This is a genomic window from Stappia taiwanensis (genome assembly GCF_014635285.1).
Classification (GTDB): Bacteria; Pseudomonadota; Alphaproteobacteria; order Rhizobiales; family Stappiaceae; genus Stappia; species Stappia taiwanensis.
On the sequence record NZ_BMCR01000003.1, the window covers coordinates 113,427 to 227,078 of the forward strand.

The 113,652-nt window shown below is 66.3% G+C and carries 97 protein-coding genes, 1 tRNA gene and 4 pseudogenes (2 of these 102 running past the window's edge); 56 read left to right on the forward strand and 46 right to left on the reverse strand.

Annotated features, from left to right (window positions below; translation table 11 throughout):
* Nucleotides 1-691, reverse strand: partial view of a glycosyltransferase family 4 protein gene (locus IEV83_RS07900; protein ID WP_181760793.1) — the 5' portion only. 494 nt of this gene lie to the left of the window's left edge; only the first 691 of its 1,185 coding nucleotides appear in the window; its start codon is at nt 689-691; the stop codon falls past the left edge of the window.
* 1 nt (nt 692) lies between these two features.
* A complete protein-coding gene (locus IEV83_RS07905; protein WP_209003045.1) occupies nt 693-1,778 on the reverse strand; it encodes a polysaccharide deacetylase family protein in 1,086 nt (361 codons plus the stop codon).
* Between the two features lie 328 nt (nt 1,779-2,106).
* On the opposite strand from IEV83_RS07905, the gene IEV83_RS07910 reads away from it, so the two are divergent.
* Genes IEV83_RS07910 through IEV83_RS07925 form a run of 4 tightly spaced genes read left to right on the forward strand, consistent with a single transcriptional unit; the run spans nt 2,107 to nt 7,616 of the window.
* A complete protein-coding gene (locus IEV83_RS07910; protein ID WP_181760792.1) occupies nt 2,107-3,327 on the forward strand; it encodes a glycosyltransferase in 1,221 nt (406 codons plus the stop codon).
* Nucleotides 3,324-4,709, forward strand: a complete 1,386-nt coding sequence (locus IEV83_RS07915) for a lipopolysaccharide biosynthesis protein (protein ID WP_209003046.1) — start codon at nt 3,324-3,326, stop codon at nt 4,707-4,709. The genes IEV83_RS07910 and IEV83_RS07915 overlap by 4 nt, the downstream gene beginning before the upstream one ends.
* A gap of 46 nt (nt 4,710-4,755) precedes the next feature.
* A complete protein-coding gene (locus IEV83_RS07920; RefSeq protein ID WP_181760791.1) occupies nt 4,756-5,808 on the forward strand; it encodes a glycoside hydrolase family 5 protein in 1,053 nt (350 codons plus the stop codon).
* On the forward strand, nt 5,805-7,616 hold the full coding sequence (locus IEV83_RS07925) for an alpha/beta fold hydrolase (protein ID WP_181760790.1): 1,812 nt from the start codon (nt 5,805-5,807) through the stop codon (nt 7,614-7,616). The genes IEV83_RS07920 and IEV83_RS07925 overlap by 4 nt, the downstream gene beginning before the upstream one ends.
* Here IEV83_RS07925 and IEV83_RS07930 read toward each other — a convergent pair.
* Genes IEV83_RS07930 through IEV83_RS07950 form a run of 5 tightly spaced genes read right to left on the reverse strand, consistent with a single transcriptional unit; the run spans nt 7,601 to nt 13,516 of the window.
* Nucleotides 7,601-10,093 (reverse strand): glycosyl hydrolase 2 galactose-binding domain-containing protein, encoded by a 2,493-nt coding sequence (locus IEV83_RS07930; RefSeq protein WP_181760887.1) that lies wholly within the window; start codon nt 10,091-10,093, stop codon nt 7,601-7,603. The genes IEV83_RS07925 and IEV83_RS07930 overlap by 16 nt on opposite strands.
* A 48-nt stretch (nt 10,094-10,141) precedes the next feature.
* Nucleotides 10,142-11,143: a DUF1839 family protein gene (locus IEV83_RS07935; protein WP_181760789.1), complete on the reverse strand. Its 1,002-nt coding sequence runs from the start codon at nt 11,141-11,143 to the stop codon at nt 10,142-10,144.
* A gap of 14 nt (nt 11,144-11,157) precedes the next feature.
* Entirely contained in the window at nt 11,158-12,066 is a 909-nt protein-coding gene (locus tag IEV83_RS07940) for an amino acid--[acyl-carrier-protein] ligase (RefSeq protein ID WP_181760788.1), read from the reverse strand.
* Between the two features lie 11 nt (nt 12,067-12,077).
* On the reverse strand, nt 12,078-13,259 hold the full coding sequence (locus IEV83_RS07945; protein ID WP_181760787.1) for an acyl-CoA dehydrogenase family protein: 1,182 nt from the start codon (nt 13,257-13,259) through the stop codon (nt 12,078-12,080).
* Nucleotides 13,259-13,516 (reverse strand): acyl carrier protein, encoded by a 258-nt coding sequence (locus tag IEV83_RS07950; RefSeq protein WP_181760786.1) that lies wholly within the window; start codon nt 13,514-13,516, stop codon nt 13,259-13,261. Before IEV83_RS07950 ends, IEV83_RS07945 begins: the two co-directional genes overlap by 1 nt.
* 320 nt (nt 13,517-13,836) lie before the next feature.
* Between IEV83_RS07950 and pcaF the strand changes: the two genes are divergently transcribed.
* Nucleotides 13,837-15,042 carry a 3-oxoadipyl-CoA thiolase gene (gene pcaF / locus IEV83_RS07955; RefSeq protein ID WP_181760785.1) on the forward strand — a complete coding sequence of 402 codons (1,206 nt, stop codon included), beginning with the start codon at nt 13,837-13,839 and terminating at the stop codon, nt 15,040-15,042.
* A gap of 61 nt (nt 15,043-15,103) precedes the next feature.
* On the opposite strand, the gene IEV83_RS07960 is transcribed toward pcaF, so the two are convergent.
* The 4 genes from IEV83_RS07960 to IEV83_RS07975 are packed head-to-tail and all read right to left on the reverse strand — an operon-like array spanning nt 15,104 to nt 18,316.
* On the reverse strand, nt 15,104-15,916 hold the full coding sequence (locus tag IEV83_RS07960; protein WP_181760784.1) for a class I SAM-dependent methyltransferase: 813 nt from the start codon (nt 15,914-15,916) through the stop codon (nt 15,104-15,106).
* A complete protein-coding gene (locus tag IEV83_RS07965) occupies nt 15,913-16,998 on the reverse strand; it encodes a glycosyltransferase family 4 protein (RefSeq protein WP_181760783.1) in 1,086 nt (361 codons plus the stop codon). The genes IEV83_RS07960 and IEV83_RS07965 overlap by 4 nt, the downstream gene beginning before the upstream one ends.
* Entirely contained in the window at nt 16,995-17,396 is a 402-nt protein-coding gene (locus IEV83_RS07970) for a 6-pyruvoyl trahydropterin synthase family protein (protein ID WP_181760782.1), read from the reverse strand. The genes IEV83_RS07965 and IEV83_RS07970 overlap by 4 nt, the downstream gene beginning before the upstream one ends.
* 23 nt (nt 17,397-17,419) lie before the next feature.
* Nucleotides 17,420-18,316, reverse strand: a complete 897-nt coding sequence (locus IEV83_RS07975) for a zinc-dependent alcohol dehydrogenase (RefSeq protein ID WP_244628112.1) — start codon at nt 18,314-18,316, stop codon at nt 17,420-17,422.
* A gap of 300 nt (nt 18,317-18,616) precedes the next feature.
* Between IEV83_RS07975 and mdoH the strand changes: the two genes are divergently transcribed.
* The 4 genes from mdoH to IEV83_RS07995 all read left to right on the forward strand — a co-directional run bounded on the left by mdoH (nt 18,617) and on the right by IEV83_RS07995 (nt 24,384).
* Nucleotides 18,617-20,440 carry a glucans biosynthesis glucosyltransferase MdoH gene (mdoH, locus tag IEV83_RS07980; RefSeq protein WP_209003047.1) on the forward strand — a complete coding sequence of 608 codons (1,824 nt, stop codon included), beginning with the start codon at nt 18,617-18,619 and terminating at the stop codon, nt 20,438-20,440.
* Between the two features lie 160 nt (nt 20,441-20,600).
* Complete coding sequence (locus IEV83_RS07985; protein ID WP_244628113.1) at nt 20,601-21,113, forward strand: hypothetical protein; 513 nt, start codon at nt 20,601-20,603, stop codon at nt 21,111-21,113.
* Between the two features lie 386 nt (nt 21,114-21,499).
* Nucleotides 21,500-22,759 carry a CaiB/BaiF CoA transferase family protein gene (locus IEV83_RS07990; protein ID WP_181760780.1) on the forward strand — a complete coding sequence of 420 codons (1,260 nt, stop codon included), beginning with the start codon at nt 21,500-21,502 and terminating at the stop codon, nt 22,757-22,759.
* On the forward strand, nt 22,756-24,384 hold the full coding sequence (locus tag IEV83_RS07995) for a thiamine pyrophosphate-binding protein (protein WP_181760779.1): 1,629 nt from the start codon (nt 22,756-22,758) through the stop codon (nt 24,382-24,384). The genes IEV83_RS07990 and IEV83_RS07995 overlap by 4 nt, the downstream gene beginning before the upstream one ends.
* 60 nt (nt 24,385-24,444) lie before the next feature.
* Here the strand turns inward: IEV83_RS07995 and IEV83_RS08000 are convergent, their stop codons facing one another.
* Nucleotides 24,445-25,605 carry a YeeE/YedE family protein gene (locus tag IEV83_RS08000; protein WP_181760778.1) on the reverse strand — a complete coding sequence of 387 codons (1,161 nt, stop codon included), beginning with the start codon at nt 25,603-25,605 and terminating at the stop codon, nt 24,445-24,447.
* A gap of 291 nt (nt 25,606-25,896) precedes the next feature.
* On the opposite strand from IEV83_RS08000, the gene IEV83_RS08005 reads away from it, so the two are divergent.
* Together IEV83_RS08005 and IEV83_RS08010 are read left to right on the forward strand one after the other, a co-directional pair.
* Nucleotides 25,897-27,279, forward strand: a complete 1,383-nt coding sequence (locus IEV83_RS08005; protein ID WP_181760777.1) for a tetratricopeptide repeat protein — start codon at nt 25,897-25,899, stop codon at nt 27,277-27,279.
* A gap of 127 nt (nt 27,280-27,406) precedes the next feature.
* Complete coding sequence (locus IEV83_RS08010; protein WP_181760884.1) at nt 27,407-28,588, forward strand: OpgC family protein; 1,182 nt, start codon at nt 27,407-27,409, stop codon at nt 28,586-28,588.
* A 40-nt stretch (nt 28,589-28,628) separates the two neighbouring features.
* On the opposite strand, the gene IEV83_RS08015 is transcribed toward IEV83_RS08010, so the two are convergent.
* From IEV83_RS08015 to IEV83_RS08035, 5 genes are all read right to left on the reverse strand, one after another.
* On the reverse strand, nt 28,629-29,504 hold the full coding sequence (locus tag IEV83_RS08015) for a CE1 family esterase (protein ID WP_181760776.1): 876 nt from the start codon (nt 29,502-29,504) through the stop codon (nt 28,629-28,631).
* A gap of 117 nt (nt 29,505-29,621) precedes the next feature.
* On the reverse strand, nt 29,622-29,762 hold the full coding sequence (locus IEV83_RS08020; protein ID WP_181760775.1) for a DUF2474 domain-containing protein: 141 nt from the start codon (nt 29,760-29,762) through the stop codon (nt 29,622-29,624).
* A complete protein-coding gene (gene cydB / locus IEV83_RS08025; protein ID WP_181760774.1) occupies nt 29,762-30,769 on the reverse strand; it encodes a cytochrome d ubiquinol oxidase subunit II in 1,008 nt (335 codons plus the stop codon). Before cydB ends, IEV83_RS08020 begins: the two co-directional genes overlap by 1 nt.
* A gap of 5 nt (nt 30,770-30,774) precedes the next feature.
* Nucleotides 30,775-32,181 (reverse strand): cytochrome ubiquinol oxidase subunit I, encoded by a 1,407-nt coding sequence (locus IEV83_RS08030; protein WP_181760773.1) that lies wholly within the window; start codon nt 32,179-32,181, stop codon nt 30,775-30,777.
* 218 nt (nt 32,182-32,399) lie between these two features.
* A complete protein-coding gene (locus IEV83_RS08035) occupies nt 32,400-33,215 on the reverse strand; it encodes an ion channel (protein WP_181760772.1) in 816 nt (271 codons plus the stop codon).
* 299 nt (nt 33,216-33,514) lie between these two features.
* On the opposite strand from IEV83_RS08035, the gene IEV83_RS08040 reads away from it, so the two are divergent.
* Nucleotides 33,515-33,808: a hypothetical protein gene (locus tag IEV83_RS08040; protein WP_181760771.1), complete on the forward strand. Its 294-nt coding sequence runs from the start codon at nt 33,515-33,517 to the stop codon at nt 33,806-33,808.
* Between the two features lie 35 nt (nt 33,809-33,843).
* Here IEV83_RS08040 and IEV83_RS08045 read toward each other — a convergent pair whose 3' ends face one another.
* The gene (locus tag IEV83_RS08045; protein WP_181760770.1) at nt 33,844-34,899 is read right to left on the reverse strand and encodes a dipeptidase; all 1,056 of its coding nucleotides are present in this window, start codon (nt 34,897-34,899) and stop codon (nt 33,844-33,846) included.
* A 187-nt stretch (nt 34,900-35,086) separates the two neighbouring features.
* The gene (gene mtnA / locus IEV83_RS08050) at nt 35,087-36,187 is read right to left on the reverse strand and encodes an S-methyl-5-thioribose-1-phosphate isomerase (protein ID WP_181760769.1); all 1,101 of its coding nucleotides are present in this window, start codon (nt 36,185-36,187) and stop codon (nt 35,087-35,089) included.
* Between the two features lie 214 nt (nt 36,188-36,401).
* Here mtnA and IEV83_RS08055 point away from each other — a divergent pair, with 214 nt between their 5' ends.
* Nucleotides 36,402-37,064 carry a class II aldolase/adducin family protein gene (locus tag IEV83_RS08055; RefSeq protein WP_181760768.1) on the forward strand — a complete coding sequence of 221 codons (663 nt, stop codon included), beginning with the start codon at nt 36,402-36,404 and terminating at the stop codon, nt 37,062-37,064.
* On the opposite strand, the gene IEV83_RS08060 is transcribed toward IEV83_RS08055, so the two are convergent.
* Entirely contained in the window at nt 37,061-38,314 is a 1,254-nt protein-coding gene (locus tag IEV83_RS08060) for a DUF2325 domain-containing protein (protein ID WP_181760767.1), read from the reverse strand. The two genes, IEV83_RS08055 and IEV83_RS08060, sit on opposite strands and share 4 nt — an antisense overlap.
* A gap of 263 nt (nt 38,315-38,577) precedes the next feature.
* Here IEV83_RS08060 and hemP point away from each other — a divergent pair, with 263 nt between their 5' ends.
* The 5 genes and pseudogenes from hemP to IEV83_RS20425 form a co-directional block, all read left to right on the forward strand.
* Complete coding sequence (hemP, locus tag IEV83_RS08065; protein WP_181760766.1) at nt 38,578-38,775, forward strand: hemin uptake protein HemP; 198 nt, start codon at nt 38,578-38,580, stop codon at nt 38,773-38,775.
* A 377-nt stretch (nt 38,776-39,152) separates the two neighbouring features.
* Nucleotides 39,153-40,204, forward strand: a pseudogene (gene pheS, locus IEV83_RS08070) (phenylalanine--tRNA ligase subunit alpha).
* 26 nt (nt 40,205-40,230) lie between these two features.
* On the forward strand, nt 40,231-40,884 hold the full coding sequence (locus IEV83_RS08075; RefSeq protein ID WP_209003048.1) for a hypothetical protein: 654 nt from the start codon (nt 40,231-40,233) through the stop codon (nt 40,882-40,884).
* A 55-nt stretch (nt 40,885-40,939) separates the two neighbouring features.
* The gene (gene pheT / locus IEV83_RS08080) at nt 40,940-43,366 is read left to right on the forward strand and encodes a phenylalanine--tRNA ligase subunit beta (RefSeq protein WP_181760764.1); all 2,427 of its coding nucleotides are present in this window, start codon (nt 40,940-40,942) and stop codon (nt 43,364-43,366) included.
* Between the two features lie 249 nt (nt 43,367-43,615).
* Nucleotides 43,616-44,062, forward strand: a pseudogene (locus tag IEV83_RS20425) (nucleotidyltransferase family protein); the annotation flags it as partial.
* Nucleotides 44,063-44,070: 8 nt separating this feature from the next.
* Here the strand turns inward: IEV83_RS20425 and pabB are convergent.
* The 3 genes from pabB to IEV83_RS08095 all read right to left on the reverse strand — a co-directional run bounded on the left by pabB (nt 44,071) and on the right by IEV83_RS08095 (nt 47,232).
* Nucleotides 44,071-45,984 carry an aminodeoxychorismate synthase component I gene (gene pabB, locus IEV83_RS08085; protein WP_181760763.1) on the reverse strand — a complete coding sequence of 638 codons (1,914 nt, stop codon included), beginning with the start codon at nt 45,982-45,984 and terminating at the stop codon, nt 44,071-44,073.
* A gap of 213 nt (nt 45,985-46,197) precedes the next feature.
* Nucleotides 46,198-46,857 carry a peptide-methionine (S)-S-oxide reductase MsrA gene (gene msrA / locus IEV83_RS08090; RefSeq protein ID WP_181760762.1) on the reverse strand — a complete coding sequence of 220 codons (660 nt, stop codon included), beginning with the start codon at nt 46,855-46,857 and terminating at the stop codon, nt 46,198-46,200.
* Between the two features lie 54 nt (nt 46,858-46,911).
* Entirely contained in the window at nt 46,912-47,232 is a 321-nt protein-coding gene (locus tag IEV83_RS08095; RefSeq protein ID WP_181760761.1) for a hypothetical protein, read from the reverse strand.
* Between the two features lie 256 nt (nt 47,233-47,488).
* Here IEV83_RS08095 and IEV83_RS08100 point away from each other — a divergent pair.
* A tRNA-Ser gene (locus tag IEV83_RS08100) sits at nt 47,489-47,578 on the forward strand.
* Between the two features lie 55 nt (nt 47,579-47,633).
* Here the strand turns inward: IEV83_RS08100 and IEV83_RS08105 are convergent.
* A pseudogene (locus IEV83_RS08105) lies at nt 47,634-48,811 on the reverse strand (integrase core domain-containing protein).
* Nucleotides 48,812-49,188: 377 nt separating this feature from the next.
* On the opposite strand from IEV83_RS08105, the gene IEV83_RS08110 reads away from it, so the two are divergent.
* Together IEV83_RS08110 and IEV83_RS08115 are read left to right on the forward strand one after the other, a co-directional pair.
* On the forward strand, nt 49,189-49,584 hold the full coding sequence (locus tag IEV83_RS08110; protein WP_181761029.1) for a hypothetical protein: 396 nt from the start codon (nt 49,189-49,191) through the stop codon (nt 49,582-49,584).
* 157 nt (nt 49,585-49,741) lie between these two features.
* A complete protein-coding gene (locus IEV83_RS08115) occupies nt 49,742-50,497 on the forward strand; it encodes a sulfite exporter TauE/SafE family protein (protein WP_181761028.1) in 756 nt (251 codons plus the stop codon).
* 5 nt (nt 50,498-50,502) lie between these two features.
* On the opposite strand, the gene IEV83_RS08120 is transcribed toward IEV83_RS08115, so the two are convergent.
* On the reverse strand, nt 50,503-51,093 hold the full coding sequence (locus IEV83_RS08120) for a HutD/Ves family protein (RefSeq protein ID WP_181761027.1): 591 nt from the start codon (nt 51,091-51,093) through the stop codon (nt 50,503-50,505).
* A gap of 159 nt (nt 51,094-51,252) precedes the next feature.
* Between IEV83_RS08120 and IEV83_RS08125 the strand changes: the two genes are divergently transcribed.
* The 8 genes from IEV83_RS08125 (at nt 51,253) to IEV83_RS08165 (ending at nt 57,758) form a co-directional block, all read left to right on the forward strand.
* Nucleotides 51,253-51,882 carry a TetR/AcrR family transcriptional regulator gene (locus tag IEV83_RS08125; RefSeq protein WP_181761026.1) on the forward strand — a complete coding sequence of 210 codons (630 nt, stop codon included), beginning with the start codon at nt 51,253-51,255 and terminating at the stop codon, nt 51,880-51,882.
* Nucleotides 51,879-53,042, forward strand: a complete 1,164-nt coding sequence (locus IEV83_RS08130) for an efflux RND transporter periplasmic adaptor subunit (protein ID WP_181761025.1) — start codon at nt 51,879-51,881, stop codon at nt 53,040-53,042. Before IEV83_RS08125 ends, IEV83_RS08130 begins: the two co-directional genes overlap by 4 nt.
* Complete coding sequence (locus IEV83_RS08135; RefSeq protein ID WP_181761024.1) at nt 53,039-54,172, forward strand: ABC transporter permease; 1,134 nt, start codon at nt 53,039-53,041, stop codon at nt 54,170-54,172. The genes IEV83_RS08130 and IEV83_RS08135 overlap by 4 nt, the downstream gene beginning before the upstream one ends.
* A gap of 4 nt (nt 54,173-54,176) precedes the next feature.
* Nucleotides 54,177-54,902 (forward strand): ABC transporter ATP-binding protein, encoded by a 726-nt coding sequence (locus tag IEV83_RS08140; protein WP_181761023.1) that lies wholly within the window; start codon nt 54,177-54,179, stop codon nt 54,900-54,902.
* Between the two features lie 22 nt (nt 54,903-54,924).
* A complete protein-coding gene (locus tag IEV83_RS08145; protein ID WP_244628115.1) occupies nt 54,925-55,383 on the forward strand; it encodes a hypothetical protein in 459 nt (152 codons plus the stop codon).
* Nucleotides 55,384-56,162: 779 nt separating this feature from the next.
* The gene (locus IEV83_RS08155; RefSeq protein WP_181761021.1) at nt 56,163-56,582 is read left to right on the forward strand and encodes a PACE efflux transporter; all 420 of its coding nucleotides are present in this window, start codon (nt 56,163-56,165) and stop codon (nt 56,580-56,582) included.
* 16 nt (nt 56,583-56,598) lie between these two features.
* Nucleotides 56,599-57,141, forward strand: a complete 543-nt coding sequence (locus IEV83_RS08160) for a carboxymuconolactone decarboxylase family protein (protein ID WP_181761020.1) — start codon at nt 56,599-56,601, stop codon at nt 57,139-57,141.
* Between the two features lie 32 nt (nt 57,142-57,173).
* Nucleotides 57,174-57,758 (forward strand): TetR/AcrR family transcriptional regulator, encoded by a 585-nt coding sequence (locus IEV83_RS08165; protein ID WP_181761019.1) that lies wholly within the window; start codon nt 57,174-57,176, stop codon nt 57,756-57,758.
* Between the two features lie 26 nt (nt 57,759-57,784).
* On the opposite strand, the gene IEV83_RS08170 is transcribed toward IEV83_RS08165, so the two are convergent.
* The 5 genes from IEV83_RS08170 to IEV83_RS08190 all read right to left on the reverse strand — a co-directional run bounded on the left by IEV83_RS08170 (nt 57,785) and on the right by IEV83_RS08190 (nt 61,888).
* On the reverse strand, nt 57,785-58,843 hold the full coding sequence (locus IEV83_RS08170; RefSeq protein WP_181761018.1) for a Rieske 2Fe-2S domain-containing protein: 1,059 nt from the start codon (nt 58,841-58,843) through the stop codon (nt 57,785-57,787).
* Nucleotides 58,844-59,070: 227 nt separating this feature from the next.
* Nucleotides 59,071-59,430, reverse strand: a complete 360-nt coding sequence (rplT, locus tag IEV83_RS08175; protein WP_181761017.1) for a 50S ribosomal protein L20 — start codon at nt 59,428-59,430, stop codon at nt 59,071-59,073.
* Nucleotides 59,431-59,468: 38 nt separating this feature from the next.
* Complete coding sequence (gene rpmI / locus IEV83_RS08180; protein ID WP_181761016.1) at nt 59,469-59,666, reverse strand: 50S ribosomal protein L35; 198 nt, start codon at nt 59,664-59,666, stop codon at nt 59,469-59,471.
* A 338-nt stretch (nt 59,667-60,004) separates the two neighbouring features.
* Nucleotides 60,005-60,547, reverse strand: a complete 543-nt coding sequence (gene infC, locus IEV83_RS08185; RefSeq protein WP_181761045.1) for a translation initiation factor IF-3 — start codon at nt 60,545-60,547, stop codon at nt 60,005-60,007.
* Nucleotides 60,548-60,697: 150 nt separating this feature from the next.
* Entirely contained in the window at nt 60,698-61,888 is a 1,191-nt protein-coding gene (locus IEV83_RS08190; protein ID WP_209003049.1) for a glycosyltransferase family 4 protein, read from the reverse strand.
* 124 nt (nt 61,889-62,012) lie between these two features.
* Between IEV83_RS08190 and IEV83_RS08195 the strand changes: the two genes are divergently transcribed.
* From IEV83_RS08195 to lepA, 4 genes are all read left to right on the forward strand, one after another.
* Nucleotides 62,013-62,819 (forward strand): alpha/beta hydrolase, encoded by an 807-nt coding sequence (locus IEV83_RS08195; protein WP_181761015.1) that lies wholly within the window; start codon nt 62,013-62,015, stop codon nt 62,817-62,819.
* Nucleotides 62,820-62,924: 105 nt separating this feature from the next.
* The gene (locus tag IEV83_RS08200) at nt 62,925-63,989 is read left to right on the forward strand and encodes a patatin-like phospholipase family protein (RefSeq protein ID WP_181761014.1); all 1,065 of its coding nucleotides are present in this window, start codon (nt 62,925-62,927) and stop codon (nt 63,987-63,989) included.
* Between the two features lie 302 nt (nt 63,990-64,291).
* The gene (gene mepA, locus IEV83_RS08205; RefSeq protein ID WP_244628134.1) at nt 64,292-65,281 is read left to right on the forward strand and encodes a penicillin-insensitive murein endopeptidase; all 990 of its coding nucleotides are present in this window, start codon (nt 64,292-64,294) and stop codon (nt 65,279-65,281) included.
* A gap of 86 nt (nt 65,282-65,367) precedes the next feature.
* Nucleotides 65,368-67,173: a translation elongation factor 4 gene (gene lepA / locus IEV83_RS08210; protein WP_181761012.1), complete on the forward strand. Its 1,806-nt coding sequence runs from the start codon at nt 65,368-65,370 to the stop codon at nt 67,171-67,173.
* Between the two features lie 24 nt (nt 67,174-67,197).
* Here lepA and IEV83_RS08215 read toward each other — a convergent pair whose 3' ends face one another.
* Nucleotides 67,198-68,802 (reverse strand): B12-binding domain-containing radical SAM protein, encoded by a 1,605-nt coding sequence (locus IEV83_RS08215; RefSeq protein WP_181761011.1) that lies wholly within the window; start codon nt 68,800-68,802, stop codon nt 67,198-67,200.
* A 424-nt stretch (nt 68,803-69,226) separates the two neighbouring features.
* On the opposite strand from IEV83_RS08215, the gene IEV83_RS08220 reads away from it, so the two are divergent.
* Nucleotides 69,227-69,427, forward strand: a complete 201-nt coding sequence (locus IEV83_RS08220) for a cold shock domain-containing protein (RefSeq protein ID WP_181761010.1) — start codon at nt 69,227-69,229, stop codon at nt 69,425-69,427.
* A gap of 319 nt (nt 69,428-69,746) precedes the next feature.
* On the opposite strand, the pseudogene IEV83_RS08225 reads toward IEV83_RS08220, so the two are convergent.
* Nucleotides 69,747-70,820 (reverse strand): annotated as a pseudogene (locus IEV83_RS08225) (MFS transporter); the annotation flags it as partial.
* A gap of 152 nt (nt 70,821-70,972) precedes the next feature.
* Between IEV83_RS08225 and glpK the strand changes: the two are divergent.
* Nucleotides 70,973-72,478, forward strand: coding sequence for a glycerol kinase GlpK (gene glpK, locus IEV83_RS08230; RefSeq protein ID WP_181761008.1), 1,506 nt, complete (start codon nt 70,973-70,975; stop codon nt 72,476-72,478).
* A gap of 7 nt (nt 72,479-72,485) precedes the next feature.
* Here glpK and IEV83_RS08235 read toward each other — a convergent pair whose 3' ends face one another.
* Genes IEV83_RS08235 through IEV83_RS08245 form a run of 3 tightly spaced genes read right to left on the reverse strand, consistent with a single transcriptional unit; the run spans nt 72,486 to nt 75,147 of the window.
* On the reverse strand, nt 72,486-73,352 hold the full coding sequence (locus IEV83_RS08235; RefSeq protein ID WP_181761007.1) for an SDR family oxidoreductase: 867 nt from the start codon (nt 73,350-73,352) through the stop codon (nt 72,486-72,488).
* 20 nt (nt 73,353-73,372) lie between these two features.
* Complete coding sequence (locus tag IEV83_RS08240; protein ID WP_181761006.1) at nt 73,373-74,212, reverse strand: TrmH family RNA methyltransferase; 840 nt, start codon at nt 74,210-74,212, stop codon at nt 73,373-73,375.
* The gene (locus IEV83_RS08245; RefSeq protein ID WP_371873422.1) at nt 74,209-75,147 is read right to left on the reverse strand and encodes a class I SAM-dependent methyltransferase; all 939 of its coding nucleotides are present in this window, start codon (nt 75,145-75,147) and stop codon (nt 74,209-74,211) included. Before IEV83_RS08245 ends, IEV83_RS08240 begins: the two co-directional genes overlap by 4 nt.
* A 331-nt stretch (nt 75,148-75,478) precedes the next feature.
* Between IEV83_RS08245 and IEV83_RS08250 the strand changes: the two genes are divergently transcribed.
* The 5 genes from IEV83_RS08250 to IEV83_RS08270 all read left to right on the forward strand — a co-directional run bounded on the left by IEV83_RS08250 (nt 75,479) and on the right by IEV83_RS08270 (nt 81,565).
* Nucleotides 75,479-76,189 carry an SRPBCC family protein gene (locus tag IEV83_RS08250; RefSeq protein WP_181761005.1) on the forward strand — a complete coding sequence of 237 codons (711 nt, stop codon included), beginning with the start codon at nt 75,479-75,481 and terminating at the stop codon, nt 76,187-76,189.
* 108 nt (nt 76,190-76,297) lie between these two features.
* A complete protein-coding gene (locus tag IEV83_RS08255; RefSeq protein ID WP_181761004.1) occupies nt 76,298-76,786 on the forward strand; it encodes a (2Fe-2S)-binding protein in 489 nt (162 codons plus the stop codon).
* Between the two features lie 181 nt (nt 76,787-76,967).
* On the forward strand, nt 76,968-79,337 hold the full coding sequence (locus IEV83_RS08260) for a xanthine dehydrogenase family protein molybdopterin-binding subunit (protein ID WP_181761003.1): 2,370 nt from the start codon (nt 76,968-76,970) through the stop codon (nt 79,335-79,337).
* Nucleotides 79,338-79,485: 148 nt separating this feature from the next.
* Entirely contained in the window at nt 79,486-80,286 is an 801-nt protein-coding gene (locus tag IEV83_RS08265) for an FAD binding domain-containing protein (protein ID WP_181761002.1), read from the forward strand.
* A 133-nt stretch (nt 80,287-80,419) separates the two neighbouring features.
* Nucleotides 80,420-81,565 carry a serine hydrolase domain-containing protein gene (locus IEV83_RS08270; protein WP_181761001.1) on the forward strand — a complete coding sequence of 382 codons (1,146 nt, stop codon included), beginning with the start codon at nt 80,420-80,422 and terminating at the stop codon, nt 81,563-81,565.
* A 96-nt stretch (nt 81,566-81,661) separates the two neighbouring features.
* Here the strand turns inward: IEV83_RS08270 and IEV83_RS08275 are convergent, their stop codons facing one another.
* The 3 genes from IEV83_RS08275 to IEV83_RS08285 form a co-directional block, all read right to left on the reverse strand.
* A complete protein-coding gene (locus IEV83_RS08275; protein WP_181761000.1) occupies nt 81,662-84,097 on the reverse strand; it encodes a methyl-accepting chemotaxis protein in 2,436 nt (811 codons plus the stop codon).
* Nucleotides 84,098-84,292: 195 nt separating this feature from the next.
* Nucleotides 84,293-86,008 (reverse strand): methyl-accepting chemotaxis protein, encoded by a 1,716-nt coding sequence (locus tag IEV83_RS08280; RefSeq protein WP_181760999.1) that lies wholly within the window; start codon nt 86,006-86,008, stop codon nt 84,293-84,295.
* A gap of 167 nt (nt 86,009-86,175) precedes the next feature.
* Entirely contained in the window at nt 86,176-86,925 is a 750-nt protein-coding gene (locus IEV83_RS08285; protein ID WP_181760998.1) for an SDR family NAD(P)-dependent oxidoreductase, read from the reverse strand.
* Between the two features lie 130 nt (nt 86,926-87,055).
* On the opposite strand from IEV83_RS08285, the gene IEV83_RS08290 reads away from it, so the two are divergent.
* On the forward strand, nt 87,056-87,289 hold the full coding sequence (locus tag IEV83_RS08290; RefSeq protein WP_181760997.1) for a (2Fe-2S)-binding protein: 234 nt from the start codon (nt 87,056-87,058) through the stop codon (nt 87,287-87,289).
* A complete protein-coding gene (gene bfr, locus IEV83_RS08295; RefSeq protein ID WP_181760996.1) occupies nt 87,279-87,764 on the forward strand; it encodes a bacterioferritin in 486 nt (161 codons plus the stop codon). The genes IEV83_RS08290 and bfr overlap by 11 nt, the downstream gene beginning before the upstream one ends.
* Before the next feature lie 7 nt (nt 87,765-87,771).
* On the opposite strand, the gene IEV83_RS08300 is transcribed toward bfr, so the two are convergent.
* From IEV83_RS08300 to IEV83_RS08315, 4 genes are all read right to left on the reverse strand, one after another.
* On the reverse strand, nt 87,772-88,455 hold the full coding sequence (locus tag IEV83_RS08300) for an ATP-binding cassette domain-containing protein (protein WP_181760995.1): 684 nt from the start codon (nt 88,453-88,455) through the stop codon (nt 87,772-87,774).
* Nucleotides 88,452-90,134, reverse strand: a complete 1,683-nt coding sequence (locus IEV83_RS08305; RefSeq protein WP_181760994.1) for an ABC transporter permease — start codon at nt 90,132-90,134, stop codon at nt 88,452-88,454. Before IEV83_RS08305 ends, IEV83_RS08300 begins: the two co-directional genes overlap by 4 nt.
* Before the next feature lie 31 nt (nt 90,135-90,165).
* Nucleotides 90,166-91,395 (reverse strand): ABC transporter substrate-binding protein, encoded by a 1,230-nt coding sequence (locus tag IEV83_RS08310; RefSeq protein WP_181760993.1) that lies wholly within the window; start codon nt 91,393-91,395, stop codon nt 90,166-90,168.
* Nucleotides 91,396-91,487: 92 nt separating this feature from the next.
* A complete protein-coding gene (locus IEV83_RS08315; RefSeq protein WP_181760992.1) occupies nt 91,488-91,973 on the reverse strand; it encodes an Lrp/AsnC ligand binding domain-containing protein in 486 nt (161 codons plus the stop codon).
* A gap of 113 nt (nt 91,974-92,086) precedes the next feature.
* Between IEV83_RS08315 and putA the strand changes: the two genes are divergently transcribed.
* Nucleotides 92,087-95,248 carry a bifunctional proline dehydrogenase/L-glutamate gamma-semialdehyde dehydrogenase PutA gene (gene putA / locus IEV83_RS08320; protein WP_371873423.1) on the forward strand — a complete coding sequence of 1,054 codons (3,162 nt, stop codon included), beginning with the start codon at nt 92,087-92,089 and terminating at the stop codon, nt 95,246-95,248.
* Between the two features lie 72 nt (nt 95,249-95,320).
* On the opposite strand, the gene hrpB is transcribed toward putA, so the two are convergent.
* The 4 genes from hrpB to IEV83_RS08340 form a co-directional block, all read right to left on the reverse strand.
* Nucleotides 95,321-97,798 carry an ATP-dependent helicase HrpB gene (gene hrpB, locus IEV83_RS08325; protein ID WP_181760991.1) on the reverse strand — a complete coding sequence of 826 codons (2,478 nt, stop codon included), beginning with the start codon at nt 97,796-97,798 and terminating at the stop codon, nt 95,321-95,323.
* 77 nt (nt 97,799-97,875) lie between these two features.
* Nucleotides 97,876-98,916 (reverse strand): glucokinase, encoded by a 1,041-nt coding sequence (locus IEV83_RS08330; protein WP_181760990.1) that lies wholly within the window; start codon nt 98,914-98,916, stop codon nt 97,876-97,878.
* Nucleotides 98,913-99,341, reverse strand: a complete 429-nt coding sequence (locus IEV83_RS08335; RefSeq protein WP_209003092.1) for a methylglyoxal synthase — start codon at nt 99,339-99,341, stop codon at nt 98,913-98,915. The genes IEV83_RS08330 and IEV83_RS08335 overlap by 4 nt, the downstream gene beginning before the upstream one ends.
* A 136-nt stretch (nt 99,342-99,477) precedes the next feature.
* Nucleotides 99,478-100,326 (reverse strand): DUF1194 domain-containing protein, encoded by an 849-nt coding sequence (locus tag IEV83_RS08340; RefSeq protein ID WP_209003050.1) that lies wholly within the window; start codon nt 100,324-100,326, stop codon nt 99,478-99,480.
* A 738-nt stretch (nt 100,327-101,064) separates the two neighbouring features.
* On the opposite strand from IEV83_RS08340, the gene IEV83_RS08345 reads away from it, so the two are divergent.
* The 13 genes from IEV83_RS08345 to IEV83_RS08405 form a co-directional block, all read left to right on the forward strand.
* A complete protein-coding gene (locus tag IEV83_RS08345; protein WP_181760989.1) occupies nt 101,065-102,015 on the forward strand; it encodes a sugar-binding transcriptional regulator in 951 nt (316 codons plus the stop codon).
* Between the two features lie 34 nt (nt 102,016-102,049).
* On the forward strand, nt 102,050-103,045 hold the full coding sequence (locus IEV83_RS08350) for a BMP family lipoprotein (RefSeq protein WP_181760988.1): 996 nt from the start codon (nt 102,050-102,052) through the stop codon (nt 103,043-103,045).
* A 105-nt stretch (nt 103,046-103,150) separates the two neighbouring features.
* Nucleotides 103,151-104,152, forward strand: coding sequence for a BMP family lipoprotein (locus IEV83_RS08355; RefSeq protein ID WP_181760987.1), 1,002 nt, complete (start codon nt 103,151-103,153; stop codon nt 104,150-104,152).
* Entirely contained in the window at nt 104,149-105,684 is a 1,536-nt protein-coding gene (locus IEV83_RS08360; protein ID WP_181760986.1) for an ABC transporter ATP-binding protein, read from the forward strand. The genes IEV83_RS08355 and IEV83_RS08360 overlap by 4 nt, the downstream gene beginning before the upstream one ends.
* Nucleotides 105,681-106,787 (forward strand): ABC transporter permease, encoded by a 1,107-nt coding sequence (locus IEV83_RS08365; RefSeq protein ID WP_181760985.1) that lies wholly within the window; start codon nt 105,681-105,683, stop codon nt 106,785-106,787. Before IEV83_RS08360 ends, IEV83_RS08365 begins: the two co-directional genes overlap by 4 nt.
* A gap of 16 nt (nt 106,788-106,803) precedes the next feature.
* A complete protein-coding gene (locus IEV83_RS08370; RefSeq protein ID WP_181760984.1) occupies nt 106,804-107,772 on the forward strand; it encodes an ABC transporter permease in 969 nt (322 codons plus the stop codon).
* On the forward strand, nt 107,772-108,179 hold the full coding sequence (cdd, locus tag IEV83_RS08375) for a cytidine deaminase (RefSeq protein WP_181760983.1): 408 nt from the start codon (nt 107,772-107,774) through the stop codon (nt 108,177-108,179). Before IEV83_RS08370 ends, cdd begins: the two co-directional genes overlap by 1 nt.
* Nucleotides 108,176-108,988 (forward strand): purine-nucleoside phosphorylase, encoded by an 813-nt coding sequence (locus tag IEV83_RS08380; protein ID WP_181760982.1) that lies wholly within the window; start codon nt 108,176-108,178, stop codon nt 108,986-108,988. Before cdd ends, IEV83_RS08380 begins: the two co-directional genes overlap by 4 nt.
* Nucleotides 108,981-109,757: a deoxyribose-phosphate aldolase gene (gene deoC / locus IEV83_RS08385; protein ID WP_181760981.1), complete on the forward strand. Its 777-nt coding sequence runs from the start codon at nt 108,981-108,983 to the stop codon at nt 109,755-109,757. Before IEV83_RS08380 ends, deoC begins: the two co-directional genes overlap by 8 nt.
* 7 nt (nt 109,758-109,764) lie before the next feature.
* Nucleotides 109,765-111,087, forward strand: a complete 1,323-nt coding sequence (deoA, locus tag IEV83_RS08390; protein WP_181761039.1) for a thymidine phosphorylase — start codon at nt 109,765-109,767, stop codon at nt 111,085-111,087.
* Between the two features lie 76 nt (nt 111,088-111,163).
* A complete protein-coding gene (locus IEV83_RS08395) occupies nt 111,164-112,384 on the forward strand; it encodes a phosphopentomutase (protein ID WP_181760980.1) in 1,221 nt (406 codons plus the stop codon).
* A 56-nt stretch (nt 112,385-112,440) separates the two neighbouring features.
* On the forward strand, nt 112,441-113,304 hold the full coding sequence (locus tag IEV83_RS08400) for a phytanoyl-CoA dioxygenase family protein (protein ID WP_181760979.1): 864 nt from the start codon (nt 112,441-112,443) through the stop codon (nt 113,302-113,304).
* Nucleotides 113,305-113,308: 4 nt separating this feature from the next.
* Nucleotides 113,309-113,652: the 5' portion of an adenosine deaminase gene (locus IEV83_RS08405; RefSeq protein ID WP_181760978.1), read on the forward strand. It continues 670 nt past the right edge of the window; the window shows 344 of its 1,014 coding nt (coding positions 1-344); its start codon is at nt 113,309-113,311; the stop codon falls past the right edge of the window.

Consider the following 113,652-nt stretch of genomic DNA (forward strand, 5'->3'; position numbering starts at 1 on the left):
GCAGCCGGTCGACTCGTTTGTTTTTCGACAGGCGGCCGATGGTCACCAGACCCTTTGTCGGCGCTTGCGCGCTGGCATCGGCGAACTTGTCGATATCGACACCGTTTTCGACAAGCCGCACCTTTTGGGGCGCGATGGTCTGGAAGGTGTCGTAGTCGCTCTGGCTGCAACAGGCGATGGCGCCGTAGCGGTTCGCCGAAAACCGGGTCAGCGACTGGAACCAGACCTTTTTCAAGGCCGAGAAGTCGGCGCTATGGAAAAAGCCGCCATGGGTGGTGGCAAGCATGGGCTTGCGATGCCAGATGCGGGTCAGGGCCAGGGCGTCGAAGAAGAAGTCGATGGCGTGGACATGGACGAGATCCGCATCCGCGATGGCACCGAGAATGCCGGGGGTAAGCGGGTAGCGGGTCGATCCGTGGAACGGCAGGCGGAGGACCTCGACGCCGTCGAGCGTCTCATGGGCGGGCAGGGCTTCGTCACTGGACCGGAAGACGCGATCGAGGGTCACGACCTTGATGCGCGCGAAGCGTCCCCGTTGCCGGGCCACCAGACTGCTGACGAAATCCTCCAGTCCGCCGACGCTGGGGCGGTATTGGCGCACAACATGCACCAGAACATCGGTCTTGAACACGGATGGTACGGATTCGGGCGCGGCAGATGGGCTCTGTGTGGGAAAACGCTCAAGTGTCATGTCAGGCCTTCGCCATATGGGCGACAGGGTTGCCGCCTCGGGTTGCCATCGCCCGGAAGACGCCGTGGATGCCGCAAACCGCATAACTCGCCCCATCCTCGGCATACTCGGCGTTCTGGCGCGGCAACAAGAACGGCTGGTCAAGATGCTGGGGGAAAAGGCACCCCGGCTCGGTGGTGACTGCGGAGCGGAAACCGAGGTCCCGGACGATATCCGCCTCGCGGCTCCCGGTCAGGGACGGGGCGCCATAGGGATAGGCGAAATGGGCGACCTCGCGCTGCAAGGTGCTCTCCAGAAAGCGTTTGTTGGCGGCGATGTCATCATGCACGCCCTCCGCCTCGATCAGCGACAGGGCGCGGTGGGTGGTGCCATGCGCGCCGATCTCGACGAGCGGATGCCGGTCGATCTCGATCAGTTCCTGCTCGTTGAGGGCGGCGTCATCGAGCAGCGCGGGAAGGGAAATGCCATGGGCGCTGAAGGTGTCGGCAAGCTGCTCCGTGCGGTGAAAGTCCTGCCAGACCCAGGCGGTGGCCCGGCGCAGCGCCGCCGTCTTGCTGGCAATATCCGGGCAGTGATAGCGCACGCCCATCGGCTCGATGGTCACCTCGTCCCGTTCGAGGAACAGGTGACGCAGACCGAGCCACCAGGCATTGACCGTGCGGTTGACCATGTCGGTCGGCACATAGATCGTCGCCGGCGCCCCGTGCCGCTCCATCACCGGAAGCGCCAGGTCGCGGTTCGAGCGATAGCCATCGTCGAAGGTAAGCACGGCGAAGGGATGTGCCTTCGGGTCGGCCAGGCGCTGCAAGGCCTCGTCCAGCGTGACGATGTCCCGGCCACTACGCCTCAGATAACCAAGGGTTGCGTCGAAGTCCTCGATGCGGCAGCCCTGATCGAGCTGGGCGACCGGATCTTCCGTGAAATCGTGATACATCAGAATGACGCCACGCCCGCCATAGATCGAGCCGACCAGCGACGAGGCACCGCTGAAACGCAAGGCGCGCAGCCCGAGGGTCTTGATGCGCCGCTTCACCTTTTCTGCAAGGCTCAGGCTGGGGGTGACGCTGTCTTGCGAAACCGTGTCCACTGCTCTCCCTTTCCGGCTGGCGCCATGCAGCTCGCGGCGAATGGTGCGGGTGTCATACGGGCGAAACGGTAGGCTGTGCACGTGAACAGCAGGTTGAGGCCGCGCGATCTCGCGGGCAGATCCTTGCGATGGTAAACAAACACTTGCACCGTGGGAGCCCGCTGCCCGCCGCCTGCCCGCCGCACTGAGGGCGGAAAGGTCTGGTTAATCTCAAATTGGCAAATCGCTCCGCAAGAGAGCTTGCACGTGCCGCAGATACCTCGGCTTAAGGTCTCGCAGCTATCGGTTGGTTCAGTGTTTGCAAAAAACGATGGAAAGTCCGGTCTCGATGCGCATCCTCATGCCCTGCGCCGCCTTCCCGCCTTTTGCGGATGGCGGTGGCCCAATCTCTTCGCTCCTGTTGGCGAAGATGCTGGTCGCGAGCGGTCATGACGTGCGGGTGGTGAATGTCGGCGATGACGACCGGCATGAGGTCTATGAAGGGGTTCCGGTCCATCGGATCAAGAGCCCCAACATCTACTGGAACTACTACACGCCGCAGCCGGCGTGGCGGAAGATGGTCTGGCATGCGCTGGAAAACGGCAATCCGCGCGCCTATCGCGCCATGCGCCGCGAGATCGCCGATTTCAAACCCGACATCATGCTGACGGTCAGCATCGAGAACATCAACGTTGCCTCCTGGGGCGCGGCGCGGGCCGCCGGGGTGCCGGTCGCGCATACGGTCTTCAGCGCTTTCATGATGTGCTGGAACGGTATCATGCAGAAGAAGGGGCGCAACTGCGCCGGCCAATGCGCCTCCTGCTATCTGACTTCGTTCGGGCGGCGCCAGTTCTCCCGGCTGGTCGATGCGGTGATCGGCGAATCGCGAGATATCGTGCAGCGTCATCTGGACGAGGGCTATTTCCCCAATGCCGCCAGCTATCGCGTGCCGGCGGTGATCGACGCGGTGCATGCGGTCGCGCCGCGCAAGTTTCCTGCGGATCGCCCGTTTCGGGTCGGTTTCTTTGGTGTGCAGACCCGTTTCAAGGGATTTGCCGTTTTGGCGGAGGCCGCGCGGGCGCTGGCCGGGAATGACAAGGTGGAATTCGTGATCGGAGGGACCGGTCGGGACGATTTTGCCGAGCAGACGCGGGCGATGTTCCCGCCGGAGAAAACCCGGTTCCTCGGCTGGACGACAGCGGAAGAGTTCTTTCCCGAGGTCGATGTGCTGGTCTATCCGACTATCGGTCGCGAGGCCTTCGGCCGGGCGACCATCGAGGCGTTTTCCCATGCGGTGCCGGTGATCTCCTCCAGCATCGGCGGTGTCGCGGAAAACATCGCGCATGGGGAGAATGGCTTCCATGCCGCGGTGGGCGATCCCGAGGCCCTGAGATCCTGCATCGAACGACTGGTAAGCGGGCCAGAGCTTTACGAGAGGCTGTCGCGGGGCGCGTTGAAATCGGCTGGTGACTATCTGGAGCCGGTGGTGAGCCGGGCGCTGGAGACCGCCCTGTCGGAAACGCTGTCGCGCAAGGGGCAGCCGCAGGGCGCTCTGGAGGGAACGTCATGATCGAGCGCTTGCGCGCGCTGGTGCTGCGGGCCGATGCCAGGCGTCTCTTCTGGTCGCTGTGCAGCCGCTTCGGCAGCACGGTCCTCAGTTTCGCGGTGCTGTTCGCCGCCAGCCATTCGCTCCAGACCAGCGAATACGGCCTTTACATCTTTCTGTTTTCGGTGGGCACCTCGCTGGGGCTGATCTTCACGTTTGGTCAGCATATCCTGCTGGTTAAGCACTTCCGCCTGAAGGATCATCAGCGCGGCAAGACCAATCAGGCCCTGCTGCGGGTCAATGCCTTCTGGCTGGCAATCGGGTGTGGCGGGCAGTTGCTGGTCGCGCTTCTGTTGTTGCTGTCCCCCTGGGACCTGCCAAGCCCCTACCGGGAATTGCCGGTGGCGCTCCTGTTCGGCGCCATCTTCACCATGAGCGAGTATTTCCAGAACTACTTCCGCATCCATGGACAGATTGTTCTGGCGCTGGTTCCGCGCGAAAACCTGTGGCGGATCGCCTCTGCCGTCTGTCTGCCGGCGGTGGCGTTTGCGGGGCTGCTGTCGAGCGGATCGGCGGCAACCGAGTTGGTGACCGGCCTTCTGTTTATCGTCACCGGCTATCAGACGGTGCGGTTCGTTCAGCAAGAGGGGCTGTGGTTCCTGCGCGAACCGCAGGTGGCGGCGGACCGGAAGACGCTGCGCATCTGGCGGCAGGAGAGTGCGAATTTCACCGCCAACGGCTTTTTCAACTCCGCGGCAGCGTATTTCGAAACCATCCTGATCGGCGTGGCGATCGGTCTGGAGGCGGCGGCTTTTTATTTCGTCGCCTATCGCATTTCCATGCTTCTGACCCTGCCGGTGCTGGCCATCGATACCGTGGGCGTGCCACTGATTTCGGCGCGCTTCCAGGAGGATGACAAGGTCGGCGCGCAGAAGGTGGTGGCGATGTTGTCCGCCGGAAGCTTCGCTCTGGCGCTGATCGGTGGCGTGTTCCTGTACTTCACCGGCCCGTTCGTGCTGCATCTGTTCGATCCGGCCTTTGTCGAGCATTCCGGTGTCTTGCTCATCCTCTGCCTGTCGGCGATCACCCATGCCTTCTTCGGGCCGGGCACCTGGGTGATCATGATCGGCGGCGGGGAGCGCTATCTCTTGATCCTGCGCTGCGTGGTGTTCGGCTTTTATGTGCTGTTGCTGTTCGGCCTCGGCAAATGGCTGGGGCTGACCGGTATCGCCATTGCCGGTTGGGCGCAGCTTCTCGCCGTGCATTTGTTCAGCCGCCGCTGGGTCATGCGGCGCTGGCAGGTGGACAACATGGCGACGGCGATCCTGGGCCTGCGCCGGCGACAGGCTGCGGAACGCAGCGCGACTGACCCCGTCGCCGTGGGGGAAGGCGATGCGCCGGTTTGATACCCGCACCGCTCTCTCGGCGGCTGTCCGGAAAGCTGCGGCGGCTATGAGCACGGGGTTGGCCGCTGGACTGTCGCTGGCGCTTTCCGTCTTGCCCGTCTCGGCGGAGTGTCTGCGCGGTGCCAATGTCGCTGGGGGAGAGTTTGGCGAGCTGTCCGGGCAATACGCGCACAGCTACATCTACCCCTCACGCGCCACCTTCGAATATCTGCGCCGCAAGGGAATGAACGTGGCGCGCTTGCCGTTCCGGTGGGAGCGGCTTCAGCCCGAACTGAACGCAGCCCTGTCCGAAGAAGAGTTCCAGCGGCTGGACGGAGCGGTGTCCGAGGCAACCGCGCTGGGGCTGACCGTCATTCTCGACCCGCATAACTACGCGAAATACCGCGAGGAAATGATCGGCTCGGACAGTGTTCCGGTCTCTGCCTTCGCCGATTTCTGGGCCCGGCTCGCAGCCCGCTATGCGGGGCGGGAGGAGGTGGTGTTCCTGCTGATGAACGAGCCGGCGAACATCACGGCGGCCGATTGGCTGCCGGCGATCAATGCCGCGCTGGCGGCGATCCGCGGCAGCGGCGCGGACAATCTGGTGATGGTGCCGGGGACGATCTGGACGGGGGCGTCCCACTGGTTCGACCCTCAGGACGGTGGCTCGAATGCCGAGGTGCTGCGCAAGGTGGTCGACCCGCAAGAACGCTTCGTCTTCGATGTGCATCAGTATCTCGACGCGGATTTTTCCGGAACGAACGCCGGTTGCGAGCGGGCGGAGGACGCGCTCGCGGCCCTGGAGCGCCTGACAGGCTGGCTGGAGGACACCGGCAATGCCGCGTTTCTGGGAGAGTTCGGCGGTCATGCCAGCGTTGAGTGCTACAAGGGCTTGATCAGGATGGCCTCTCTGGTCAACAGCCGCCCGGATGTCTGGGCGGGCTGGGCCTATTGGGCCGCCGGCGACTGGTGGGGCGACTATCCGCTGTCGATCCAGCCGGGCGAAGATGGCGCCGACCGTCCGCAGATGGTGGCGATCGAAGGGTTGATCGAGCGGCGCAGCGCCGGGGAAAAAGCCTGCGCCGCTCTTGCGCGGCGCCACAGGGAGGGGGAGCGATGACAAGCAAAGGGGCGCGGCTGGGGCGATTGACGCCGCTTGTCATCGAGGATTGCCCGGGGGTGCTCCACGAAGCCGATGGCGATATCGGCGTCGTGGTCTGCGACGGCTGGGGTTATGAGGGGCTGTGCGCACGGCGAAGCTGGCGCATTCTCGCCGACCAGCTCGCTGAGGCCGGCTATCCGGTGCTGCGGTTCGACTGGCCGGGCATGGGCGATGCGCTTGCCGAGCCTGGGGACGTGACCACCCTTGCCCAACTGGAACGGTCGCTCGACCGGGCCTGCGCGGTTATGGCTGGGCGGGAAGGGATCCGCGCGGTGGCGCTGATCGGCCTCGGGCTGGGGGCGGCGCTGGCCGCGCGCCGCGCCGCAGCGCACCCGCAAGAGGTTGCCGGGCTGGTGCTGTTGGCGCCGCTGGTCAAGGGCAAGAGTTTCCTGCGCGAGGTGCAGGCACAGGCGTTGATGATTGGTCAGGTCACCGGCGTGCCACCGGAAACCGGCCCGGGGGAAGCGTTGTCGATTGCCGGTCTAGGCATGGCACAGGCGCTGGCGGACGAAATCCGCGCGCTCGATCTCTCCGGGCTCGACTTGCGTGAGGACATGCCCCGGCTGATCCTGGCGCGGGCGGGCAAGGCGGCGGAGGCGAAGCTGGCCGACCGATTGGCGGGTTCCCCCAGCGGTACGGCCGCGATCTTCGCCGGATACGACGATCTGATGATCGATCCGACCGGCTCGATCCCTCCTTTTCTCGACTTCGAACGGATCCTTGCCTGGTTCGCCGCGTCTCTGCCGCTCTCTGGCCAAGGAACACCGGCCAGAGGGGCAAAGGGCGCGACCAAGACCCGGCTGGAGACCGAAACCTTCCACGAGACGCCTTGCGTTTTCGGGCCGAATGCCGGGCTGGTGGGGGTCTGGTGCGAACCGAGCGCTGGGCAGCATGGCCGGCCTGTGCTGTTTCTCAATGCCGGCGCGACGCCGCGAGCGGGCTGGGCGCGCGGCACGGCCGAGATCGCGCGGGCGCTGGCCGGGCGGGGGATCGCCTCCTTGCGCTTCGACGGTGCGGATTTCGGCGACAGCCGGCCGCATCCGCAAGGGCCGGCGATCATGCACTATCATGCGAACCAGCGTGCGGACCTCTCCGCCGCTCTCGATCTTCTGTGCGACCGCTACGGATCCGGCGCTGTCGTGGTCGGCGGTTGCGGCGGCGCCTATCTGGCTCTCAATGGCGCGGTGGCCGACGATCGGATCGCCCATGTGATCGCGGTCAACCTGCAACGGTTTCTCTGGGATCCGCGCGACGATGTGGCTGAGGTGCTGCGCTATGGCCATGCGGCCCCGTCCGGATATGGTCGCAAGCTTCTGAGCCGGGATGGCTGGCGAGCGCTGTTGCGTCGGCGGGCCGAGGTGCCGGCGTTGGCGCTTTATCTGACGCGAACGCTGTATCGGCGGGGGGAACGGCGGTTCGCGCCCTATCTCTTCGGCGTACTGCCCTTTTCCCGCCTCTATCGCCGGGTGCACCGCAATCTGTCGGTCTTACGCGACCGGCCCGTCCGGGTCGAACTGGTCTACAGCGAGGGCGATTCCGGCCTCGAACAGTTGCGCACCTTCTTCGGCAAGGACAGTCGCCGCCTTGGCGCCTATCCGAATATCGAAATGGTCCTGATTGCCGATGCCGACCACAATCTCACGCCCCGGAAGGCTCGAGCCTTCCTGCTGGAGCGGGTTGCGGCAGCGGCGCTGGAGACGGCCGGCGGGGATCGCCGGCCGGCCCGTGCGAAGGATCGGGATGCGGCGGATCAGCCCGCGGCGTAGGGACTGGGTTTCCCGCCAAGGGGCGTGACCGTGCCACGTGGGGCCGGCTTGTCGGGGCTCTCCGCCGCGCCTTGCCTCGGGGCAAGGGCGATGCTTTTTTCCGCGCCCGGTGCCAGATGGAACCAGTTGTCTTCAGGCAGGTAGTTTGCATCTTCGATCGACACCGACGGGGCCAAGCGGTCGGTGGACAGCACCAGCATGAAGCCGCCCTCGTCCGTCTGCTCCACCCTTGCCGTGATCGTTGCGTCCCGGCGCAGGGCCGAGCGGCCAAGCGGGAAGTGGAAGGCTTCGTCGACTGCCTCGCCGCTCTGCCGGTCGACAAGGCGGACATGCACGGCGTCATGGGACGGCGGGCCGAAACGGAAGGCATGGGTCACGTCGAAGAACGCGCCCAGCAGGTCCGTTGCCGCGAGGCGCCGGGTGGCTCGCCCCTCTAGGTCGACCTCCAGCGCGCCGCTGGCCACCGGCAGGACGCCCTCGCCAAGGCAGGTGAGTTCCACCCGCAAGAGCCGTGGGTTCGGCCCGTCATTGACAAGGTGAATGTCGAGACCGTTGGTGCCCTCATCGGTGACCATCACCGCCAGCGGGCGGAAGGCGCGGCGCAAGGCATACCAGGTGGATTTCGGCAGGCCGGTGGCGTCGATCACCCCCCAGCCGGCGCCGGGAACAAGATCCTGCAGCGTCCACACCAGCGCGCCGTGGCAGGACGACCCGTGTCGGCGCCATTCCGCGACGGTTGCCTCCATCACCTCGGCGATGGCCGCCCGGCCATGGTCGAGATAGGCCGCCGGATCGCCATAGCGCAGGTCGAGCGGCGCGATGTCATAGAGCAGCTCGACGTAGTGGTCGCGAATGTCTTCAAAGTCCCAGCCGACGGAGCGGTCACGCGGCACGCCGCGTTTCCAGTCCGGGTCATGGCCAGGCCCGCCGGGAAGGTGGGCGGCGACGGTTTCCGCCTCCGGCACATTGGCGAAGGCCAGGCATTCGGTGGTGAACCGGACGTTGGCCCGGCGCGCATCCTCCAGCGGCCGGCGATAGGCGCCCACGCCGTAGTAATGGGCGATGCCGGCATTGGGCGAAAACGGCATTGCGCCGCCGCTCGGCGAATTGGGAACATAGATGACGTCGGGCCGGACAGCGTTGACGGCGGCGGGCAGGATTTCCTCGGTCAGCGGTCCGCGCCAGCGGCTTTCCGGCAGGCCAAGCATGGCCCCTTGCTGGTACATTTCGCTGCCGCCGCACACCACGACGAGCGAGGGGGAGGCGGAGACGGCGCCAAGCAGGCTTTCCGTTTCGCGGGTTACCACCTCACGGAAACTGTCATCGGCTGCCGGGTAGTCGAAATTGGCAAAGGGAAGATCCTGCCAGACCATCAGGCCAAGTGCGTCGCACAGCTCGAAAAACGCCGGACCTTCCGGGGCCATGGTGCCGCCGATCCGCAGCATGTTCATGTTGCCGGCAACGGCGCGCTCCAGCCAGGGGCGGTAATCCGCATGGCCGGACGGCAGGCGCAGGATGTCGGCGGTGGTCCAGACCGCGCCGCGGCAGAACACCGGAACGCCGTTGACCTTGAGCGCGAAACCCTCCCCATCCGCGCCGTGATCGACTTCGATACGGCGGAAGCCGGTGCGGCCGAGCGGAACCGTGACGTCACCGATCCGCAAGGCGATGTCATGCAGATGGGGCGTGCCGTGGGTATGCGGCCACCACGGTTCGATGGCCGGTAGCAGCATCTCGCCCCGGTAGCGCCCCGGCGTGTCTTCCTCATCGAGCGGCGTTTCCCAGCCGGCACAGGCGAGCAGCGGCGCCTCGTCCATCGGCGGCAGCGTCAGGGCAACTTCCAGCCGGCCGGTTCCATCCTCGCCGAGCCGGCTGGCAATGGTAAGATCGCGGACAAGCGGCCCGTCATCGGTCATCAGGCGGATCGGCCGCCACGGACCGACCGCGTGGATTTCGGGGCACCAGCCGGGCATGTGACCGAACAAGGTGGTGCGCAGCAGGCGCAGGCCCTGGCTGGTCGCCAGCCGGGTGCGCCAGCGCGCGCGCGGGCCACGCTTTTCCAGATGCGGTGCCAGTGCGCGGAAGCACAGCACCAACTCGGCCGGCTCTTGCAGGTCGAGGGCGATGTCGCGTGGCGCGTACATGGAGTTGGAAATCAGCACGGGCGTGCCGTCGACCCAGGCTTCGCAGATGGTGGCAAGCCCCTCGAACCGCAACCGATGCCCGCCGGGGCGGATCGGCTGGATCGTGGCCCGGTACCAGACGTCCTTGTCATGCAGCGGTTCCGGTGCCTTCGGATCGAAACGGCCGGAGGCGGTCAGCGCCTCGGCGGCTGTGCCGGGCACCGGCGCGGGGCTCCAACCCGCCGATGGATCAAGGTCCTCCGGTCCGGACCAGGCGCCGGCGGGCGCAAGGGTCATCGACCAGTCGGCGGCAAGCAGGGTGTCCGCCGTCGTTTCCAGGGAGAGTCCATCCATCATGCGGGGCCTGCCTTCAGGGTCCTTGTCGTCATCACATGCCGTGGGTCAGGCGGCGCGTCCGGCTGCGTCGGCGGAAAGCGTGGGAAGTTTTTCTTCCAGCCCCTGCATCAGCCGATCCCAGGCGGCGGCCGGCGGCTGCAGGGCTTCCGTCAGGCCGGCAAAGCGCTTGCGCGCAAGCGCCCGCGCCAGCAGGAACTGGAGGCTCTTGCAGCTCTCGGCAATGCCGCGCGCCGCCTCCGCTTCAGCGGCAAGCTGCCCGTCCGGGAAAAGCCAGGCAAGATGCTCGCCCGCCAACTCGAAATTCGCCCCCGCCTGCCGCAAGGTGTTGAAGGCGTATTTGTGGAAGTCTTCGAACGGACGGTCCGCCAATGCCTCGATGTCGGCGGCAAAGCGCGCCGCATAGGCGGTGAACGGGTTGGTGTCCGGCCGGCGCCGAAAATGCTCGGTGAGCAGACCCATGGCGAGGGGGCGCAGCTCCGCAGCCGGGGCTGTCTCCGCCGGCAGCTTGGAGAATTCGGTATAGGGCAGGAAGGGCAGGGGCTGGGCGAAGGCGCCGCGTTGGAACACCCCGTCGAAGTCGTCCCCCTCAAGCGAGAACAGCCCGCCATTGTGGAAATAGGTCATCCGGCGTTCGGCGGGATCGAGCGCGGTGATCGCCACCGTCGTCTTGCCATGTTCGCTGCGATAGCCAACCCCATGGGTGTCGGGCAGGAAATAGCTGTCGACCTCGACCAGGCACAGCCGGCCACGGGCGATCTGCTCCGCCACATGGTTCTCGGTCCGGTCGTAAATCGCCAGTTCCTGTGCCCGGATGCCGTAAAGGGTTTCCAGATCCTCCAGCGGAACCTTGAAGAAGGTGAACTGGTCCCCTTCGAAATCCTGCGTCAGGGTGAAGCCGAGCATCGCCTCGGGCGTTTGCCCGAGCGCGTGCAGCACCTCGATCCACAGATCGACATAGCAGTTGGTTTCCGGCCAGATGCGTGTCGCCGCATGCAGGGCGTGCGGCTGGTAGCCATCAGGGCGAAGGGCGGCAAGGCGGGTGATCATCGCGAGTGTGTCCGTTATCCCCACAGCGCCTTGCGCACCGGCTCGGGCCAGTCGGCGGTGTCGAGCCCATGGCGGGCGAAAAGGGCGAGGGCGATCCGCTCCAGGCCGAAGCCGACACAGGCGGTGTGGGCGGTCTCGCCGTTGACGGTCTTCAGGCCCCAGGTCTGGCCGAAATGGTCCTGATGGTAGTTGAAGCTGAGGCAGGCGGTCTTGGTGGTGGCCGAGGTCACCGGGATCAACAGCTCGAACTTCAGCTTCTGTTCGCGCTGGTTGTTGCCGAGCATCTTGCCGGCGCGGCCGAAGAACGGATCATTGGCCGTGTCCAACTCTACATCAAGACCAACGGCAGAGACCAGCGTGCTGCCGCGCTCCATCCAGTCGCTGCGGAAGGCCATGACGTCGTCCGGCGTGCCGATGCGCACGAACTCGCGCATCCGGAACAGCTGCATCCGCGCCGGGTCCTTGGAAGGCTCGTGACGGAAGCAATAGGACTGCAGGTCGAAAAGACCGCCGCCTTCGGGCAGCGGGCCGCGCTTGGCGATGGTCGGGTAGAGCGGATAGCAGGCCGCCGGCGTCAGCACCACGTCGGTCGCTTCCTGCTTGCCGGTCCAGTCGTCACCTTCCGCCATGCACTGCAGCAGGTTGACGTGGTCGAGTTCGCAGCCGCAGAAGCTGTGCACCGTACCGGCGAGCTGCGGGAAGCTCTTCATGTAGCCGGAGCCTTCGAAATGGGCCCGGTTCATGCCCGGCGGAAAGCGGATCACCTCCGCCGTGGCCTCGGGCGCATGGCGGGCGATCAGGGCTTCAAACCGGGCGATCACGTCTTCGAAGGCACCGCTGCGGCCATAAAGGCCGTCAACGCCGGTGTCGATCAGCAGGCCGGCGTCGAACAGCCGGTCAAGCAAATTGGTCTGCATGTCCATGTCGGTACCCTTCACGCCAAAAGGCTGGTGTCTTGCTTGTGGATCAGCAGCATGGTCGACGTATTGCCGAGAATGCGGTCGTTGGAGATCATCAACTGGGCGGAATGGGCATCGCGCAGATGCCGCCCCAAGCTATAGGGCGTGCCGTTCTTGTAGCCCAGGATGCCGCAGATCAGCATGCAATGGTTGATGATCGTCAGGATGGTCTGCGAACTGGCGATCTTGAGATTGTTCATCGCCACCGCAAAGCTCATGGCGGACAGCTTGTCCTCGTCGCCCCTCACCGCCTCATATTGCGTGAGGGCGGCAATGATGCTGGCCTTGACCCCCTGCAAGAGGGATGAGGCCTCGGCAACGCGCAAGGCGCCGGGCGGCATTGCCTCGGGCGAGCGGCGCGCGGCGGCGCGTACGAAGGCCTGGGCCCGGGCGAAGGCATCGGCGGCGATGCCGTACCAGACGGCACTCCACAGAATATGCGCATGGGCGAGCATCGACTGGGCGGCGATCTCGGCAAAGGGGCGGGGCAGGATCTGCTGCGCCGGTGCCTCTCCCTTGAACACATAGCCGTCGGAGCAGGTGCCGCGCATGCCCAGCGCATCCCAGGTCTGGGTCTTGTCCAGGGTGTACTGGTCCTTCAGGAACACGGTCATCACCTGGTCGCTCGGCGCGGCATCCGCATGGGCGCGCGAGGTGATCAGGATCGCATCCGCCTGATCGCCATAGGAAATGACGGTGGCGTTCTTTTCCAGCCGGCAGGTGTCGCCGTCGACCTCGATCGCGCAGATCGAATTGCGCAGGTTTCCACCGATACCGCCTTCCGTGGTGGCGGAGCCGAGCAGAAGCTGTTCCTCCGCCACCCGCGACATGAACGCTTCGTGCCAGCCGGCGCCGCTGCCATGAGAGACAAGGCTGGACACCTTGATCTGGTGCATGGCGAACACCATGGCGGCCGCCGAGCAGCCCTTGCCGAGGGTGGTGCAGATCTCGGCGATCTCCATCACCGAAACCCCTTCACCGCCCTGGGCAGTCGGGATCTGGATCCCCAGGAGCCGTTCGCTCCGCATGGCGGCAACCGCTTCGGCGGGAAACCGTCCTTGCACGTCGACCTGATCGGCATGTTCGGCGGCAATGGCGGCGACACGCTTCGCCCGGTCCATCAACGCCAGCGGTGCAACCGCGCCCTGGATGGTCATCACGCGGCCTGCTGGTCTTTCGACAGTTCCGTCACCACCTCGACGATGGTCGCGATGGTGGAAAATGTCTTGCGGTTGAGGAGGTTTTCCGGGAACTCGATGTCGAACTCTTCCTCGATTGCCAGCATCAGCTGGACCGAGGCGAAGGAGGATAGGCCGGCCGCATAAAGATCGCTGTCCTCGTTGAGGGTGGCCGCGTCGACGGGGAGCTTGCCGTGCTGCGCCAGAATCGTTCGAATGGTGTCGGCAGTCGCCATGACCTGCTCTCCTGCTATTTCTGATTAAAAAAACGGGCAGTCCGAGGGACCGCTTTGTGCCGGTGATGGTGAGGCTCCGGCGTTTTAAATTCCCTAAGATGCAACCGGGGCTCGTGGCAAAATTACGGACAAGGTTAACCGGAGCTCTCCGGCTGCGGGCGGCAGACAGCGGCTGCTCGGCGCCTTGCGCTCGAATTTAATTGACCGTCCGGTCGGCTTATTATTTCATGCTGCAACGCGGCGCGGTTGACGCGCCGAATGACGTGTCGGAAAAGACCTCCTGATTTTGTCAGGATTGGGCCCGCGGGAGGGGCATGAGAATGCGCAACGCCTATATTGTCGATTACATTCGCACACCGATTGGACGGTTTGGCGGGGCGCTCAGCCCGGTTCGGGCCGACGATCTCGGCGCCGTTCCCATTCGTGCCCTGATGGAACGCAATGCCTCCGTCGACTGGGCCCGGCTGGACGATGTGATCTACGGCTGCGCCAACCAGGCGGGCGAGGACAACCGCAACGTGGCCCGCATGGCCGCCCTGCTGGCCGGGCTGCCGCAGGAGGTGCCGGGCACCACCGTCAACCGGCTGTGCGGCTCCGGCATGGATGCGGTGATCATGGCCGCCCGTGCCATTCGCTGCGGCGAGGCGGATCTGATGATCGCCGGCGGTGTGGAAAGCATGAGCCGCGCGCCCTTCGTCATGCCCAAGGCGGACAGCGCCTTTTCCCGCAAGGCGGAGATCTTCGACACGACCATCGGCTGGCGCTTCGTCAATCCGCTGATGAAGGCGCAATACGGCATCGATTCCATGCCGGAGACGGCGGAAAATGTCGCCGAGGATTTCAACATCGGCCGGGCCGATCAGGACGCTTTCGCTGCCCGCTCGCAGGCAAAGGCCGTCGCCGCCCAGGAAAACGGCCGCCTGGCCCGGGAAATTACGCCAGTGACCATTCCCAAGCGCAAGGGCGATCCGGTTGTCGTCGATCGGGATGAGCATCCGCGTGCCGGCACCACGGCGGACAAGCTTGCCAAGCTGCCAACTCCATTCCGCGCCGGCGGTTCCGTGACGGCGGGCAATGCCTCCGGTGTCAATGATGGCGCGGGGGCGCTGCTGATCGCCTCTGAAGAGGCGGTGAAAGCCTACGGCTTGACGCCGATTGCCCGGGTTCTGGGCGGCGCCGCCGCCGGTGTGCCGCCGCGTGTGATGGGCATCGGTCCGGTTCCGGCGACGCGCAAGCTGCTGGCGCGCCTCGGGCTGGCGGTGAGCGACATGGATGTGATCGAACTCAACGAGGCTTTTGCCGCGCAAGGGCTGGCGGTGATGCGCGACCTCGGTCTTGCCGACGATGCCGCCAACGTCAATCCCAATGGCGGGGCCATTGCGCTGGGCCATCCGCTCGGCATGTCGGGCGCGCGGATCGTCGGGACGGCGGCGCTGCAACTGGCCGAAACCGGCGGCCGCTACGGCCTGTCGACCATGTGCATCGGCGTTGGTCAGGGCATTGCCTGCGCCATCGAGCGGGTCTGAGGGCGCTCTTTCCCGAGGTGCCATGACGAGGCCGTCCCGGATGCGGGACGGCTTTTTCGCGTCAGTCGATCAGGGCCGCCATGTCCCTGTGTCCGACATGGCTGGTCAGGCGCTTCTCGGCGAGCGCTTTGCGATGGGCCGCAGAGAAGCCGGCAAGCCCCTCCTGGTCGACGCCCATCTCGCGCGCTGCCGTGATCCAGCCATCAAGCAGCATCTCCTGAAACCCGGTCTCGTCGCTGCGTGCCTGCCAGTCGGACTGGCCTTCGGTGATCTTGAAGCCTGCAGCGGCAAAGGTGCGCGCCGCGTGATCGGCGGCTTCCGGCCCGAGTGCGGGACCAAAGCCCTTGTCGCCGCGCTGATGGGTGTTCATCGCCGCGCGCACGGTCTCGTCAAACGGATGCGGTGGGGAAACGGACAGGCGCCCATCATAGGTCAGCATCGCCAGGAATGGCAGCCGAGCACGGGCAAGGTCTGTGGCCAGCCGGTCAAGCCAATCGCTGGAGACAAGATCGAGAAACGCCGAGGTGGTGACTGCATCGACCCCGTCGAGCAAGCCGGGCGGCACCCCATCGGCAAGATCCGCCTCGACAACCTCGACCGGGACATCGCTGGGCAATGTCAGGTCTTGAGCGATGGCGACTAGCGCGGGATCGAATTCGGCCAGCCGCCAGCGGTGAGGAAAAGGCAGGTGTGGCGACAGCGCCCGTGCGCTGGCGCCTGTACCCGATCCCAGATCGAGCAGGGTCAGCGGGCGTTGGAGCTGTGCCTGGCGCTGTTTGAGTGCGGAGACGAATGCCTCGCGCACGGCCGCGTTGCGTGCCCTGAGGTCGACCGGCTCGCGCAAGGCGAGCCACTGGTGGGAAAACCCGCTCATTCGGACAGTCCTTCCAGAAGCTTTGCGAAGGTCCGGGCCTGATCGGCCCAGGTCGGCAAGGACAGGGCATGCCTTCGCGCGCCCTCGGCAAGCGTCCGGCGTTGCTCCGGATCGACAATCAGCCGGCGCAGGGCATCGGCGACTGCCTCCACCGCTCCGGCGGGAAGCACCAGGCCGGCGCAGGCCGGGACGGTGGTGGCGACAGCGCCTTCGCCGGTGGCGATGACCGGCAGACCATGCGCCATCGCCTCGGCAAAGGCCATGCCATAGCCCTCGTACAGGGTGGTCAGCACGAAGATATCGGCGGCGCGATAAAGAGAGGAGACTGCCTCTTCGGGCAGGGCGCCATGGACGGTGATGCGGCCCCCGAGCCCCAGATCCTCGATCCGCCGGCAGATCTCTCCGGCATGATCGGGGTCCGCGTCCCGGCTGCCGGCGATATCGAGATGCCAGTCGAGATCGGTCATCCGTGCCAGCGCCGCCAGCAGGGTGGGGTAGTCCTTGCGGCGGATCAGCGAGCCGACCGCGAGCAGGCGGACACTGGGGCTGACGCCGGAGGCGGCGTTCCTGTTCAGGTCAGGCTCTTGCGGCGGGATTGAAAGCGCCGGCTCGACAACGCCGATCCGCTCCGGCGGAACGGCAAACTCGCGGGTCAGGGTGCTTGCGGTTGCCGCGCTGGTCGTGATCACCTGCCGGGCATGAGCAAGGGCGGCGCGTTCGCGGGCGGTGAGCTCCGCCATCCGGTCCGTGCTCAGCCCGCTTTCATGGGCCAGCGGGTGATGCACCAGCGCGACCAGCGCCAAACGCTTGCCATGCCGGCTGGCCGCCGCATCGAGCACGCCATAGGCCAGGCCGTCGATCACCACCCGCGTGCCGTCGGCAAGCCCGGACAAAAGCGCATCCGCCTCCGCCAGCGTCTCTTCCGATGGCGCAGGATAGCCCTCACCAAGGGAGTGAGCCTCGACCGCAATGCCGATGTCCTCCAGCGCTCTCAGGAGCTGGCGGTCGTAGACATAGCCTCCGGTCGGCGTTTCCAGCCGACCGGGGTAGAGAAAAACGATTGGCCGCGACCCTGGCGTCATGCGATTGGCGCTTCGTACCAGGCGCGAGCCACATGGGATTCGTGCAAGGAAACCCGGATCGAATGCAGCTCGTTTCCGGGGCGGCCGAGCCGGTCGGCCCGGGCGGCTTCGGCCAGACGGTCGTGGATGTGCCGGGTCAGGAATTCGGTGGTGGTGTTCTTGCCGGCGAATTCGGGCAGCTCATCCAGATTCTGGAAGTTGAGCGGCTCCAGCACCTCCTTCAGCACCTCATGCGCCCGGCCAATGTCGATGACGATGCCATTGGCGTCGAGCGACTGGGCGAAAAAGGCCGCATCGACCACGAAGGTCGCGCCGTGCAGCTTCTGCGCCGGTCCGAAGACCGCGCCGGAAAACGAATGGGCAATCATGATGTGGTCGCGCACTTCAACGGCATGCATGGGATATCTCCAGACGAAAGGGATCAGTTCTGTGGTTCGGCGTCCCGGTAATCGATCACCTGGGCGAGCGCTTCCCGTTCGCCGGAAAAAATGGCGGGAAGGAGTCCGGGGGCATCGTCGAACGCGATTGCAGGGGAGAGAAGCGCGTCGAGGACAGGCTCACGCAAAAGTGAAAGGGCGGTTGCAAGGCGCCGCCGGTAGCTCCAGCGGGCGCGTCGCTCCGGTGGCACCTGGCCGACCTGGCTCGACTTGAGCGTGAGGCGTCGGCTGTGAAAACCGCCGCCGAGATGTGCCGTCACCGGCGCGGTGCCATACCAGCTCATTTCCAGAACCGTGGCTTCCTGTCCGGCCAGCGCCAGCGCGGTGTCGAGCCCCGCCGGATTGCCGCTGGTGTGCAGCACAAGGTCCTGTTCGCCGGCCGCCTGATCGGGAGCGGCGAAGCCGGCGCCAAGCCGCCGGGCGATCTCCGCCCGCGCCGGATTGACATCGACAATGGTGACCCGGGTTGCCGGAATGCGCGCCGCGAGCCAGGCGGCGAGCAGCCCGACGACACCGCCGCCGACCACGGTAATGTGATCCCCCGGTGAGGCCCTGCCGTCCCATAACCCATTGAGAGCGGTTTCCATATTGGCCGCCAGCAGGGCGCGCTCGGCGCTCACCCCCTGAGGCAGGGGGAGGGCCGCCTCGGCGGGGAGGTTGAACCGGGTCTGATGCGGATGCAACGTGAACACGAGGGTGCCGGCAGGAAGTCCGTCTCCGGCGACGATATCGCCGACACAGGCATAGCCGTACTTGACCGGGAAGGGGAACTCTCCCTCCTGGAACGGGGCGCGCATGCGCTGCCACTCGCTCTCGGGCACCTTGCCGGTGAAGACCAGCCGTTCGGTGCCCAGGCTGATGGCGCTGAAGCGGGCGCGCACCTGAACTTCACCGGTGCGCGGCGGGGGGAGGGGGGCCTCCCGCAGCGCCAGTTTCCGGGGAGCCTCGGTCCACAACGCACGGGTGTATGTCGTGTCGCGGCTAAAATTTTTTTTCGGCGTCGGGCTGTGCGTCACAAATCCTCCTTACTGCGGCGTAACGTATGTTGCATCGCAGCGTCGCAGTCGTCGACGTTGGGTATTCCGGATCCTCTAAAGGCTCACTGTATGCTTGGAAAACGTTTGCCCCATTTCCTCGCCCCCGACCAGCCCGCAAGCGGCGGCGCTGGTGAGGACCAAGATTTGGACCGGCCACGCGTGCACCGGCCGGACGATGCGCGCCGGCTGTTCTGGCGCCGTGCGCTCTTTCTGCTTCTGGTCGTTACCAGCATGGCCGGCCTGACCGCGCTTCTGACCATGAGCCTTGCCGGTAATGGCATCGGCTGGGGCGAAGGGCTGATGATCGCCTGTTTCGTCGCCACCCTGCCTTGGACGGTGATCGGCTTCTGGAACGCGGTGATCGGCTTTCTGGTGATGCGTCTGTCCCGCGATCCGGTGGAAAGCGTCTGCCCGATCGCGCCGGGCAATGCCAGCCGGACCGGCTCCGCTTCTACGGCGATCCTCTCCTGCATCCGCAATGAGGATGTGGATCAGGTGGCGGTCAATCTCGATGCCATGGCTGCGGATCTGCACCAGGCCGGCCGCTGTGAGGGCTTCTCGATCTATGTGCTGTCCGATACGGACCAGCCGGAGATCGCCGCCCGCGAGGAAGCGGTCTTTGCGGCCCTGCATGACCGCTGGACGGGACATATCGACATCTTCTATCGCCGCAGATCCGACAATTCGGGCTTCAAGGCCGGCAATATTCGTGATTTTTGTGAGCGCTGGGGCGCGGGCCACGACTATGCGCTGGTGCTTGACGCGGACAGCTTCATGGCCGCGCCGGCCATTCTTGACCTGGTGGCGCGGATGGACGCCAACCCCCGTCTCGGCATTTTGCAGACCCTGGTGGTCGGCATGCCGACGGTCAGCGCCTTTGCCCGGATCTTCCAATTCGGCATGCGCCTTGGCATGCGCTCCTACACCCTGGGCAGCGCCTGGTGGCAGGGAGAATGCGGTCCCTACTGGGGGCACAACGCGATCCTGCGTCTGGCTCCGTTCGCCGAGCATTGCCATCTGCCGGAGCTGCCGGGCAAGGGGCCGCTGGCCGGCACGATCCTCAGCCATGACCAGGTCGAGGCGGTGTTGATGCGCCGGGCCGGCTACGAGGTGCGGGTGATCCCGCGTGAGACCGAGAGCTTTGAGGAAAACCCGCCCAACCTGCTGGAGTTCATCCGCCGCGATCTGCGCTGGTGTCAGGGCAATCTGCAGTATCTCAAGCTGCTGCGGATGCCGGGTCTTTATCCGCTCAGCCGGTTGCAGTTGCTGTTGGCGATCCTGATGTTCACCTCCGCCCCCGCCTGGCTGGCCTTCATGGCAACCGGCGCGGCACTGGCGGCGCTGAACAGTGGTGAGATGGTGCAGATCAACGCGGCGGCGGGTCTGGCCCTGTTCGCCACCATCCTGACGATGATCTTCGCGCCGAAGATCGTCACGGTGATCGACATTCTGGCCCGCCGCGAATTGCGGACTGCCTATGGCGGCGGCGTGCGGGTGGTCGTCAGTGCGCTGACCGAGATCGTGTTTTCCGCGCTGCTGGCGCCGGTGATGGCCATTGCCGTGTCGCTGTTCATCGCCGGGCTGCCCTTTGGCCGCGCCATCGGCTGGGGCGCGCAGGTGCGCGAAACCAAGGGGCTGCCCCTTGGCCTTTGTGCCAGCAAGCTCTGGCCGCAGACCCTGTTCGGTGTGTCGGGCATCGCCTTTGCCGCCTGGCTGTCGCCGGTGCTGATCTGGCCGCTGTTGCCGGTGGTGCTGGGTCCGGCGCTGGCCGTGCCGCTGTGCATGGTGCTGTCGCGCCGCGATGTCGGCGAACTGGCCCTGGCCACCCGGCTGTGGCGCCTGCCGGAAGAAACCGTGCCGCCCACCTGCCTCCTGCCGCTGCGCCTTCCGGCCCATGCCTCGCTCGGCGTGTCCTTCGCGCCGGTCGGTGCGATGTTCGGGGCCGAGGTGGAAAACGCCGAAGCCTGAGGCGCCCGCCTCCGCCGTGCCCTGGCGGGTCGCGGCAACGTGAATGCCTGTGCCCTCGGTGTCCCGAGACTGTGATTTGAGCGGATCTCCGCCATTTCCCACGTTAGCGGAACACCGAGGGTGACGACCGGATCGTCCCCGCTTCGCCGGAGGGACACGCATGCATCAGGGCAAATCCACACCCGTTTCCGATACTGCCGCCTTGCCGGCCCTGTTTCCGCCGCTGACGGCGGCGACCCTCGGAACCATTCTTCTTGGCGGCATCCTGGCCGACGCGACCTGGGAGATCTGGGCCCGGTTCATCACCCCCTTCTGGGTTGGCGGACCGTTGCAGCCGGCAGCGCTCGTGCAGTCGGTGTTCGGGTTTCGCAACCTCGCGCTGGCGGAGTTGATCCACCTGGTCGTTGGCGTGGTGTTCTACCCCATCGGCTATCTCTATATCGCCCGGCCGATTGCGGATCGCTTTCTGCCGTTCCTGCCCTGGCCGGTCGTGGCGCTCGGCTATGGGGTCGGCCTGTGGACCTTCGCGCTTTATGTGATGGCGCATCTGATCGCCGGCTTTCCGGCCTTCCTCGGCTTTATCCAGCTGACCTGGGCCTCGCTGGTCGGTCACCTGCTGTTCGCTCTGGTGCTCGGCGCGGTGGTGCAAAGGCGTCTGCCGGCGCCCCGGTGATGATGGCCCGAGCGGGCGGACTACGAAGGGTGCTTGGCGGCGGGGGAGCGGTATTCTAGGGTCTGAACTGATAAATGAGGTCGAAATGGTTTGAGACGGATTGCTTCTGATCGAGGAGCGGAAGCGCAGGAAATGTGGTTCATTTTCAAGCCTTTCGCGACGCATGAGCAGGCGCAATCCGGTCAAATCCTGAAGGACATGGAAATGGCTTCACCCTGCATCGTCAGCGCATTTGACCGGGCAACAAGCCCGCTCCGCACGCCCTTCCTCGCGAGGCTTTGCCATTTCCCATGCCATGTCAGCCTCATTTATGAGTTCAGACCCTAGGGGCGTTGCCGACCTGCGAAGCACTTCCCCGCCACCCCTGCCGATGAAAGGGCCTTCTTGTGTGCGCAGAACGCTCCTCCGGCCCGCTTGATGGCCTCCTTGTCCTTGATCTCTCCCGCATTCTCGCCGGTCCGACCGCCACGCAGCTTCTGGGAGATCTCGGCGCCCGGGTGATCAAGATCGAGCGGCCCGGTCGCGGCGACGACACCCGTGGCTGGGGGCCGCCGTTCCTGCGCGATGCGGACGGGCGGGAGACCGCTGAGAGCGCCTATTACCTCTCCGCCAACCGCAACAAGCAGTCGCTGGCCATCGATCTTGCCAGCACTGGCGGCCAGGAGATCATCCGCCAACTGGCGGCGCGCGCTGATGTGCTGGTGGAAAATTTCAAGGTCGGCGATCTCGCCCGGCGCGGGCTTGGCTATGACGATCTGAAGGCGGCGAACCCGGGGCTGATCTATTGCTCGATTTCCGGGTTCGGCCAGACCGGCCCCTATGCCCATCGTCCGGGGTACGATTTCCTGATCCAGGGCATGGGCGGCATCATGTCGCTGACCGGCCGGCCCGACGAGGAGGGGGGCGAGCCGACCAAGGCTGGGGTCGGCATCGCCGATGTGATGTGCGGCATGTATGCCTCCAATGCGATCCTCGCCGCCCTGCATCACCGCACCCTCACCGGCGAGGGGCAATACATCGATATCGCCCTGTTCGATACCCAGGTGGCTTGGCTGATCAACCAGGGCGTTGGCTATCTGACCGATGGCCAGGTGCCGCCCCGGCGCGGCAACGCCCACCCGACCATCGTCCCCTACAATGCCTATCCGGCCAGCGACGGCAGTTTCATTCTGGCCGTCGGCAATGACGACCAGTTCGCCCGCTTCTGCCAGGTGGCGGGCGCGGCGCAACTGGCGACGGATCCGCGTTTCGCCCGCAATGCCGACCGGGTGCGCCGACGCAGCGAGCTGGAGCCGTTGATCCGCGACCTGACCCGCGCCCGGCCAGCGGCGGAATGGATCGCGGCACTGGAGGCGGCCGGCGTGCCTTGCGGTCCGATCAACGACCTTGCGGGCGTATTCGCCGACCCTCAGACCCAGGCGCGGGGCATGCGGATCGCCCTGCCGCATGAGACGGCGCGGGGCGGAGCGGTCGATCTGATCGGCAACCCGGTGAAGCTGTCGCGCACCCCGGTCACCTATCGCCATGCGCCGCCCCGGCGCGGCGCCGATGGGGTGGAGGTGCTGCGCGGGGTGCTGGGGCTGAATGACAAGGAAATCGCCGCGCTGATCGAGGGCGGCGTGCTGGACCCGGGAGACGATGTATGACCACCGGAGCGGATCTGATCGCCGAGCGGCTCGCCGGTGCCGGCTGCCGCCATGCCTTCGGCATTCCCGGCGGCGAAGTGCTGGCGCTGATGGGCGCGCTGGCCGATGCGGGCATCGCCTTTCATCTGGTCAAGCATGAGAACGCCGGCGGCTTCATGGCCGAAGGGGTCTGGCATGCCGAGGCGCGGGCGGGAAAGGCGGCGCCGGGGATTCTGCTGGCGACCCTCGGTCCGGGCGTTGCCAATGCGGTCAATGTGGTGGCCAACGCCTGGCAGGACCGGGTGCCGCTGATCTTCCTGACCGGCTGCGTCGATGCCGCCGAGGCGGAGAGCTACACTCACCAAGTGTTCGATCATCAGCAATTGCTGCGGCCCATCGTCAAGGCCAGCTTCCGCGCCGCGCCCGGCGCCATCGGCCGGATGATGGACAAGGCGATTGCCATTGCCTTGAGCGGACAGCCCGGCCCGGTGCATGTGGATGTGCCGATCTCGGTCGCCGAAAGCCTGTGCGAGACCCGCGAACGACCAGCGGGCAAGGTCCCGCCGGCACCGCAGCTTCGCCCGGACGGCGTGGATCTGGAAGCGGCGCGGACCCTGTTCGCGGCCGCCGAACGGCCGCTGGCGATTGCCGGTGTCGATGCGGTCAATGAGGGCGCCGGCGCGGAAATTTCCGCTTTCTGCGACCGCTTCAATGTGCCGCTGATCACCAGCTACAAGGCCAAGGGCCTGCTGGACGAAGCGCACCCGCTGGCGCTAGGCGGCGCCGGCCTCAGCCCCAAGGCGGATGCCCATCTGCTGCCGCTGCTCAAGACCTCCGATTGTATCCTCTTGCTCGGCTACGATCCGATTGAAATGCGCATCAACTGGCGCGATCCCTGGCCGGACGCGGCGCCGGTGGTCGAGATCGCCGCTACGCCGCGTCTGCATGGCATGCACGCGGTGCGCCATCTTCTCCCCTCTGGTGTGGCCGCAGGGCTTGCCGCCCTGTCGGATGGAGTGACGCCGCGGGCGACCTGGTCCGATGGTGCCATCGAGGCCGCGCGCTCCGCGCTTGCCACCCAGTTCGCGCCCGAGCCGGACGGGTGGGGGCCGGCGACGGTGTTTCACACCCTGCGCAAGGCGCTGCCGCCTGAAACCGTTGCCACCGCTGACAGCGGCGCGCACCGGATCCTTGTGTCGCAGATCTGGCGGACGGGGCTTGCACGCGGGATGCTGCAATCCTCCGCCCTTTGCACCATGGCCTGTGCCCTGCCGCTTGGCATGGGGCAGCGGCTCGCCGACCCCACCCGTCCGGTGGTGGTATTCGTTGGCGATGCCGGGCTGGAAATGGGACTGGGGGAACTGGCGACCTTACGCGACATGGGGCTGTCGCTGATTGTCTGCGTGCTGGTCGATGAAAGCCTGTCGCTGATCGAGCTGAAACAGCGGAGCGGGCAGCGCGCCAATCTCGGCGTGGATTTCGCCGGAACGGATTTTCCGGCTCTCGCCCGGATCTTCGGCGGCCATGGGGTCTGGGTGGAGGATGCGAAGACGCTCGCGGCCGAAGCGCAGGCGGCGCTCGACCGCCCGACCTTCACCCTGCTCGCCTGCCGGATCGGACGGCGGGCCTATGATGGCAAGTTCTGACCGGTCAAAAACCGCCTGAAGTTTGTAGGCCGGTCAGGCCCTCGCCGCCTTGAGACCGGTTCAGCCCATGCCGAGTTTCAGCCGCAGTCTGGTGCCGGCAAGGCTGCCGATGAAGCCGAACACCAGCCACAGCCAGCCGTGCAGCGAGCCGGACACGATGCCGCCGAGATAGGCGCCGATGTTGCAGCCATAGGCAAGGCGCGCGCCATAGCCCATCAGCAGCCCGCCGATGAGGGCGGTGAGGAGGTCGCGCCGCGACAGCTTCCAGACCGGCGCGTATTTGCCGGCCAGAGCCGCCGCCGTCATGGCGCCGAGCAGGATGCCGAAATTCATCACCGAGGTGGCATCGGCGAAGACCGAGGCCTCCAGCGCGCCCTTCTGCCACTGCCAGTAGGGCCAGTCGGTGACCGTAACGCCCAGCCCCTGCCAGATCTTCGCACCCCAAAGGGCAAAACCGGAGGTGATGCCCCAGGGGCGTCCGAGCACGAGGAAGGTGGCGATGCCGACGATGGCGATCATCACCGCCCCGAAGACGAGGGACCAGGGGCCGGTCAGAACGGACTCCGTGGCGCGCGGTTCCGCCAGCGATCCATGGGCGCGGGTTTCCACCCGCACGCTCCAAAGGGCGATTGCCCCGAGCACGACGGCGGTGATGGCGAAGGCGCCGATCGGTCCGAAATTGCCGATCAGGGAAAACGCCGGCAGTTTCGGCAATTGCCCCCATAGGTGCATGTGCGGGGTGGCGGCCACCGAGCCGGTGACGAAGGCGGCCAGGGTCACCATCATCCGCGTCGAGCCGCCGCCAGCGGTGAAAAGGGTGCCGGAGGCGCAACCGCCGCCAAGCTGCATGCCAAGGCCGAACAGAAAGGCGCCGATGGCCGCGGCGATGCCGAAGGGAAAGACGAAGCCGCCGGTGGGAAGGCCGATCCCGGCGCCCCAGCCGATCAGCGGGAAGGACACCAGGGCGGTCAGCAGGATCAGCAGGAACTGGGCCCGCAAGCCGCCGCCCCTCTTTTCGGTGACGATCCGGCGCCAGGCGGCGGTAAAGCCGAAGCTGGCGTGATAGAGCGACACGCCGGCAAGGCCGCCGATCAGGGTGGCGAGACCGAGCGTATGCCCACCGTGAAGGGTGGCAAGAGCGGTGACCGCGACGAGACCTGAAAGCGCAGCCGCCAGCACCAGGCGGTTGGGTCCGGAGAAGGTTTGGGCAAGAGCTGTCATGGGTATGGTCTACCTCTTTCCACCCTTGGGCCGGAAGGCTTCCTTTTCCAGTTGGCGCGCCGCGCGGGCAAATGCATTTCCCCAGGCGCGTGCTATTTGGAATATGGGCACTTTCGGGCGACGATCCTGACACGGCTGCCACAAGTTATTGTGTCTTGCGTGTCATTGGGGCAAGCGGAACACTCTGAGCCTCTCAGGAGAGGTCCGGCGCTCGGTCCGCGCCACCGTTCGGCCATGCTTTGCCCGCGATTGTGCGTCAAGACCTCCCGATCGCACATTCAAGAGGCTGCCATGAGCATCATCGACCCCTTTGGATACCCGTTGACCCTCACCGAGCCGGAGGCGCTTGCGCCCTGGAGCGGCACGGTCAATGCATTCCTGGCCCATGGCAAGGCAACCCCGGATCTGATCGGCGAGGCGCTGGCCTGCGATCCGCAGTTCGCCATGGGCCATGCGACGCACGGCCTGTTCTGCCTGTTGCTCGGGCGCCGGGAACTCTTGGCGGTGGCCGAGGGCGACTGGCGCGATGCCGATGCCGCGCGCCGGCTGGCGCCGGTGACAGCGCGCGAGACGGTGGTGATCGATGCGCTGCGCGACTGGCTCGACGGCTTTCCGCGAAAAGCGGCCGCCCGGCTCGATGCGGCGCTCGCCGACTTTCCTGCCGATCCACTGCTGATGAAGCTGGCCCATGCGATCTACTTCGTGCTGGGCGAAGCTGCCGCGATGCGGCGCTCGGTGGAGAAGGTCCTGCCCGTCTATGGCGCCGATCATCCGGCGCTGGGGTACACGCTTGGTTGCCATGCCTTCGCGCTGGAGGAAACCGGTGCCTATGCCGAGGCGGAGCGGGCCGGGCGACAGGCGCTGGAGCTTGCCGCCGACGATGCCTGGGGGCTGCACGCGGTGGCCCATGTCTATGACATGACCGGACAGGCCGAGACGGGGCGGAAATGGTTGGAGGGCCACACCGCCACCTTCGCCCATTGCAACAATTTCGGCTATCACGTGTGGTGGCACCTGGCGTTGATGTATCTCGACAAGGGCGACATCGGCGAGGTGCTGTGGCTCTACGATACCAGGATCCGGCGCGATCACACCGACGATTACCGCGACATTTCCAACGCCGCCTCCCTGCTGGTGCGGCTGGAGATCGAAGGCGTGGATGTAGGCCAGCGCTGGGAGGAACTGGCGCGGCTGGCGGAAACCCGGATCGACGACCGCTGCAATGTCTTCGCCAACCTTCACTACATGCTGTCGCTGAGCGGCGGCGGCCGCAGGCAAGCGGCCGACCGGATGCTCTCCGCCCTGTCCGGCTGGACGGAGGATCACTCGGACATGGGTGAGGTCGCCGCCCGCACCGGTCTGCCGGTGGCGCAGGGACTGGAGGCCTATCAGCGCGGCAATTTCTTCTCCGCCTTCCACCATCTTGACCGGGCGCGGCCGGGGCTTCAAAGCATCGGCGGCAGCCATGCGCAGCGCGATGTGTTCGAGCAACTGGCAATCGATGCGGCCCTGCGTGCCGGTCTTGCCGAGGATGCGGAACGCTTGCTGCGCGAGCGACAGGCGCTGCGCGGCGCCACCGATCGTTTCGCCAGCGAGCGGCTGGCGCAGGTGGAGCGGATGCGCCGCGCCGAGCGGGTCATGGGCGACGAGGGTCTGCGGGCCGTGCCCCTTTGACCGGGCCAACGGCGCAAGGTTTCAAATTCACACAAGCGAAGGTCTTTCGGTGAACGTACACGCAAACACTCCGCTGCCGGTGCCAAGGCCGCGCGATCCGCGGCTCGACTTCTTTCGCGGCATCGGCATGTTCATCATCTTTGTCGCCCATCTGCCGAACAACACCTGGACCTTGTGGATTCCGGCCCGGTTCGGCTTTTCCGATGCGACCGAGATCTTCGTATTCTGTTCCGGAATGGCCTCGGCCATTGCCTTCGGCCGGGTGTTCGACCAGCGCGGCTGGTGGATGGGCGCGGCCCGGGTCAGCCATCGCGTCTGGCAGGTCTACTGGGCGCATATCTGCCAGTTTCTGGTGATTGCCGCCGGCCTGATCGCGGTACAGCGCAGCGGTTACCTCGCCAGTTGCTGCGGCCTGACCCAGGACTATGTCGCCTCGCTGAATCTCGTGCATTTCCTGGACAAGATCGACACCACCCTGCCGGGGCTTCTGACCCTGACCTATGTGCCGAATTATTTCGACATCCTGCCCATGTACATCGTCATCCTGATGATGCTGCCGCTGGTCATGGCCGCGTCCCGTCTCGGGCGCGGCGCGGTCTTCGCGCTGATGGGGCTGAGCTGGGGGCTTGCCACCCTGGGCTATCTCGGTCTGCCGGCGGAACCCTGGTCCGACCGGGTCTGGTTCTTCAATCCCTTCGCCTGGCAGCTGATCTTCTTCACCGGCTTTGCCTTCATGCGCGGCTGGATTCCGGCACCGCCGGTGTGGCGCGGGCTGATCCTGCTGGCCGTGGCCATCGTGGTGCTGACCGTGCCGTTTGCCTATTTCCGCGCCTATCAGGCGGTGCCGCTGCTGGCCGAGATGCGGCAGGCCATCGAACCGCTCTGGAACAAGACCCACTTCGGCATCCTGCGCTTCGTGCATTTCCTCGCGCTGGCCTATCTCGCCTGGGTCGCGGTCGGCTCCGGCGGACGCTATCTCGTCGTCGACAATGGCTGGGGCCGCTTCGTCAAGGTGGTTCAGAAGGTCGGACAACAGTCGCTGGCGGTGTTTCTCGCCAGTCTGGTGCTGGCTCAGGCGATCGGCATCCTGCGCGACATGGCCTGGGGGCGTGGCAACATGCTTGCCGAACTCCTCGCCAATCTGGCGGGTTTCGCCGGGCTGATCGCGGTTGCCTATGTTGTTGCCTGGTACAAGAGCAATCCTTGGAAACGGGGCGGCGGCTCGGGCGGCAATGGCACGGCCCGGGCGCTCGAAGCCAGCCCGGAACCCTCCACAGACCGGCGGGTGCGGCTCGAAAGGGCCGGATAGCGAAAATCCAGCAAGGCCGGGGGCAGTCTGACGTTCCCCGCTAAGGAGCATCTTGCGTGTCGTTCTGCCGGTCCTGCTGAAGATCGTGGACAAGCGCGCGCCAGGCCCGGGCGATCCAGGCTGCGCGCAGGCTGTGGCCGCCCGCGTGCAGGCAGACCTCCAGGACCGCGTCTCCGGTTTCCTGCCGCTGGCACCCCAGCCCTTGCGCCGGGGCGGTCTTGGGAAAGACCACCGGCAGCCCGGCTTTGCGTTGCCAGACGGCGAGACTGTCGGCGACGGTCGATTGGTGCCAGCGCTCGCCGATCGGCCGGCCGGTGAGCGGCACGGTCCGGTCTTCGGTGCCATGCACATGATAAAGGTCGGGGACTGGCGACGGACAGCTCTCCGGAACCGGCTCCCAGAAGGCGCCGGCAACGGGCGCGTAGCCCGAAAACAGTTCGCCGCGATGGCAGGCGAGGTTCCACACCATCGACCCGCCGATGGAGAAACCGGCGGCCATCAGGTGCTCCCTGCGGATCGGAAAGCGCCGGGTCAGGTCGGAAACCAGATCCTCGAAAAAGGCGAAGTCATCCCGTAGCGCGTCTGGAGCTCCGGGATAGGACCAGGTGCCGTCCTTGCCCTCCGGGAGGACAACGGCGACGTTCAGCTGGTTGGCAAGCTGGGTCCAGGCCGGGTTGCGCAGTTCCGTGCGCGCCGATCCGCGCCAGCCGTGCAGAAAGACGATGGCGCCGAGCGGCGTGCGTTCGTTCCACCCTTCCGGAACGCGGATGCGGTATTCGCCCGTGGCGATCCGGCACGGAGTGTCCACGCCGCAGCTTGGCGCGCCGTTGCCGGGCCATGCGGGGAAGATCAGGAGCAAGGCGAGGCCGGGCAGGGCCGCCGCCACGCGGCGCAAGAGGGGCGGTCGCTGCGCCATCGGCAAGCCTCCGGTCCATCGGTTCGCTGCCGATAGAATGACCGGTCTGGCCGTTGCCGCAAGCTGTGTTCGCCCGCCGTCACATCACGGCTTGGTGAGGACGGCGGGCGGATATCGTCAGAGAATGGCCCAGCGGATCGCCCCGGCGATGATGAAAAGGGCCAGCACCCCGGCCAGCCACAGACCGGCGAACCAGGCCAGCCGGCGGCTGAGGCCGCCGGGAGGGTGGTGCTTGTCCTGACCGTCTTGCCGGATCATCAGTGATACCCCTCGCCGATCCGCACCTTGCCGCGAAACACCCAATAGGCATAGCCGCTATAGGCAAGGATCATCGGCACCAGCACGAGCGCGCCCACCAGCAGGAACAGCAGCGAGGACTGCGGTGCGGCCGCCTGCCAGATGGTGATGTGCGGCGGCACGATATGCGGGAAGAGGCTGATGCCAAGGCCGATATAGCTGACCAGGAAGAGACCGAGGCCAGCAAGGAACGGCAGGCCGTCCCGGGTGCCCGACAGGCTGCGGAACAGGAGAACGGCAAGGGCGGCGACCATCAGCGGCACCGGCGCGGTGTACAGGATCTGCGGCATGGTGAACCAGCGCTCCGCGAACTGCGGGTGGAGGAACGGGGTCCACAGGCTGACGATGCCGATGACGCCGATCATCAGGACGGCGAAGATCCGGGCCTTTTCGCGGAAATGGGCCTGGGTCGGGCCTTCGCATTTCCAGATCAGCCAGCAGGCACCGAGCAGCGCGTAGCCGACCACCAGTGCCACGCCCGTCATGAGGGAGAACGGGCTCAGCCAATCAAGCCAGCCGCCCGCATAGCTGCGGCCCTCGACGGCGATGCCCTGAACCACCGCGCCAAGGGCGACCCCTTGCGCGAAAGCGGCGGTCAGGGAGCCGAGGAAGAAGGCGATGTCCCAGATCCAGCGGCGTTCCGGGCGCGCCTTGAAGCGGAATTCGAACACCACGCCCCGAAAGACCAGCCCGAGCAGCATGGCGATGATCGGTGCGTAGAGCGCCGGCATCAGCACCGAATAGGCAAGCGGGAACACGGCGTAGAGCCCGCCGCCGCCCAGCACCAGCCAGGTTTCGTTGCCATCCCATACCGGCGCGATCGAATTCATCATCAGATCGCGTTCCGTCGCCGAGCGGGCGGTGGGGAACAGGATGCCGATGCCGAGATCGAAGCCGTCGAGCACGACATAGATGAAGACGGCGGCGGCGATGATGAGAGCCCAGACGAGGGCGAGATCGATTTCCATCCGGTCTACTCCGTCGTGTTCGAGGGATGGGGGTCGGTAAAGGCGGGGGCCGGGGTCACGCCGGCGGCGCGCGCCGGTTCACCGGGTGTCGGGCCACTTCCGGTTTCAGGGCTACGCGACATGGCGGCGAGCATGTAGCCGGTGCCGATACCGAAGACGATGAAATAGACGATGATGAAGATCACCAATGAGGTGGCCACCGCCGGCGCATCAACCGGCGAGATGCTGTCGCTGGTGCGCAGCAGCCCATAGACCGTGTAGGGCTGGCGGCCCACCTCCGTGGTGATCCAGCCGGCAAGCACGGCGATGAAGCCGGAGGGCCCCATCACCATGGCAGCGCGGTGCAGCAGCGGGGTCTCGTAGAGCGTGCCCCGGTAGCGCAGCCACAGGCTCCAAAGCCCCATGCCGAGCATCAGGAACCCGAGCCCGACCATCACCCGGAAGGAGAAGAACAGGATCGCCGCATCCGGCCAGTCCTCGCGCGGGAAGTCCTTCAGCCCCGGCACCCGCCCATCAAGGGAATGGGTGAGGATGATGCTGCCAAGCAGGGGAATTTCGACCTTGTAGTCGGTTTCGGCTTTCTCCATGTCGGGGATGCCGAACAGGATCAACGGTGCACCGTTCCCGCCCTCGAAGTGTCCTTCCATGGCGGCGATCTTGGCCGGCTGGTGCTCCAGCGTGTTGAGCCCATGCATGTCGCCGGCGAAGATCTGCACCGGTGTGACGATTGCCGCCATCCACATGGCCATGGAGAACATCACTCGCGCGGCGTCGTTGGTGCGGTCCTTCAGCAGATGATAGGCGCCGACCGCGCCGACGACGAAAGCCGTCGTCAGATAGGCCGCCAGCATCATGTGCACGAAACGGAACGGGAAGGACGGGTTGAAGACGATCTCCAACCAGTTTTCCGGGGCGAACTGGCCTGCCTCGTTGATCGTGTAGCCGGCGGGCGTCTGCATCCAGCTGTTGGCCGAAAGGATCCAGAAGCCGGAAAGTGCGGTGCCGAGGGCGACCATCGCGGTTGCCGTGAAATGCAGCCGTGGGCCGACACGGTTGAGGCCGAACAGCATGATGCCGAGGAACCCGGCCTCCAGGAAGAACGCCGAGAGCACCTCGTAGCCCATCAGCGGACCGAGGATTGGTCCGGTCTTGTCGGCGAACACGGCCCAGTTGGTGCCGAACTGATAGGACATGACGATGCCGGAGACCACGCCCATGCCGAAGGCGACGGCGAAGATCTTCAGCCAGTAGTGAAACAGCCGGAGATAGACCTCCCGCTTGGTGGTCAGCCACAGGCCCTCCAGCACCATCAGGAAGCTGGCGAGGCCGATGGTGAAGGAGGGAAAGATGATGTGAAAGGAGATCGTAAAGGCGAATTGTATTCGCGCCAGATCGACTGCCGAAATGTCCATTACATACTCTCTCCTGTCTCCGTCCTATGTGCTGTGCAACCCTGGGGATCGTATCCTAGCATACCCGGTTGCTGTCGGCGGTGCCGGCGCTCATATCGTCGGCACGTGCCTGGTTTCGTTCGGCAAAATGGCGCATCTGCCGGTTACGACCATGTGACAGATTGAACCGCGTCCCGCCGCCGCGCGGCGCCATGACGCGCAGGCGGACGGCAGGAATGCTATTCACCCTCGGTCGGGATATGGATCGTCCGCCCGCAATGCTTGCAGTGGACCGCGTCCGGATCGTGCCGTGACAGGCCGCAATCGGGGCAGGTGTAGTTGATCTTCTGGGGGCGGAAGATCGTCTGCACGAGCCGCAGGAACAGGCCGACGCCAAAGATCATGATCACCACGGTGAGGAAGCGACCGAAACTGTCGGTCATGGTGATATCGCCGAAGCCGGTCGTGGTCAGCGTGGTCACCGTGTAGTAGAGCGCGTCCAGATAGGTGTTGATCTCCGGATTGCGGTGGGCCTCCGCCACATAGACGATGGCCGTCACAACGAAGACGAAGACGACCAGGTTGATCGCCGACTGGATGATCTCTTCGTTCCGGCGGAAGAAGGCCGAGGCGTCGCGCAGCTCTTTCAAGAGGTGGTAGGAGCGCAGCAGCCGCAGCATCCGCACCACGCGCAGGAAGGCGAGATTCTCGATGAAGGCACTGGCCAGCAGCGACAGGATCACCACCAGATCGGTCACGGCGGTGAACTCGAAGGCGGCGCGCACCGGTCGGTGTGCGGCGGCAAGCCGCAGCAGGTAGTCGGCCGTGAGTACGGTGGCGATCAGGTAATCGGCAATGTGATTGGACCGGTTCGGATCGAGCATCGACGAGATCACGAAATAAGTGATGGTCACGATGTCGAAGGTGAGCAGCGCCAGCCGCCAGCGCTGGGCACCCGGCGTCATGCCGTAGTAGAGGCGGCGCACGCCGGCGCGAAAGCGCTGGAACCGCGTATCGGTCTGCGCTGTGCCGGACGGATTCGGATGCGATGTCATGCCTTGACAAGAGCGCGACGACGGGGCCGGCGTCAATGGCAATACAGCGTCCTGGCAAGTCCGCCGGGACGGAAAACCTTAATGGTTCGTCAACGGTTTTGGACTCTTGCGCGAATCGGGTCAGAATTTGCAACCGGCGACGGCTGTCTGACCGCTCCGTCGCCGATCTTGGGTCGGTGTGTGCAAGACACGCCGGATCGAGGGACGATTCAGGGAAGCATGTTTGTCAAACCGGATGCCCGCAGCTCCGCTCATGGGGCGGGGGCGGCACGGGTGAGAGTGAAACAGGGGTTGGTGTCATGTCGCGTCTTCAGCTTGCCCTTCCGACGCTGGACGATTCCCTGCGTTTCGCCGAGCGGCACGTCGGCGACATTCTGCACACGCCGAAATCGCCGGATGGCGCCGCTTATCGGTTCATCGTCCGCGGCCCAGGCCGCTTCGGCGAAGGGGCGCGAAGCGGCCGCGCCATCGAGATCGTGGCGACGACCCGCCGGGAGGCCGAGTTGAAGCGCCTGCACGCGGTCGCCACCAGCATTGCCCGGTATCTGGAAGAGCGCATCGCGGCGGAACAGCCCGGGGTCGCCGCCGAGTAGTCCGTCGGGCGCTTGGCCGCAAGGTCAGGTGGAGCTCAGGCCCAGGTGCGTTCCAGCACCGAGACCCAGTTGCGCCAGGCGATCTTTTCGATCAGGTCTTCGCCGTAGCCGGCCTTGCGAAAGGCGTCGATCAGTTTGGGCAGCCCGGCTGCATCGCCGATGGCGCCGGGCACCATGCAGCCATCGAAATCGGAACCGAGGGCCACTCCGTCCTCGCCGAGCCGCTCCAGCAGATGGTCGACGTGACGGACCATCAGCTCAAGCGGCGTGTCGCTGCGATGGGCGCCGTCCGGGCGCAGGAAGGCAACGTGGAAGTTGAGGCCGACCAGACCGCCGCTTTCGGCGACCGCGTCGAGTTGCCGGTCGGTCAGGTTGCGCGAGGACGGGCAAATCGCATGGGCGTTCGAATGGGAGGCGACCAGCGGACGGTCGCTGAGCCCGGCGACGTCCCAGAACCCCTTCTCGGTGATATGCGACAGGTCGATCATGATGCCGAGCCGATTGCAGGCCCGCACCAGATCGCAGCCGGCCTCTGTCAGCCCCGGACCGGTGTCCGGTGAGGCCGGACAGGTCATCGGCACCCCATGGCCGAAGATGTTGGACCGGCTCCAGACCGGGCCAAGCGAGCGCAACCCGGCGGAATGGAGCACTTCCAGCGATGTCAACTCCGCGTCGATCGCCTCCGCCCCCTCGATATGCAGCACCATCGCCAGCACGTCGGAGGCAATGGCGGCGCGAATCTCCGTGGCATCGCGGCAGATCGCGACCTGGCCGTCGCTGTCGCGCGCCAGCCGTAGAGCGCGGGCGGCCAGCTTCAGGGTGAAGTCGAGAGCGGGGCCATGGGCCACCTCGGCGTAGTTGGCCGGGTCGTCGGGGCGGTAGGGGGTCGCCGTATCGTCGCAGGCGCGCGAGGGCACATACATGGCGAACAATCCGCCGGCGAACCCGCCCTCTCGTGCGCGCGGCAAGTCGATATGTTCACGGCTGGAGCGCTCGAAGAACGAACGTTCCCGTGGTGTCCCGGCGCCGAGTTCGAGTTTCAGCAAGGTGTCGTTATGGCCGTCGAACACGGGGACGGGGCGAGGCTGCATGGGGAACTCCTGATAGGGACCAGCGCGCGGTATGGAGGCGAAGTCTTGCCGCCGCCAGCGGGCATTGCAAGGGGAGAGAGAGGAAATTCAAAGGCGGCGCACCGCGCGCCATCGGTGACACCTTGGCCGATGGGGTCCGGGGGACCGGCGCGGAAGCTCCGCGCTCAGTCCGGGATCGCCGGTCCGTTCAGGCGACCGCCCGTTCGGGGAACAGTGAGGCCAGGCCCGCCTGGCTGGCGCTGCACACGCCGCGCTCGGTGATCAGCCCGGTCACCAGCCGTGCCGGCGTCACGTCGAAGGCCGGGTTGGCCGCCGGCGAGGTCGGCGGGGCGATCAACACCTTGTCGACAACCCCGTCGGGCCGGCGCCCGTGCACCCAGGTCACCTCGGCGCCGTCGCGCTCCTCGATCGGGATCTCGCGCACGCCGTCGCGCACGGTCCAGTCGATGGTCGAGGAGGGCAGGGCGACATAGAAGGGCACGCCGTTGTCCTGTGCCGCCAGGGCCTTCAGATAGGTGCCGATCTTGTTGCAGACATCGCCAAGCGCCGTGGTCCGGTCGGTTCCGGTGATCACCATGTCGACCTGACCGTGCTGCATCAGATGCCCGCCCGCATTGTCGACGATCAGCGTGTGCGGCACCCCGTGCCTGCCCAGCTCCCAGGCGGTCAGGCTCGCACCCTGATTGCGCGGTCGGGTCTCGTCCACATAGACATGCACCTTCAGCCCGGCATCATGCGCCTGGTAGATCGGCGAGGTGGCGGTGCCCCAGTCGACGGTGGCGAGCCAGCCGGCATTGCAATGGGTGAGGATGTTCACCGGCTCGCCCGCCGGCTTGCGCGCGGCCAGCGCGCGGATCAGCTCCAGCCCGTGGCTGCCGATGGCATGGTTGACGGCGACATCCTCGTCGCAGACCTCGGCGGCGAAATGCCACGCGGCCTCGGCCCGTTCAGTCGGGCTGAGTGGCGCTACCCGGGCCATCACCGCGTCGAGCGCCCATTTCAGGTTGATCGCCGTCGGCCGCGTGGCGATCAGCGTGTCATAGCCCGCCTTGAGGGCGCTGTCGCTGGCGTCTTCGCGCAGGGCGATCGCCATGCCATAGGCCGCCGTCGCGCCGATCAGCGGCGCGCCGCGCACCCACATGTCGCGGATCGCCACCGCGGCCTCGTCGAGGCTGCTGAGCTCCAGGGTGACGAATTCATGCGGCAGCCGGGTCTGGTCGATGATCCCGGCGCTGCGGCCGTCCGCCCCGGCCCAGATGGAGCGGTAGGCGGTGCCGTCGATTTTCATGAGTGTTCTCCGTTGAGGTCCATCCGGATGGTGCGGGTCTGGTGATCCTGGATGGGGTCATATCCTGGGAAGCCGAAACGAATTATGTCAAAGGCAATCGACAGATGATAGTTGCCTTGTCGGGGCATCCGCCGGCGGGCCGGTGGCGACCTTTATCTGGACGCGAGGGAAAGGCTCTCGTGCGCCTTTCGCAGCAAGCAGGACGAAGACCAGCATGACCGCCCACGAGACCGAATTGCGCCAGTCGATCATCGACGCCTGCCGGGGCATGAACGCCTCCGGGCTCAATCAGGGCACCTCGGGCAACATCAGCCTGCGCGTCGGCGACGTCATGCTGATCACCCCCTCCGGCGTGCCGTATGAAAAGCTCGAGCCGGCGATGATCGCTGCCCTGCCGCTGGGCGGGAAGGGCGCGTATGAGGGGCCGATGAAACCCTCGTCGGAATGGCGGTTTCATCTCGATATTCTCAATGCCCGGCCGGATATCGGCGCGGTGGTGCACACCCATTCCACCTACGCGACGGCGTTGGCCATTGCCGGGCGCGAGATTCCCGCCTGCCATTACATGATCGCCGCCACCGGCGGGCCGGTGGTGCGCTGCGCCGATTACGCCACCTATGGCACCCAGGAGCTGTCCGATGCGGTGCTTCAGGCCCTCGACGGGCGGCTGGCCTGTTTGATGGCCAACCACGGGATGCTGGCCGCCGGCGCCGATCTTGCCAAGGCCATGTGGCTTGCCGAGGAACTGGAGACCCTGGCGCGCCAGTATTATCTGGCGCTGCCGCTCGGACCGCAGATCCTGCCCGATGCGGAGATCGAACGGGTGCGCGAAAAGTTCAAGGGCTACGGGCTCAGCGCGCAGACGGCGGCCGATTAACCGGCTTCCGGCTCGTCCGGGTGGGCGGGCGCAGCCGCTTCATCCCGCAGCAATGCGGCAAGGGCATTGCGAAAGGCGGTCTGGCCGGAGCTGCGCAGCGGTACGAACGGCTTGTTCAGCTTCTGGCACATGCGCTTGGCCCTGAGGCAGGCGTCATGGCTGACGCAATTGACCGGGCACAGCACGCAATCGACCGAGGGCAGCATGCCGTCGAGCCGCTGCGGCGTGTCCTCCACCCCGCCGTCGTGGTGGTGGAAGCTGGCGTTGAAGGCCTGGGCGATGCCGCGCAGCCGCTCGGTGCGGCCATGCAAACCGCCAATGTAGAGCACAGCCCGTTCCGGACGGGCTCCGGAAGGCTGCAGAGCCACCACGCTGGGCAGTGTCGTGGCCGAGGCGGAGGTCTGGGGCCGGGAGGCCGTGGCGCGCCTTGCCGATGCGGTTTCCAGCTCCGTCGCACGGGCCTCGGCCTGCCGCGCCCGCACCCGGGCCGATTGCAACGCCCGCTCCATCTTGTCGAGCCGCCGGGTGAGGTCCCGCGACGCGCCGCGCGGCTCGACCGGGGCAGGGGCCGCCTGGTCCGCTTTCAGCCGTGCCAGCGTGGCCCGCAGATCCGCAAGCTCCCGGTCGCGCGCCTCCAGCGCCTGTTTTAGCCCGGCCTCGACCCGGCGCGCTCGGTCTTCTTCCTCCTGCAACTGGTCGCGCAGCGCCACCGCTTCCACCGATTTTTGCCGGAACGAGGCGCCGGCCAGATGCGACAGCATGTGCACCTCGCCGAAGATCCGCACCCGCAAATCCGAGGGCACATGGCTGTGGGTCATGAAGGCCCAATAGGCCGGGGCGACCTGGCCGCGTTCGCACATGAGTTGCCAAAGGGCATTCAGATCCTGTGCGCAAGGGGTGCGCGCGACCCGGCGCAAGGCGCCTTCGAAGCGCTGGTCAAGCAGCTTCTGAAAGGCGCGGGTGAAGGGGGTGTCCATGGTGGCGAGACGGACGAAATGGCCGTGAATGTCGTAGTCCGGGGTGCCGCGCGCGATGTCGATGCCGACTTTGCGAGCGATGCGGCGCAGGTCGCCGACGCTGGCGCAGGTGCCAAGCAGCGAACAATGGACACTGTCGTTCTGCTCCCACAGCGCGATCCTCCGCCGCGTCTGGCCGGCCTCCGCCGTATTGACCGCACGAGGGGAAGGGGCCGCCGCCGCCTTGACGGCGGCATCGATCGCCCGCGTCAGATCCTCCGCTCTACCGCACATGCTGAACCCGCCTTCTCAACAATGTCATCGGACATCGGCTTTCGCCGCTTGTTGCAAAAGCCTGGCTTGCTGGCCGACGAGGGAGCGAACGGCGTGGCTTGCTGGCGCTTGGACCGCCCATCGGGATGCCGGGGCACAACGGATCCCGTCGAAGGGCATTGCCTTGGGTATAAAAGATGAGTATTGCAGTCAAGAAATAACTTGCGAATGACTCGCAAGTTTGGAACGGTTCCAAAAAGCAGAGATTTCGGAAGGATTTGATGATGCCCGAGACCCCGCATGCGCGCCGAGAGACCCTGACGGCCCCTCATGGCAGCGGTGCAGGCAAGGACCAGCCGGCCCCGGCGGTGCTGGACAGCGAGACCCTGTTCAAGGGCGCGCGCGAGCTGCATATCCGTCACAAGGACATGATCTACCGCCTGTCGATCACCCGGTTCGAGAAACTGCTTCTGACCAAGTAGGCCCCTCCTCGCGCGCCGCCGGTCTTGCCATTCCCGCCGCGATCTGCGAAGGAATGGCCTCCAAGACAGGTGGACAGATGATGATCGCCCCATCCAGCGCGATGACCCGTGACGAGAGCCGGTTGCGGCCCTTGAGCGGCCCCGTGCGCGCGGCCGACCGTCTGCTTCCGCAAGGGCCTGCCTGCGGCCGATTTAGCAAGACCTCCTGATCCCCCGCCCCGATCCGGGTGTCTCCGTGCGGCCGACTGTCGCGCGGTGAGACCCCGTTTTCCCGCTGGCGGCTGGAAACCCCTTCAAAGTCTGATAAAAGACGCAAAATTCCTTGCAACGCGCCGCGCCGGTGCCGAACGCTGCGCGCCGCCAATCCCGACGGTGTCATGTCCGATCTAGAAACCCTTGAATCCGAAATTCTCGCGGCGGTGGCCGCTGCGGCGAGCGAAAGCGCATTGGAAGAGGTGCGCATTGCCACCCTTGGCAAGAAGGGCTCGGTCTCCGAACGGCTGAAAATGCTGGGCAAGGTCTCGCCGGAAGAGCGGCGCGAACTGGGGCCGGCGATCAACGGCCTGAAGGCGCGGGTGGGCGAGGCTCTGGCCGCGCGCAAGGCGGTGCTTCAGGAAGAAGCTCTCACGGCCCGGATGGAGGCCGAGCGTGTCGATATCTCGCTGCCGCTGCGCCGGCCGCCGGCGGAAGAGGGCCGGGTTCACCCGGTCAGCCAGGTCATCGACGAACTCACCGCGATCTTCGCCGACATGGGCTTTTCCATTGCCGAGGGGCCGGACATCGAGACCGATCACCTCAATTTCACCGCGCTCAATTTCCCGGAGGATCATCCGGCGCGCGACATGCACGACACGTTCTTCATGCATCCGCGCGCCGATGGCGAACGGATGCTGCTGCGCACCCACACCTCGCCGGTGCAGGTCCGCACCATGATGAGCCAGAAGCCGCCGATCCGGGTGATCACCCCGGGCCGCACCTATCGTTGCGACAGGTCGAGGGGCTGGTGATCGACAAGGGCAGCCATATCGGTCACCTCAAGTGGGTGCTGCAGGAATTCTGCAAGGCGTTCTTCGAGGTCGATGAGTTGAAGATGCGGTTCCGCCCGTCCTTCTTCCCCTTCACCGAACCGTCTATGGAAGTCGATATCGGTTGCGACCGCTCCGGCGGCGAGGTGCGGGTCGGCGAGGGCAATGATTGGCTGGAAATCCTCGGCTGCGGCATGGTGCATCCGAATGTGATCCGCAATTGCGGTCTCGACCCGGACGAGTACCAGGGCTTTGCCTGGGGCATGGGCATCGACCGGCTGGCCATGCTGAAATACGGCATGCCGGACCTGCGTGCCTTCTTCGATGCGGATGTGCGCTGGATCGAGCATTACGGCTTCCGCCCGCTCGACCTGCCGACCCTGTTCGGAGGGCTCTCGCGATGACGGCCTCCGGGAGGAGACGCGCGTGGATGATGGGACGTGGGGCGCTGTTCGCCCTGCTGGCGCTGGTGACCGCTCTTCTGGGCGGGGTCGGTTCCGGTCCGGCGATGGCCCAGTCGCAGGAGACGCCCTCGTTCATCGAGGTCTGCGCCGACAAGACCGCGGAGCGTGGGCGCCTGCGCTATTGCGACGCCTATTTCCGCGAGGCGCTCGGTGCCAAGGCGGATCCGGTTCTGTATCTGCGCGATCGCATCACCCATTTGCGGGCCAGTCAGGAAGCCAATGCGGAAGACAATTACGAAAGCTTCCTGACCGCGGTGGCGATCACCGCCTTTCTCACCATTGCGACGATGATCCTGGTGGTCAGCGAGCGCCGGATCGCCGGAATTGCCAAATGGTCGACGGCGACCTCGGCCCTGGCGCTCCTGGTGATCATCGCCACCATGACCATCGGCTGGTTGGAGAAATACCGCGCCGAGGATGCGGCGATGCTCGAACTGGGGCTGTTGCGCGACCAGATCGAGACCGAGGCGTCGCAGGCAATCGTCACCGGCGGGACGTTGAGCGATGCTCAGATCCAGCGCTGGACCGACCGGCTGCACGACATTGGCAAGCGCTTTGCCGAGAACTACGGCAACTCCTCCATCGTGCCCGACCTGGACCGTTTCTCCCCGAAGAATTGATGCCGCGCCCCGGCGGGTGCCGGGCGGCCCGCGGCCAAGACAAGAGACCGACACCATGAAATTCACCCTGTCCTGGTTGAAGGATCATCTGGAAACCGACGCGAGCCTCGATGAGATCGTCGAGACGCTGACCCGCATCGGCCTGGAAGTCGAGGAGGTGACCAGCCCCGCCGACCGCCTGCGCCCGTTCACCATTGCCAAGGTGCTGGACGCAAAGCCGCATCCGAACGCCGATCGCCTTCAGGTGCTCAGCGTCGATGCCGGCGATGGTGCGGCGCCGCTGCAGATCGTCTGCGGTGCGCCGAACGCCCGGGCCGGGCTGGTGGGCGTTCTGGCGCGGCCGGGCGACTATGTGCCGGGCATCGACGTCACCCTCTCCGTCGGCAAGATCCGCGACGTGGAAAGCTTCGGCATGATGTGCTCGGAGCGGGAGCTGGAGCTGTCCGATTCCCATGACGGCATCATGGATCTTGGCGAGGATGCGCCGCTTGGCGCCTCCTATGCCGAATACGCCGGGCTTGATGACCCGGTGATCGAGATCGGTCTGACGCCGAACCGGCCCGATTGCGCCAGCGTGTCCGGGATCGCCCGCGATCTGGCCGCAGCGGGCCTTGGTACCTACAAGGAAAACCGCCCGGCACCGGTGGCCGGCGAGGGCGCCTGCCCGGTCACCGTGCGCCTTGAGTTCGGCGACACGCCGCCGCTGTGCCCCGCCTTCGGCCTGCGTCTCGTGCGCGGCATCACCAACGGTCCCTCTCCGGACTGGATGCAGAAGCGGCTGGTGGCGATCGGCCTGCGTCCGATCAATGCTCTGGTCGACATCACCAACTACATCACCTTCGACCGGGGCCGGCCGCTGCATGTGTTCGACGCCGCGAAGGTCAGCGGCGATCTGGTGGTTCGGCGTGGTCGCGAGGGCGAGGAACTGCTCGGCCTCGATGGCAAGACCTATCGGTTCGATGACAGCATGTGCGTCATTTCCGATGACAATGGCGTGGAATCCATCGGCGGTATCATGGGCGGCGAGCTCTCCGGTTGTACCGAGGAAACCACCGATGTGCTGATCGAATCTGCCCTGTGGGATCCGGTCAACATCGCCCGCACCGGCCGGGCGCTCGGTGTCAGCACCGATGCGCGCTACCGGTTCGAGCGCGGCGTCGATCCGCAGTTCTGCCTGCCGGGCCTCGAACTGGCGACGCAGATGGTGATCGACCTGTGCGGTGGCACGGCAACCGAGGTCATGTTCACCGGCGAACTGCCCAACAGCGACCGGATGATCGACTTCCCGGTGGCGGAAGTGAAACGGCTGACCGGCCTGTCGCTGACGACGCCGGAAATCAAGGGCGTGCTGACCCGCCTTGGCTTCTGGGTCACCGGCAGCGGCGACACCGTGAAGGTGGCGCCGCCCTCCTGGCGTCCGGATGTGCATGGCAAGGCCGATCTGGTGGAAGAGGTGGTGCGCATCGTCGGTCTCGATGAAGTGCCGGCAACGCCGCTGCCCAATCTGTCGGCGGTCTCCGGTCGGGTTTTGACCCCTGGCCAGTTGCGCCGGGGGCAGGCGCGGCGCGCACTCGCCGTGCGTGGTTTGAAGGAAGCGGTCACTTGGTCGTTTATCTCCCGGGCGCAGGCCGAAGCCTTTGGCGGTGGCCGGCGCGACCTGGAGCTGGCCAACCCGATTTCGCCGGAGCTGTCGGACATGCGGCCGAGCCTCGTGCCGGGGCTGGCGGCGGCGGCGCAGCGCAATGCCGACCGCGGCTATCCCGATGTCGCTCTGTTCGAGGTCGGGCAGATCTTCGGCGACGACACACCCAAGGGCCAGTCGATGGTCGCCGCCGGCCTGCGCCGGGGCACCGCTGGCTTCAATGGTGCTGGGCGGCACTGGTCCGGCAATGCCCCGGTGGTGTCGGTGTTCGACGCCAAGGCGGATGCGGAAGCCGCACTTGCCGCGATCGGGGCGCCGGTCGAAAAGCTGATGGTCTTAGCCGAGGCGCCGGACTGGCTGCATCCGGGGCGGTCGGGCGAATTGCGGCTCGGCCCGAAGACGGTGCTCGCTCGCTTCGGTGAGTTGCATCCCCGGGTGCTGGCAGCGCTCGATCTGGAAGGTCCGATGGCCGCCTTCGAGGTCTATCTCGATGCGGTGCCGACGCCGAAGTCCAAGGCCCGGGCGGGACGTTCCAAGGGCGCGCTCGATATTTCCGACCTGATGCCGGTGCGGCGCGATTTCGCCTTTGTCGTCGATGAGGCGGTCACCGCCGAGCGGCTGCTGAAGGCCGCGCGCGGCGCGGAAAAGACGCTGATCACCGGGGTGACCCTGTTCGACGTCTATCGCGGCGCGGGCGTCGCCGAGGGGCAGAAGTCGATGGCCATTGATGTCACCCTGCAGCCGCGTGACCGGACGCTGACCGATGAGGATATCGAGGCGGTCGCGGCCAGGATCCGTGCGGCGGTGGAAAAGGCCACTGGCGGCACCTTGCGCGGATAACGCTCGAGCCGATCCATCGCCGGCGGGCGCTGCCCGCCGGCGATCCCCGTGGTGCTTGCGCCGGTCGCCGCCACATGCCATGTCGGAGGTGACATGAGACCACAACGCACCTTGCGGGTCGTGCCCCGCCCTGCCGACCGGCCCTCACTCCTGCCGCTGGACCGGCGGAGCCTTGGCGATCCCTCGCTGACCAGCGAGCGGGACCGCCGGTGCATGCTGGAACTTCTGATCCGCACCGATGAGACCCTGATGGGCGTGTTGCGGACCGCGCGCGACCTTGCGCTGCCCGACTGGCGTCTGGTGAGCGGTGCGGTCTACCAGAGTGTCTGGAACGCCCTGACCGGCCGCCGCGCCGGGCATGGCATCAAGGATTTCGACCTTGTCTATTTCGATGCGTCCGATCTCGGGTTCGAGGCAGAGGATCGGGTGATCGCCCGCGCTGCCCCGCTTTTCGCCGGAGTGGGACGGCCGGTGGAGATCCGCAATCAGGCCCGGGTGCATCTGTGGTTCGAAAAGCGCTTCGGCGTGCCTTACGCGCCGCTGCGCTCCGCCGATGAAGCGCTCTTGCGCTATGCGGCACGCACCCATGCGGTCGGCGTGCGCCTCTGCCCGGATGACCGGCTCGATATCGTCGCACCGTTCGGCCTGGCGGATATCTTCGCCATGCGGCTGGTGCCCAATCTGGCGCTCGACAATCGTCGGGGCTACGCGGAAAAAGCCCGTCGCATGAAAGTGCTTTGGCCAGAGCTGGAGGTCTTGCCCTGGCCAGAGGGCGCCTCGATGGAGGCTTCCGCCGAGGTCCGTCCGGTCTCGGCGTCATCGCGGGACTGGATGTCCGTTGCCACCAGCCCCCGCACCGAATTGCCGAAATAGACCCTGTCCGCGCTGGCCAGATCGGCGGCGGTGAGGTCGGCCGCATGGGCGCGCCCGCTGTCCAGCAGGGCGGCGCGCAAGGTGCCCGGCAGCAACCCGTGCCGCAGTGCCGGGGTCAAGAGATGCCCGCCTCGGGCAATGAACAGATTGCTGATGCTGCCCTCGGTCAGAAACCCTTCCGCGTTGAAGAACAGCACCTCGTCGCAGCCGGTGTCCGCTGCAAGCCGCGCCCGCGCTTGGTCATAGTGGGCGCGGGCGGTGGTCTTGTGCCGCAGCAAGGGAAGCGGGACCTCGATGGGGCCATCGGCCAGAACCGCGCGCCAGCGCGGCGGTGTGGGGGACAGCGGGGCGTCAGTCACCGAAAAGCGGCCATCGGCGTCCAGTTGCACGCGCACCCGCCGGGCCGCGTCAAAGCTTGCCGCCCGCTGTGCCAGATCCTGCCGGATGGCACCAAGCGGACAGGCGAAGCCAAGCTGGGCGGCGCTGTCCTCAAGCCGGGTCAGGTGCCGTTCCAGCAGCAAGTAGCCGTCGCCCGGGTGCCAGGCCATGGTCTCGAACAGGGCGAACTCCGGCGCGCCGCGCTCCAGGAAGGCAAGCTTCAGGCGGCATTCCTCATATTCCGGCTCGGCGCGGGAATCGAACACAAGACCCGAGCCGGTACCAATCTCGAAACTGCCGTCCCGCGCCGCGACCAGCGTGCGAATGGCGACGTTGAAGCGGAAGTCGCCGCCTGGCTCCAGATAGCCGATGGAGCCGGTGTAGATGCCGCGCGGGCCGGTCTCAAGCTCCCTCAGGATCTCCATAGCCCTGAGCTTCGGCGCGCCGGTGATCGAGCCGCAGGGAAAGAGCCGCGCCATGCAGGCGGCAAATCCGGTGCCGGGTGTGATCCGCCCTTCCACCGTCGAGGTCATCTGGAACAGGGTGCGGTACTCCTCCACCTCCAGCAGCTTCGGTACCTGGACGCTGCCCGGATCGCAGATCCGCGAGATGTCGTTGCGCATCAGATCGACGATCATCACGTTTTCCGCGCGGGACTTTTCGTCGGCGGCAAGCTCCGTGGCAATCGTCCGGTCTTCTTCCGGATCCGACCCGCGCGGGGCCGTGCCCTTCATCGGCCGGCTTTGCAGTCGCGCGCCCTGCCGCTCCAGAAACAGCTCCGGCGATAAGGACAGCACGCTGTGACTGCCTAGGTCGAGAAAGGCGGCATGGCCGACCGGCTGGGCGGCGATCAGCCGGCAAAACAGTGCGGCCGGGTCGCCATGCCAGGTGCCGCGCCCGCGCATGGTCAGGTTGGCCTGATAGATGTCGCCCTTGGCCAGGTGATCGCGGCTGGCGGCAAACGCCTGCGCATAGGCTTCGCGCGTCATGTCGAACCCGTCGAGGCGCAGTCCGGACGGCATCTCCTCGCTGCGCTCGTCTGCTGGCGCGGCGGTGAGCGCGGCAAGGGCCTCCTCGCGGTTCAGTTCCCGAGGCGGGCCATAGACGCCGAACCACACCAGCGGCACGGTGGGCGGCGTGAAGGGCGGTGTGCGCAGCTTGTCCTCGAAGGCAAAGCCGGCCTCATAGGCGAGATAGCCGGCGCAGTGATGGCCTTGCGCTGCGGCATGCTCGATGGCCTCTAGAACGGAGGGAACCTCTTCCAGCCGCGTGCAGGAGAGGATCCGTTCGGGAGCGGTGAAAAGCCGCGCCGTGCCGGCAAGCGCATCGAGAAGAAGAAGGGTGCCGGTCGAGGGGGTGTCGCGCATCTTCGGTCAGGGAGAGGGGGATGGGGCGTGCCGTACGGCTATCCGGACGGCGATGGTGCGGGTCTTTGCGCCGGTCGGGAGATGGTTCCCGAACGGCCAAGCATCCGCCTGCTCTGGCGCTACCGTCTTGCGGGCGACATTGCAAGACCCCCAATCGCGACATGACCAGCGACATGCCCCTTTGGGCCGCCGCGACGAAACCGGCGCGGGCGGTCAGTCCGCCGCCGGCATCGGGCAGGTGACGCCGGTGCCGCCGAGGCCGCAATAGCCTGAAGGGTTCTTGGCGAGATACTGCTGGTGGTCGGTCTCGGCGAAGTAGAAGGCTTCCGCCGGCTTGATCTCCGTGGTGATCGTCCGGCCGTGACCGGCGCTGCCGAGCGCCTGTGCATAGGCCGTCTTCGAGCGTTCGGCCGCCGCGCGCATGGCCTCGCTGTTGAAGTAGATGGCCGAGCGGTACTGGGTGCCGGTGTCGTTGCCCTGGCGCATCCCTTGGGTCGGATCGTGTCCTTCCCAGAAGGCTTGCAGCAGCCGGTCGCGCGGCAACACCTTGGGGTCGAACACCACCCGCACCACCTCCGCATGGCCGGTCCGCCCGGTGCAGACCTCGTGATAGGTCGGGTTGGGCGTGTAGCCGCCCGCGTAGCCGACGGCGGTGACGACAACGCCTGGCATTTGCCAGAACAGCCGTTCCGCACCCCAGAAGCAACCAAGGCCGAGAAGCACCTCTTCCTGGCCGTCCGCTGGGCTCGCGTCGATCGGCACCCCACACACCGCATGCGCGCCGGGCGTGACGATCGGCGTTTCGCGCCCCGGCAGGGCGGCATCGCGGCCCACAAGGGAGAACTTGTTGCTGAGCATGGTCATGAACGACATGGCGGCGCCTCCTTGGGTGTTCAGGAAATGGCTGCGGGGCCTGATATCTTCGCCTCAGACAAACTCCGGCCGGCGGCGGGACCAGCGGCGCTCGCCAAGCCACAGGAGCAGGAAGCCGAGCGGTCCGGCGACGACCCAGACCGGCTGCACCAGAAGCGTCAGGAGCACCGGATCCCACAGGACCGGATTGACGTGACGCTGGATCGCCGCCTGGGTGATATTCAGCGAGGTGGGCGAGATCTGGTACCAGTACTGGCCGAGCGGCGTGGTCGACCAGGCCGAGGCGGCGATGGTCTGGGTGCCATCGAGAACGATGGTGACCAGCGCGACAGCGACCAGCGCAAGGCCGAAAAGACGCAGGAAAAAACGTATCATTGCGACGGTCCAATCCCCATGAAGGGCATGATCTGATCTGCCGGAAAGATAGGCGGAGGAGGGGCGCCGGGCAATGACGCTGACGGAATGTTGAAAACCACGTCAAAAAGGAATTTCGGCGCTTGAACTTGATCGCGTGCTGGGTATAGTGCGCGACTTGCGGGCACCGGAAACGGTGGCTGCAAGCCGCATTTTTTACAGTGCGGTTCGGACCTGCGGGCCCCGGCTTCGGCCAGCCCATGAGGACCGAGACTGCGGAGAGGTGGCCGAGTGGTCGAAGGCGCACGCCTGGAAAGTGTGTAGGCGGGTAACCGTCTCGAGGGTTCGAATCCCTCTCTCTCCGCCATTTCGGCTTTGTCCGATCCGGAGAGATAGGTAACGGTTTGTACCGGAGACATGGGTTACAACCTCGTGCCGAACGGGTTGTCGATTGTCTGCAGTGTTCTCTGCTCCAGGTCGATGTATCCCAGATCATAGCTCATGAAGCTGATCAGCCAAATTCCCTCCTCCACTTCCTTGATGCCGAGCTTCTGACCTGCCAGCACGGTCGAGACGTTGATCTTCTTGCGATGCATGCAGATCCGTCCGCAGGCGGTGACCAGAGCGTCCCTGTCGTGGAAGGGATAGTCCAGGTCCGGCAGTCCCCGATAGTGCCTTGATGAGGGCCTGTAGACTTCCGCAGGTGTCTTCATGGCGAGCGCTTCATGGGGGCGTTCCTCGTTGAATTCCCTCACGAAAGCATCGAATTTGGCCTGCTGCTGCAGGCTGTTCATGCCCGCAGGTCGGGTGGCTTCCTTCTTCAAGGTCAGGTGCATGCGCTCGTGGCGGCCGTTCTGCTGAGGGTGGCCGGGCTTGATGCGCTCAATGCCGATGCCCAGGCGCAGCCACCACACCGACAGCTTGGACAGATTGTAGAGCCCGTTCGGCGAGGCGAACGGCAAGCCGTTGTCCGTCCGGATCGCAGAGGGCAATCCGCGCTCTTTGAACAGGGCGAGGAAGGCCTCCATGACCGGCTTTTCCTTCGTTGAGTCAAAGGCCTCGCAGCTCAATAGAAAGCGGGACGCGTGGTCGGTGACCGTCAAAGGGTAACAATATTGCCGGTTGCCCAGCTTGAATTCGCCCTTGAAGTCGGCGGCCCACAGATCGTTGGGGGCAAGACCTGCCGAAAGAGGCGTTCCTTCGGCCTTGTGGGCGCGTCGCCTCTTGCGGGCTCTGCTGACAAGGCCGTGCCGGTCCAGAACCGCATGCTCCGTGCTTTGCGCAGGAATGCGAACGTCACCGGCCAACTTCCGAACCAGCACTTCCCGGATCTTGCGCGCACCCCAGTGGGGCTTGTCCTTCCTCGTGGAGATAATCAGGCGCTCAACCTGCTCGGGAAGCTGGTTGGCATAGCGCCCGGCCGGCGCGACCGGTCGCAAAGCGCCTCCAGCCCATCGCGCTGGTAACGGCTCCAGATCTTGTAGCCGGTCTTGCGCGAAATGCCGAACTCCCGGCAAACCGCACTCATGCCTTCGCCAGCCAGCAGGCGGGCAATGAAACGAAGACGTTCCTCCACTTTGGACACCTCTTGCCACGGCATCGACACCTCCCGCCAAAGCGAAAAGTGTTACCCATGTGTCCGGAACGTTCTGTCACCTATGTCTCAGGTCGGGCACTTAGAATTGGGAACGTCGCTTCCCGCCTGCAATCTCAAAAAAAACCACTGATCGTCGTAAGCCGCCACTGTGCTATAGAGTACTGTCGGTTGTTCTCTATGTCTTTGGTTCAAAAGCGTGCATCACGCAGCGTCTTGTCTGGCAGTCCTGCAAGTGGTCATGCGAATGAGATTTCGAATTATTTGATGTAAGATGATGGTGTATTAGTGGTTTTTTATTTTCTGAGTGTGAGTAGGTAATGGGAAATATATAAAATAAAAAATTTAAATAATTCGGGAAGAGAACGGGAAATCTAGATCGTATGCGCGGAACGCAGCCACTTTTTCATCGTCTCTTTCCGGCAGCCTTTGCGACCTCGGTTTTTGCGGCACTGGCTCACGCCGGGCTGGTGGCGATCGCGGCCCGCTCGATCGGCCTGGAACTTGTCTATATCGCGTCCCTCAGCTTTGTCGTGGCGCTGGTCGTTGCCCTGCTGGGCGGAGCGGTCCTGCTCGCCGTTGTCGTGGCGCTCAAGTTGAAGCCGGTCTCGTCTTTGCTTCTGTTTCTGATTGTCATTCAGGTCATTGCGATCAGGCTGGAGATGTATTTCTTTGAAGGCGGCTTTAACGATGTCTCCTGGCAATACGGCCTTATATCGGTCCCGGCTTCTCTGATCGCCTGGTATCGCTCGGTCTATTACGTGTACAGAGAAAAGTGAGGAAGTTCTTTTCTCCCTAAATGTCACTGTATTTGAAGCGCAAAATTTTTTGTCTTCCTGCGATGCCAAGGCAGAAGATTCCAACGCGCAAGATCGGTTTGCATCCGGGTGCCGGGCCGGGTAATCGGTCGGGGCGGATGTCTCTCAAGGTTGAATCATGCTGTCCTGGATGGTGATTGTCGCGGCCGGCTTTCTGGCGGGCTGTCTGAATGCGCTTGCGGGCGGCGGAACCTTTCTGACCTTTCCGGCGCTTGTCTGGTTCGGCCTGCCGCCGGTGATGGCCAATGCGACGGCAACGGTCGCCGCCTTGCCGGGCTACATCGGCGCGGCCCATGCCTTTCGCGCCAGCTTGCGCGCCGAAGGGGCGCTGGGTCTGCGGGCCTATCTGCTGGTGGCCGCGCTCGGCGGGGTCATCGGTGCGCTCTTGCTGCTTGTCACGCCATCGTCGGTGTTCTCCGGCATCGTGCCCTGGATGCTGCTGCTGGCCACCGTGCTGTTTGCCGCCGGGCCGCGCCTGGTCGTCATCCTGCGGCGCGGCGACCGGCCGGGGCCGGGGCGGGCGGTGACCCTGATGGCGATGCTGGCCGTTTGCATCTACGGCGGATATTTCAACGGCGGCCTCGGCATCCTGTTGCTCGCTGCCTTCGGCCTCGTCGGGTTTCACGACCTCAATGGTATGAACGGGCTGAAGAACCTCTTGTCGGCGATCCTGTCGCTGCTGTCGGTGATGACCTTCGCCATTGGCGGCATCGTCTCGTGGCCCGAAGCGCTGGTGATGTCGGTGGCAGCGCTCACCGGCGGCTATGCGGGCGCTTGGGCGGCGCGCCACTGGCTGTCGCCCGGCGCTATCCGCTGGTTCGTCATTTTCGTCGGCGTGGTGATGACCGCCCTGTTCTTCTGGAAGGGCGCGTAGCGCACCTATCGGTCGCCGGAGTGCTGGTGCCCAGCATTCTGGCGGAGCGCCAGCTGCACCGCCAGCAGTGCCGCCCCGGCCTCAAGCTCAAGGCGGCCTGAGCGGAAGAGCGCCGTCGCTCCCGCCGGAACCGCCTTGCCATCGAGACGCGCCGTTCCCGTCGTCACATGGATCATCCGCTGGATGCCGGCACGCGCCGGGTAGGCGCGCTCAAGCGGGCCGCGCTGCAATGCGACGCGGGCCTCGATGGTACTCTCACGATAGATCAGGTTGAAATTGCGCACCGGTCCGTTCGGTAGCCGTCCCATGATGGGAAGCGTGCCGGAAAAGGTCACCGGCGCCAGCGGTTTTGCCTGAAGCGTTTCCTCCGGGGCCTCCAACGCCATGCCATCGCCCGCCACCACGGTCAGGGTGCGGGACATGGCGGGAAATTCCGAGAACGGCCCCTCCCGATCCACATCCGCCAGGCTGAGCCGCCACAAGACGCCTGCCGCATCGCTGTCCGCCGCGATTTCCCGGGTGATGCCGCCGCCATTGACCCAGGCAACCGGGCGCAGGGCTTCGGCCGGAATGATGCGGAGTGGGGCGTCGGTCATGGCGGCGGGGTCCGGGCTGGCTGGGAGGGGCGAGAGCGCTTTGTCGCTGCGGCGCGTGGCCCCGTTATGGCCCAACCGGCGACAAGGGATCAATTGTCGCATTGCCGGGGAGGTCAATCTCTATATGTTAGTGAGTAATTGCTAACTTGAGGTGAGCGAATGACCACCCGAAAACCGGCGCGGGAACGCAAGGCGGAAATCATTGAGGCGGCGCTTGGTCTGGCCGATGCGCTCGGTCCGGACCGGCTGACCACCGAGGCGATCGCCGAAAGCGTCGGCCTGACCCAGCCGGGGATCTTCCGGCATTTCCCGACCAAGCAGGCGATCTGGGTCGCGGTGGCGGAGCGCATCTCGCAGCTCATGGCCGAGGGCTGGCAGGCGGCGCTTGCGGGCCGGGAAGATCCGGCGGGGCGGCTGGAGGCGCTGGTACTGGCGCAATTCCGCATCATCCAGACGACGCCGGCGATCCCGGCAATCCTGTTTTCCCGCGAGTTGCACGCGGAAAACGACATGTTGCGCCAGACCTTCCTGGGGCTGATGCAAAAGTTTCAGGCAGCTCTCACGGCGGAGTTTCGGCGCGGGCAGGTCAGCGGGCGCTTCCGTCCCGACCTTGAGGCCGGCGATGCCGCGTTAATGCTGATCGGTCTCATTCAGGGGGTGGCCATTCGCTGGTCGCTGGGGGGGCGGTCGCGGCCGCTGGCCGAAGAAGGGGCGCGGTTGCTCGCTACCCACCTGCGCCTGTTCGCCGCTGGCGCGTTGGACATGTTGAATTTGGAGACGATGGAATGACCAAGCGACGGGTTTCCACCCTGATCGGCGTGCTGCTGCTGGCCGGGCTGGTGACGGGGGCGTATCTGTTCGTCCAGCACCGGCCGCTGTCCGTGCCGGTGGTGGCGCAGGAAACGAATGTCGACATTCGCGTCTTCGGACTGGGCACGGTCGAGGCGCGGGTGGTGTCCGAGATCGGCTTTGAGGTCAGCGCCGCCCTGACCGAGCTGCGCGCCGACCATGGCGATGCGGTGTCTAAGGGCGCGGTCCTGGCCCGGTTGCAGGACAGCGAGCAGCAGGCGCGGGTTCGGCGGGCGGAAGCGGCGGTCTTGGCCGCGTCTGTCACCATCCGCAAGGCGGAGGCCAACGTGGATCGCGCCCACTCGGTTCTGGAGCAGACCCGGCAGGTGAACCAGCGCCGCAAGGCGCTGGTCGGCAGCAATGTGGTCTCGCAGCAACAGGCCGACGAGAGCCAGCGCGATGAGGAGGTGGCGGCGGCGGAGCTGTCGGTCGCTCGCAGCGAGGTCGAGGTGGCCAAGGCGCAATTGGCCGATGCGGAGGCGGCGCTGTCCTATGAACGGACGGTGCTTGGCCAGCACACGCTGACGGCGCCCTTCGATGCGGTGATCGTCCGGCGCCACCGGGAGCCCGGTGCCGTCGTGCGCGAAGGCGAGGCGATCTTCACCCTGATGGCACCGGAGACCGTGTGGACGCTCGCCTATGTGGATGAAGCGCGTGCCGGTGCCATTGAGCTTGGCCAGTCGGCGGAGGTGCGCTTGCGCTCGCTGCCCCATGATGTCTTCCCGGCAAAGGTGGCGCGGATCGGCATCGAAAGCGACCGGGTGAACGAGGAGCGCCGGGTCTGGGTCAGTTGTCAGCAATGCCCGCCGCGCGCCTTTCTCGGCGAACAGGCGGAAGTGCGCATCACGGTTGCCCGGCTGGACACCGCGCTGATGGTGCCAGAGGCGGCGGTGGCGGGGTTCGATGGCCACACCGGCCGGGTCTGGACCGTGGAGGATGGCCGGTTTCAGCGCCGGGCGCTGGTCTTTGGTCACCGCAGCGAGGATGCCCGGCTTGAAGTGACCGGCGGCCTGCCGGAGGGAGCGCGCATCGTCAGCGCGGCGGTGTCGGGGCTTCGCGAAGGCCGGATGGCCCGGGTGAGCGATGGGGCCGCGCCATGAACCTTGCCTATCGGGATGTACGCCACAACCTCTTCCGCTTTCTCCTGACCTGCTTCGGGCTCAGCCTGCTGATGGCCGTGGTGCTGTCGATGATCGGCATCTACAACGGGCTGGTGGTCGATGCCCTGACCATCGCCCGCGCCCCCGGCGCCGATGTCTGGGTGGTGGAGGAGGGCACGCGCGGCCCCTTCGCCGAGGCTTCGCGCATTCCCGCCGACACGCGCGAATCGGTCGCCCGGCTGCATGGGGTGACGGCGGCCGGCAGCGTCACCTACCAGACGGCGGAGGCCGACTTCGCCGGCGGCAAGCTGCGGCTCTATGTGGTCGGCCACGAGCCGGGACGACCGGGCGCGCCGAAGGATCTGGTCGCCGGCCGGCCGATTGCCCGCAGCCATTATGAACTGGTGGCCGATACCCGCACGAAGCTGGAATTGGGCGACCGGCTGCGGTTGGGGCGCAATTCCTTCCAGGTGGTTGGCCTCGTCCGGAATCATGTCAATTCCGGTGGTGATCCGGCGGTTTACATCACCCTGAGCGATGCCCAGACCCTGCAATTCGAACTGGCGCCGCCGGCCGCGCGGGTGAAGATTGCCCGGGGTGGCTCGGTGGAGGGCACCGACACGGTCAACGCGGTGATCGCCCGGGTGGATCCCAACATCTCCGCCGATGCGGTTGCCGACACCGTGCGCCGCTGGAAGCATCTGGCAGCAATGAGCCAAGCGGGGCAGGAAAACCTTCTCACCCGTTCCGTGGTGGATCGCGCCCGGCGGCAGATCGGCCTGTTCATGGCCATCCTGTTGACCGTTTCGGCGGTGGTGATTGCCCTCATCATCTACACCATGACCATGGAGAAGCTGAAGCAGATCGCCACCTTGAAGCTGATCGGCGCGCCGGACCGCACCATCGTCGGCCTGATTGTCCAGCAGGCGTTGGCGCTGGGCGGCATCGGCTGGGCCTTCGGCCTCGGCGTCGTCATGTTGGTCAAGGACTACTTCCCGCGCCGGGTGGTTCTGGAGCCGGAAAACGCACTGGTGCTTGCCGGGATCATTGCCGCCGTCTGCATTCTGGCCAGTGGCCTGGGCGTGCGCGCGGCGCTGAAGATCGATCCGGCAACGGCATTGGGGGGCTGAGCCCATGAGCACGCGCGACCGCAAGGTTCTGATTGAAATTGATGCCGTGTCGAAGCATTTCGGCGAAGGCGACACCCGGGTCGATGCCCTGCGCCAGGTGAGCCTCGACATTCGCTCCGGCGAGGTGGTGGCGCTTCTGGGCCCCTCCGGCTCGGGCAAGACCACGCTGCTCAACGTCATCGGCTGCATTGTCGAGCCTGCCGCGGGCCGCCTCGTCATTGATGGCGAGGACGTCTACAGCGGGCGCTGGCTACGCGGCGACCTGCGCCGCCTGCGCCTCGACAAGATCGGCTTCATCTTCCAGTTCCACAACCTGCTGCCGTTTCTCGACACCACCGACAATGTGGCTCTGGTGCTGGAACTGGCCGGCAAGAGCCGCCGGCAGGCGCGCGAGCGGGCGGTGGAACTGCTGGAGTATCTGGAGATCGGTCACCGCCGCGATGCCATGCCGGCGCAGCTTTCCGGCGGCGAGGCCCAGCGGGTGGCGATTGCCCGGGCGCTGGCCAACAATCCGCGCATCATTCTCGCCGATGAGCCGACCGCCGCGCTCGATTCCAAGCGGGCGGGCATCGTCATGGATCTCTTGCGCAAGCTCGCCGCCGAACAGGATGCCTGCATCGTCGCCGTGACCCATGACGAGAAGATCTTCGACCGGTTCGACCACATTTTCCACCTGCGCGACGGCCGGCTCGATGGCAATGGCGGCGAGGACGGCGCGGCGACAGGCTAGCGACAAAACGGAGGGTGCGGCGATGACGGCGGGCGCGGGACCGGAAACACGGGGTAAGGCGACAAACGGGCGCTGGCAACGGGTGGCCGCGGGAGCGGCCATCCTGTTCGGCGTGGTGACCGTGCTCGCTGGCGGGCGGGTGCTCTTCGGCGGTGCCGAAGCCCGGGCGGCGGCGGGCGATATCGTGCCCTTCGTGCTCTGGTTCAACTTTCTCGCCGGTTTTGCCTATGCGGCCGCCGGGGTGGGGCTGTGGCGCGGTCGCCGCTGGGCGGTGCGGCTGTCATGGGTGATCCTCGCCGCGACTCTTGCGGTTTTCGCAGGCTTTGCGGGGCATATCCTGATGGGCGGGGCGTTCGAGCCGCGCACGCTCGGCGCAATGACGGTCCGAACCCTTGTCTGGGCCGGCATCGTCTGGACCTTCCGCCCAACCCGGGGGGGAAACGTGAGGGGCAGGCGGGCTCTCCCGTTCAGGGCGCCATAACGGCCGAAATCCTGGGGATGGCGAAATCGAGGAACGCGCGCGTTTTCGCTCCCTGCCGGGCCACAGGCCCTGCCTGAGGGCGCCCGCGTCACCATGGACGATGTGGAAGTGCGCCGGATTGTTGCGTCCGCCGACACGTTCTTCATCGCGTCCTGCGCAGAAGGAGGGGCGGATGTCTCCCATCGCGGCGGCGCGCCCGGGTTTCTCCGCTTGAGGGGCGACGGCGCGCTCTGCTTTCCGGATTACGCCGGCAATCGCTTCTTCAACACGCTCGGCAATATCGGCGCCAGTGGCCGTGCCGGGCTGTTCATTCCCGATTTTGCCAGCGGTGACGCCCTGCTGCTGACGGGCACGGCCGGGGTCGACTGGTCCCCGGCTCGGGTTGCCCCCCCCCCGCCGTCCCTGCCGGCGACTGACCTGATGTCCGCCCGGCCGCCCCGGCCAACGGTGGTAAAAAAACCTCCCGCTGGCCGGGGCAGCCACCCCCCTCCTCCCGCCACCGCAGGGCTGCCATGCAGTGGCGGCGGGGCGGGGTGCTTGACATAAGTTACGATTAGTAATTTAAGGGCGGTCGTAATTCGCGTATCAACCCCGGCCCGGTGCCATGTTCTCAACTGCCCTCCTCTTCATCAGCGATCCCGCGTGGGCGGGCGACCAGGCCGACCGGCGGGACCTCCCGCGCCGCTGGCGCCGGGGCCGCTGCACGCACTGTCCTCCCGGTCCGTGACGTGCCGGCCCCTGGCCGTCCTTTCGCGCGTTGGATTTCACGGAGACAGAAGATGCAGGGCATCAAGAGACGGGTCACCTATGTGGCCCTTTACGAGGCGTTGACCTTTCTCATCATCAGCGCCGCCTTTATCGCCGCTTCGGGCAAGGATGCGGTGCATTCCGGCAGCCTCGGGGTAATGACCGTGGTGGTCGCCATCGTCTGGAACACGATCTACAACAGCCTGTTCGAGATGTGGGAGGCGGGCCGCGCCCGCCGTGGCCGCTCGCTCGGCCGGCGCATTGCCCATGCGGTCGGCTTTGAAGTCGGTCTGGTGACGATTACCCTGCCGATGTTCGCCTGGTGGCTCGACATGACGCTGGCCGAAGCCTTCCTGCTCGACGCCAGCCTGACGCTTTTCTTCATGTTTTTCACCTTCGCCTACAACTGGGCCTTCGACCGGGTTTTCGGTCTGCCTCTTGCTGCTCAATGACCAAAGGAGCTTCCCGATGAACCGCATGACCCCCGTCACCGTCGACAGTGCCGACCCGGTGGCAACGCCGATCCTTGAAGGCTTCAAGACGCAATATGGCATGATCCCGAACTTCTTCGCCGCGCTCGGCGTCGATGGGGCCAGCCTCAGCGCCTATCTGAACTTCGCCAAGGCGCTGGAGGAAAACGACCTTCTCACCGAGCGGCTGCGCGAGATGATCGCGCTCGCCGTCGCCAATGCCAATGGCTGCCACTATTGCGTCAGCGGCCACACCTTCTCCGGCAAGAAGGCCGGCCTGTCGCCAGAGGACTGCATTGCCGCCCAATGCGGCAAGGCGGAAGACGCGCGCGAACAGGCAGCGCTGACCCTTGCCTTGCGGCTGATCGAGGCGCGCGGCCATCTGGAGGATGCGGAACTGGCGGGCGCGCGCGAGGCGGGCCTGAGCGAGCCGCAGATCGTGCAGATCTGCGCCTGGACCGGGCTGAACGCCTTCAGCAACTGGATCAACAACCTCGCCCGGCCGAAGATCGACTTCCCCAAGGTACCGCTTCAGCCGTAAAAAGGGCGGGCGGCAACGAGGGGAGAGGCACAATGCAGCAGCGCCGAATGTCGAAAGAGGCCCGAAGGGACCATCTTCTGGACACCGCCGCCGAGATCGTTGCCACCCGGGGCGCCGAGGCGCTGACACTGACGACGCTCGCGGAAGCCGCGGGCGTCACCAAGCCGATCACCTACAATCACTTCGAAAGCCGGGAGTTTCTGCTCTTGGCGCTCTACCGGCGCTACGACGAGTGGCTCGCTGCCCGCATGCGCGAGGGCCTGCGCGGCAAGGCGCGGGATCTTGCCGGCGCCGCCAGGGTGATCGCCGCAAGTTATCTCGATTGTACCGTGACCTACGGCGGGGTCTATGACGCGGCGGTCGCCGCGCTCGCCGCCTATCCGCAGCATCAGGGCATTCATGGCAAGATCCGCCGCGCCTATTGCGCGGCGTTCAGCCGCGCGCTTGGGCCGTTTCTGTCCGGGGCCGAAGGCTTGCTGACGCCCGGCCGCTGGATCGCCCTTTATGGCGTCGCCGAGGAACTGGGGCGTGCGGTGCTGGACGGGGACTTGCCCCGCGCCGAGGCCGAGGCCGAGATTGCCTCGGCGATGATCGCGCTCACCCTCCATCCGGGCTGAGCGAAAGGGAGGCGTTCCCCGTTTCGTCAGCTCATCCAGCGCAGGGTGCGGGCCTTGACCGGGTTCTGGAACGGGCGGTTTTCCGCGCCAGAGCGCACCCATTCGTCCTTGAGTTGCATCCACCAGCGCCCTTGCGTGTCCGCATCGTTGATCAGCATCAGCTTGGGATTGTACTTCAGCCCCTCGCGCTGCTGCACCACGACGCGCCGGTCCTGGTCGAGGAACACGGTCATCAGGTGGCGGATCAGCGGCTTGAACGGCCGCACCCAGCCCATGCTCGCCCAGAACATCTGCCGCACTTCCGTGTGGGTGCTGTCGATCGGTGTGATCGAGGTCAGCCCGACCACCGAATGCTTGCTGCCCTGGATGTGCTCGATGCGCAGCCCCGGCAGGGCGTAGCGGATTTCCGTGGTGACATCGTCGCCCAGCACCTTGTAGGCGATGTTCTGCGGCGGCAGCTTGTGTCGCACCATTGCCCAGCCCAGCTCGGACGGCGCGAACGGCTTCTCCTTCGGCCGCAGTCTCTTGGCGTTCTTCTTGAACCACCAGGAGGTGTGCACGAAGGCGGCGTGGGTCGGGTCCATCAGCCCCAGCGCCGCATGATCGACCGAACAGACGAAGGGCAGCATGATCGCCAGTTGCGGCGCCGCATCGGCGGCGAAATCCGGCAACAGCGGCGGCGCCGGCTGGCGACCGTCTTCCGGGCGCTCGCCGTTTTCCGGGAAGTAGATCCAGATCAACCCGTTCTGCTCGCGTGCGGCATAAGCGCCGCAGGTGATCTTGGAGGTGTCGATGGTCTGGGCCGCGTGGGTGGAGGGGATCTCCACACAGGTGCCGCCGGTGTCGAACCGCCAGCCGTGATAGCAGCATTGTACCGTCTCGCCGTCGAACCAGCCATGGCGCAGCGGAATGCCGCGATGCGGGCAGATGTCGCGCAAGGCAAAGACGCTGCCGTTCGCCGCGCGGCCGATCAACACCGGCTCCCCCATCAGGGTCTTGCCCAGCATCTTGCCGGCGGCGATCTCGGAGGAAGGGCAGGCGACATACCACAGACCGCGCAGCAGGTCGGCCTCAAGATTGTTCATGGAACGCAACTCCGGCGCTGGGGGGCGGACACCCCGGCGGTTTACCCGGTTGCGCCGCCGCACTCAAGCGCGGGCAATGCCGGATGGCGGGCAAAGGGGCGCAACGGGTGAGGGGGCGGAAACGGTGGAGGCACGTGAAAAAGGCGCGTCTCCGAGTGGAGCGCGCCTTGATCTTGTCTTGTCCGGAAGCGCCTTGCGGCGGCGGGCTGGCCCGCCGGCGAAGCGTCTTACGCGCCGAGCGCGCCCTTGGCCTTTTCGGTCAGCGCCTTGAACGCTTCCGGCTCGCGGATGGCGAGATCGGACAGCACCTTGCGGTCAACCTCAATGCCGGCCTTGTTCAGACCGTCGATGAAGCGGCCATAGGTAAGGCCCTGCTCGCGCACCGCCGCGTTGATCCGCTGGATCCACAGCGAGCGGAAATTGCGCTTGCGCGCCTTGCGGTCGCGGTAGGCGTACTGGGCGGCACGCTCGACCGCCTGCTTGGCGACGCGAATCGTGTTCTTGCGCCGGCCGTAGTAGCCCTTGGCGGCCTTGATGACCTTCTTGTGCTTTGCGTGGGCGGTTACGCCCCTTTTGACACGCGACATGGGTAGTACTCCTTGGAAAGTCTAAGACGCCGTCAGGCTCAGCCGTAGGGCAGGAACTTCTTGACGATGCGAGCGTCGGCCTCGCACAGCACGGTGGTGCCGCGCGCGTTGCGGATGAACTTGTTCGTCCGCTTGATCATGCCGTGACGCTTGCCCGCCTGGGCGGTCTTGACCTTGCCGGTCGCGGTCAGTTTGAAGCGCTTCTTTGCGCCGGACTTGGTTTTCAGCTTGGGCATTTTGCATCCTTTCTTGCACGGCTGGCGCTGAACCAGCCGATGTGTGTTGGAAGCCGTTATGAACCGCCACGGCATGCCCTTTTGTCGCAAGGGGTTGGCGCAAGGCCAACGGGTCCCGCGAAGCCGGGCGGCTCAGGACAGGCGCTTATAGGCAGCGTTCCGGCAAAACACAAGAGGATTCGTGCCGCTTTCCCGCCCCGATGCGCGCCCGGTCCGGATGGCGCCGGCGGAACGAAAAAGGCCCGGCGCGAGGGCCGAGCTTTTTGGCGTTCCGGTCAGTGTCCCGACGATGCGCTGGCGCGGAGCTCCGGCGCTGTCGTCAGGGCGCTGCGCGAAGGTCAGCGGGCGATCGGCGCCAGCACCATCACCATCTGCCGGCCTTCCAGCCGCGGGTGAGATTCGACCTTGGCGAATTCGGCGGTCTCGTCACGCACCTTGTTCAAGAGGGCGATGCCGAGGTCCTGATGCGCCATTTCGCGTCCGCGAAACCGCAGGGTCACCTTCACCTTGTCGCCTTCGTCGAAGAAACGCTTCATGTTCCGCATCTTCACCTCATAGTCATGGGTGTCGATGTTCGGCCGCATCTTGATTTCTTTGACTTCGACGACCTTCTGCTTCTTGCGCGCCTCTGCCGCCTTCTTCTGGCTCTGGTACTTGTACCGGCCATAATCGAGGATCTTGCAGACGGGCGGAGAAGAGTTCGGCGAGATTTCGACCAGGTCGAGGCCAGCATCAACGGCGCGCTGCAGGGCCTCTTCCGTCGGTGTCACACCGAGGTTGCTCCCGTCATGGTCGATGAGCTGCACTTCCCGAACGCGGATCTCTTGGTTTGTGCGCGGGCCTTCCTTGGTCGGCGGCGGTGCGCGGTATGGACGGCGAATGGTCGCGATCTCCTCTGTTGTCCAAACAAACGATGGGCCCGAATCGCAAAAGCCTTCGAAGGCTTACGCCAAAGGCCCCGCACGTTGAACGCCGAGGTCAGGAAGGCAAGCAATCCGGAGACATGAAAATCCAGTGAAACCGCGGCAAAGTCAACCGTGTTTGCTGCCGGCGCGGCAATTGTCGATGAGCCTGTCATAGATCGCAAGGGTTGCCCCGCACATGGCCTCGCGCGAGAAGCGCGCGCTGACATGCCTGAGCGCCCGTGCGGTCACGTCAGTGCGGGTCCCGGCGTCAAGCGCCAGCACCTCGTCGAGGGCATCGGCAAGGGCGGACGCATCGCCGGCCGGAACCCGCCAGCCGGTGCGCGCCTCCTCCGTCACCTCGGGCGGGGCGAGCACGGTTTCGCGCGCGCCGCCAAGGTCGGTGGCGATGATCGGCACCGAAGCCGCCTGGGCTTCCACCGCCGCCCGGCCGAAGGCTTCGGGCTCCGTCGAGGCGACCACCGAGACATCGGCCAGCGCCAGCGCCGCCGCCACATCGGCGCAATGGCCGGGCAGTCGTATCCGGTCGGCGAGCCCCGCCGCCGCGATCCGCGCCCGTAGCATCTGCGAATAGTCCCGCCGGCCCTGGTCGTCGCCGGCAAGAATCGCGGTCCACGCCGCGTCCGGATTTGTGCTCGCCAGCCGCGCCAATGCGTCGATCAGCACCGTCTGGCCCTTCCAGCCGGTCAGCCGCGCCAGATTGAGGATCACCGGCGTCTCGGGTGCGATCCCCCAGGCCTGCCGCAGGGCGTTGCGGCGCGCGTCGGACACCGCATGCGGCGCCAGGCCGCCCAGATCCGAGCCGCGGTGGATCACCGTCAGCCGGTCCGCGGCGAACGGATGACGTTCGGCGATCAGATCGGCGGTGTAGCGGGAGTTGGCGATCACCACGTCGCCTCGCACCATGACGGAATTGTACAGCCCCTTCAGTGCGTTGGTCTGCTTGTAGATGCCATGATAGGTGGTGACGAATGGCCGCGCCGTACGCCGTGCGGCGATCAGCGTCGACCAAGCCGGGGCGCGGGAGCGCGCGTGCAGGAGGTCGACCCGTTCCCGTTCGACGATTCGCGCCAGCGTACCGGCGTTGCGCCAGATCCGCCAGGGGGATTTCGTCGCCAGCGGCAGGGTGATGTGCTTGGCCCCCAGTGCTTCAAGCTCCGTCACCAGCCGCCCGCCGGCGGAGGCGACCAGCGCCCGGTGGCCGGCGGCGACCAGCGCGGCGGCAATGTCGACGGTGGTCCTTTCCGCGCCGCCGGTTTCCAGCTCCGGGATGATCTGAAGAACGCAATAGGGGGGCACGGCGGGGTCCTTGGCGGGGCCTGTGGCGGCGATCTGTCGCAAACGGCGCGATGGAAAGGGCGGCCCTTCTCATCGGCGCGCGCCTGTGCCAAACCCGGCAACAGGCGAGGCATGGAGGCATAGTATGTCAGCACCGGAACTGCAATTCATCACGGTTGGCGAGGGCGCGGACGCCCGCCGCATCGCCATCGACCGGGCCGAGGGGACACCTGGCCGTTGCGGCTTTTTCTGGCTGTCCGGCTTCAAGTCGGACATGGCCGGAACCAAGGCGGAAGAGCTCGCCGGTTTTGCCGCGCGGACCGGCCGGGCGATGACCCGCTTCGATTATTCCGGTCATGGCGTGTCGGAAGGCGACTTCGAGGCGGGCACGATTTCCCGCTGGGCGGAGGAAGCGCTGGCGGTGTTCGACCGCTGCTGCGCCGAGCCGACGGTCGTGGTCGGTTCCTCCATGGGCGGCTGGATTGCGCTGCTTCTGGCGCGGGCGTTGCGCGCGCGCGGGCAGGCCGTCGCCCCGCTTGCCGGCATGGTGCTGATCGCTCCGGCACCCGATTTTACCGAGGAACTGATGTGGAAGCAGGAGTTTACCGACGAGATCCGCGAGATGATCCTGCGTGACGGCCGATTCGAACGCCCGTCCGAGTATGACGACAGCCCCTATGTGATCACCCGCGAGCTGATCGAGGATGGCCGCAGCAACCTGCTGTTGGGCGGGGCGGTGGAAACCGGCTGTCCGGTGACCATCCTGCAGGGCCAGCGCGACGATGCCGTGCCGTGGCAACACGCCTTGCGGCTCGTGGAGTGCCTGGCGCGCGACGATGTGACCCTGACCCTCGTCAAGGATGGCGATCACCGCCTGTCGCGGCCAGAGGACATGGTTCGGCTGATGGCGGCGGCGGCAAACCTTGCCGAGGGCGCGGAGGCCGATATCTGACGGCGCGGGCGGAATTTTCCACCTCAGGTCATCGCTTTGTCGTATTTCGCGAAAAGGCTTGTCTTGGCATCATCTTTCCATCGGTTCCCAAGCGGTGAGGATTCCATGACAGGTCGCAAGCATTTCATTCTCGCAATCGACGGCGGCGGTGTGCGCGGGCTGGTCCCCTTGCGGGTTCTGGAAAGCCTCGAAACGCGGATGCGCGCCCGTGGCAAGTCCGGGCCGCTGCACCGCTATTTCGACCTGATGGCCGGCACCTCCACCGGCGGCCTGATCGTCGCCGGCCTCAGCGCGCCGAAGCCCGACGACATGAGCGGAGCCCCGGCGGCGACCGTCGAGGAGTTGCGCGGCTTCTTCGAGGTGGAGGCCCGCGAGGTGTTCCACCGTCGGCGGCTGCTGGAGCGGCTCGTCACCAATCCGCTGACGCTGTTCGATCAGCGGTATGACGAACGTCCGCTGGAGGGGCTTCTCAAGGCGCGGTTCGGCTGGACCTCGATCGCCTCGGCGCTGACCCATGTGGTGCTGACCGCCTATGACATGGAAGCGCGCGAGGCGGTGTTCATGACCAATGGCCGCCAGAGCGACGGCAGCCGCCCGGATGATTTCTATTTCTGGCAGGCGGTGCGCGCGACCACCGCCGCGCCGGTCTATTTCGAGCCGGCCAAGGTGGAGAACCTGACCCGGGGCACCGATCAGGTGCTGGTCGATGGCGGCGTCTTCCTCAACAACCCGGTGCTCGCCGCCTATGTGGAAGGACGCAAGCTCGGCTGGCGGCCCGAGGATATGGTGATCCTGTCGTTGGGCACTGGCGCGCGCCGTCACCGGGGCTACAGTTACGAGGAGGCTGCCGGCTGGGGCGCGCTTGGCTGGTTGTCGCCGGCAAATGACACGCCGCTCTTGTCGGTGCTGTCTCACGGGCAGGCCACCACCGCCGCCTATCAGGCCGACTGGCTGCTGCCGGAGGCGGGCGTTGGTGAGGTGATTCGCCTTGATGGCGAGTTGCCGCGTGCGGCCGAGGCAATCGACAACACCCGGCCGGGCAACATCATCGAGCTGAACGGGGTCGCCGACCGGATCATTCGCGACAACACCGAATTGCTCGACCGGCTTGCCGGGGAAATCTCCGAGCGGAGCGACTGGACCGCCGGAGGGCTGTCGCAGCATGGTTAACCGAGTGTAAACGCCTCGGTGTGACACTTGCGTGAGCGCTCTTCAGGCCCCGTTCATCAGGGCAAGAAGCAGCCGCAGGCAGGTGGAGTGAGGGAGAAATGCGGATGTCCCGGGTCCATCACGCACAGGAGATCCGCCGGAGAGCCGGTGTGACAAGCCGCGCTGCCGCATTCTGTCTGGCGCTCGCCGGCAGCGTGCCGGTGGCATCTTCGGCACTGGCGGAGACGCCGCTGCCGCGCGCCAAGCCCTCAGCCGATATCGCCCGATTGGTTGCCACCTCCACCATCACGCCGGCAGCGCTGATGCCGGCAATCACGGCGCCTGCTCCGGTCGCACCGTCGCAGGGCGGGGACAAGGCGCAGCTGTTGGTGGTTCCGCTGCCGGTCCCGGCACCGCAAAACCGCCCGCCCGCCGGCTCCCTTGCACCGCCGGTGGCCCGTGAGGCAGCATTCAAGCGCCCCTCCCGCAAGGCGGTTGCCAAGACCTATTTCGGCGCCCGGACCACGCCGGCGCCGCTCGCCGCCCGCTCCATCGGCTCCTATGCCAAGGGCTGTCTGGCCGGCGGGCGCGCCCTGGCGATCAACGGGCCGAGCTGGCAGGTGATGCGCCTGTCACGCAACCGCAACTGGGGCCATCCTGAGCTGATCGATTTTCTGGAGAGCCTTGCCGCCGATGCGCCCAGGCTCGGCTGGAACGGGCTTCTCGTTGGCGATCTGGCGCAGCCGCGCGGCGGGCCGATGCTCTCCGGTCACGCCAGCCATCAGATCGGCCTGGATGCGGATATCTGGCTGACGCCGATGCCGGACCGGGTGCTGACTCGACAGGAGCGCGAGGAGATTTCCGCCGTCTCCATGCTCAAGGGGCCGTCGAACCTGAAGAACGCTGACCGGGGCGTTGACCCGGCGAAATGGACCGCCTCCCGCGCCCGGCTGATCCGCCGCGCCGCGAGCGATCCGCGCGTTGCCCGCATCTTCGTTCATCCGGGCATCAAGCAGGCGCTGTGCCGCTTTGAGACCGGCAATCGCGGCTGGCTGCGCAAGGTCCGGCCGTGGTGGGGGCACCACTATCATTTCCACGTGCGCATGGCGTGTCCCGCAGGCAGTGCCGGCTGCAAGGACCAGAACCCGCCACCGCCCGGCGATGGCTGCGGCAAGGAGCTGGCCTGGTGGCTGTCCGACGAGCCCTGGGTGCCGAAAAAGTCGAAGAAACCATCGAAACCGGCGAAGAAAAAACGCGGCCTGAGCCTCGCCGCCCTGCCCAATGCCTGCATGGATGTGCTGATGGCAAGGTAGGGTGCGAACCTCAGAGGGCATTAATCCCCTTTGGGCTTGCGTGAATCCCCTTTGCGCCTGCCTGCGGTGATGGTAAACGGGCGCGCATGAGCACCAAGACCATCTCCGATATCCGCAACTTTTCCATCGTCGCCCATATCGACCATGGCAAGTCGACATTGGCCGACCGCCTGATCCAGATGACCGGGACGCTGACCACCCGTGAGATGAAGGAGCAGGTGCTCGATTCGATGGACATCGAGCGCGAACGCGGCATCACCATCAAGGCGCAGACCGTGCGCCTGATCTACACCGCCAAAGACGGGCAGCAATACAAGCTGAACCTGATCGACACCCCGGGCCACGTGGACTTCGCCTATGAGGTGTCGCGCTCGCTGGCCGCCTGCGAGGGCTCGCTGCTGGTGGTCGATGCCAGCCAGGGTGTCGAGGCGCAGACGCTGGCCAATGTCTATCAGGCGATCGACAACGATCACGAGATCGTCCCGGTGCTCAACAAGGTCGATCTGCCGGCGGCCGAACCGGACCGCATCAAGGAGCAGATCGAGGATGTGATCGGCCTCGATGCCTCCGATGCGGTGATGATCTCGGCCAAGACCGGTCTGGGCGTCGACGAGGTGCTGGAAGCCATCGTCACCCGCCTGCCGGCGCCCCAGGGCGACCCGGATGCGCCGCTCAAGGCGCTGCTGGTCGACAGCTGGTACGACGCCTATCTCGGCGTGATGGTACTGGTGCGCATCATCGATGGCCGGCTGAAGAAGGGCCAGAAGATCAAGATGATGGGCACCGGGGCCTCCTATGAGGTGGACCGGGTCGGCGTCATGACGCCGAAGTTCCTGACCATCGACGACCTCGGCCCCGGCGAAATCGGCGTTCTCACCGCCTCGATCAAGGAAGTGGCCGATACCCGTGTCGGCGACACCATCACCGATGACCGCAAGCCCTGTGCCGAGGCGCTGTCCGGGTTCAAGCCGGCGCAGCCGGTGGTGTTCTGCGGCCTGTTTCCGGTCGATGCCAACGACTTTGAGGATCTGCGCGCGGCCATGGGCAAGCTGCGGCTGAACGATGCCTCCTTCTCCTTCGAGATGGAGACCTCGGCGGCGCTGGGCTTCGGCTTCCGTTGCGGCTTCCTCGGCCTGTTGCACCTGGAGATCATTCAGGAGCGGCTGGAGCGCGAGTTCGATCTGGACCTGATCGCCACCGCGCCCTCGGTGGTCTACCGGATGCATCTCACCGACGATACCTTGCAGGAGCTGCACAACCCGGCCGACATGCCCGATCCGGTGAAGATCGCCAGCATCGAGGAGCCGTGGATCCGCGCCACCATCATGACCCCCGACGAGTATCTCGGGGCGATCCTGACGCTCTGCCAGGAGCGGCGCGGCGTGCAGGTCGATCTGAACTACGTCGGCAGCCGGGCGATGGTCACCTACGACCTGCCGCTGAACGAGGTGGTGTTCGATTTCTATGATCGGCTGAAGTCGATCTCCAAGGGCTATGCCTCGTTCGACTATCAGATCACCGAGTACCGCGAGGGCGATCTGGTGAAGATGTCGATCCTGGTCAATGCCGAGCCGGTCGATGCGCTTTCGGTGCTGGTGCACCGGTCGCAGGCGGACCGGCGCGGCCGGGCCATGTGCGAGAAGCTCAAGGACCTGATCCCCCGGCACATGTTCAAGATCCCGATCCAGGCCGCCATCGGCGCCCGGGTCATCGCCCGCGAAACCATTGCCGCCCTGCGCAAGGACGTCACCGCCAAGTGCTACGGCGGCGATGCCACCCGAAAGCGCAAGCTTCTGGAGAAGCAGAAGGAAGGCAAGAAGAAGATGCGCCAGTTCGGCAAGGTGGAGATCCCGCAGGAAGCCTTCATCAAGGCCCTGAAGATGGATTCCTGAGTATCGGCGTGGCGCTGTCGCGGCCTATTCGGCGGCGACCAGCGCTGGCGGCTGCCACGCGCCGCTTTCGATTTCCGCGATCTGCCGGTCGATCTGTTCCAGCACGAAGCGGGCAAACGGGCCGAGGTGGACATAGAGCGCCACCATCTGCAGCATCGGATTGAGCGCGCGCGGATTGCGCAGCAAGGTGTGGCCGATCATCCGCCACAGAGCACCGCGATGGGCGGGGTGCTTGCGCGTGATCGACCAGATCAGCCGGCCCAGCTTCCTGATATCCGAGCCGAGACGGGCGTTGAGCATGTCGCCATTGGGTCCGCTCATGTCCAGCAGCGACACCAGCTTGCGCAGTCGGGAGAAATAGGCCTCCGGCGCATAGACCCGTTCGATCACCTTGCGATAGTCGGCAAGGATTTCCGCGCGCGGGCGCAGGGTTTCGAAGTTGAGCCCGGCGGTGCATTGGTCGCCGACCTGATGCTCCGGATCGGCCACGTCGAATTCGGCGTGAAGCCGCCCCTGCGCCGCCAGCCTCCGGGTGAGCTGGGTGGTGGGCAGGGCATAGAGCAGCCCGGCCATGGCAACCGGCACGGCCGCCTCCTCGATCAGCCCGGCAATCTCATCGGCCACCTGGTCGCTTTCCTCATCGAAGCCGACGATGAAGCCGCCGACCACGAAGATGCCCGCCTCATAGACCTTGCGGACGCTGGCGGCGATGTCGCGGCGGGTGTTCTGCTTCTTGCGCGTGGCGGTGAGCACGTCCGGATCGGGGCTTTCGATGCCGATGAACACGGCGAAGAAACCGGCCTGCTGCATCATGGTCAGAAGGGCCGGGTCGTCGGCCAGGTTGAGTGAGGCTTCGGTCGACAGTTCGAACGGGCGCCTATGGGCCTTCTGCCAGGCGATCAGCTCCGGCAGGAACGCCTTCACCGCCTTCTTGTTGCCGATCAGGTTGTCATCGACGAAATCCACGTGGCCGCGATAGCCGAGATCGTAGAGCGCCTGCAGCTCGCGCAGGATTTGCGCATTGGTCTTGGTGCGCGGCTTGCGCCCGTAAAGCTCGATGATGTCGCAGAACTCGCAGGTGAACGGACAGCCGCGCGAGTACTGCACATTGACCTGAACGTAATTGTCGAAATTCAAAAGGTCGAAGCGCGGCACCGGTGTCTGGGTGACGTCGGTCTTGAATTTCTCCGCTTCGAAGGTGCCCGCGCGCTCGCCCCGCTCGAAGGCGGCGATGAAGCGCGGCAAGACCTCTTCCGCCTCGCCGAGAACCCGGAAGTCGGCGTCGCCGTACTGCTCCGGGCTTGAAGTCACGTCGGGGCCGCCGACCACCACCGGCACCCCTGCGCTTCGGCATTCTGCGATGATCGTCTGCACATCTGACTGTTGCGGCAGCATGCCGCCGGTGAAGACGATATCCGCTGACCGGATGTCGCTGTCCGCCAGCGTTTCGGTGTTGCGGTCGATCAGCCGCACGTTCCAGGTGTCCGGCAGCATCGCCGCGACGGTGATCAGGCCGAGCGGCGGGGCGGGGTATTTCGCGCCAACCAGTTCGCAGGTGCTCCGGTAGTTCCAGAAGGACCCGGCCTGAAAGCGGGGGTAGACCATCAGAACTTGGATGTCGGTCGGCATCGGATCCCTCATGTCCGGGCTTTGCAGGTTTGACCTGTACCCGTCTCCGTCGGCGCGCTCTCGTTGAGAGACGTTAACAAAAAACACGTGAAAATACAGACCGAAAACGGCGGCGCACCGCGCAGGAAGCGTGCCTGCCAGATCTTTTCACGTATCGGTCTGATGGGAGCTATTGCAATTTGCAGAACAGTCACCATTTCTTAACAGTGATTGTTCATAAGTATTCGGCGCATTCGGAACCGATAAGGTTTCTGCGGCCGGGCGACCCGAATTTCTACCCGGGCACGGCTGCTTCCGAAAATTCGCGTTCTCAGTGTCCGCCAGGGCCGGACGTCCGTTCGGCTTCTTGGGCGGTGTGCCTGATGACAGGCGGCGTCGGGAAGAATGGGCAATTGCCAAAAAAGCAAAATGAAAGAGACTTGAAATGCAGCTTGGAAATGTAAAGTGGTTCGATATCGGCACCGGTATCGGACAGATTGAAGCGGACGAAGGCGACTTCGTTCATGTGGGCATCGATGTGGTTCGCCGTGCCGGCGAGGCAACGCTGCGCGAAGGCCAGTTGGTTGTCTATGACCTGGAATATGCCAAGGGCCGTTCGGTCGCCGACAACCTGCGAGTTCTGTAGAACGTGAAACGAGCTGTCCCGGACCAGACAAGGTCTCCGGGGCGGATGGATTGACCTCTTGTACTGATGCATCGAGGGCAGCTCCGTGAGAGCGCCAGATGCCGGAAACGGGGCGCCGTGCGTGTGAAGCGCGTCGCCTTCAGTTTCCTCCGCCCGCCGGCGTGGACCGGGTTTGGGCCGACATCTTCCGTAACCGTAGCATCGCCACGAGGCCAAACGCCGGGCCGAGCGCCAGAAGGGCCAGCATGACCGGCCAGCCGAGCGCTTCGGCCAGCATTGGCGTTGCCTGTACGGTGAGAAAGCTCAAGGTAAAGCCGAGCGCGGTTTGTAGGGTCATCAGGCTGCCGGCTTGCTCCGGCGGGGCATGATCGGCCACCAGCGCGGAAAACTGCGCGGAGTCCGGAATGATCGAAAACCCCCAGAGCAGAAAGATCGCACCGACCAGCAGCGGCGCGCCGCCGAAGCTGAGCGCCGCGGCGATGGCGCAGCTGCCGCTGGTCGCAAGTGCGGCAATGGCAACGTTTTCCTTTCCGATCCGGTCGGCGATCCAGCCCGCGCCGATACAGGCGCAGCCCCCTGCGGCGATGGCGGCGAAGGTAACGATACGCGCCCACGCCAGCGCATCGCCGCCGTCGAGGGTGAGAGCGAAGGAGGCGGCCATGGCGGTGACCGCCCAGGTCCACATCGCATAGAGCTCCCACATATGGCCGAGATAGCCCGCATAGGCGAGGCGGATGCCCCGATTGGTCCAGGCGGATGCAACGACGCTGGGGTCGAACCGGGTGGCATTGGCATGGTGCGGCCCGAGCCGGACCAGCAGCGCCAGTCCGGCGGCGGCAAGCGCTGCCAGCGAGGCGGTGACGACCGTCGCCCGCCAGTTGGCGCCGCCAGCAAAGGAGATCAGATACGGCGCGGCAGAGCCGAGTGTCACGGCGCCGACCAGAAGGCCGACGAGAAACCCCCGGTCGCGTACCCCCCAGCCAACCGCGATCTTCATGCCCACCGGATAGACCCCGGCGAGCAGCGCGCCGGTGGCCATGCGTGCGGCAATCGCCGCGATGCCGCCGATGGGCAGCACCAGAAGGCTGGCGTTGACCAGTGCGGCCAGCGCGGCACAGGCGGCGAACAGCCGGCTGGGATGGATCCGGTCGGCCAGACCGAGCACCGCCGAGGTCAGCGCGCCGATGACGAAGCCGATCTGCACGCCGCTCGACAGCAGCGCCTGGCGCGGGCTGGACACCGGCGCCTCGCGCAGCATTTCCGGCAGGATCGCCGCCGAGACGAACCACAGGGAAAGTGCGGCCACCACGGCAATGGCCAGCAAGGTGAGGGCGGTGGTCTTGATGGCCGTGGCTCCTGTCGGTCGGTGGCGGATGGCCGGACGAGCAAGCATCCTGTGTTTTTCACAGGCCGGTCAAGCGGCTGGTCAAGCCAGGTGATGGCCGACGAGACGGGTGGTATTTTCGATTGACCGGATTTTTGTTTCGTTTGATTGTCCGGCCAGCTGACATTGAAAGAAAACGAAACTTCGGGAGGCGTTGCCGGATGAGCGGATTTATCCTCGCCATTGACCAGGGCACCACATCCAGCCGGGCGATTGTCTTTGACGACGCCTTGCATGCCGTGGCGAGCGGACAGCAGGAGTTTGCCCAGCATTTTCCGCATTCCGGCTGGGTCGAGCATGACCCGGAGGATATCTGGACCAGCACGCTGGCGGTGTGCCGCGAAGCGCTGGCCGCTACGCCCGGCGGTGCTTCGGCGATCGCCGCCATCGGCATCACCAACCAGCGCGAAACCACGGTGGTGTGGAACCGCAAGACCGGCCGGCCGGTGGCCAATGCCATCGTCTGGCAAGACAGGCGCACGGCCGGAACCTGTGCCCGGCTGCAGCGCGAGGGGCACGAAGCGGCGGTGATAGAAAAGACCGGTCTGCTGCTCGATCCCTATTTCTCCGGCACCAAGCTTGCCTGGATCCTCGGCCATGTCGAGGGCGCGCGCGCGGCGGCCAAGGCCGGTGATCTCTTGTTCGGCACGGTCGACAGCTGGCTGATCTGGCGGCTGACCGGCGGCCGCTCCCATGTGACCGATGCCACCAACGCCTCGCGCACCCTGCTCTACAACATCAACGACAATTGCTGGGACGCGGAGCTTTGCGGGCTGCTCGACATTCCCATGTCGATGCTGCCTGAGGTGAAGGACAGCGCCGATCTATTCGGCACGCTCGATGCGGAGCATTTCGGGGCTGAACTGCCGATCCTCGGGGTTGCCGGCGATCAGCAGGCGGCGACCGTCGGCCAGGCCTGCTTCGCGCCGGGAATGGTGAAATCGACCTATGGCACCGGCTGTTTCGCGCTGATCAACACCGGCGAAAGCCGGGTGGTGTCTCAGAACCGGCTGTTGTCGACCATCGCCTACCGGCTGGGCGGCAAGACCACCTATGCGCTGGAAGGCTCGATCTTCGTCGCCGGCAGCGCGGTGCAGTGGCTGCGCGACGGCCTGAAGATCATTTCACAGGCGGGCGAAAGCCAGCGGCTTGCAGAAGCCTCCGACCCCGAGGCGCGGCTTTACATGGTGCCGGCCTTCGTCGGGCTCGGTGCGCCCTATTGGGATCCGGATGCGCGCGGCGCGATCTTCGGTCTCACCCGGGCGAGCGGGCCGGCGGATTTCTGCCGTGCGGCGCTGGAAAGCGTCGGCTATCAGACCCGGGATCTGATCGAGGCGATGCGCGCCGACGCGTCGGGCCTCGGTCAGGCGGACATGGTGTTGCGGGTCGATGGCGGCATGACCGTGTCCGACTGGACCATGCAGTTCCTCGCCGACAGTCTCGGCGCGCCGGTCGACCGGCCAGAGGTGCTGGAGACCACGGCGCTGGGTGCGGCCTGGCTTGCCGGCTGGAAGGCAAGTGTCTGGCCGGATCAGGACGCCTTTGCCGAGCGCTGGCGGCTTGAGCGGCGGTTCGAGCCGCAAATGTCGGCGGAGGAACGCGACAGGCTGTATGCCGGCTGGCAGGACGCGGTCGCCCGCACCCGCTCCACCGGCAGCGGCGCCTGAGTCTTCTCTAGCGCCAGCCGTCCCGGTAAAGCGCTTCGAGAGCCTGTCGGTAGTTTGGAAAGCGGAAGGCGTAGCCCAGCTCCCGCTTCAGCCGGGCGTTGGAAACCCGCTTGTTCTCCCCATAGAACGAACGGGCCATCGGCGTCAGTTCGGCGGTTTCGAAATCCTGTTCCGGCGGCGGGGTGCGGCCCAGAAGCTGGGCCGCATAGGCGACCACATCCTGCGGCGGGGCCGGCTCGTCGTCGGTGACGTTGTAGATCCGCGTTGCCGAAGGGGTGTCGATGGCCGCCTCCAGCGCGCCGGCGATATCCGCGACGTGAATGCGGTTGAATACCTGCCCCGGCTTGACCAGCCGCCGGGCCGTGCCCTTGTCGAAGTTGACGAAGGCATTGCGCCCGGGGCCGTAGATGCCGGCCAGACGAAAGATCTCAACCGGAAGGCCGGTGGCCTTGGCCCAGTCGAGCCATGCGTCTTCCGCCGCCAGCCGCTGCACCGACCGCCGGGACACTGGCCGGCAGGGCGTCTCCTCATCGACCCAGGCGCCATCGTGATTGCCGTAGACCCCGACGGTGGACAGGTAACCGGTCCACTGCGGCCGGGCTGCGCTAAGATCGTCCCGGTAGTGCCGCAGCACCGGGTCGCCGTTCGCATCCGGGCCGATGGAGATGAGCACGTGACTGGCCTGCCGCAGCGCTTCGGCGGTTGCCGCGTCGCGTGCCGTGCCGTCGAATAGGAACGGCGCGACGCCCGCCGCCGTCATCGTCGCCGCCTTGTCGGAAGAGCGCGTGGTGGCGCCGATCCACGAACAGCGGCCGCGGACCCGCTCGACGAAGGCTGAGGCGGAATAGCCGTAACCGAAGATGAACAGGCGCATGGCGGACCTTTGCGGTTGGGTCAGGTCAGCGACAAGTCGTCGCGGCGGATCTCGTAAAGCATCACGGCGGTGGCGACCGCAAGGTTGAGGCTGTCGGCCTGGCCCACCTGGGGAATGCGCGCCAGATGGGTGCAGGTCTCGGCCATTTCGTCCGGCAGGCCGGCCTGCTCGTTGCCCATCAAAAGGAGGGTCGGCCGCGCGTAGGGGATGGTGCGGTAGTCGGTCGAGCCCTTGAGATGGGTGCCGACCACCGTTCCCGGCCATTTTTTCACCAACGCGCGAAACGCCTCGCGGCTCATCCGCGTCATGGGCACGTGGAAGATGGAGCCCATGGTCGCCCGCACCGCTTCCACGGCGAAGGGATCGGTGGTCTCGCCGATGAGCAGGAGCCCCCGGGCGCCGACCGCATCGGCGGTGCGCAGGATGGTGCCGAGATTGCCCGGATCGCGCACGTGGTCAAGGGCGACCCAGACCCCTTGTGGATCCTGTGCCACCGCCTCGGGGGCGAGGAACTTCTGTTCGTAGACACCGACCACCATCTGCGGATTGTCGCGGCGGGTGACGGCGGCCAGAACGGCGGTGGAGACCTCCAGGATGGTGGCCCCGCGTGCCCGCGCCCGGGCGGCGGTCTCGCGCGCCGCGTCGCTTTCCAGCGCCTCCGGCCCCAGAACCAGCATGTCGATGGTCCAGCCGGCGGCGAGTGCGTCTGTCGCCAGCTTCAGCCCTTCCGCGACGAAGCGACCGGTCCGCTGCCGGTGCTTGCGCTGGCCGACCAGCGCCTTGATGTCCTTGATCAGCGGATTGGAGAAGGAGGTGATCTTCTTGACCGCGCCGGGCCGTCCCGTGCCGCCGGCGCTCATGCTCCGCTCCAGCGCGAGAACAGCGAGGTGGACAGCGCCCGGTCGCCGGCTTCGGCCCTGAGCACCAGCTCTCCAGATTCCAGAAGGCCGCCCCGGGTCTTCAGCGTGTCGGCCATCACCTCGTGCAGAGACAGGAAGGAGGAGCGGATCGCATAGGCGGTCAGCACCAGGAAGCGCGCGTCTGGCGCCAGAATGCGCTCCAAAAGGGTGAGCATCTCCGGCAGGCTTTCATAAAGGTCCCAGATCTCGCCCTTGGGGCCGCGTCCGTATTTCGGCGGGTCGAGGACGATGCCGTCATAGGTGTTGCCGCGCTTGACCTCGCGGGTGACGAATTTCAGCGCGTCGTCGCAGATCCAGCGGATCGGCAGATCCTCCATGCCGGACAGCGCCTGATTCTCCCGCGCCCAGCCGATCGCCTTCTTCGAGGCGTCCACATGGGTGACCTTCGCGCCCGCCGCCGCCGGCAGCAGGGAGGCAAGCCCGGTGTAGCCGAACAGGTTGAGGACCTTCAGCGGCCGGTTGGCGCGGCGCACCTGATCGGCCATCCATTGCCAGTGGGCTGCCTGCTCGGGAAAGACGCCAACATGGCGGAAGGACATGAAGCGGCCGAGATAGCGCACCCCATCATAGGCCATCTCCCAGGTTTCCGGCAGGTCGCGGTTGACGCGCCAGCGGCCGGGCCCGTCATCCTCGTCGGTGCCGGTGAAGATGGCATCCGCCGCGTCCCAGGCGCGGGGCGGCAGCCGGCGCGGCCCCATGGCCTGCGGCTCCGGCCGGTCGACGGTCACCGGGCCGTAGCGCTCCAGCTTGCGCCCCTCGCCCATGTCGAGCAGGGCATAGTCATCCCAGCCACGGGTCTCCAGCATCACCGGCCAGACGGAGCGCGGCGGTTTGCCGGGAGCGGCCGGAACGGCACTGGACAAGGGGTCGGACACGGGAAAGCGCCTCCACTGGCTGCGGACATGAGGAAAAGGGCTCGGTCCGGATCGCCTTAAGACGCTTCGCCGCCCGGGTCAATGCGCCTGCGGAAACTGTCCGGGCGCACCGGCGCGGGCGCGATTGCGCTTCTGTTGCGGTGCACAACGCGTTGCTGTCACTTTTTTCTTGAATTCAAGCACTTGCAAGGTCGCGGCTGGTTGTACAAGCTGACTTCGATGAAACAGCGGCCGACTGCGGGCGCACCCGGGCGGTGTGCGCTGACCTTGCGGAACCGGAGCATGCGGCGGACCGGCGCCAGGGACGCGTGTCGGCGATGGAGGACAGGATATGGATCTATCTGGCGAGTACCGGATTGCCGCGGGGCGCGAGGCCGTCTGGGCGGCGTTGAATGACGCGGATGTGCTGCGCCAGTGCATTCCCGGCTGCAAGGAACTTGAAAAGCATTCCGACACGGAGATGAGTGCCACGGTGGTGGCGAAGGTCGGACCGGTGAAGGCGACCTTCAAGGGCGCCGTCACGCTGGAGGACCTGAATCCGCCGGAAAGCTACCGGATCGTTGGCGAGGGCAAGGGCGGTGTCGCCGGTTTCGCCAAGGGCGGCGCGGATGTGCGCCTGGCCGAAGACGGCGGCGAAACGGTGCTGAGCTATGACGTCAAGGCCCAGGTCGGCGGCAAGCTGGCGCAGCTCGGCAGCCGGCTGATCGCCTCCACGGCGCGCAAGATGGCCGATGACTTCTTCGGCACCTTCAAGGGGATCGTCGAGGACGGCGGCGAGGCGGCGGCTCCGTCCGCTGCGGCGATGGCCGGCGATGGTCCGGATGCGGGTGTGATCGAGGAGGCCAAGACCATCGCCCTTGATCATGCGCCCGAAGCGGTGGCGGAGGCGGCGGAGGCCGTCGAGACGCGTATCGAAAAGGCGGTGCATGACGTCGAGGTCGAAGTGGAGGCTGCGGCCGGACGCGGGGTGCTGGGCGGGCCGATGGTCTGGGGGCTGATCGCGCTGGCGGGTGTCATCGTCGTGTTGGCCTTGATGGGATAGGCCGGAAGGACGGTTGAACCGGAAGCGCAGTTGAAAAGGATCGTGGAACCAGCGGGAGCCGGCCATCGGGGCGGGTCCCGCAAGAACGATTGAGCAGGGAGGAAGAGCATGGCCGACGTGACCATGACGGTAAACGGGAAGACGGTGTCGAAGACGGTGGAGGACCGCACCTTGCTGGTCCAGTTCCTGCGTGAGGGCGCCGGGCTGACGGGCACTCATGTGGGCTGCGACACCTCGCAATGCGGTGCCTGCGTCGTGCATGTGGACGGCAAGGCGGTGAAGTCCTGCACCATGCTGGCCGCCCAGGCCGCCGGCTCGGAGGTGACCACCATCGAGGGGCTTGCCTCCGGCGGTGAGCTGCATCCGGTGCAGGCGGCGTTCCGTGAGCATCACGGGCTGCAATGCGGCTTTTGCACGCCGGGCATGATCATGGCGGCGGTCGACATGATCAACCGGCTTGGCGGGCCGCTGGACGAGGCGACGATCCGCGCCGAACTGGAAGGCAACATCTGTCGCTGCACCGGGTATCACAACATCGTCAAGGCCATTGCCGCGGCCAGCGCCGAAATGGCGGGGGTGCGGACCGCCGCGGAGTAAGGCGCGGCGGCTGAAGGGCCGCGCGGTCGGGAGAGACGCGGATACCCTTGGGAGGGGGGCGCGAGGACCCGGCACGATGCGGCCTGACCCGGGAAGACCTGACTAGGGAAGGCCTGACCCGGAAAGGATTGGCAAGGACGACAGTGACGCCCGTTCGAAGGCGGGTGAGGGAGGAACCAGGATGACATCTTCTGCTGAGGGTATCGGCGCGCGGGTAACGCGGCGCGAGGACAAGCGGTTTGTGACCGGCAAGGGACGCTACACCGACGACATGACCGTTCCGGGCATGGCCCATGCGGCCTTCGTGCGCTCGCCGCACGCCCATGCGAAAGTGACCTCGCTCGACGCCTCGGCGGCGCGGGCGATGCCGGGCGTGGAGGCGGTGCTGACCAGCGAGGAACTGGTTGCCGATGGCGTCGGCAACCTGATCTGCGGCTGGATGATCCATTCCAAGGACGGCTCGCCGATGAAGATGGGCGCCTGGCGGGCGCTGGAAGGCGACACGGTGCGCCATGTGGGCCAGGCGGTGGCGGTGGTCGTTGCCGACACCCCGGCGCGGGCGCGCGATGCCGCCGATGCGGTGGTGGTGGAGTATGAGCCGCTCGACGCGGTGGTCGACGCACTCGATGCGCTGAAGCCGGGCGCGCCGCAGCTTCATCCGGAAGCGGAAGGCAACCTGATCTACGATTGGGAGATCGGCGATCAGGCGACGACGGATGCCGCTTTCGCCTCGGCTGCCCATGTGACGCGCATGGAGATCCGCAACAACCGGCTGGTGCCCAATGCGATGGAGCCGCGCGCCGCGCTTGCCTCCTATGACGAGGCGGAGGAGCACTACACGCTCTGGACAACCTCGCAGAACCCGCATGTGGCGCGGCTGGTGTTGTCGGCCTTTTACAACATCGCTCCCGAACACAAGCTGCGGGTGATCGCCCCGGATGTGGGCGGCGGCTTCGGCTCGAAGATCTTCATCTATCCCGAAGAGATGGTCTGTCTCTGGGCCTCGAAGAGGACTGGCCTGCCGGTCAAGTGGGCGGCGGACCGCACCGAGGCGTTTCTGACCGACGCCCATGGCCGCGACCACCATTCGGAGGCGGAGCTGGCGCTGGACGCGGACAACCGGATCACCGGGTTCCGGGTGAAGACGGTGGCCAATCTCGGCGCCTACATGTCGCTGTTCTCCTCCTCGGTGCCGACCTATCTCTACGCGACGTTGCTGTCGGGCCAATATGCCATCCCGGCGATCCACGCCAACGTCAAGGCGGTCTACACCAACACCACGCCGGTCGATGCCTATCGCGGCGCGGGCCGGCCGGAGGCCACCTATCTTGTCGAACGGGTGATGGAGACGGCGGCGCGCGAGGTCGGCATGGATCCGGCCGAGTTCCGCCGCAAGAACTTCGTCCGCTCCTTCCCGCATCAGACACCGGTGATCATGTGCTACGACGCCGGCGACTACGACGCCTCGCTCGATGCGGCGCTCAAGGCAATCGACTATGCCGGCTTTGCCGCGCGCAAGGCGGAGGCGGCAAGCCGCGGCAAACTGCGCGGCATCGGCTTCTCCTGCTACATCGAGGCCTGCGGCATCGCCCCGTCCCAGGCGGTGGGCTCGCTCGGTGCTGGCGTCGGCCTGTGGGAATCGGCGGAGGTGCGGGTCAATCCGGTGGGCACCATCGAGGTTCTGACCGGCTCGCACAGCCATGGCCAGGGTCATGAGACCACCTTCGCCCAGCTCGTTTCCGATCGCTTCGGGGTTGGCCTCGACACCGTGTCGATCGTCCATGGCGACACCGACAAGGTGCAGTTCGGCATGGGCACCTATGGCTCGCGCTCCGGCGCGGTCGGCATGTCGGCGATCGTCAAGGCGCTCGACAAGGTGGAGGCCAAGGCCAAAAAGCTCGCCGCCCACCTGATGGAGGCTGCCGAGGGTGACATCACCCTGGAAGGCGGCACCTTCAAGGTCGCCGGCACGGACAAGGAACTGCCGTTCTTCCAGGTGGCGCTCGCCGCCTACACTGCCCACAACATGCCCGAAGGCATGGAGCCGGGCCTGAAGGAAGGGGCGTTCTACGATCCCACCAACTTCACCTTCCCGGCGGGCACCTACATCTGCGAGGTGGAAGTCGATCCGGACACGGGCAAGACCGAGATCGTCGATTTCGTCGCCGCCGATGATTTCGGCACCATCATCAATCCGATGATCGTCGAGGGGCAGGTGCATGGCGGGCTGACGCAAGGCATTGGCCAGGCGCTGCTGGAGAACGCCGCCTATGACGAGGACGGCCAGCTCCTGAGCGGTTCCTACATGGACTACTGCATGCCGCGCGCTGACGATGTGCCGTCCTACCGCTTAATGACGACCATGACCGCCTGCCCGGGCAACCCGCTCGGCATGAAGGGCTGCGGCGAGGCCGGGGCCATCGGCTCGCCGCCGGCGGTCATCAACGCCATCACCGATGCCATCGGCAGCAATGATCTGGTGATGCCGGCAACCCCGGCGGCCGTCTGGCAGGCGATCCGTCAGGGGCGCACGGCGGAGGCCGCCGAGTAGATCGCGTACCGGATGGGGCAGGCGGGAAACGCCGCCGGTCCCCTCCGGTGCATCCATCGACAGGGCGCCGCGCGTGGATCCCCGCGCGGCAGGACGAAAGAGGGTTCCCGGGTGAGCATCCGGGCAAGGTTCGGGCGAGGAGAGACCCATGTATGAAACGACCTATCACCGCGCGGAAAGCGTCGCCGATGCGGCGACCCGGCTGGCCGGCGCCGAGGACGGCAAGCTTCTGGCCGGCGGCCAGACCCTGCTGCCGACCATGAAACAGCGGCTCGCCGCTCCGTCCGACGTGATCGACCTGACCCACATCGCCGATCTCAAGGGCATTGCCGAGACCGGGGGCGGCGTGCGCATCGGCGCGGCCACCACCCATGCGGAGGTCGCCAGCTCGGAGATCGTCAAGCGCCTGCTGCCGGGGCTGGCGTCGCTGGCCGGTCATATCGGCGATCCGCATGTGCGCCATCGCGGCACCATCGGCGGCTCGCTGGCCAACAACGATCCGGCGGCGGACTATCCCAGCGCCGTGCTGGCGCTCGGGGCGGTGGTCCACACCAACACGCGCCAGCTTCCGGCCGAAGAGTTCTTTGCCGGCATGTTCGAGACCGCCCTTGACGATGGCGAGATCATCACGGCGGTGGAGTTCCCGGCGGCAACGGCCTCTGCCTACGCCAAATACCCCAATCCGGCCTCGCGCTATGCCATGGCCGGCGTCTTCGTCGCAAAGCGCGCCGATGGGGGCGTGCGGGTGGCGGTGACCGGCGCCGGTCAGGACGGGGTGTTCCGGCATGAGGGTATGGAACAGGCGCTGGCCGGCAATTTTTCCGCCGCAGCGCTCGATGGCATCAGCGTCGACGCCGACGAGATGCTGTCCGACATTCACGGCTCGGCCGAGTATCGCGCCCATCTGGTCACGGTGATGGCCAAGCGCGCGGTCGCCGCCTGCGGCTGACACGACCGGCACCGATTTTCCGGACAATCAGACCGAGAAGGCGCGTCGCCCCCCAAAAGGGCGGCGCGTGCCGGCGCACGTGCGCGCGCTGGAGGTGGAACCATCAGGGCATTTCGAAAGGGAAGTGAGCGATATGCGGTCAGTGGATGAGGTTCTCGCCGCCGCGGTGGAGCGGCAGGACGTTCCTTTTGTCGTGGCGATGGCGGGCGACGCCGCCGGCACCACCTATTCGGGCAGCTTCGGCGAGGCGGCGCCGGGCCGCGCGGCGGGCGAGGATACGGTGTTTCGTATTTTCTCCATGACCAAGGCGATCGGCTCGCTGGCGGCGATGCTGCTGATCGAGCGGGGCAAGCTCGATGCCGAGACCCCGGTGGAGGAGATCCTGCCCGCGTTCGGACGTCTGCAGGTGATCGACCGATTCGAAGGGGACGAGCCGGTGATGCGGCCGCCGCGCACCCGGGCGACCATCCGCCATCTGGCCACCCACACCGCCGGGCTACCCTATGAGTTCTGGAGCGACGACGTGCGGCGCTACATGAAGGCCACCGGCCATCCGACCGCGCTGGCCGGCACGAAAGCGGCGCTGAACTACCCGATGGTGCGCGATCCGGGGACCGGCTGGGACTATGGCATCGGCATCGACTGGCTCGGCATGGCGGTCGAGGCGGTCGACGGGCGGCGGATCGACGATTTCTGCCGGCAGGAGATCTTCGAGCCGCTGGGGATGAACGACACGGTGTTTGAACTGGATGAGGGGCGGCTGGCGCGGCTGTCCGCCGTCTCCGCCCGGAACGGGGAGGGTGGCTTCACGCCGGCGAACCTGGTGCCGCCCCCGCACCCGGAAGTCTATGGCATGGGCCATGCGCTCTATTCCACCGCGCCGGATTACCTGCGCTTCCTGCGGCTGTTCCTGGGCCGGGGCAGCCTCGATGGACAGCGCCTTTTGCGTGAGGACAGCGTCGACTGGATGCTGGCCGATCACATGGGCGGTTTGCAGTTCACGCCGATGGTGACGGTGATGCCGATGGTCAGCGCCGATTGCAATCCCTTCCCGGAGGTGCGCAAGACCCACAGCTTCGGCTTCCTGCGGGTGGAGGAGGATGTGCCGGGCATGCGCTCGGCCGGGACGCAGACTTGGGCCGGCGTCCTGAATTCGCATTACTGGTTCGATCCGGCCAAGGATATGGCGGCGGTGATCATGACCCAGTCGCTGCCCTTCGTGGAGCCGCGTTTCACGCAAGTCTACGAGGCCTATGAACGGGCACTCTACGCTCGGTAAAGGGTTACGCCGCACCGCGGCGCCGATCGAAATGCAAACGGCCCGGGGATGGCCCGGGCCGTTTTTGTCTGGTGGGAGCGGTGACGGCGCTGGCGGTCAGGCCGCCGCCACGCTGGTCAGGAACCCGTCGATGCGCTGGCGCAGCTCCCGGGTCTTGTCGCCGACATCGCCCGATGCGGCGAGCACCATGTCCGCCGAAGCGTTGGTCTCCGCCACCGCGTTCGACAATTCGCCGACATTGGCGCTGACCGAAGTGGTGCCCTCGGCGGCGTTCTGGACGTTGCGCGAGATTTCGTTGGTCGCCGCGCCCTGCTGCTCCACCGCTGCGGCGATGGCTGAGGTGTAGCTGTCGACCTCCTGCATGGTGGCGGTGATGGCGCCGATGGCCTCGACCGCCTCCCGGGTCGAGCCCTGGATGGTGGCGATCTGCGTGCCGATCTCTTCGGTGGCCTTGGAGGTCTGGGTTGCCAGCTCCTTCACCTCCGCGGCGACCACGGCAAAGCCGCGTCCGGCCTCGCCGGCCCGTGCCGCCTCGATGGTGGCGTTCAGCGCCAGCAGGTTGGTCTGCTCGGCAATCGCCTGGATCAGGGTCACCACCTCGCCGATCTTGTTGGCCGCCTGGGCAAGCCCTGCCACCGTTTCGTTGGTGGAGCGGGTGCCTTGCGTGGCCTTTTCTACCACTTGGGTGGTCTGGCCGACCTGCCGGGAAATCTCGGCGATGGAGGCAGCCAGTTCTTCCGCTGCCGTGGCCACGCTTTCCACGTTCTGGGTCGCGGAGGTGCTGTTGCGGGTGGTTTCCTCCGCCCGCATCGAGCTTTCGCTGGCGATCCGCGTCAGATCCTGCGCCGTGGCCTCCATGCCGCCGGCGGTGTCGCCGACCGAGGTGAGAAGCTCCTGCACCTGGGTGCGGAACTCGGCGATCAGCCCGTCGACGCGCGCCTGACGCGCGCTGTTGGCCGCCTGCTCCTCTTCCTGCGCGGCGCGCATCCGTGCCCGCTCCAGCGCATTGTCGCGGAACACCTCGACCGTGCGGCTCATGGCGCCGATTTCGTCGCCCCGTTCGGCGTCGGGGATGGTCACATCCGTGTCGCCTTCCGCCAGACGCCCCATCACGGCGGTCAGGCGACGGGTCGGCCGGGTGATGGCGAGCGACAGGACGACGGCCACCAGAGCGCCGAAGGCGGTGGCAATCAGCAAGGTGGTGGCGATGGTCCACAACATGGTGGTTCCGGCCCTGGCGGCCTGGCTCGCCTGTTGGCCAACCACATCGGCGATCTGCCCGCGCGTGGTCACGGCCAGGGTGCCGAGTTCGGCGGTCATGCGCTCCAGGGCGGCGACACTGGTCAGCATTTCGCCGAAGGCGGTGTCATAGGCACTGATCTGGGTCTGGATGTCCTTCACCAGGATGGCAACGGCGGGGAAGCCGCCTGCCAGGGTGGTGAGGTTCTCGGTGATGGCCCGCACTTGCGCAAGTTCGGCGCGCACCTGCGCTTCGGAGGCTTCGCCCAGCGAGGACAGGAGTTGCAGGGTCGAGGCCTTGACCGTCAGTGCCTGGCGGGCCAGGTCGGCGCTGTTCTTGCTGACCAGATCGACCTTGATCTGAGCCATGGCGCTGTTGCGCACCTCGGCCTGAACCGCGTCGATGGCGGTATAGGCGGACGTGCGCACCTTGTCGGCCAGTTCGGTGATTTCCGAAATCGTCGTGCGCACGGTCTGGCGCACCTGGTAGATGACCGCGAAATCCGCCGAATTGACCAGCTTGTCCAGATTCTCTTCCAGATTGGCGGCCTTGGCCGCAAGCTCGGTGATCAGCGCCTTGTCGATGCCCTCCAGGCTGGTATGGGTCAGCACCCGCGCATTGTCGGCAAGGTCCGCCGCTTCCTTGATCGCCTCCTGCAGGGCCTCGGGAGCCGTGGAGGTGGTGGAGTGCAGGAACAGGTACTGGGTCCTCAGCGCTTCCTCCTGCAGGGAGGAGACGATTCGGCCGATCTGGTCGGCCTTGCGCTGCACCGCGGAGGCGTTCATGCTCGCCTGCTTGGCGGCGCGGCCTTCGTCCTGCATCTCGTTGTTGATCGTGGTGGCAAGGGAATCGAGCTTGACGCTCGCTTCCTGCAGATTGCCAAGAAGCACGGTCTGCGTGGCGATCTCCGCGCCAACGCCGGTCACGGTCTCCTGCAGCCGGACGATCGAGGCGATCGCCTCATCGACCTGCTTCAGCGAGCCGGCGTCATCGGCCACCGAGGCGCGCAGGTTCTTCAACTCGGTGTCCAACTCGCCAATCAGCCCGTTGGTCTGTTCCAGACGGGTCTCATCGCGCGAGGTCAGGAACGCCTCGCGGCTGGCGGAGACATCCTGAAGCTTGACCATCACCCTGGAGGCGATCTCCGAAGTCTTCATCTGGTCGGTCAATCCGCCAATGGCAACGATGCCGACGCCGCCGACGACGGCGGTCAATAAAAGGACAATTGCAAAGCCGCCGCCGATTTTGGCGGCGAAGCCCAAATTCCCCACAACCCCAAGCAAACGCGACATACGTCCCTCCTGAAAGCAATCCGTGGTCGGAGACTAGGAGACGGTGTGTGAAGTTTGGGTAAAGCTGCGGGCATCGTCAGAATTGACAATTATTGGTGGTATTGACCGGCCTCGCCCCTGTCCGCCGCTTGTTTGACGAGGAGAAAGGGAACGAGCCGTCTGCCCGTTCCCCTTGCCTGTTTGTGAGTCTGGATCCTAGGCTGCGGCGACCTGCTCCAGAAAACGGTCGATTTCCTGGCGAAGGGCATCGGACTGCTCCGACATGGCGGTGGAGGCGGACAGCACCGAGCCCGCCGCCGTGTTGGTCTGGCCGACCGTGTCGGCGAGGTTGGTCATGTTGCGCATGACCAGGCTGGTGCCCTCGGCAGCCTGCAGCACATTGCGGGAAATCTCGCCGGTGGCTCCGCCCTGCTGTTCCACTGCGCAGGAAATCGAGGCGGTGTAGCCATTGACCTCCTCGATGATCCTGGCGATGCCGCCAATGGCCGAGACCGCCTCGTTGGTGGCGCCCTGGATCGCCGAGATCTGCGCGCCGATCTCTTCCGTCGCCTTGGAGGTCTGGTTGGCCAGTTCCTTGACTTCCGCGGCGACGACGGCAAAGCCCCGCCCGGCCTCGCCGGCCCGCGCCGCCTCAATGGTGGCGTTCAACGCCAGGAGGTTGGTCTGTTCGGCAATCGCCTGAATCAGGCTGATCACCTCGCCGATCTTGTTGGCCGCATCGGACAGCCCGGCGACCTTCTCGTTGGTTGCATGGGTGTCCTTTGTGGCTTTGCCGACCACCTCGGTGGTCTGTGTCACCTGCCGGGCGATTTCGGCGATCGAGCTGGACAGCTCCTCCGCCGCGCTGGCGACGGTTTCCACCTGGCCCGACGTGTTTTCGCTGGCGCCATAGGTCTCCCGCGCCTTGTCCGAGCTGTCGCGGGCAAGATCGGTCAACTCGCTGGAGGCCTGGGCCAGGCTTTCGGCGGTGGCCGCGCTCATCTGGTTGACCTCGGCAACGCGGGCGCGGAAGGCGGCGATCAACCGGTCGATTTCCGCCTGGCGGGCCAGCTGATGTGCATCGGCCTCGTCCCGGTTGGCGGCAAGGTTGCGCCGCTCCAGCGCACGCTGCTTGAGGATCTCCACAGCGTCGGCCAACTGGCCGATTTCATCGCGGCGGTCGGCGTAGGGCACGTTCACGTCAAGATCATCCTCGGCGATCCGGTGGGCGGTCGCCGCGATCTGCGGGATCGGCCGCAGCAGCCGGCGGGCCAGCACGCCCATGACCGCCGTTGCGATGACGAGGATCGGCACGAAGGCGAGAAGCAGGTTCTGAGTGACGGAGCCAAGAAGAGCGGTGATCACCGACTTGCGCACGCCGGCGTAGAGAATGCCACTGACCTCGCCGGAGGGCGAGAAGATCGGCTGGTAGATCGTATAATAGGGCGTGCCAAGGATCACCGCTTCGCCGCGAAAGGTCTTGCCATCGGTCAGCACCGGGTAGACGGCGCCGTTTTGGCCAAGCCGGGTTCCCACCGCGCGGCTGCCATCGGGTTTGACGATGTTGGTGGTCTTGCGCCAGAAATCGCGCGTGTCCGGGTCCCACTTGAAAACGGTGACGGTCTCCCCGGTCATCCGGCCGATTTCATCGATCATCGCATGATCTTCGACCGTGTCGGGCAAGGTGTCCATGACGATGCGCGCGACATTTCCGTCCTCGCCCCAGCTCACCGAGGTTCCCGGCATGTCGCGGGCGACGATGCTGGCGGCGATCCTCAGGCTGGTATCCTGCCGGGTGACCGCATCGGTCTGGATCTGCCCGGACAGGACGATGAAGATCACCACGCCGACGGCGGCGAGCGAAAGGGCGATCATCAAGGCGGTGGTGGCGGAGACAATTGAAACAAGATTGAAACGTGAAAGAATACGCATAGGCCCAAAACCCCTCCTGGGTAATCGTGGCGCCATCCTCCTGGGCGCCGTTGCGGAAGGAGTATTTGGGGTATTTGTAAACTCCCGGTTATCGTTGCGGAATTGCCTTTTTGAGAGGTGGCTTCCGCACTTGATCTTGTAGGGAAATAGCTATTCGGGGCAGGTGGTTACACATGCTGTCCGCCATTGACGTGAACTTCTGCTCCGGTGACATAGGAGGAGGGGGCGTTGCACAGGAAGAAGATGGTTTCGGCAACTTCCAGCGGTGTTCCCAGCCGGCGCAACGGAATGTCGCCGATCATTTCCTCGGTGCCGGGCGACAGGATCGAGGTATCGATTTCGCCCGGTGAGATGGCATTGACGCGGATGCCGTGCTGGCCGAAATCGGCGGCCATTTCCCGGGTGAGGCTGGCGAGCGCCGCCTTCGAGGTCGCATAGGCGGTGCCGGCGAAGGGGTGGACGCGGATGCCGGCGATCGAGGTGACGTTCACCACCGCGCCGCGCGCCCGGGCCAATTCGTCGAACAGCCCCCGCGCCAGCAGGATCGGGGCGAAGAAGTTGACCTGAAACACGGTGCGCCACAGGTGCATCGGTGTTGTCAGAGAGTTGAGCCGGTCTCCGTTCTCGTTCTTGGGGCTGATGCCGGCATTGTTGACCAGCGCATGCAGACGCGAGCCGCCATCCTCCAACCGCTTGCGAATCTCGGCGACGGCGACCCCGAGGTTCTCCGGATCGGACAGGTCCACCTGGATGTGATCCTCCGGGCCGGAGGGCCAGGGACACTTGTCGGAGAACGGTTGGCGCGAACAGGTGATCACCCGCCAGCCATCGGCGGAAAACCGCTTCACCGTCGCATGGCCGATCCCCCGGCTGGCTCCGGTCAGGACAAGGGTCTTTCGTTCACCGTCGGGTGTCATGCGTGGAGGGCCTTTCACTAAGGGTAAGGGGGCAAACGAATTGCATCTCGTCACCGGCTTCCATATGTAGGCGGGGACAGTTCAGTTGACGAGGGAAATCCGCCTCGTCGCGTCGAAGCCGGATAAGCGCGTGATTGTATGCTCCTGCAATGTGCTGACGGATAAGGAATTGCGCCGCGCCGCGCGCGAGCTGCAGTCCGGTCCCGATGGCGTGATCGTCACGCCGGGCGCGGTGTTTCGCGCGCTGGGCAAGCGGCCGCGCTGCGGCGGTTGCTTCAAGGCCATCATCCCGATCATTCATGAAGAATCACAAGGTGGCCGGGAGCGGTCACCGGAACAGCCGGAGGCGGAACATGAAGGGTGACAGCAAGGTCATCGACTATCTCAACAAGGCGCTGCGCCACGAACTGACGGCGGTCAACCAGTACTGGCTGCACTACCGGCTGCTGGATGACTGGGGCTATACCAAGCTGGCCAAGAAGGAGCGCGAGGAATCCATCGAGGAGATGGAGCACGCCGACAAGCTGATCGAGCGGATCCTGTTCCTGGAGGGCTTCCCCAACATGCAGAGCCTCGATCCCTTGCGGATCGGCCAGTCGCTGAAGGAGGTCGTCGAGGCCGATCTGGCCGGCGAATACTCTGCCCGCGCGCTTTACAAGGAGGCCCGTGAGGTCTGCAACACCGCCGGCGACTATGTGTCCCTGCGCCTGTTCGAAGAGCTGATGGCCGACGAGGAAGGGCATATCGACTATCTGGAGACGCAGCTTGAGCTGATCGAGCAGATCGGCGTCGAGCGTTACGGTCAGTTGCAGGCCGGCGCCGCCAACGAAGCCGAGTAATCGGCCACTATGCGCCGGGGGACAGGTCGATGATCGGCCCCCCGGCCGCTGCCGCGTCGTCCCGATCATGGGTCACCAGCAGCACCGGCAGCCCGCGCCTGCGCGCCTTGCCGAACACCAGATCGCGCATCTGCGCCTTCAGCCCCGTGTCGAGCTTGGAAAACGGCTCGTCCAACAGCAGCGCCCGGGGCTCCGACACCAAGACCCGCATCAACGCGATCCGCGCCTTTTGCCCGCCCGACAGGGTCGCCGGGTCGCGGGCGTCGTAGCCGCCGAGCTCCACCTCGCTCAAGGCCTGGTGCACCGCATCGCGCCGGGCGCTGCGGCCCCGGATCGCCTCCGGCAAGGCGAAGGCGAGATTGTCGCCAACGCTTAAGTGCGGAAACAGCAGCGGGTCCTGAAACAGCAAGCCCACATGGCGCCGGTGCGCGGGCAGGTCCGTGACATCTCGCCCGCCGACGAGAACACGCCCTTGCGCGCTGAAGGCCGGGTCGAGGAAGCCGGCGGCATAGGCCAGGAGTGTCGACTTGCCGATGCCGGATGGACCCATCAGCGTCAGCACCTCCCCCGGCGCGACCCGGGCATCAAGCGCGATCAGCGGCACGCCCTGTCGCGCGATCCGCACCCCATCGAACACCAGTCCTGCCGGCGGCGGCGTCTCGGGGGCGGGGGTGGGTTTGGCGTCCCTCATGCGGAGGCCCGCAAGGCCTGGCGCCGGCGGAAGGCGACCGCCGGTGCGAGGGCCGCAAGGGAAAAGGCGAGGAAGGGCAGGATCATCTGGGTCATGGCGTAAAGTGCGATCAGGCGGCGGTTGCCGCCGGCCGAAAGCGCGACGGCCTCGGTGGTGATGGTGGCATGGCGCCCGCCGCCGATCAAAAGCGTCGGCAGATACTGGGCCACCGAGACCGCAAGGCCGAGGGCGGCGGCGGTGGCCGCGGCGCGCAAGGCCAGCGGAAGGCGGATCCGCCAGAAGATGCGGTTTGGCGAGGCCCCCAGCGCGCTGGCCACATGGCCGTAACGCGGGTCGATTGCCCGCCACGGATCGGACAGGGCGAGAAACACGTAAGGCAGTACGAACACCAGATGGGCGAGGCCGACCGCCAGCAGGGTATCGGCGATCCCGAGGGTCAAGAGCAGGATCTGAAAGCCGAACAGGAAGGCGATCTGCGGCACGATCAGCGGCACATAGAGCAAGGGCAGGGTCCGGTGACGCAGGGCGATCCCTTTTCGGGTCTCGCCTTCCAGACAGGCCAGTGCCAGCACCAGCGCTGTCAGCGTCACCGGCACGGCGATGACAAGGGTGACCGTGCTCGCCGCACCGAGGTGGCCAAGATGGGCCTGCCAGCTCGTCAGCGTCAGCGTGTCGGGCAAGGCGCCAGGGAAGCGCCATCGTCCGGCGAAGGACCAAAGGGCGATGGCGAGAAGCCCCGCAAGCAGCGCGGCGGTCAACCCGCCCATCGCCAGCGCCGCGCCGGCGGCAAAGGGGCGCTCGCCGGCCTGCCGCCGTCCGGCCCGTAGCCGCGCGCGGCCGATCCGCGCCACCAGCCGCTCGCCGGCGACCCACAGGCCGATGGCAAGGGCGCTGACGCTCAGTTGCAAGAGGGCCCCGGCGGAGGCGGTGAAGCGCATGGCAAGATCCGGATCGCGCATCCAGCCGACGAGGCGCACGGCCAGCGGCGCCGGCGTGGTCGGGCCGAGGATGATGGCGACATCGACGACGGAGGTGGCATAGGCGATCACGGCGAAGACCGGCAGGCGGATTTGCGGATAGAGCCGGGGCAGCACCGCGCTCAGCCAGCCGGCGACGCGGGCATAGCCAAGACCGGTCGCCACGTTGCGGGCACGCAAGGAATCGGTTTGCGGCAGGGCAGCGAGCACCATCAGCAGCAGAAACGGCACCTCCTTGGCCATCAGCCCCAGGGTCATCGACAGGCCGTAAGGATCGCCGATGATGAGAAGGTCCGGCGGCCGGGTCGCGCCGGTGGCCCAAGGGGACAGGAGCCGCATTGCCCAGCCGGACGGGGCGATCAGGAAGGCAAGTCCGAAGGCCGCCGCCGCATGTGGCACGGCGAGGAGCGGCGACAACAGCGCGCGCATGACCCGGAAGAGCCGTCCGCCCTCGAAGGCGGCGGTGAACAGGATGACGATGATGAAGGCGCCAAGGCTGGCGGCAAGCCCGGTGCCGAGGCTGAGGGCCAGCGAGGTGGCTAGCCCGGGCCGGGACAGAAGATCGCGAAACGGGGCAAGGCTCAGGCTGTCGCCGCCGAGCGTTGGCATATAGCCGAAGGCGGGCAGCACCGTTCCGGCCAATCCGGCGATCACCGGCCCCAGCATCAGGGCGAGCGTTCCAAGCGGTGCCAGCTTCAGCATGACGCGAGCTCCCGGCCGGGGCGGATGGCGCTCACCGGGTCCCGTAGCGTTGGCTCCAGACCTCTTCCAGTCGCACCATCCAGCTTGCGTGCGGCTCGTCGATCACCGGGCCGAGGTCTTCCGGCGGCAGGGTGGCGATGCCCAGATCCAGCGCCGCGAACCGGGCCTTGTCCGCGGCTGGCAGGGCACCGAGCGCCAGAACGGTCGGATCGCCCCAGATGGCCGGGTCCTGCTTGCGCGCCTGCGCCTCCGGCTCCAGCAGGAAATTGGCGACCACCAGAGCGCCCGCCTTGGCACTGGCATTGTAGGGGATCGCCACGAAATGGGCATTGCCGATGGTGCCGCCGTCCAGAACGAAACTGCGCACGGTGTCCGGCAATTCGCCGGCGGCGATGGCGGCCGACGCATCGGAAGGGTTGAAGCTGAAGGCGATGTCGATCTCGCCATCGTCGAGCAACTGCCGCAAGGCCGCGACGTTTTGCGGAAAGGCCCGGCCCTGACGCCAGAGATGGGGATGCAGCGCGTCGAGATAGGCCAGCATCGGCGCGATATCGGCGTCGAAACTGGCCGGATCGACCGGATGGCTGAGCTTTTCCGGGTCGGCGATGGTCTGCGCCAGCACCTGTTTCAGGAAGGTGGAGCCGTGGAAGTTCGGCGGCTGCGGATAGGTGAAGCGGCCCGGGTTGCGCGCGGCGTAGTCGGCGAGCGCCTCAAGGCTCCGGGGCGGGGAGGGGACATGGGCGCTGTCATGCATGAACACGAGCTTGGCCAGCCCCCAGGGGCTCTCCAGCCCGTCGGTCGGTTCAGTGAAGTCGGTCAGAACCGCCGGGTTTGCCACGGTGTCGACCAAAGGCCAGTTGGGCAGGTCCTGTGCCCAGCCCGGGCTCATCAGCAGGCCGGCCTTCTTCAGTGCGGCGAAATTCTCGCCGTTGATCCAGACCAGATCGACCGCGCCGCCGCTGTCCTGACCGGCTGCCTTTTCCGCCACGATCCGCCCGACCACGGTCGCCGCGTCATCGACCTTCACATGGCGCAGGGTCACGCCATAGCGCGTCTTCACCTCCGCCCCGGCCCAGTCGATATAGGCGTTGATGCGCGGCTCGCCGCCCCAGGCGTGGAAATAGACGGTCTGTCCGCGCGCCGCCTCCAGCACCGCCGGCCAGTCCTTCGGATCCGGCGTCTCGGCGCGGGCCGAGGGCGTCCCGATCAGCAGGGAGGTGGCGAGGCAAAGCGCGGCGAGCGGCGCGAGGCGGTGAAGCATGGGCGGGTCTCCTTCTTATTTGTTAGGTGCAAGAGCCACCCCGGCGGGTCAAGACACGGCTTCGTGACGACAGCCTCGAAGGCGGCTATCGGTCAGAGCGGCAGGACATGGGTGTCCTTGACCTCCTCCATTACCGCATAGGTATGAGTTTCGCGCACGCCGGGCAGGTCGAGCACCACATCGGCGAGCAGGCGCCGATAGGCGGTCATGTCCGCCACCCGTGCCTTCACCAGATAGTCGAACCCACCGGCCACCATGTGGCATTCCAGCACCTGCGGCACGCGTTTCACCGCGCGGGCGAAGGCGTCGAACACATCCGGTGTCGTACGGTCCAGCTTGATCTGCACGAACACCAGCAGGCCGAGGCCGAGACGCTCCGGGTCGAGCTCGGCGGAAAACCGCAGAATATAGCCATCCCGGCCGAGGCGTTTCATCCGCTCCGCCGTTGCCGTCGGCGACAGGTTCACCCGCGCGGCCAGGTCTGTGTTGGTGATGCGCCCTTCGCTTTGCAGGACGGCGAGGATCCTGCGGTCGGTCCTGTCCAGACTAGGGGAATTCGCGAAATTTTCGCCTTCCATGGAGTTTAGCCCTAAATTCAGTTAATAATTTGGTGAAAATAACAGAGAATAAGGCGGTATAATAGAGAAAACCTCGGATCGGTCGATCCTGTGCGCTTGTGGAGGAGTGTGTTGTGAGCCAGCCGTTGCAGACCCCGCCGTTTCAGGCCTCTGTTTCCCCATCCGATGCGACCGGGGCGCTTGCCCCGTTTCGCGCGCCCTATGCCCCCGGCGATGAACAGGCGGTGCGGCGCCTGATCAGCGCGGCCGGCTTCGACGCGGCCGAGGAAAGTCGGATCGACGATCTTGCCTCCGGCTATATCCAGACCATCCGCTCGGCGATTGGTGGTCTCGGCGGGGTGGAGGATTTCCTCCGGGAATACGGCCTGTCGACCCGCGAGGGGCTGGCGCTGATGGTGCTTGCCGAGGCGCTGCTGCGGGTGCCGGATGCGGCCACCGCCGACAAGTTGATCGAGGACAAGCTCGCCGCCGCCCGCTTCGACGAGACGGAGAATGGCCCTTCCGACACGTGGCTGGTCTCCGCCTCCTCCTGGGCGCTGGGCGTGACCTCGCGGCTGATCCATCCGGGCGAGAAGCCGGACACGATCCTTGCCTCGCTGGTCAAGCGCATGGGAATGCCGGCGGTGCGCGGTGCCACCCGTCAGGCGATGCGCATTCTCGGTCATCAGTTCGTGCTCGGCGAGACGATCAAGAACGCGCTGCAACGCGCGGCCGGCCAGGAGGCCAAGGGCTACCGCTATTCCTACGACATGCTGGGTGAGGGCGCGCGCACGGCCGCCGATGCCGAGCGCTATTTCCAGTCTTATGCGGCGGCGATCGAGGCCATCGGCAAGGCAGCGGGCAAGAAGGAGTTGCCGGCCCGACCGGGGATTTCGGTCAAGCTGTCGGCGCTGCATCCGCGCTACGAGGCGGTCAAGGGCGCCAGGGTGCGCGATGAGCTGGCGCCGCGGCTGTTGCAACTGGCGCAGGCCGCCAAGCGTCATGACCTCAACTTCACCGTCGATGCGGAAGAGGCCGACCGGCTGGAAATCTCGCTCGACCTGTTCGCCGTGGTCGCCGCCGATCCCTCGCTTGCCGGCTGGGACGGGTTTGGCCTTGCCATTCAGGCCTATCAGAAACGGGCGCTTGATGTGGTCAACTGGATCGTCGATCTGGCGACCCGGCTTGACCGGCGCTTCATGGTGCGGCTGGTCAAGGGCGCTTATTGGGACACGGAGATCAAGCGGGCGCAGGAGCGGGGGCTTGACGATTTTCCGGTGTTCACGCGCAAGGCGGCGACGGATCTTTCCTATCTCGCCTGCGCCCGGGCGCTGCTTGCCGCTCGCCCGCATATCTATCCGCAGTTCGCCACCCACAATGCCCTGTCGGTGGCGCAGATCGTCACCCTCGCCGGCGATAGCGGCGGCTTTGAGTTCCAGCGGCTGCACGGCATGGGCGAGAGCCTTTACAAGGCGGTGACCGAGCGCGACGGGCACCCCTGCCGGATCTATGCGCCGGTCGGCGGCCATCGCGATCTGCTCGCCTATCTGGTTCGCCGCCTTCTGGAGAACGGCGCCAATTCCTCCTTCGTCTCCGCCGTGGGCGATGCCTCCGTGCCGATCGCCCGGCTGCTGGCGCGGCCGGAAGAGGCGCTGGCCGGCGGTACCCGGGCGCGCAATCCGAAGATCCCGCTGCCCGGCCGGCTTTACGGCACGAGCCGGCAGAACTCCGCCGGTCTCGAATTCGGCTGGGCCGAGGAGCGGGCCGGGCTGGTCAGCGCCATGGCCGCGCATACCGCGCCGGTCGATGATGCCGCGCCGCTTTATCCCGGCGCGCCGGCGGGCGGCCTTGGTCGTCCGGTGCTCTCGCCCACCGACGGGGTGACCCGCGCCGGACGGGTGCGCGAGGCGTCTGCCGGCGAGGTGACGGCGATGTTCGATGTCGCCGGCAAGGGCTTTGATCGCTGGTCACGGACCCCGGTGGAAACCCGGGCCGCAGCGATTGCCCGGCTCGGCGATCTTCTGGAGGAGCATTCCCCGCGGCTGATGGCGCTGCTGGCCCGCGAGGGCGGCAAGACCCTGCCCGACGGGCTGGCGGAAGTGCGCGAGGCGGTCGATTTCTGCCGTTACTACGCCGCCGAGGCGCAGCGCAGCTTTGGCGAAGGGGTGTTGATGCCCGGGCCGACGGGCGAGGAAAACCGCTACCGTCTGCGTGGGCGCGGCGTCTTCGTCTGCATCTCGCCGTGGAACTTCCCGCTGGCGATCTATCTGGGGCAGGTGACGGCGGCGCTGCTTGCCGGCAATGCGGTGATCGCCAAGCCGGCGGAACAGACGCCGCTGATCGCCTATGAGGCGGCAAAGCTGATCCATGAAGCGGGTGTGCCGCGCGATGTGTTCCTGTTCGCGCCCGGTGGGCGGGAGCTGGGCGCGGCGATTGTCGCCGAGCCGCGGGTGGCCGGGGTTGCCTTCACCGGCTCGACCGAAACCGCCTGGGCGATCAACCGGGCGCTGGCGGAAAAGCGCGGGCCGATCGTGCCGCTGATCGCCGAGACCGGCGGCGTCAACGCCATGCTGGTGGATGCCACCGCTCTGCCGGAACAGGTCTGCGACGATGTGATGATGTCCGCCTTCCGCTCCGCCGGGCAGCGCTGTTCGGCCCTGCGGCTTCTCTATCTGCAGGAGGATGTCGCCGACAAGCAACTGGAGATGCTGAAGGGCGCGGCGGCGGAATTGTCCTTGGGCGATCCGGCCGATCCGGCTTGCGACATCGGCCCGGTGATCGACGCGGCGGCCCGGGACAAGCTGAACGCCCATCTTGAGGACATGCGGGCCTCGCAGAAGGTGGTGTATTCCGGCCCGGTGCCCGGCGGCAGTTTTGCCGGCGGCACCTGGGTCGCGCCGCATATCGTCGAACTCGACGCACCGGATGCGCTGACCCGCGAGACCTTCGGGCCGATCCTGCATGTGGTGCGCTACAAGGCCGCCGAACTGCCGCAGATGCTGGAGACGATCGCCGCCACCGGCTTTGGCCTGACCCTCGGGGTGCACAGCCGCATCGATGCGACCGTGGCGCAGGTGGTCGACCGGCTGTCCGTCGGCAATGTCTATGTCAACCGCAACACCATCGGCGCGGTGGTCGGCACCCAGCCCTTCGGCGGGTCGGGCCTGTCCGGAACCGGGCCGAAGGCCGGCGGTCCGGCCTATCTCGGCCGCTTCGCGCTGGAACAGGTGGTGTCGATCAACACCGCTGCCGCCGGCGGCAACGCCAGCCTGATCGCCATGGCCGAGGAGGACTGAGCGGGCGTCTCTTGCCTTGCTAACCCGGACGGCGCCAAGGCGCCGTTCCGGCTGCGGTGTGCCACTCGGGGGTCACGTGCCGCGCGGTTTGGCGCGGGCGGTTGCTTGTGCGGAGGCGGGATCGTCCGGCCAGGGGTGCTTGGGGTAGCGGCCCTTCATCTCCGATTTCACCTGCGCCCAGGAGCCGCGCCAGAACCCTGGCAGATCCCGGGTGATCTGGATGGGCCGATGGGCCGGGGAGAGAAGCTCCAGAATTAGCGGCACCCGCCCGCCGGCAATCGCCGGATGCCGGTCGAGGCCGAACAGCTCCTGCACGCGGATGGCCAGCGTCGGCCCGTCCTCCCGGTCGTAGTCGATCGGCACGTGCGAGCCGGAGGGAGCGGAAAAATGGGTCGGCGTCTGCCGTTCCAGCTCCGCCATCCGGTGCTGCGGCAACAGCCCGGAAAGCGCATCGCCAAGGATGTCCGGGCCGATCTCGCTGGCCCGACTGCGCCCGGCAAGATAGGGCGCGAGCCAGTCGTCCATTGTCTCCGTCAGCGCCGCGTCGGAGAGGTCCGGCCAGTCCGCCGCCGCTTCCGGTTCGAGCCTTTGCCGCAGGAAGCCGACGCGGGCGCGCAAGGCCCGCTGTGTCTTCGACCAATCGAGCGCGCCGGCGCCCTTGTCCTTCAGATAGCGGGACAGCGCCGCCGCGACCCTGTCCGGATCCGGCGCCGGCTCGATCTCTTCCGATAGCCGGAGCTTGCCGAACATCCGGCGCCGCCTCGCGCGAACCTTGCCTTCCGCGTCGCAGGTGACCGCAACCTCATCGGTGATATCCTCGGCGAACAGCTCTCCGATATCGGTGCGTGTCAGCGGGGCGGCGAGCAGGATGCGCCCGCGTGCGGCCGTGCCCTGCACCTCGGCGATGGCCAGAAAATCCTCGCGGGCGAGCGGGTCGCTCTCTTCAAGCCGGGCGCCGCGTCCGCTGGCCATGCGGAAACCGCCGCGCCCGTCCTGCGCCTGGGCGACCCGGTCCGGATAGCCAAGTGCCAGCACCCGGCCGGCCGCCTCTGGTTCGGCCCCGCCCCGGGGCAGTCCGGCCTGTTTGCGCCAGCGTTCGGCGAGATCACGGGCGGCGCTGGTGCGCGGGTCCTTGCCCCGGGCAAGGCCGGCCAGCCGGTCGCGCAGGTCGGTGGAGCGGCCACCAAGGCCGGTTTCGGACAGCACCGCCGCCGTTCTGGCGGCAAGCCCGCCTGCGTCCTCTTCCCTCGAGGCGATCAGCATATGGGCAAGGCGCGGCGCCAGCGGCAGGCGCATCATGCGCCGGCCCGCGCTGGTGAGCGCGCCGCCCGCGTCAAGGGCATGCAGGGAGCGCAGCAGCGATACTGCTTCGGACCAGGCGGCGGTGGGCGGCGGATCGGCAAACCGCAGCATCGCCGGATCGGTGACGCCCCAGGCGGCGAGGTCGAGAACAAGCCGCGACAGATCCGCCTCAAGGATTGCCGGCCGGTCGTCGGCGGCAAGCGCCCGGGTCTGCGCCTCGTCCCACAGCCGGTAGCAGATGCCCGGCTCGGTTCGTCCGGCACGGCCGCGCCGCTGATCGGCGGCGGCGCGCGAGACCCGCACGGTTTCCAGCCGGGTCAACCCGGTGGCTGGCTCGTAGCGCGGCACCCGGGCCATGCCGCTGTCGATCACCACCCGCACCCCCTCGATGGTCAGGGAGGTCTGGGCAATGGCGGTGGCCAGCACCACCTTGCGCCGTCCCTCCGGTGCCGGGCGGATGGCCGCGTTCTGGGCGGAGGCCGTCAGCGCCCCGTAGAGCGGCGCGAGGTCGACGCCGGCGGGCAGGTTGGCGGCAAGAAGGTCCGCAACCTTGTGGATCTCTCCCTGGCCGGGCAGGAAGGCGAGGATCGAGCCGCTCTCGTTGTCGAGCGCCTGGCGGATCGCCCGCGCCATCTGCGCCGGCAGCGGCGCGCCCGTCTCCCGGCCGAGATAGCGGGTTTCCACCGGGAAGCTGCGCCCGGCGCAGGACACCACCGGCGCGTCGCCGAGCAGCCGGGCGACGCCGGCCGCGTCGATGGTCGCCGACATGGGCAGGAGGCGCAGGTCCTCGCGCAAGGCGGATTGCACATCGAGCGCCAGCGCCAGCCCCAGATCGCCATCGAGCGAGCGTTCGTGAAACTCGTCGAACAGAATGGCGGCGACCCCTGTCAGCTCCGGATCGTCGAGGATCATCCGGGTGAACACCCCCTCGGTGATCAGCTCGATCCGGGTTCGGTCCGAAACCCGGGTTTCCAGCCGAACCCGCAGGCCGACGGTGTCACCGACCTCCTCGCCGAGCTGCGCGGCCATGCGCGCCGCCGCCGCCCGGGCGGCCAGCCGGCGCGGCTCCAGCACGAGAATGCGCCCCTCGCCGCGCCAGTCGGCATCGAGCAGCGCCAGCGGAACGGCGGTGGTCTTGCCGGCGCCCGGTTCGGCGACAAGCACCGCCGAGGGGTGGGCGGCGAGCGTGTCCAGAAGCTCAGGCAACACCGCGTCGATTGGCAGGGTGGGGCGGTTGGGATGGGGCATTTGCGTCATTTCGAAGAGCCGCGAGGGGGATGCGGCGATATCGTCAGGGGCGAGTGCTCTACGGAGCGAGGGGGACCTCAACCGGCAGAGGATTCCTGCGCGGACCAGTGGCGGCCGGTCAGTTCCACCGCGAACAGGGCGGGGGTGCGGGCGAAGCTGGCCAGCCCCTCCAGCGCCGGGTTCGGATGGCGCACCAGATAGGTGGGGATGGTGCGCATCAAGGCATCATGCGGGGCCTTGGCCTCAAAGGCGGCGCGGAAGGCAGGTGCGCGCAGGTGCCGTTCGATCCGCATCGGAATGCCGCCGCCGAGATAGACCCCGCCGCGCGCCAGGAAGGCCAGCGCCAGATCTCCGGCTACTCGGCCGAGCGCCCGGACGAAACAGGCGACGGTTCGCAGCGCCACGTCGTCGCCCGCGTCGGCGGCTTCGGTCACGGCGGCGCCGCTTTCGAACCGGCGGCTCTGGCCTTCGGCTTCGGCGACGGCGCGCGACAGGCGCACCAGCCCGGAGCCGCTGAGCACCTGTTCGGCGCCCACCCGTCCGCCGACCCGTTCCAGATGGTCCCAGATCCGCATGTCCTCGGCATCGACCGGCCCCAGCTCCATGTGGCCGCCCTCGCCGGGCACCGGGATCCAGGTGTTGGCCGCGTGGATCATCGCCGCCGCGCCAAGTCCGGTGCCCGGGCCGAGCACCACCTTGGCGCCGAACGGCACCGGGGCGCCGCCGCCGAGCTGTTCGACGGCCGCGCCCTCGAGCCCGGGAAGGGCAAGGGCCTGAGCCTCGAAGTCATTGAGCACGATCACGCTTTCCAGGCCGAACTGGGCGATCAGCTCCTTTGGGTCGATCACCCAGTCGGCGTTGGTGAGCGGGATCGTCTCGCCGGTAACCGGTCCGGCGACGGCGATCACGGCGGTGCGCGGCATCAATGCGGTGTGGTTGAAGACGCTGGCGGTCGCCGCCTCGGCGAAACCGGGAAACCCGGCGGTGCTGACCGGCTCGAAGGCCTTGGTCTGCGCATGGGCGTCGCGGACGATGGCGAAACGGGCATTGGTGCCGCCGATATCGGCCACCAGCACGGGAAAGCGGAAGCCCTTGAGGGACGAGGTGGAGGTGGTCATGAGCGGTTCTTGGCGATTTCCGGTGTCTGCGAACTGGTGGCAAGGCCGGTGAGACGGGCCGAACGAAGCAGGATTTCCGCCGTCGAGCGGTTGAGCGCCATCGGGATGTCATAGACCAGCGCCAGACGCATCAAGGCCTTCACATCCACATCATGCGGCATCGGTGTCAGCGGGTCGACGAAGAAGATCAGCCCGTGCAGACGCCCCTCGGCGATCATGGCGCCGATCTGCTGGTCGCCGCCGAGCGGGCCGCTCTTCAGCCGGATAATATTGAGATCGGGGCAGGCCTCACCAATGCGTCCGCCGGTGGTGCCGGTCGCCATCAGCTTGTAGTCGGCAAGCTTGGCGGTGTTGAGGCGGGCGAAGGTGACCATCTCCTCCTTTTTCGCGTCATGGGCGATGAGGGCAAGGGTCGGGCGGTCCAGGCGCTGTGTCTCGGTCAAGGGGCGATCCTGTCGCAGGTTTTCAACCTTCAGGATGTACAGGCTTCCACCGCCGGGGGAAAGCCGTTTGCGGGCGGATTGGGCTTTGGCTCCCGCCCACAAACGGCGCCGGGCAGCCTCAGTCGTAGAGGCTGCAGTTGATCGGCCGGCGCATTGCCGCGGTCATGATCCGGCCGGTGTTCGGCGACAGTCCGGCGATCTCGAGCATCAGCTTCATGCGGATGGCGTTGGCGAACTGCTCCTTGGAGCGGACCGGCACGGAGAAATGTCCGGGGCCGCCGATGACGCAATCCTCATAATAGTGGTCGATATGCATCATCGCCTGCCAGTCGTCCTTCGCCGATTTCAACATCAGGGGCAGGCCGTTGATGGTGATGCCATTGGCGATGGCGCGATCGCGGAACTCGGTGACCGCGCCGCCCTGGTTGTTGGGGCCGTCGCCGGAGATGTCGATCACCTTGCGGATGCCCTGATAGCGGTTGCCGGCGATCATGGTCATGGCCTGGGCCAGGGCGGAGGCGATGGAGGTGCGCTGGCGATGGTGCAGCGGCGCCTCGGCGATCCTGGCGGCAAAGGCGGCGGCGGTTGCACGGTCGCTGATCACCGACCAGTCGGCGACGATGTAGTGTTCGCCAACCCCGCCCCATTCCAGATAGGAGACGGCGATCCGCCCGAGCGGACCATAGCGAATGGCGTCGACCACCTGCGGCGAGGTGAGGGCGGCCACATAGCCGGCGCGTTGCACCTCCTGTTCGTCCCGGTCCATGGATTGCGAAATGTCGACGGCCAGGATCAGTTCCACATCCACTTCCGCATCCGGATCATAGGCATATCCGAAGATGGTGGGATTGCCCGCCGGCCAGGCCGGCCCGGCAGTGAACAGAAGCGGAAAGATCAGGGACAGCCCGATCAGCATGCGCGCGATCCAGCATGACCGCATGTCGCGGGAGAACGTGAGAACGCCCATGGTCGAAACCTCCTTCAACCGGTGTGGCGGGCTCCTGCCGCGTTTCGTGTCCCTGTGCTTGCCATCCCCCAATTCGCCTTTTGAGCCCGGAGTTGCGGGGCCGGATCTTTGGCCGGTTACCGTCCGGACCTGACGAGTCCATCATCAAGTCAGATTCACGAAGCGAGCATCCAGCCCGCGGGGTGAGTGGCGCGCGCCGGGATAGTCTCAGGCGCGACCTCTCACCGCATCGCCGGGGTATGCCCGCCGATGTTTCCGTTGCCTTGATCGACTTGCGCAGAACTTCACGGAAGTAGGGCGCGGGCCGAATCTTGAGAGTTGTGGAAGTGTATCATGTTTTTAATCTTTTTTAGAAAAACAATATTTGTACAAACGTCTGGTTGAGATCATGAGAATTTGTAAATTTGTTATAATTTTTCTGCGGAATGTGACTGGGGTCACCTGCCCATATGTCGTTCCTGTCTTGCAGGGAATGTGAAGATCGCTGTGTCATCAGGGGGCTTCCGCCGCGATGCGCACCACTGCGAAGCTGTGGCGCCGGGTGGCTGGACAAGGCGCTTGACCTCACTGGATGGGTGGGGCAGTCTCGTTTGAAAGAAATCCCATAAGCTGAATATTTTTTCGGCCACCAGAGGTAAGTGGACCCGACGCGCCCGTCGGTCTGACGGCGAGAGCGCGGGGCGGTGCGGATGAGGGGAGGTGAACCCGGTCATGCGGCAGGGCGACGGGATCACAGACATGGCCATTCGCGCGGCCTGGATGTCCTTCGTTGGCGGAGCGACGCAAGGGCAGATCGCCTCCCGTCTTGGAATCTCCTCGGCCAAGGTTCATCGACTGATTGCCCATGCGCAGCGTACCGGGCTGGTGCGTTTTCGGGTCGAAGGGCGGCCGACCGATTGCCTGGAGCTCGAAGCGGCGTTGATGAATGCCCATGGCCTGGCGTCCTGCCTGGTCGCGCCGGATATTGGTGGCGCCGGCGCGGATGCGCCGATCCAGGCGGTGGCGGAGCTGGCCGGCGAGCATCTGGCCAATCTGCTCGGCAATGCCTCGGTCTCGCAGGTTGGTGTCGGCATGGGCCGGACCCTGAAGGCATCGGTCGACCTGATGCCGAGGATCCAGCGTCCCGACCTCAGGATCGTGTCGATTTCCGGATCGTTGACGCGAAAACTCTCCGCCAACCCCTTCGATGTGGTGCAGCATCTGGCCGAGCGCAGCGGCGGCGAGGGCTATTACCTGCCGGTGCCCTATCTGGCCGAAAGCGTCGACGAACGGGACATGTTCCTGAAGCAGCGCAGCGTGCAGGCGCTTCTGGAACGGGCGCGCGCCTCGGACCTGTTCGTCATCGGCATCGGATCGGTGGAAGACGACGGGCACCTCATCCGCCGCGACCTGATTTCCCGCGACGAGCAGCGCGACCTGATCGCTTCGGGCGCCGTCTGCGATCTGATGGGGCGGTTCATCGACCGCGATGGCGCGCTTGTGCGCGCCCGGCTCAACGACAAGGCGGTGGGCCTGCCGTTCGAGGCGGTGCGCGGCGCCCGGGTGGTGGCGCTGGCCGGCGGCACCGGCAAGAGCGAGGCAACCCGCGCGGCACTACGCGCAGGCATTATCACGGACCTGATCGTCGACGAGACCCTGGGCCGGGCCCTGGTCGCGGCGGACGGGACACAACGGGCCAGATCCGCATGAAGACGGGCTGGGCCAACAGCTGGAGGTATGACACGTGAAGAAACTCTTTTTGCTCGGAGCAGCCGCGCTTGCGCTGACGGCCGGCGGTGCCGCCGCGCAGGAGATCCAGCCGGCGCTCGCCTATGACCTTGGCGGCAAGTTCGACAAGTCCTTCAACGAGGCCGCCTATGTCGGCGCGGAGAAGTTCAAGGCCGACACCGGCATCGCCTATCGCGATTTCGAGATCCAGAACGACAGCCAGCGCGAGCAGGCGCTGCGCAATTTCGCCCGGCGCGGCGCCAATCCGGTGGTGGCCATCGGCTTTTCCTATGCCAATGCGCTGGAGAAGGTGGCCAAGGAATTCCCCGACACCAAGTTCGCCATCGTCGACATGGTCGTCGATCTGCCGAATGTGCGCTCGATTGTCTTCAAGGAGCATGAGGGCTCCTACATTGTCGGCAAGCTGGCGGTGATGGCCTCCGAAACCGGCAAGGTCGGCTTCGTCGGCGGCATGGATATTCCGCTGATCCGCAAGTTCGCCTGTGGCTACAAGCAGGGTGTGCTCGAGACCAAGGCCGATGCGGAGGTGTTCGAGAACATGACCGGCACCACCGGTGCGGCCTGGACCGACCCGGTGAAGGGGGGCGAATTGGCCAAGTCGCAGATGGATCGCGGCGCCGATGTCATCTACCACGCGGCCGGCGGCACCGGTCTTGGTGTTCTCCAGGCAGTGGCCGATGCCGGCAAGCTGGGGATCGGCGTCGATTCCAACCAGAACGGCGTGCATCCGGGCTCGGTCCTGACCTCGATGACCAAGCGCGTCGATGTGGCCGTGGAAAAGGCCTTCACCGATGCCCGTGACGGCAAGTGGACCTCGGGCTTTTATTCGCTCGGGCTGGCCGAGGACGGTGTCGGCTGGGCCTATGACGAGCACAACAAGGAGCTGATCACCAAGGAGATGATCGCTGCGGTCGATCAGGCCAAGGCCGATATCATCGCCGGCAAGATCAAGGTGCATGACTACATGGCCACGAACGACTGCCCGTTCTGAGCCTGACGCCAGGCGCCCTGCCGTTTCGGTTGGCGGGGCGCCGTTTTTTCGAGCCGGGCCCGCTTCCGGCGAGCGACCCACCGTCCTGATGCGAGAGGACGCGAGATGAACATCCTTCTGCGAGCCGCAAGCCTTGTGGCGGCGATGCTGCTGATGCCGGTTGCGATGTCGCCGGCATTGGCCGAGCCGGCGCTGGTCTATTCGGTTGGCGGCAAGTTCGACGGCTCGTTCAACGAAGCGGCCTATCGCGGTGCGGAGGCGTTTCGGGAGAAGACCGGCGAGAGCTATCGCGACTTCGAGATCGCCCGGGATGCGGACAGCCTGCCGGCGCTGCGCAATTTCGCCAATCGCGGCTATGCGCCGATTGTTGCCATCGGCTTCAACCAGGCGGAGGCCGTCGGCGCGGCGGCCAAGGCCTTTCCCGAGGCGCGCTTCTCCATCGTCGACATGGTGGTGACGGCGCCGAATGTGCGTTCGGTGACCTTTCGCGAACAGGAGGGCGCCTATATCGCCGGGCTGCTGGCGGCGATGGCCTCAAAGACCGGCACCATCGGGTTCGTCGGCGGCATGGACATCCCGCTGATCCGGCGCTTCCTGTGCGGCTACCGGCAGGGCGCGGCCTCGGTGTCGAAGGATGTGCGGGTGCTGTTCAACATGGCCGGCGACACGCCGGCGGCCTTCGCCGATCCGGCACGCGGCGCGGAGCTGGCCCGGTCGCAGATCGCGCGCGGCGCGGATGTGATCATCCAGGCGGCTGGCGGCACCGGCATCGGCGTTCTCCAGGCGGCGGCCGACGCCGGCAAGCTGGGGATTGGCACCGACAGCAACCAGAACGGCCTGCACCCGGGCAAGGTGCTGACCTCGATCCGCAAGCGGGTCGATGCGGCGGTTCTGGATAATTTTCTCGATGAGCTTTCCGGCGAATGGACGCCGGGCGTACACGTGCTCGGCCTGAAGGAGGGCGGCATGGACTGGGTGATCGACGCCAACAACCGGGACCTGATCACGGCGGACATGGAAGCGGCGGCCCGCCGCGCCGAGGCGGACATCGCCGCCGGCCGGATCATCGTTCACGATATGGCGCGCGACGGGAGCTGCGCGCCGTGACCGCCCCGCTCGCCATCGAGCTTGTCGGTATCGACAAGCGGTTCGGCTCCGTGCGGGCCAACAAGGACATCGACCTGAAGGTCGCCAAGGGCTCGATCCATGGCATTGTCGGCGAGAACGGCGCCGGCAAGTCGACCTTGATGTCGATCCTGTACGGTTTCTATCATGCGGATGCGGGCGAGATCCGCGTCGATGGGCGGCCGGTGACCATCGCCGACAGCCAGGCGGCGATCGCCCTTGGCATCGGCATGGTGCATCAGCATTTCATGCTGGTGGAGAATTTCACCGTGCTGGAAAACGTCATTCTCGGCGCCGAGGGCGGCCCGCTTTTGGCCGGCGGGGTGGCCCGCGCCCGGGCGACGCTGAAGCGGCTGGCCGAGGATTACGACCTGAAGGTCGATCCGGATGCGGTGATCGAGGATCTGCCCGTGGGCTTGCAGCAGCGGGTGGAGATCCTCAAGGCGCTGTTTCGCGGCGCCGATATCCTGATCCTCGACGAGCCGACCGGGGTGCTGACCCCGGCGGAGGCCGATCACCTGTTCCGCATCCTCAAGGTGCTGCGCGACGAGGGCAAGACGGTCCTTCTGATCACCCACAAGCTGCGCGAGATCATGGCCATCACCGACGAAGTGTCGGTGATGCGGCGCGGCGAGATGGTGGCAACGCGGCAGACCGCGAAGACCTCCATGGGCGAGTTGGCCGAGCTGATGGTCGGTCGGCGGGTCCTGCTGGAGGTGGAAAAACAGCCGGCCTCGCCCGGACGCCCGGTGCTGCAGGTGGAGAACCTGACCGCCCGCGACGGGCGCGGGGTGGATGTGGTGCGCGATGTCTCCTTCGAGGTGCGCGCCGGCGAGATCGTCGGCATTGCCGGGGTGTCCGGCAATGGCCAGTCGGAACTGCTGGAGGCAATCGCCGGCATCCGTCCGGTGCGCTCCGGCGCGGTGACCATCGACGGCACCCGCCTGGATCTGGCGCGGAACCCGGTCGATGCCGCCGCCATGCGCCGGCATGGGCTTGCCCATGTGCCGGAGGACCGGCACCGCATGGGGCTGGTGACCAGCTTCAGCGAATACGAGAACGCGATCCTCGGCTACCACCGCGATCCGGCCTACGGCCGTGGACCGATGCTCGATATCGGCGCGATCCGCGAGGCGGCGCGGGCGGAGATCGAGAAATACGACATTCGCCCGCCCGATTGCCTGTTGCGCACCGCCGGGTTTTCCGGCGGCAACCAGCAGAAGATCGTGCTGGCGCGGGAGATCGAGCGCGATCCGGTGATCCTCTTGGTCGGTCAGCCGACGCGCGGTGTCGACATCGGCGCGATCGAGTTCATTCACAAGCGGCTCGTCGCCCTGCGCGATGCCGGCAAGGGGGTCTTGCTCGTCTCGGTCGAGCTGGACGAGATCCGCGCGCTGGCCGACCGGGTGCTGGTGATGTTCGACGGCCGGGTGGTTGGCGAGCGGGCGCCGGAGACGGACGAAAGCGAATTGGGGCTGTTGATGGCCGGTGCGGCGCAGGAGGCGGCGGAATGAGGGCTGGGCAATTGCCGCGCTGGGCCGATTACGGCCTGATGCCGGCGATCAATGTGGTGGCGGCGTTTCTGGTCTCCGGGCTGGTGGTGCTCCTGATCGGAGAGAACCCGGTCGAGGCGGTGCGGATCCTGGTCTGGGGCGCGCTCGGCTGGAACGAGGGGATCGGCTTCACCCTGTTCTACGCCACCAATTTCATCTTCACCGGGCTGGCGGTCGCGGTCGCCTTCCATGCCGGGCTGTTCAACATCGGCGGCGAGGGCCAGGCCTATCTCGGCGGGCTCGGGGTCGCGCTTGCCTGTCTGGCGCTCGACCGTTTCGTGCCCTGGTGGGTCACCTTGCCGGTGGCGGTGGCCGGGGCGGCGGCGGCGGGCGCGCTCTGGGCGCTGGTGCCAGCCTATCTTCAGGCCAGGCGCGGCAGCCATGTGGTGATCACCACCATCATGTTCAATTTCATCGCCGCCTCGCTGATGGTCTATCTGCTGGTCAACGTGATGGCCAAGACCGGGTCGATGCAGCCGGAAACCCGTACCTTCGAGGCCGGCGGCCGGCTGCCGCTGCTGCAATCGATCCTTCCGGGGGTGGATTTCGGCTCAGCACCGGTGAACCTTTCCTTCGTGTTGGCGCTGCTGTCCTGCGTTCTGGTCTGGGTGCTGATCTGGCGCACGCGGCTCGGCTATGAGATCCGCACCTTCGGCGCCAGCCCGGGAGCGGCGGTCTATGCTGGCATTTCGCCGGTGCGCATCACCATCGTCACCATGCTGATTTCCGGCGGGCTCGCCGGCATGATGGCGATCAACGAGATCATGGGCTCGCAGCACCGGCTGTTGATCGAATTCGTCTCCGGCTATGGCTTTGTCGGCATTGCCGTGGCGCTGATGGGCCGGGCCCACCCGGTCGGCATCGTCCTGGCGGCGATCCTGTTCGGCATCCTCTATCAGGGCGGGGCGGAGCTTGCCTTCGAGATGCCGGCGATCACCCGCGACATGATCGTGGTGATCCAAGGGCTGGTAATCCTGTTCGCCGGCGCGCTGGAGCATATGTTCCGGCCGCTGCTGTTGCGCCTGTTCGGCATTATCGCCGCGCCGGCCTCGAAGCCGGCGTGAGGAAGGGGAAGCCATCATGTTCGACACCCTGATCCTCATTCTCGACAGCACCGTGCGTCTGGCAACGCCGCTGCTGCTTGCCGCGCTCGCCGGGCTTTATTCGGAACGCTCCGGCGTGTTCGACATCGGCCTGGAAGGCAAGATGCTCGGCGCTGCCTTCGCCGCCGGTGCGGCCGCCGCCGTCACGGGCTCGGCCTGGGCAGGGCTCGCCGCCGGCATCCTGGTTGCCATCGCGCTGGCGCTGGTGCACGGCTTTGCCTGCATCACCCATCGTGGCAACCAGATCGTCTCCGGTGTTGCCATCAACTTTCTCGCCATCGGCCTGACGGCGCTGCTGGGTCAGGACTGGTTCCGTCAGGGCGGGCGCACGCCGCCGCTGTCCGGCGACGGGCGCTTCACCAATATCCAGTTGCCCTTCGCCGAGGCCTTGCGCGATGTGCCGGTGATCGGCGGCCTCTATTCGGAGCTTCTGTCCGGCCACAATCTTCTGGTCTACGTGGCTTTCCTCGCCGTGCCGGTGACCTGGTGGGTGCTGTTCCGCACCCGCTTTGGTCTGCGCCTCAGGGCGGTCGGCGAGAACCCGGCTGCGGTCGATACGGCGGGGATCTCGGTCACCTGGTTGCGCTACCGGGCGGTGATCTGCACCGGCATCCTGTGCGGCGTCGCCGGTACCTACCTGTCGGTGGCCCAGTCCGCCGGCTTCATCAAGGACATGACGGCGGGCAAGGGGTTCATCGCTCTTGCGGCGCTGATCTTTGCCAAATGGAAACCGGTTCCGGTGATGTTCGCCTGCCTGCTGTTCGGCTTTCTTGACGCCGCGGCAATCCGGTTGCAGGGTCAGGAAATACCCGGCATCGGCGAAGTGCCGGTGCAGGCGATCCAGGCTCTGCCTTATATCCTGACCGTTGTGCTGCTGGCCGGGTTCATTGGCCGCGCCGTTCCGCCCAAGGCCGGCGGCGTGGCCTACGTCAAGGAGCGAACCTGATGTCTCGATTCGATGAGTTGTTTGCCGCGGCCGCTGCTGCGCGCGCCAATGCCTATGACAAATACTCCGGCTTTGCCGTCGGTGCCGCCGTTTTGGGCAAGGATGGCAAGATCTATGCCGGCTGCAATGTGGAGAACGCCAGCTTTCCCGAGGGCTGGTGCGCCGAGACAACCGCGCTGGGCAAGATGATCTGTTCGGGGGAACGGGAAGTGGCCGAGGTGCTGGTGATGGCCGATGCCGCCCTGTGCACCCCGTGCGGCGGCTGCCGCCAGCGGCTGGCCGAATTCGCCTCCGACGACGTGGTGGTGCATATCTGCGACCTGTCGGGCTTGAGAAAGAACTACACCATTGGGGAATTGTTGCCGGCACGCTTCGTGCTGGAGGCAGGGGAGAGCGCGAGCGCATGAGTGGTTATGGTCCCGAATGCGCCACGGTGGTGCGCGCTGCCCGTCCGGGCAAGTACCGTCTCGGACTGATCCTCGGCTCCGGTCTTGGCTCGCTCGCCGACGAGGTCGAGGATGCGGTGCGCATCTCCTATTCCAAGCTTTCGGGTTTCCCCGTGTCTTCCGTGTCCTCGCACGGCAGCGAACTGGTGGCCGGGACCCTGCAAGGGGTGCCGGTCGCGGTGCTGTCGGGCCGGGCGCATTACTACGAGAGCGGCGTTCCCGGTGTCATGCGCACACCGCTGGAAACGCTGAAGGAACTCGGTTGCGATACCGTGCTTCTGACCAATGCCGCCGGCTCCCTGCGCGAGGAGTTCCGCCCCGGCACGCCGATGCTGATTTCCGATCACATCAACTGGTCGGGCCTTAATCCGCTGATCGGCGAGGAGAGCGAGGCACGTTTCCTCGACATGAGCACGGCCTATGACGAGGGGCTGCGCGGCCGCATTCGCCGCATCGCCGAGGCGGAGGGCATCGCCCTTGGCGAAGGGATCTACATGTGGTTCTCCGGCCCGTCCTTCGAGACCCCGGCGGAAATCCGCATGGCCCGGACCCTTGGCGCCGACGCGGTCGGCATGTCGACCGTGCCGGAGGTCATTCTGGCGCGCTTCCTCGGCATGAAGGTCGCGGCCATCTCCACCATTACCAATTATGGCGCGGGGCTGCAGCCGCACGCCCTGTCCCACGATGAAACCAAGTCGACCGCCTTGCTTGCGGTCGATGCCCTGAAGACGCTGATCCGGCGCTTCGCGAAGGACCTTGCCGATGACTGACCTGACCGCGGCCGATGTGGCGCGCCGCGCCCTGCCGCTGATCGACCTCACCAATCTCGACGACCATTGCCAGGATGCGGATATCGACGCGCTCTGCGCGCGCGCGGTGACCGACTTCGGCGCTGTGGCGGCGGTCTGCGTCTGGCCTCGTTTCGTCGCCCGCGCCGCCTCCTGCCTTGCCGGCTCCGGGGTCAAGGTCGCCACCGTGGTCAATTTCCCGGACGGCGGCGACAAGACGCTTGAGGTGGTTGCCGAGACCCGGCAGGCGGTGGCCGATGGCGCCGATGAGATCGATCTCGTCATGCCGTACCGCGCTTTTGTTTCCGGACGCCGGGGCTTTGCCGAGGAGCAGATCCGGCGGGTGCGCGCGGCCTGCGCCGACCGGCTGTTGAAGGTGATCCTGGAAACCGGCGAGATCGGCGATCCACTGCTGATTCATGCCGCCGCCGGCGTGGCCATCGGCGCCGGGGCCGATTTCATCAAGACCTCCACCGGCAAGGTGCCGGTCAACGCGACGCTGGAGGCGGCGGAGGTGATGCTGACGGTGATCGAGGAGACCCGCCGCGATCATGGCCGCGATGTCGGCTTCAAGCCGGCCGGCGGCATTCGCACGTTGGAGGATGCAGCCGGCTATCTGGCGCTCGCCGACAAGATCATGGGCGCGAACTGGGTATCGGCGGCGACTTTCCGCTTCGGTGCCAGCGGTCTGCTCGATGCGGTGCTGGCCGGGCTCGATGGCGCGCCCGCGCCCTCCGGCGAGGGATACTGACCCGATGATGCTGGCCCAGGAACTCATCCGCCGGAAGCGTGATGGCGGAACGCTTAGCAAGGAAGAGATTGCCTTCTTCGTCAAGGGGCTGACCGACAGGTCGGTCAGCAACGAGCAGGTCTCGGCCCTTGCCATGGCGATCTTCTTCAAGGGGCTCACCCTTGAGGAGCGAGTGGCGCTGACCCTGGCCATGCGCGACAGCGGTACGGTGCTCGACTGGAGCGACATCGACGCGCCGGTGCTCGACAAGCATTCCACCGGCGGGGTCGGCGACAATGTTTCCCTGATGCTGGCGCCGGCGCTCGCGGCGTGCGGCGCGGCGGTGCCGATGATCTCCGGGCGCGGCCTTGGCCACACCGGCGGCACGCTCGACAAGTTCGACAGCATCCCCGGCTATACCACCAAGCCGGACAACGCCCTGTTTCGCAAGGTGGTGCGCGAGGTCGGCTGCGCCATCATCGGCCAGACGGCGGATCTCGCCCCCGCCGACCAGCGCTTCTATGGCATCCGCGACGTGACCGGCACGGTGGAGAGCCTCGATCTCATCACCGCCTCGATCCTGTCGAAGAAGCTGGCCGCCGGTCTCGGCGGGCTGGTGCTGGATGTCAAATGGGGCAGCGGCGCCTTCATGGCGACCCTTGAGGAGGCCTCGGCGCTGGCCGAGAGCCTTGTGCGGGTCGCCAATGGCGCCGGCTGCCCGACCACCGCGCTCCTGACCGACATGAACGAGCCGTTGGCCTCGGCCGCCGGAAATGCGGTGGAGGTGCGCAATGCGGTCGACTTCCTGACGGGCAAGGAAATCGACAATCGCCTCTTCGATGTGACGGTGGCGCTTGGCGCAGAGGCGCTGGTGACCGGCGGGCTTGCGACCGACGCCGAGGACGGCGCGGACCGGATGCGCGAGGCCTTTGACAGCGGCGCGGCGGCGGAGCGCTTTGCCAAGATGGTGTCCGCGCTCGGCGGGCCGGCCGATTTCGTCGAGCGGCCCGAAGCCTATCTCGCTGCGGCGCCGGTGGAGCGGGCGATCTATCCGGAGAGCCCGGGAACGGTGGTGGCCGTCGATGCCCGCGCCATCGGCGTTGCCGTGGTGGAGCTCGGCGGCGGCCGGCGGACCTTCGACGATGTGATTGACCCGTCGGTGGGCCTCACCCATATCGCCGGTATCGGTCACAGTGTCGACAGCGATGCGCCGCTTGCCATCGTGCACGCGGCCAGCGAGGCGGCGGCGGCCCGGGCGGCGGACAGCGTTCGCGCTGCCTATCGCATCGGCGGTGCGGCCGAGGTCGAGGACCGTCCCGTGATCGCCCGGCGGATTGCCGCGCCCGCGTAAGGCCCCCGTGGAAGGCCCTTGCGGCTGACGTCTTTTGGGCGGCCCGACGGCTGACCCCAGGATGAAAGGAAAAGCCATGTCCCGAGCGATCCTGTGCGTGCTCGACAGTTTTGGCATTGGCGGCGCGCCGGACGCGGAGCAGTTCGGCGATGCCGGGTCCAACACGCTGGGCCATATCGCCGCGCGCTGTGCCGCTGGCGAGGCCGACCGGCCGGGTCTGAGGTCGGGGCCGCTGCAGGTGCCGAACATGAACCGGCTCGGGCTTGGCCGGGCCGCCGTGCTTGCATCGGGCGCAGCGCCTGCCGGCCTTGACGTCTCCGCCGAGCCGCAAGGCATCTGGGGCTGCGCCAGCGAGACCTCGCGCGGCAAGGACACCCCCTCCGGCCATTGGGAAATCGCCGGCGTGCCGGTTGCCTTCGACTGGGGCTATTTCCCTGAGACGGTGCCGACGTTTCCCGCCGATCTGACCGCGGCGATTATCGAGCGCGGTCAGCTCCCGGGTATTCTCGGTGACCGTCATGCTTCGGGCACGCAGATCATTGAGGAGCTGGGCGAGGAGCATATCCGCAGCGGCAAGCCGATCTGCTACACCAGCGCCGATTCGGTGTTTCAGATCGCCGCCCATGAGACCCATTTCGGCCTGGAGCGGCTTTATGCGCTGTGCGAAATCGTGCGCGAGCTGGTCGATCCGCTGAACATCGGCCGGGTGATCGCCCGGCCCTTCACCGGGGAAAGCCCGGCGGAGTTTGAGCGCACCGCCAACCGGCGCGACTATTCCGTTCTGCCGCCCGAACCGACCCTGCTCGACCGGGTGGTCGCCGCTGGCGGCAAGACCCTGACGGTGGGAAAGATCTCCGATATCTTCGCTCATTCCGGCGTCACCAGCGTGTTGAAGGGCGCCGGCAACGACGCCCTGTTCGACAAGACGCTGGAGGCGATCCGCATGGCCGGCGACGGCGATCTGGTGTTCTCCAATTTCATCGACTTCGACAGTCTTTACGGTCATCGGCGCGATGTGGCCGGCTATGCGGCGGCTCTGGAAGCGTTCGACCGCCGCCTGCCGGAGATGCTGGCGCTGGTGCGACCCGGCGACATGCTGCTTCTGACCGCCGACCATGGCTGCGACCCGACCTGGCGCGGCAGCGACCACACCCGCGAGCGGGTCGCGGTGATCGGCGTCGCGCCGGACGGTCGGCCACATGCCATCGGCATCCGCCCGACCTTTGCCGATATGGGCGAGACGCTGGCGGCTCATCTGGGGCTTGCCGCCGGTCGGCATGGCACACCCTTCGCCTGACGGGGGGCACTTTAGGGAACGGATCCGGCAGGGACTCTGCGGGGAGAGGGATGGGAATGATCGCAAGAAGTTTTGCCGCGCCAGCGGATGGCACGCTCACCGAGGAGATGAAGGCCGCCTACGCGGAAGACGGATTTCTGGTGCTGACCGGCTACAAGAGCGCTGACGAATGCGATCGCCTGAAGGCGCGCATGGGCGAGCTGATCGACGCGTTCGATCCGGCGGAAAACGCCTCCGTGTTCGAAACCGGCGCGCAGAGCCACGCCCGCGACCGGTATTTTCGCGAAAGCGGCGACAAGATCCGCTTCTTCTTCGAGGAAGAAGCGTTTGACGCGGACGGCCGGTTGACCCGGCCCAAGGCGGCGGCGCTCAACAAGGTCGGTCATGCGCTGCATGATCTCGACCCGGTGTTTGAGGCGTTTTCCCGCGATCCGCGTCTGGCCCGCACCGCCGCAGGTCTGGGGCTTGCGGCGCCGCTCCTGGCGCAGTCCATGTATATCTTCAAGCCGCCGGAAATCGGCGGTGAGGTCAATTGCCATCAGGATTCCACCTTCCTGCACACCGAGCCCCTGAGCTGCACCGGCTTCTGGTTCGCGCTGGAGGATGCGGATGAGGAAAACGGCGGGCTGATGGGCGGTCCGGGCGGGCACAAGGGGCCCTTGCGCCAGCGGTTTCACTACGATGGCGATGCCTTGCGGATGGAAACCCTCGATGAGACGCCCTTTGGCGAGGATGTTCCCTTGCGGGCGCCGAAGGGAACGCTGGTGATCCTGCACGGGCTGGTGCCGCATCGCTCCGCCCCCAACCGCTCGCCGCGCTCGCGCCACGCTTATGCGCTGCATCTGGTCGATGGCGCGGCGCGCTGGTCCCTCGACAACTGGCTGTTGCGCGCGGCGGACAATCCCATGCGGGGGTTCTGAGCCGATGGAGGCGCCGCTGGGGCGCGGTCCCCTACCCAAGGCCGAACTGCATGTGCATGTGGAAGGCGCCGCGCCGCCCGATCTGGTGCGCCGGCTCGCGGAGAAATACTCCGTCGACATCGGCGGGCTCTTCAACGAGGACGGCGGTTACGACTGGCAGGATTTCTCCTCCTTTCTGGCCGTCTATGACAAGGCGAGCCGGCTGTTCCGCGCGCCCGAGGATTATGCGCTTCTGAGCGAGACCTATCTGCGTCAGTTGGCGGCGGAAGGGGCGATCTATGCGGAGCTGACCATCTCGCCGGACCATGCTGCCGGGGCGGGCCTGTCCTATGCCGCTTATGTGGGCGG

What these genes read in the sequence shown, in the direction of transcription:
- IEV83_RS07910 (WP_181760792.1), top strand. Translation starts at nt 2,107, where the DNA reads ATGCGCATCCTCATGCCCTGCGCCGCCTTCCCGCCTTTTGCGGATGGC.
- IEV83_RS07915 (WP_209003046.1), top strand. Translation starts at nt 3,324, where the DNA reads ATGATCGAGCGCTTGCGCGCGCTGGTGCTGCGGGCCGATGCCAGGCGT.
- IEV83_RS07920 (WP_181760791.1), top strand. Translation starts at nt 4,756, where the DNA reads ATGAGCACGGGGTTGGCCGCTGGACTGTCGCTGGCGCTTTCCGTCTTG.
- IEV83_RS07925 (WP_181760790.1), top strand. Translation starts at nt 5,805, where the DNA reads ATGACAAGCAAAGGGGCGCGGCTGGGGCGATTGACGCCGCTTGTCATC.
- IEV83_RS07930 (WP_181760887.1), bottom strand. Translation starts at nt 10,093, where the DNA reads ATGGATGGACTCTCCCTGGAAACGACGGCGGACACCCTGCTTGCCGCC.
- IEV83_RS07935 (WP_181760789.1), bottom strand. Translation starts at nt 11,143, where the DNA reads ATGATCACCCGCCTTGCCGCCCTTCGCCCTGATGGCTACCAGCCGCAC.
- IEV83_RS07940 (WP_181760788.1), bottom strand. Translation starts at nt 12,066, where the DNA reads ATGGACATGCAGACCAATTTGCTTGACCGGCTGTTCGACGCCGGCCTG.
- IEV83_RS07945 (WP_181760787.1), bottom strand. Translation starts at nt 13,259, where the DNA reads ATGACCATCCAGGGCGCGGTTGCACCGCTGGCGTTGATGGACCGGGCG.
- IEV83_RS07950 (WP_181760786.1), bottom strand. Translation starts at nt 13,516, where the DNA reads ATGGCGACTGCCGACACCATTCGAACGATTCTGGCGCAGCACGGCAAG.
- pcaF (WP_181760785.1), top strand. Translation starts at nt 13,837, where the DNA reads ATGCGCAACGCCTATATTGTCGATTACATTCGCACACCGATTGGACGG.
- IEV83_RS07960 (WP_181760784.1), bottom strand. Translation starts at nt 15,916, where the DNA reads ATGAGCGGGTTTTCCCACCAGTGGCTCGCCTTGCGCGAGCCGGTCGAC.
- IEV83_RS07965 (WP_181760783.1), bottom strand. Translation starts at nt 16,998, where the DNA reads ATGACGCCAGGGTCGCGGCCAATCGTTTTTCTCTACCCCGGTCGGCTG.
- IEV83_RS07970 (WP_181760782.1), bottom strand. Translation starts at nt 17,396, where the DNA reads ATGCATGCCGTTGAAGTGCGCGACCACATCATGATTGCCCATTCGTTT.
- IEV83_RS07985 (WP_244628113.1), top strand. Translation starts at nt 20,601, where the DNA reads ATGCATCAGGGCAAATCCACACCCGTTTCCGATACTGCCGCCTTGCCG.
- IEV83_RS07995 (WP_181760779.1), top strand. Translation starts at nt 22,756, where the DNA reads ATGACCACCGGAGCGGATCTGATCGCCGAGCGGCTCGCCGGTGCCGGC.
- IEV83_RS08000 (WP_181760778.1), bottom strand. Translation starts at nt 25,605, where the DNA reads ATGACAGCTCTTGCCCAAACCTTCTCCGGACCCAACCGCCTGGTGCTG.
- IEV83_RS08005 (WP_181760777.1), top strand. Translation starts at nt 25,897, where the DNA reads ATGAGCATCATCGACCCCTTTGGATACCCGTTGACCCTCACCGAGCCG.
- IEV83_RS08010 (WP_181760884.1), top strand. Translation starts at nt 27,407, where the DNA reads ATGTTCATCATCTTTGTCGCCCATCTGCCGAACAACACCTGGACCTTG.
- IEV83_RS08015 (WP_181760776.1), bottom strand. Translation starts at nt 29,504, where the DNA reads ATGGCGCAGCGACCGCCCCTCTTGCGCCGCGTGGCGGCGGCCCTGCCC.
- IEV83_RS08020 (WP_181760775.1), bottom strand. Translation starts at nt 29,762, where the DNA reads ATGATCCGGCAAGACGGTCAGGACAAGCACCACCCTCCCGGCGGCCTC.
- cydB (WP_181760774.1), bottom strand. Translation starts at nt 30,769, where the DNA reads ATGGAAATCGATCTCGCCCTCGTCTGGGCTCTCATCATCGCCGCCGCC.
- IEV83_RS08030 (WP_181760773.1), bottom strand. Translation starts at nt 32,181, where the DNA reads ATGGACATTTCGGCAGTCGATCTGGCGCGAATACAATTCGCCTTTACG.
- IEV83_RS08035 (WP_181760772.1), bottom strand. Translation starts at nt 33,215, where the DNA reads ATGACATCGCATCCGAATCCGTCCGGCACAGCGCAGACCGATACGCGG.
- IEV83_RS08040 (WP_181760771.1), top strand. Translation starts at nt 33,515, where the DNA reads ATGTCGCGTCTTCAGCTTGCCCTTCCGACGCTGGACGATTCCCTGCGT.
- IEV83_RS08045 (WP_181760770.1), bottom strand. Translation starts at nt 34,899, where the DNA reads ATGCAGCCTCGCCCCGTCCCCGTGTTCGACGGCCATAACGACACCTTG.
- mtnA (WP_181760769.1), bottom strand. Translation starts at nt 36,187, where the DNA reads ATGAAAATCGACGGCACCGCCTACCGCTCCATCTGGGCCGGGGCGGAC.
- IEV83_RS08055 (WP_181760768.1), top strand. Translation starts at nt 36,402, where the DNA reads ATGACCGCCCACGAGACCGAATTGCGCCAGTCGATCATCGACGCCTGC.
- IEV83_RS08060 (WP_181760767.1), bottom strand. Translation starts at nt 38,314, where the DNA reads ATGTGCGGTAGAGCGGAGGATCTGACGCGGGCGATCGATGCCGCCGTC.
- hemP (WP_181760766.1), top strand. Translation starts at nt 38,578, where the DNA reads ATGCCCGAGACCCCGCATGCGCGCCGAGAGACCCTGACGGCCCCTCAT.
- IEV83_RS08075 (WP_209003048.1), top strand. Translation starts at nt 40,231, where the DNA reads ATGATGGGACGTGGGGCGCTGTTCGCCCTGCTGGCGCTGGTGACCGCT.
- pheT (WP_181760764.1), top strand. Translation starts at nt 40,940, where the DNA reads ATGAAATTCACCCTGTCCTGGTTGAAGGATCATCTGGAAACCGACGCG.
- pabB (WP_181760763.1), bottom strand. Translation starts at nt 45,984, where the DNA reads ATGCGCGACACCCCCTCGACCGGCACCCTTCTTCTTCTCGATGCGCTT.
- msrA (WP_181760762.1), bottom strand. Translation starts at nt 46,857, where the DNA reads ATGTCGTTCATGACCATGCTCAGCAACAAGTTCTCCCTTGTGGGCCGC.
- IEV83_RS08095 (WP_181760761.1), bottom strand. Translation starts at nt 47,232, where the DNA reads ATGATACGTTTTTTCCTGCGTCTTTTCGGCCTTGCGCTGGTCGCTGTC.
- IEV83_RS08110 (WP_181761029.1), top strand. Translation starts at nt 49,189, where the DNA reads ATGCGCGGAACGCAGCCACTTTTTCATCGTCTCTTTCCGGCAGCCTTT.
- IEV83_RS08115 (WP_181761028.1), top strand. Translation starts at nt 49,742, where the DNA reads ATGCTGTCCTGGATGGTGATTGTCGCGGCCGGCTTTCTGGCGGGCTGT.
- IEV83_RS08120 (WP_181761027.1), bottom strand. Translation starts at nt 51,093, where the DNA reads ATGACCGACGCCCCACTCCGCATCATTCCGGCCGAAGCCCTGCGCCCG.
- IEV83_RS08125 (WP_181761026.1), top strand. Translation starts at nt 51,253, where the DNA reads ATGACCACCCGAAAACCGGCGCGGGAACGCAAGGCGGAAATCATTGAG.
- IEV83_RS08130 (WP_181761025.1), top strand. Translation starts at nt 51,879, where the DNA reads ATGACCAAGCGACGGGTTTCCACCCTGATCGGCGTGCTGCTGCTGGCC.
- IEV83_RS08135 (WP_181761024.1), top strand. Translation starts at nt 53,039, where the DNA reads ATGAACCTTGCCTATCGGGATGTACGCCACAACCTCTTCCGCTTTCTC.
- IEV83_RS08140 (WP_181761023.1), top strand. Translation starts at nt 54,177, where the DNA reads ATGAGCACGCGCGACCGCAAGGTTCTGATTGAAATTGATGCCGTGTCG.
- IEV83_RS08145 (WP_244628115.1), top strand. Translation starts at nt 54,925, where the DNA reads ATGACGGCGGGCGCGGGACCGGAAACACGGGGTAAGGCGACAAACGGG.
- IEV83_RS08155 (WP_181761021.1), top strand. Translation starts at nt 56,163, where the DNA reads ATGCAGGGCATCAAGAGACGGGTCACCTATGTGGCCCTTTACGAGGCG.
- IEV83_RS08160 (WP_181761020.1), top strand. Translation starts at nt 56,599, where the DNA reads ATGAACCGCATGACCCCCGTCACCGTCGACAGTGCCGACCCGGTGGCA.
- IEV83_RS08165 (WP_181761019.1), top strand. Translation starts at nt 57,174, where the DNA reads ATGCAGCAGCGCCGAATGTCGAAAGAGGCCCGAAGGGACCATCTTCTG.
- IEV83_RS08170 (WP_181761018.1), bottom strand. Translation starts at nt 58,843, where the DNA reads ATGAACAATCTTGAGGCCGACCTGCTGCGCGGTCTGTGGTATGTCGCC.
- rplT (WP_181761017.1), bottom strand. Translation starts at nt 59,430, where the DNA reads ATGTCGCGTGTCAAAAGGGGCGTAACCGCCCACGCAAAGCACAAGAAG.
- rpmI (WP_181761016.1), bottom strand. Translation starts at nt 59,666, where the DNA reads ATGCCCAAGCTGAAAACCAAGTCCGGCGCAAAGAAGCGCTTCAAACTG.
- IEV83_RS08195 (WP_181761015.1), top strand. Translation starts at nt 62,013, where the DNA reads ATGTCAGCACCGGAACTGCAATTCATCACGGTTGGCGAGGGCGCGGAC.
- IEV83_RS08200 (WP_181761014.1), top strand. Translation starts at nt 62,925, where the DNA reads ATGACAGGTCGCAAGCATTTCATTCTCGCAATCGACGGCGGCGGTGTG.
- mepA (WP_244628134.1), top strand. Translation starts at nt 64,292, where the DNA reads ATGCCGGCAATCACGGCGCCTGCTCCGGTCGCACCGTCGCAGGGCGGG.
- lepA (WP_181761012.1), top strand. Translation starts at nt 65,368, where the DNA reads ATGAGCACCAAGACCATCTCCGATATCCGCAACTTTTCCATCGTCGCC.
- IEV83_RS08215 (WP_181761011.1), bottom strand. Translation starts at nt 68,802, where the DNA reads ATGCCGACCGACATCCAAGTTCTGATGGTCTACCCCCGCTTTCAGGCC.
- IEV83_RS08220 (WP_181761010.1), top strand. Translation starts at nt 69,227, where the DNA reads ATGCAGCTTGGAAATGTAAAGTGGTTCGATATCGGCACCGGTATCGGA.
- glpK (WP_181761008.1), top strand. Translation starts at nt 70,973, where the DNA reads ATGAGCGGATTTATCCTCGCCATTGACCAGGGCACCACATCCAGCCGG.
- IEV83_RS08235 (WP_181761007.1), bottom strand. Translation starts at nt 73,352, where the DNA reads ATGCGCCTGTTCATCTTCGGTTACGGCTATTCCGCCTCAGCCTTCGTC.
- IEV83_RS08240 (WP_181761006.1), bottom strand. Translation starts at nt 74,212, where the DNA reads ATGAGCGCCGGCGGCACGGGACGGCCCGGCGCGGTCAAGAAGATCACC.
- IEV83_RS08250 (WP_181761005.1), top strand. Translation starts at nt 75,479, where the DNA reads ATGGATCTATCTGGCGAGTACCGGATTGCCGCGGGGCGCGAGGCCGTC.
- IEV83_RS08255 (WP_181761004.1), top strand. Translation starts at nt 76,298, where the DNA reads ATGGCCGACGTGACCATGACGGTAAACGGGAAGACGGTGTCGAAGACG.
- IEV83_RS08260 (WP_181761003.1), top strand. Translation starts at nt 76,968, where the DNA reads ATGACATCTTCTGCTGAGGGTATCGGCGCGCGGGTAACGCGGCGCGAG.
- IEV83_RS08265 (WP_181761002.1), top strand. Translation starts at nt 79,486, where the DNA reads ATGTATGAAACGACCTATCACCGCGCGGAAAGCGTCGCCGATGCGGCG.
- IEV83_RS08270 (WP_181761001.1), top strand. Translation starts at nt 80,420, where the DNA reads ATGCGGTCAGTGGATGAGGTTCTCGCCGCCGCGGTGGAGCGGCAGGAC.
- IEV83_RS08275 (WP_181761000.1), bottom strand. Translation starts at nt 84,097, where the DNA reads ATGTCGCGTTTGCTTGGGGTTGTGGGGAATTTGGGCTTCGCCGCCAAA.
- IEV83_RS08280 (WP_181760999.1), bottom strand. Translation starts at nt 86,008, where the DNA reads ATGCGTATTCTTTCACGTTTCAATCTTGTTTCAATTGTCTCCGCCACC.
- IEV83_RS08285 (WP_181760998.1), bottom strand. Translation starts at nt 86,925, where the DNA reads ATGACACCCGACGGTGAACGAAAGACCCTTGTCCTGACCGGAGCCAGC.
- bfr (WP_181760996.1), top strand. Translation starts at nt 87,279, where the DNA reads ATGAAGGGTGACAGCAAGGTCATCGACTATCTCAACAAGGCGCTGCGC.
- IEV83_RS08300 (WP_181760995.1), bottom strand. Translation starts at nt 88,455, where the DNA reads ATGAGGGACGCCAAACCCACCCCCGCCCCCGAGACGCCGCCGCCGGCA.
- IEV83_RS08305 (WP_181760994.1), bottom strand. Translation starts at nt 90,134, where the DNA reads ATGCTGAAGCTGGCACCGCTTGGAACGCTCGCCCTGATGCTGGGGCCG.
- IEV83_RS08310 (WP_181760993.1), bottom strand. Translation starts at nt 91,395, where the DNA reads ATGCTTCACCGCCTCGCGCCGCTCGCCGCGCTTTGCCTCGCCACCTCC.
- IEV83_RS08315 (WP_181760992.1), bottom strand. Translation starts at nt 91,973, where the DNA reads ATGGAAGGCGAAAATTTCGCGAATTCCCCTAGTCTGGACAGGACCGAC.
- hrpB (WP_181760991.1), bottom strand. Translation starts at nt 97,798, where the DNA reads ATGCCCCATCCCAACCGCCCCACCCTGCCAATCGACGCGGTGTTGCCT.
- IEV83_RS08330 (WP_181760990.1), bottom strand. Translation starts at nt 98,916, where the DNA reads ATGACCACCTCCACCTCGTCCCTCAAGGGCTTCCGCTTTCCCGTGCTG.
- IEV83_RS08340 (WP_209003050.1), bottom strand. Translation starts at nt 100,326, where the DNA reads ATGGGCGTTCTCACGTTCTCCCGCGACATGCGGTCATGCTGGATCGCG.
- IEV83_RS08345 (WP_181760989.1), top strand. Translation starts at nt 101,065, where the DNA reads ATGGCCATTCGCGCGGCCTGGATGTCCTTCGTTGGCGGAGCGACGCAA.
- IEV83_RS08355 (WP_181760987.1), top strand. Translation starts at nt 103,151, where the DNA reads ATGAACATCCTTCTGCGAGCCGCAAGCCTTGTGGCGGCGATGCTGCTG.
- IEV83_RS08365 (WP_181760985.1), top strand. Translation starts at nt 105,681, where the DNA reads ATGAGGGCTGGGCAATTGCCGCGCTGGGCCGATTACGGCCTGATGCCG.
- IEV83_RS08370 (WP_181760984.1), top strand. Translation starts at nt 106,804, where the DNA reads ATGTTCGACACCCTGATCCTCATTCTCGACAGCACCGTGCGTCTGGCA.
- cdd (WP_181760983.1), top strand. Translation starts at nt 107,772, where the DNA reads ATGTCTCGATTCGATGAGTTGTTTGCCGCGGCCGCTGCTGCGCGCGCC.
- IEV83_RS08380 (WP_181760982.1), top strand. Translation starts at nt 108,176, where the DNA reads ATGAGTGGTTATGGTCCCGAATGCGCCACGGTGGTGCGCGCTGCCCGT.
- deoC (WP_181760981.1), top strand. Translation starts at nt 108,981, where the DNA reads ATGACTGACCTGACCGCGGCCGATGTGGCGCGCCGCGCCCTGCCGCTG.
- deoA (WP_181761039.1), top strand. Translation starts at nt 109,765, where the DNA reads ATGCTGGCCCAGGAACTCATCCGCCGGAAGCGTGATGGCGGAACGCTT.
- IEV83_RS08395 (WP_181760980.1), top strand. Translation starts at nt 111,164, where the DNA reads ATGTCCCGAGCGATCCTGTGCGTGCTCGACAGTTTTGGCATTGGCGGC.
- IEV83_RS08400 (WP_181760979.1), top strand. Translation starts at nt 112,441, where the DNA reads ATGATCGCAAGAAGTTTTGCCGCGCCAGCGGATGGCACGCTCACCGAG.